The sequence below is a fragment of the Devosia sp. 63-57 genome, assembly GCF_001899045.1.
Taxonomy (GTDB): Bacteria; Pseudomonadota; Alphaproteobacteria; order Rhizobiales; family Devosiaceae; genus Devosia; species Devosia equisanguinis.
In genome coordinates this window covers 513487-628829 of the sequence record NZ_MKUY01000004.1, presented here as the reverse complement: position 1 = coordinate 628829, position 115343 = coordinate 513487, and the positions used below count along the sequence as shown (strand labels likewise).

Below are 115343 nucleotides of genomic sequence, written 5' to 3'. Positions count from 1 at the left end.
TTCGGGAACCAAATTTCTCTGCTGCCGTTATTGTCGCACGCGGCGTTGATCGCCACGCACAAAGGTCCGGTGCCCCGGGCCATGGAGGCAGAGAATGAACACCACATCCCAGCACAATGTCTATCGCCGCGCCCAGTCCACGATCAGCGCTCTGCCGATCGAGGGTTATGACGGCAATACTCATTTTGGTGGCGTGGCCCTGGCACTGCTGCCGGCACTGCTCATCCTGAGCGCTGCCACCGGCCTGCTGCTGGCTCTGCTGTAAGTCGAGGCATTCGCCTCGCACCGCGCATCACGCGCGAAAAAGCTGTCCCTATCCGTTCACTACAGCCGGGTCGCTCGACGCGGATAGGGCGCGCCATTGTTTCTGTTGGAGGGTTTCATGACACTTGGCACCATTCTCATCATTATCCTGATCCTGCTGCTGATCGGCGCATTGCCCAATTGGGGTTATTCGCGCGGCTTCGGCTATTTCCCGTCCGGCATTCTTGGCGTGGTCCTGGTGATCGTGCTGATCCTGGTTCTGATGGGGCGCGTCTAGCGCCCCCTCCCCTGCGGGGCGGATGGAACTGACAGCGCCTTGCGGCGTTCAATCCACACAAGCACAATAGGAGCGTCAAATGGCAACCACGACTGATATGGCCCCCACGCGCCGCAAGTCCAGCAGCGGCTCGCGCAATTCCTCCAAGACTCGCGAGCAGGAACTGGAAAACCAGATCTCGCAGCTGCAGGCCGATCTCAAATCGATCACCGAAACCCTCGGCAAGCTCACCAACGAGAAGGCCGGCGAAGTCAAGGATATCGCCAAGACCGAGATCGCTGCACTCAAGCGCCGTGGCCAGACCATGATCGATGATGCGCAGGATCAGGCCGGCGAAATCGAAAAGCAGCTCAAGGATACCATCCGCGAAAAGCCGCTGACCGCCGTAGCCAGCGCACTGGGCATTGGCTTCGTTCTGGCGCTCCTGACCCGGCACTGAAAATGAATTTTCTATTGCCGCTCGCCAGCCTGCTTGGCATCGAGGTCGAAGCGGTCGCCGATCGTGCAAAGTCGATGGTGCTGATCTACAGCGCCATCGCTTTGCTGCTTCTGGTGGGCGTCGCCTTCATGATCGCGGCAGGCTATATGCTGCTGGCGCAGTCAGTCGGCCCCATCATCGCCGCGCTGATCTTTGCGGGCACCTTCTTCGTCCTCGGTCTTGCCGTTTATCTCGGCGCGCAGATCGGCGAAGGTCGCCGGCGTCGCGTGGCGGCTGAACGCCGCAAATCTAGTGAAACCGGGGCGCTGCTGACCAGCGCAGCGCTGACAGCCCTGCCGGCCGTGCTTCGGGCCCCCGGCATTCTGCGTCTCGGTGTACCGGCGGCCGCCATTGCCGCCTTTCTGCTGTTGCGCAACAAGGACGGCGATTCCTGATCGAAATCTTTTTCCTGTCGCTGGCTCAGGCCGGCGGCAGGGGTAGCCAGATTTCAGCGCTCACGCCGTCGGCGCCAAAAACCAGCTCGACATTGCTGTCCAGAACCTTGGCCAGGCCACGCTTGACCAGCTTGACGCCCAGCCCCAGCTCTTTCGGCTCCGAAACCACGGGGCCGCCGCTCTCCACCCAATGCATGCGCAGGCCGCGAATCGGGCTGTCTTCGATCTCCCAGGCCAGGTCCACCCTGCCCTCGTCGCCGGACCAGGCGCCAAAACGATGTGCATTGGTGGTGAGTTCGTGCAGGATGAGCCCCAGGCCCAGCGCATGATCTGGCGGCAGCGCCACGTCTTTCCCGCCGGCACTGAGACGCGGCGTTTCCACCGCGAAATCCCGGCCAAGCTCTGCGGCTACCACTTCATGTAATTGCACGCCCGACCAATCGCGATCGGCCAGGAGCAGATGGGCATCTGAGATGGTCCGCAACCGGCCGCTGAAGGCTTCAAGGAATTGCTGGGGGTCGGGATTTTGCCGCAGCGTCTGGCGCGCCACCGACTGGATCATCGCCAGCGTATTCTTGACCCGGTGATTGAGTTCGCGCAGCAGCAGCTTAGTGTGCTCGGCATTCTGCTTGCTGTCGGAAATGTCGATGCAGACGCCCATCATCACCATGGCCCGTCCCGCGCCATCGCGCTGATAGACCCGGCCGCGCATCGACAGCCAGGTGCCGCTGGCCAGCGCCCGCACTTCGGCCTCGAAATCGACGCCGGTCTTGAGCGAGTTGATGATCTTGGAGGTCAGCGCCTTGCGCTCCGCGGGGGCAACGGCCGCCGCAACATCCTCCACCCGCACCACGCCGCCATCAGCAAGCCCCAGCACGCGGCGGAACGTGTCATTGCAGGTGATCTCGCTCGCGGGAATGTCCCAGACCCAGCTGCCAACCTTGCCGGCCTCGAGCGTCAGGGCATGGCGCCACTCCTCGCGCATCAGCGCCGCGGCGGTGCGCGCGCGCACCCGAGCCTCGTCCTTGAGCACCAGCATGCTGGATGTGGTCTCGGCCAGGTCCTGAAGATGCTGGATCAAGCTCGGATCAACACTGTCCCGCACCTTATCATCGAGCACGCAGACCGTGCCGATGGGCTGGCCCCGCACCATGATCGGCACGCCGCAATAGAAACGCACACCCGGCCAGCCGGTGACGAAGGGATTGTCGCGGAATCGCTCATCGCCGAACATGTCGGTGATGGTCAGGGGTGAACGATCCGGCACAGCGATAGTATGGGCGCAAAATGAGATGTCGGCGCTGGTCTGGGTCAGGCCTTCCACACCGAAGCAGGCGCGATACCACTGCCTGTCTGCATCGACCAGCGACACCTGCGCGAACGGCGCGCCGAACATGGCCGCGGCGAGCCGCGAGATTCGATCAAAGTCAATGTCTGGAGGCGTGTCCAAGACATGCAGCTCGTGGAGCACTGCCAGCCGATCTGCGTCGTGAAGGGCCCTGCCGACATCCTCTGGCAGCGTCAATTTGGTCTCACTCACAACACGTCCCGGGCATCCTGCTGTCGGACAGTAATGGCATAGCCTTAATCCACTCCAACGCAGCCACCCCAAAAGCGTTCCACACTATTTTCCGTTATTTTCTGTCTCCGCCGAAGGCAAGATCACCTTCAGCGCTTCATGATGGATTTTGAGGTGAACGCTGGGGTCGAGAGCAATCAGTTCGCCATCGATAACAGCGTGATGGCCCCGGCGACGCTTGGGGAAATGCAGCGTCAATTGCGGCGTCTCCACCTCGCTCACCATGGCGTTGTCGCGCCAGCGTCCGGTCAAGACGTCGATGCCGAGATTGAACAATTCATGGGTCGTGACGCTTGAGGCGAGGTAGACGCCCAAAAGTCCGCCGTCGAGACTTTTCGCCACCGGTACAGGGGCGTTATCGAGTGGATTGTTAGACACCGCGATCCCGGAAACCGTCCGCCGCGATGTGGCACCGCCCCCATAGACCTCGACTTCGAACCGCGGCGGATCGACTGCGGCTGCACCGATGGCACGCAGGCTGGCCAGCATCTTGCCCCAGCGGCTGCCATAGACCATGTGGCTGCGAATACGCACCAGCCGCGCATGGATGCCGACGCCGAACTGATGCACGAATGGCCGGCCATTGGCAGTGGCGATGTCGATATGGTGGACCTGGCCATGGGCAATGGCATGCAGGGCAGCATCGAGATCGAGCGGCATGCGCAGCGCCCGTGCGAAAAGGTTCATGGTCCCAGCCGGCAATATGCCCAGCGGCACGCCGGTTTCGAAGGCTGTCGCCGCCGCCGACGATATCGTGCCATCGCCTCCCCCCGCCAGCAGCGCGTCGGTGCCGTCCGATGTCGCGGCCCGGCGCAGCGCATCGGCGACGCCGTCGCCATCGACCACCACGCAGTCAAGCTCATGCCCGGCATCGGCAAAGATATCGCGCGCTCGCGCCGTGAAGGCATCGAGATCCATGGTGCGCAAAGTGCCGCCGCCGCGGTTCAACACAGCCTTGACGCGCACCGGTTCACTCCATCGCAGCAGCCACGGTCCGCGCCTGCCCCAGGCCGGGCATCGCGATAACCACACAAAGCCCGCCGCCTGCGACGGGTTGATAATCGGGTGCGCCACCGAACTGGCCGGCCAGTTGCTTGATGACCACCGAACCGAGCCCACCTTCATCCGGCGGACCGTCTGGCATGCCGACACCATCATCGGATACAGCCAGCATCGCCACGTCATCCGCCCCGGCGAACAGGCGCACGCGAATTGCGCCGCGCCGTCCATCGGGGAAGGCATGCTTGAGGCTATTGGTGACCAGCTCGCTGACCAGAATACCCAGTGTGGTCGCATCGCGCGAACTCATCAGCACTGGCGCAATATCGCCGCTGAGCGTGATGCGGCCATCATCGGTCTGGGTGGCGGCGATATCATCGAGCACAGGCTGCAGAAAATCGCTGGCACAGGCCGTTTCGAGATCATCGGACAGACGCAGGCGCCGATGCGCCGAGGCTACGGCATGCACGCGCAAGCGCGCTGACTCCAGCGCCTGTCGAACTTCTTCGGAGCGGCTGCGCATCACCTGCAGCGCCAGCAGCGACGAAACGGTCGCCAGCGAATTGCCGATGCGATGATTGGTATCCTGCAGCAGGGCCTCGACCCGCTGGCGCTCATGTTCGGCATGGGCGCGCGCCTCTTCGATATCGCGCGTGCGCTCGGCCACCAGCGCTTCGAGCGCCTCGTTCTGCGTGACAAGTCCAGAGTGACGCTCCGCCAGCGCGCTCACCTGCCTCTGGGTCCGGGTCAAGAGCGCATAGCCCAACACCGCCGCAGCGGCCAGCGCTGCCATCAAAGCCACGACCAGACCATGCCGGTAGCGATCGATTTCATCATTGCGCTGCACCAGCTTGGCATCTTCATCGGTGATGAAAGCCTCGAGCGTGCGGCTCACCTCGGCCATGAGCCGCGCGCCCATGCCGGTTTCGGTCAGCGAAAGCGCTTCGTCCTCGCGCTGGCTGGTGGCGAGCTCGACGGTCCGCTCCATTTCGGCCAGCTTGCCGCTGAGTTCGCCCAAAATGCCATCGAGCCGAGCCGCTTGCTGGGGATCGTCAGCGGTCAGCTCCAGCAATTGGCTGCGCCGGTCCGCGACTGTCGTCATCGCCTCATCGAACAGCTCGAGGAACTGTCGATTCTGCGTCAGCAGGTAGCCGCGTTGGCTCGATTCCGCCTGGCTGAGCGCGTGGGTCAATTCCCGCGCCGAATTGCGCACCGCATAGGTCTGCGTGACGTCGGCAATCTGGCGATCAATACCGCGCAGCAGCGCCAAGGCAAACAGCGCCGTGACGCAAACCAGCCCCAGCGACAACCAGATGGTCAGTCGCCGGACGGTCAGACGTCTCCACATTGGCTGCGCCATGATCGCACCGTTCTCCGCCAAGGCACGAATCGTTCCGAACTCCCTGTTCCGCACATCCCGGCAGGCCCACCATGCCGCAGCGCGATGGCAGTAATACGGCCAAGCTAGATCAACGGCCGCCGCCGCTCGCCCGCACCTTCCCAGCCCGCGATCTCTCTCAGCCCGGCGACATCGATCACTTCGCAGCTGCGATCATGCCAGCGGATAAGCTTCATATTGCCCAGCCGCCGCAGCGTCTTGTTGGTATGCACGATGGACAGACCCAGCGTGTCGGCGACATGCTGCTGACTGAGCGGCAGCGAAGTCGTGCCCTTGCCGCCCATGCCGACATTGGCGGCGCGTTCGCACAGAAATGACAGAAGGTAGGCTGCACGCTCCAGCGCACTGCGACGTCCAAGGCTCAGCAGATGCTCGTCCAGCATGCGCTCCTCGCGCGCTGCAAGCCAGGTGACGTCAAAGCCGAGCCCGGGGTGATTGCGGAACAGTTCATCGAGCCGGTCACGCTGAAACACACACAGCACCAGTGGCGACAACGCCTCGACTGAATGGTCCATCTCGCCGATCACCGAGCCCTGCAGCCCAACCAGATCGCCGGGCAACAGATAGTTCAGGATTTGCCTGCGGCCATCGACCAGCGTCTTGTAGCGAAAGGCCCAACCCGACAGCACCGTATAGAGATGGGCACTGTGCGCCCCCTCCATCAGGATCGAAGAACCTGTCTCGGCAACCAGCTCACCAGACTTGAAGGATGAAACAAACTTCAATTCCTCGGATGTGAAAGGACGAAAACTCGGCATGGCGCGCAGAGGGCATTGTTCACAGGGAACACGCCGGCCCGCTATGGGAAGATCGAGACTCAAAACGAGGTCCTGGGGCTTGAGGATATGCTACCAACGCAGCACATCCCTGCGCGTTCCACATGTCAAAGTTAAATGACAATTTCCCCACTTGAGCCCACCTAGTGGCGCTCATGATGGGAGATCTCGATTTGTCCGAAGGACGCAGTGCATTGATCGTCGAGGGTGAATACCTCGTCGGCCTGCATATCCAGACCATTCTCGAAGCCTATGGATTTACTGACGCCACCATCGTGCCCGGCATCCGCGAAGCCAAGGCGCTGTTGCGTAGTGAGACCGCGTTCGACCTGGCCGTCGTGGAAATCGCGCTCGACCGGCCTGACACCATCGACTTTGCGCGCGCCCTGCGCGACGCCAAGACGCCGCTCATCGGCACCACTACGGATTTGCGCGCGCATTCGGGCATTGCCGGTCTCGATTCCGTGCCCATTCTCCCCAAACCCATTCCGGAAGAAAGCCTGGCTGACGCGGTCAGCGCAATGTTCTTGCCACCCGATACTCCATAGACAATCGGCCCAGCCATTTTGGCCGGGCCGATCAGGAGGGATCAGAACGAGTGGTTGCCCGATGTCACCTGGGCTGACACGGCATCGGGGCCATAGTCGGATTCGCCCGAGATCTTCAGCATCTCCGCCAGGCGCGAGCGGGCCCGGCTGACGCGGCTCTTCATGGTACCGACAGCGCAATCGCAGATTTCGGCAGCTTCTTCATAAGAGAAGCCGGAGGCGCCGATAAGGATCACCGCTTCGCGCTGGTCATCGGGCAACTGCGACAGCGCCTTCTTGAAATCTTCCAGATCCATGGAGCCGTATTGCGACGGATGCACCGACAGGCGTTCGGTGAAAACCCCATCGGAATCCTGCACTTCGCGACCGCGCTTGCGCATCTGGCTATAGAATTCGTTACGCAGGATGGTGAAGAGCCAGGCCTTGATATTGGTGCCCATCTCGAAGCTGGACTGCTTGGCCCAGGCTTTCATGACCGTATCCTGAACGAGGTCATCGGCCTTGTCGTGCTTGCCGGTCAGCGACACCGCAAAGGCACGCAGGCTGGGCAAGGTCGCCAGCATTTCGCGTTTGAAGGAGGGAGTTTCGGCGCTCATACCGGCTTACTCTCCGTCCTGATGTTTGCCCGTCTTGGACTTCTGCGCCTGCTCGGCACTGTCCAGACGCTCAAGCAGGTCGAGCAGGTCGTCCGGAACCCCCTCGTCCTGAACGGCGCCGTAAAGCGCGCGCAGCCGCGACCCGATATCGGAATGCGGCCCGAGCCCGTCCTCATCCCGCCCCGCCTGCGACTGCACACGTTGCTGAAGCGCACTATTGTCTTTTGTCATACCTGCAATGACCGATCAGTCCGTTGAATGCCCATTGGATGACGAAATGCGGGAGCTCAAAAAAAGTTCCCACCCTTTCGGAACTTTTATCGCAGCTCTCCGTTTTACGGTCTCGTGAATCACGATCACAAAGCGTCATTGGGAGTTTCGTCTATGTCTTTGTCCATGCGGATCGCTCCGCATCTGCCTTATCTGCGGCGTTTTTCTCGGGCAGTCACCGGATCGCAGACATCGGGAGACGCTTATGTCGCCGCGACGCTCGAAGCCCTGATCGCCGATATTTCCTTGTTCCCGGAAGCCTCTTCCGACCGTATTGCCCTTTATCGACTTTTCTCCACTCTCTTTTCCTCCTCTGCCGTTCGCGTTCCCGAACCGACCTCCAGTTTCGCCTGGGAGCAGCGCGCCGCCAACAATCTCTCAAATCTCGCGCCCCGCACGCGTCAGGCCTTCCTGCTTGTCGCCGTCGAAGGCTTCAGCCACTCCCAGGCTGCTGAAGTGCTTGGTGTGTCGGAATCCGAATTCGGCCAGCTGCTGTCCGAAGCCTCGACCGAAATTTCGCGGCAGGTGGCGACGGAAATCATGATCATCGAGGACGAGCCGCTGATCGCCATGGATATCGAGCAGATGGTGGAAAGCCTCGGCCATACCGTGGTCAGCATCGCCCGCACCCACAAGGAAGCGGTGAACCTGTTCAATCAGACCAGCCCGCGCATGATCCTTGCCGATATCCAGCTCGCCGATGGCAGCTCGGGCATCGATGCAGTCAACGATATTCTCAACACCCACTCGGTGCCGGTGATCTTCATCACCGCCTTCCCCGAGCGGCTGCTGACCGGCGAACGTCCCGAGCCCACCTTCCTCGTGACCAAGCCGTTCAACCCCGAAATGGTCAAGGCTCTGATCAGCCAGGCCCTGTTCTTCGACGAAGGCTCGCGCAACGCCGCCTAAGTCACCCGCCGTCCCCCGCGCCGACCGTCAAACCCGCTCCCAGGCAGAATGACGGTCGGCGTATTTTTTGCGCTTTTGGTTGTTCACCGACGGCCAGAAACCTCAGTCTTCCAGCAGATAGCCGCCGGCGCGAGCCGGCAGGATTGTCGTGCCGACAATCTTGGCGATAGATGCGCCGCCCACGACATATTTGGCGCTGGCGCGGGACAGAATGATGCCATCCGTGCCGGATCGGATCGGCTGGCGGGCCATGAAAGATTCGGGACCATCCATGGCAATCAGCTCGGCCACCACCTGACCCGCCCTCACGCTTTCGCCCAATTCCACCTGATAGGCGAGTAGCCCGGCGCTGGGCGCGCGCAGAATTTCTGTGGCCTCGAAAGGGGTCGGCGACGGCGCTGGCTTTGCAGGCGCAACGGCGGCGTCGATCAGCCCGCGCCCGGCAAAGAAATCGAACAGCCCATTGGCATCCTCGATCCCTAGCGCATCGCTGACATCGGCCTGCCCCCGATATTCCAGCGTCGCCGTCTCGGCAGCCATGGGAATGGGCACACCGGGATTGGCGGCCTGCGCCTTGCGATAGAGCGCGGGCAATACCTCGTCGAACGAACCGCCGCCGCTATCCTCGGCAGTCAGGGTCGCGGCGACGCCCATGCGATCCGCCAGATCCTGCAGCCCTGGCATCAGCTCGGGCGAGGTGAAAATGTGCTTGAGGCTGAGATCGTCGCAATGCAGATCGAGCACGATATCGGCGTCATGCGCCGATTGCAGCACTTTGAGCCGCAGCGTCTGGTTGGCCGTGACGGGGCGCTGTTCGGCAATCCAGTTTCCCACGGCGCGGCGCAACAGGGCCATATTGGCCGCCCCATCCTGGGTGAAGCGCCCCTCCACCGCCTTGGCGACCAGCGGATAAAGATCAGGCCAGCGGCGATTGAAATTGACACCGGTTTCGAGATCATAGCGCCCGATATGGCGGCGCAGCACCCGTGTCGACAGGCCCAGCGGATTGACCGAGGGGAAGATCGCAAAGCGCGCCTTGAGCCTGCCCTGCGCATCGGCATCGCGCAGGCGTGGCAACAGATGATGCAGCGCCATGGTGCCCGGCTGCTCGTCGGCATGCAGCGCCGCCTGCAAATGCACCTTGGTCGGCGCATTCTCGGGACCGGCGCTATACCAATAGAGCACCGTGGTCTGACCGGGACTGTCGCCGGCAAGGGTCACTGTGTGCTGCTGAAAACTCATTTCGCTATACTCACGCTAGGCTGGCCAGCTTGTCGGCCATGGTCTGGGGCTTATCGCTGCGGGTGGAGAAATGCATGGTGCAGAACACCCGCTCCACCCCCATCTCCCGCAGCTTCTGGCAACAGGCTTCGACCACCGCCGAAACCTGCGCCATCTCGCCTTCGATATTGGTACCATTGGCGTGCATGTGATGGCTGAGGCCCGAGCGCTCGATGATCTCGCGCACTTCCCGAATGTAACGCGACACCGAGGGCCTGACACCCATCGGAACCACGCAGAGATCGGCGACAATGAACATTGCTTTTGCTCTCGGAAGAAGGCGGTCAGCGCAACCAGCGCGGCATGAAACGCATGCGCGGCGGCTGCGGCAGATGCCGCATGAGATGGGAATAGATGCGCCCGAAGATGAAGAAGATCACCAGCGACACGGCGAGGAAGTAGAGCGCCGCCACCGAAAAATGCAGGAAGGCATTGAAGTCGCGCTCGAACAGACCCTTGGCCGTGATCATCAGGTCCTTCTGCGCCCCCACCACCGGCAGGGCGAAATAGACGATGGCGGTGGCGTGGAACAGGAAGACCACTTCATTGGTATAGGCCGGCCAGGCCAGGCGGATAAGATTGGGCCAGATGACACGGCGGAACTGCTGGCTGCGGCTCATGCCATAGGCCCGCGCCGCCTCCACCGCACCGCGCGGCACGGCCCTCAGCGCCCCGTAGAAAATCTCGGCGGTATAGGCCGCCGTATTCAGCACCAGAACCAGCGGCCCCATGAACAGCGGATGCAGCACGAAGCCTGAAATCCCCAGCGGCCGCCACACGCTCATATTGAGCGACAGCGCCAGGGAATAGAACATGAAGAACTGGATGAAGAGGGGCGACCCGCGGAACGCATAGATATAGCCGCGCGACAGCCGGTTGATCAGCGGATTGCTCGAACCCTTGCCGAGCGCCAGGAAGATGGCCATGACAAAGCCGATCGGGATCGAGGCAGCGGCGAAGTAGATATTGAACAGCACTGCCGGCGCCATGACGGCGAGATCGTCGAAAAATCCCTGCATCAGCCGCGCGCCTCGCTGAGAATGCCGCGGCCGGTTCGTCGCATGAGCGCGTCGAAAGCCCGCTCCGACAGCCAGGTGACGAGGATGTAGAAGACGAAGAGCACGAGATAATAGCGCCAGCGCCAATCGTCATGCACCAGCCCCACGGCCGGCAGGAAGTTCGGCGCGCCCAGACGGTCGGCCCAGAGCACGATATCGGCGATCTGCAGGAGCGACAAAAGCGAGGTCGCCTTGACGATCAGCATCCACACATTGGAGAGGCCCGGCAGCGCATAGACCCACATCTGGCGGATATGGATGCGCCACAATACCTGGCGCGCGCTCATGCCATAGGCGCGCGCGGCTTCGAGCTGCCCGGCAGGCACCGAGCGCATGGCGCCGTGGATGACATTGGTGGCGAAGGCGCCATAGACCAGGCCAAGCGACACGCTGGCCAGCATCAGATATTCGCTGGTGCCGAGAAACCAGTTGGCCTCCCGACAGGGCGGCCAGGGCGCTGTCTGGGCGGCAATGGTTTCGGGCGTACACACCTGGGTCGCCACGATCCATTCCACCGCCTGCTCGAAGGCCAGGGGAAAGAACAGGAAGAACAGCACATCGGGCACGCCGCGCACGATGGCCGAATAAAAGCTGCCGATCATCCGGAGCGGCAGGTGGCGCGAACTTTTCAGGGTGGCGCCAATCAGCCCGAAGATCACCGCCAGCGTCCCGCCCATCAAGGCAGCGAAAATGGTGAACTGAAAACTGGCGTACCAGGTCAGGTGCTTGCCGTTTGTCAGGTAGCTGACCCAGAAGGCGATGTCGTCGAGCATGCTGTCTCGTATTTTGAGGCTATGCCCCCTCCCCTTTAAGGGGAGAGGGCAATGGAGCCGCCAGGACTAGTGCCGATTACTCGGCGAAGTACGGGCCCTTGCCGTCGAACCACTTGGCGATCAGTGTGTCGACAGTGCCATCGGCCTTGAGCGCGGTCAGGGCATCGTCGATCTTGGTCTTGAGGTCGGCATCGTCCTTGCGCAGGCCGGCGCCGACGCCGCCACCGATCAGGATATCCTCGCCCACGAATTCGATGGCGCCATTGGACGCCGCGACCACCGGCTCGAGATAGGCGCCATCGGCCAGGATGGTGTCGACATTGCCGGCCATCAGGTCAGCCATGTTCTGGTCGGCGGTGGTGAAGCTGACCACCGTATTGCCGCTGGCCAGGTTGGCTTCGGCATAGGCGGCCTGGATGGTGCCACCCTGCACGCCGATACGGGCGCCGGAAAGATTGGCGAAATCCAGGGTCGAGCCGGGGGCGGCGACGAACTTGGACGGATCGGGCGGGAAATAATTCTGGGTGAAATCGATGGTGGCCAGGCGCTCCTCGGTGATCGACATGCCTGCCATGATCAGGTCGTAATTGCCGGCCAGCAGGTTCGGGATGATGGAATCCCAATCATTGATGATCCACTCGCAGCTCAGTGCCGCCTTTTCGCAGATGGCATTGCCGAGATCGATTTCGAAGCCGGCCGGCGCGCCGCTATCGTCGAGGAAGTTCCAAGGCGCATAGGCGCCTTCGGTGGCGATGCGCACGGCTTCCTGCGCCATTGCCGGGGTTCCCAGCGCGAGTGCCGCAACGGCGGCGAGGACAAGTTTCTTCATAGGTTTTCTCCGTGCTGACTGGTTCGTTTGGTGCCCGGCTGTCCGGGTCTGGTTTCGCCTGCCGTCATTCGTGGTTGGCGGCATTGAGAAATTGCTTGAGGCGGGCCGAGCGGGTGGCGCCGAACACTTCGTCCGGCGTGCCCTCTTCCTCGATCAGCCCGAGATGGAGGAAGATGACGCGATCGGAAACGGTGCGCGCAAAGTCCATGTCATGGGTCACCAAGACCATGGTGCGGCCCTCGTCGGCGAGCAGCTTGATCACCCGCAGCACCTCGACTTCGAGCTCCGGATCGAGGGCGGAGGTGGGTTCGTCGAACAGCATAACGCGCGGATTGATGCACAGCGCCCGCGCAATGGCGGCGCGCTGCTGCTGGCCGCCGGACAATTGCGCGGGATAAGCATCGGCCTTGGCGCCGATCCCCACCTTGTCGAGCATGGCGCGGGCTTCGGCCTCCACTTCGGCACGATCGCGCTTCTGCACCACCAGCGGGGCTTCCATGACGTTCTCGAGCACTGTCATATGGGCCCAGAGATTGAACGACTGGAACACCATGCCCAGTTCGGAGCGGATGCGGCGGATCTGGCCTTCGTCGCCGATCTGACGGTGCTGGCCCTCGCCTTTGAGGCGGATCGCCTCGCCATCGATCAGCACATCGCCGCTATCGGGAATTTCCAGCATGTTGATGCAGCGCAGCAGGGTCGATTTCCCCGATCCAGAGGACCCGATCAGCGATACCACCTGCCCTTCGCGCGCCGTGAACGATATGCCCTTGAGCACCTCCAGGGTACCGAACGACTTATGCAGATCGCGCAGTTCGACGACTGGCATCGCCCCCGCCACAGCGGGTTCAGCTTGCTTCATGCTCACCTGGCCCGGGACGCGGGCGCCTTCCTGACTTGCGATTGCCTAATTGCTAGGCTGGCAATCTTGACCGTTTGGTAGAAAAGCAGATGCTGGCCAGAGTGCAAGCGTCAAATCACCCGGCGTCGATCACGCCACCATTTTAGACATGGAATTCCAGTGTTTTTTGTTCTGTCGAAGGTTTTCTGGCTGCTAGCGCAGCCGCTGAGCATTGTTCTCGTGCTGTTGGCCTGCGCCATCGTCCTGCTCTTTGTCGGCCGCCGCAAGCTCGCGATCGCCCTGCTCGTGCCGACGGCGCTGGTGCACACGCTCACCAGCTTTACCAGCTTCGGCTATGTGATCATCCAGCCGCTCGAAGCCAGGTTTTCGGTGCCGGCGACCATGCCGGAAAATGTCGCCACCATCATCGTCCTGGGTGGCGCCACACTTGCCCGCCCCAGCACAGCCCGACAGACAAGTGAACTCAATGAGGCCGGGGACCGGCTGACCACCGCGCTATGGCTCGCACGGTTCTATCCCGAGGCGAGCCTGGTGCTGAGCGGGGGCGCCGGACTTCTCGATGACACCACCGAGGCCGAAGCCACCACCATGCAGCGCTTCTTCATCCAGCAGGGCATCGCGCCGGAACGGCTGGTGCTGGAAGAGGCCTCGCGCAACACCGACGAGAACAGCGCCTTCACCCGCGACTATCTCGCCACCGTCGATGGGCCGGCCATTCTCGTCACCTCGGCCTTCCACATGCCGCGCTCGATGGGCCTATTTCGCAAGCAGGGGCTCGATCTCATCGCCTGGCCGACTGATTATCGCAGCTCCGGGCGTGAAGGCTTCGGCTTCGACATTTCCAACCCGGTCAACAATCTCAGCGTCACCACCGTAGCGATGAAGGAGTGGATCGGACTTGTTGTCTATCACTGGACCGGACGCACCGCCGACCTGTTGCCGAGCCCATGAAAAAAGGCGGCCACTGGGGCCGCCTAAGTGTCGTCAGGAGGAGGTCGGGAGGGGAAGAGGGTTAGAAAACTCAGGTCCGGCGGAAGAGGCCGATGACCAGAGAAATGACCAGGAAAGCCAGGAACAGGAAGAACAGAATCTGCGCAATTCCTGCCGAGGCGCCCGCAATACCACCGAAGCCAAGAACACCGGCAATAAGCGCGATCACAAGGAAGACCAGAGCATAGTACAGCATGGGAAACTCCATGAATAAACCTGCTCATAAAACGCGCCGCCATTGCCGAAGTTCCAGCCTCCGAAAAATAGCGTCAGTGGTGGAGGTATGCGGTCGTCTGCTTTAGCGCTTGGCGCGAAAGGCGCCGACGTCTCGGGCCTTTTCCGCTACCCTCCCTCAGTGCACGGCACGGGAAGCCCGATTGCATTTGGCCACAAGCTCTCATCCCCCACCCCGGCCCTCCCCGCAGGCCGGGAGGGAGAAGAACCAGTGCTTTGGGCAAAATCTCGCGCCAAACGCGATGCGGCTCCTCCCCCCTGACGGGGGAGGCTGGGTGGGGTGTGCAGCGCGCTCGAACCCAAAGGCAATGCCCCTGCCTCAAGCCGGCGGTCGAGACTGAACCGACCTAACCCCGAGCTGTTTTATCGCCCCAGACCGAAGTCGTGGTGCTCCAGCGCCGTCATCACCCCACGCAATTCGGCGAGGCCCTTCATGCGGCCGATGGTCGGGTAGCCGGGCTGCGAGCGGCGGCCGAGATCATCGAGGATGTCCTGGCCATGGTCGGGCCGCATGGGGATCTGCCAGTCGGCGCGACCCTCGGCCTTCCTGCGGCGCTCCTCGGCAATGACAGCCGCGATGACCGCAACCATGTCGGTATCGCCACCCAGATGCTCCGCCTCGTAGAACGAGCCGGCGATATCGTCGCTGTCGCGTTTGACATTGCGCAGATGCAGGAAGTGAATTTTCGGGCCGAAGCGCTGTACGATCCCCGGCAGGTCGTTGTCCGGCCGCGCACCCAGCGAGCCGGTGCAGAAGGTCATGCCGCTGGCAGGACTGTCGACCGCGTCGAGAATGTACTTGTAGTCCGCCTCGGTGGACATGATGCGCGGCAGGCCCAGCAAAGCGAATGGCGGATCGTCCGGGTGGCAGCAGAGGCGAAGGCCCAGCTCTTCGGCCGTGGGCACCACCTGCTCGAGAAAATCGACAAAATGGGCCTGCAGCTGCTCGCGGCTGATGGCGCCATATTCGTCGAGATGGGCCTGCACATCGTCCAGCGTCATCGACTCGGTCGAGCCCGGAAGACCCATTGTGACGTTGCGAGCGAGTTGCCTTTTCTCGTCCTCGGTCATCTCCGCCACGCGCCGCGCCGCTTCATCGGCGATGGCATTGGTATAGTCGGCCGGCGCGCCCGGTCGCTTGAGAATATGGATGTCGAACGCGGCGAAGTCGTTTATGTCGAAGCGCATGCAGGAGCCGCCATTGGGCACGGTCCAGCGCAGATCGGTCCGTGTCCAGTCGAGCACCGGCATGAAATTGTAGCATATGGTCTCGATGCCGCTGGCCGCCAGGTTGCGCATCGAGATCTTGTAGTTCTCGATATGCTCGCGCCAATTGCCCTTCTGCTTCTTCATGTCCTCGGTGACGGGCAGGCTTTCCACCACGTCCCAGGTCAGCCCGGAGGGCGAGCCATCCTTACGGGTCTGGATGTCACGGTGCCGCCTGGCGATTTCCTCAGCGGTCCACACCACACCATTGGGCACATGATGCAAGGCACTCACGACTCCAGCCGCACCCGCCTGGGTGATGTCATCGATGCTGGTAAGGTCCTTGGGGCCAAACCACCGCCACGTCTGTCGCACCTGGAAACTCCATTCTTGTATGGAAGTTCAATGCCACAATCGGCGCTGCGTCGGAAGCCTCATTGATGCCGCACCCGGCTCATGCGCTTACTTGCGCATGCCCCGGTCATAGACGAATTTCGGCATTTCCCATTTGAAGGCGATGGCGAGGGTACGCAGGGTAAAGCCGAGGATGATCGAGCCGATGACCATGAGATCGATGGGCACGCCGGCTCCGAGCCCGGCGAAATAGACGATGCCGGTGATCATCGATACGGTGGCGTAAAGCTCGCCCTGGAAGATCAGCGGAATATCATTGCACAGCACGTCGCGCAGGATGCCGCCGGCGGTTCCGGTCACCATGCCGGCGACAATGACGATGATCGGATGCACACCCGCTTCGATGCCGATATTGCAGCCGATGACGGTGAAAACCACGAGGCCCAGCGCATCGAGCAGCAGGAACGGCCATTTGAGCCGATCCACCAGCCGCGCCAGCGGAATGGTGGCCAGCGCCGCGCCGCAGACCAGCAGCAGCACATAGGGGTTCTTGACCCAGACCAGCGGATAGTGATCGAGCAGGATATCGCGCAAGGTGCCTCCGCCCAGGGCGGTGACGCAGGCGATGAGGCAGACGCCGAACCAGTCCATATTGCGGCGCCCGGCGGCCAGGGCTGCGGTCATCGCTTCGGCGGCAATGGCGATGTAGAAGGCAATCAGCAGCATGGTCATTTTCCGTGCGGCGCGAAAATCGGGTTGTGGGCCGCGCGTCCCGATAGCAGCATGTGCCTGTCGTTCCCATTGGAAACAAGCCCCATGCGTCAGCCCGCCAGTGTCCGCACGCTCGAAGAATTCGGCCGCGTCCGGCTGAGCGACAGCTTCTTCATGCGCGACTTTCTCTATTCCGAGATCGCCGTGATCAATGGCTTTGCCAACCTGCCCGACGATCCCGACCTTGCCATAGCTGCGGGCACCAAGCTCTGCGAGGACCTGCTGGAGCCACTGCAACAGCATTTCGGCCGGATCTCGATCCGCTCGGCCTATCGCTCAACGGAGGTCAACGGTTTCGGTAATGCCAATGGGCTCAATTGTGGGAGCAATGAAAAGAACTATGCGGGCCATATCTGGGATCATCGCGACGCCGAGGGTCGCATGGGCGCCACGGCATGCATCGTGGTCAACCGCTTCATCCCCTATTACGAGACGACCGGCGACTGGGAAGCCCTTGCCTGGTGGGTGCATGACCACCTGCCCTATTCGGACATGGAGTTCTTTCCCCGCTATGCCGCATTCAACCTCACCTGGCGCGAAGACCCGGTGCGGCGCATCTACAGCTTCATCCCGCCCCGCCGCGGCCTACTTACCCGCCCCGGCATGGACAACTGGAGCGGCAAGCATGAGACCGCCTATGCGCGCATGCTCAATGCACTTGGCTAAAGAAAATCCGCCCGGTGCGGCGTAAACACATCTACCAGCCGCCCCTTTTCCAGGGCCACCACGCCATGCACCAGGCCTGACGGCACGATGAAGCTGCCGCCTTCGCCGACCACTTCAGTCACCCCGTCGATGGTCACCTCGAAACTGCCCTCGGCTACATAACTGACCTGGATATGCGGGTGACTGTGCAGCGCGCCGACGGCGCCCTTTTCGAAGCCGAACTCGACCTGCATCAGTTCCGGCGTATGGATCAGCACCCGCCGCATATTGCCGGGCGCCAGCTCGGTCCATTCGGTCTGGTTGGGTTGGGCGAAGAATTTCTGTTCAGTCATCAGATCACCTTGCGAGCCAGCCGCCATCGACAGGGATGACGGCGCCATGCATGTAGTTGGAAGCGGGCGCGAGAAGGAATACGGCGGCATCGCCGATATCCGACGGCACGCCCCAGCGTCCCACAGGAATACGCCCGAGAATGGCGGCAGACCGATCGGGGTCGTTGCGCAGCGCCTCGGTATTGTTGGTCTCGATATAGCCGGGAGCGATGGCGTTCACATTGATGCCGCGCGCCGCCCATTCATTGGCGAGCAGACGGGTAATACCCAGCACGCCACTTTTGGAGGCAGTGTAGCTCGCCACCCTGATGCCGCCCTGAAAACTCAGCATCGAGGCAATGTTGACGATCCGCGCCTTCCGCCCCTCGGCCAGTGCCTTGCGCCCCAGCGCCTGGCAGAGGAAGAACATGGTCTTGAGGTTGATATCCATCACCGCGTCCCAATCGTCCTCGGTGAAGTCGACCGCATCCACGCGCTTGATGATGCCGGCATTGTTGACGAGACCATCGATCGGACCATGCTCGGCCCAGGCCGTATCAAACATCGCCTGGGCGTCGCGAACCGATCCCAGGTCCGCCCGTATGGCGACGAAATCGGCGCCCTGCTCGGCCATCAGCGCCGCCGTTTCGCCCATATCCGAGCGCCCGACGCCGATCACCTTACCCCCGGCCCGACCGATGGAAAGCGCAATGCCCTGCCCGATGCCGGTATTGGCGCCGGTGACCAGAATGGTCCTGCCCGCAAGGCCGAAGGCGGACAGGTCCATCAGAGCAGGTCCTCCATGGCCACCTTGTCGACATCGGTGTAATCGACATTGTCGCCGGCCATGGCCCAGATGAAGGTATAGGCGCCGGTGCCTGCACCGCAATGGATCGACCATGGCGGGGAGAGGATGGCCTGCTCGTTGCGCACGATCAGGTGGCGGCTTTCGGTCGGCTCGCCCATCAGATGCACCACGAAGGCGTCGGGCTTGAGATCGAAATAGAGATAGGCCTCCATGCGCCGGTCATGCACATGCGCCGGCATGGTGTTCCAGACCGAGCCCGGTGCGAACTGGGTGAGCCCCACCACCAACTGGCAGGTTCTCACGCTGTCGGCATTCACATATTGATAGATCGAACGCTGATTGGCGGTTTCCTGACTGCCGAGATCGAGCCGCTTGGCGCCGGACTGCTGCAATAGCGTTGTGGGGTAGCTGGCATGGGCCGGCGCGCTGAGCAGATAGTATTTTGCACCCTCCCCACCGAAACGCACGTCTTTCGCGCCCATGCCGACATAGAGCATGTCGCGGGGTCCGACCGCATGCTCGACACCGTCGACATGGACCTGGCCGGCGGCACCGATATTGACCGCGATCAACTCGCGCCGGTCGAGGAAATTGGCGGTGCCGGTGGGCTTGATGGTGTCCAGTGCCAGCGGCGTACCTGCGGGTACCGCGCCCCCCACCGCCATGCGGTCGTAATGGCTATAGGTCCAGCGCAGCTGTCCGGCCACGAACAGATCGTCGATGAGAAAGTTTTCGCGCAGTTCATCGGTGCCCAACCCGGCGGCGGTGATGGGATCGATGGCGAAGCGAATATCGAATTCTGTGGTCATGACAGGTCCTGAAGTGATGAGCTTTGCTCGGCCAGCCGGGCGCGATAGCGGTCTTGGCTGCGCGAGAGATGCTCTCGCATGGCCTCGCGCGCGCCCTCGGCATCGCGCGTGGAGATGGCGTTGAGAATGCGGCGGTGCTCTTCGTGCAGCCCCGCCTGGTAGTCATAGGTCAAGACGCTTTCCGTGCCCCAGGGCGAGGCGACGTCGCAGGGAATGGTGCGACTGCCCAGGGCATCGAGCACCTCGATATAGAAGGGATTGTTGGTGGCCGCGGCAATCGCCCGGTGAAAGGCAAAGTCGGTCTTGCCGGTCGGGTTGCCGATGGCCAGCAGGCGGCCGAACTCATTCCACGCCTCAAGGATTGCCGCCTCCTGGCCGGCGCTGCGCCGCTGCGCCGCCAGCCCCGCGGATTCGATCTCGATGCCCATGCGCACTTCGAGCACGTTGAGCGCCACCGAGATCTTGTTCGAGCGTTCCCCGCCAATGCTCGAAAAGGCCGATGTTGGGCCCGACATCACGAACACACCGGCGCCCTGGCGCGACTGCACCAGCCCATCGGCGGCAAGCGCCGCGATGGCCTCGCGCACCACCGTGCGACTGACGCCGAAATGCTGGGTGAGCTGGCTTTCGGTCGGCAGTTTTTCCCCGGGCCCCACCTCGCCGGTGCCGATGCGCTTGCGCAGCGCCTCGACCACCATTTCAGCCAGTTTGGGTTTGCGCGCCGGAGGCGGCGTTGCTTCGATCACAGACATGACGATCACCGGAACAGGCTCGGGAGCCACAGGGAGAGCGCCGGGATATAGGTCACCATGGCCAGCACCACCAGCCCGGCACCATAGAATGGCCAGACGCTTTTCATCGCCGTCCAGATCGAGATCTTGCCGACGGCGGCGGCGACGAACTGCACCGGCCCGAGCGGCGGCGTATTGAGACCGATACCCAGATTGAGGATCATGATGACGCCGAAATGCACCGGGTCCACGCCGAAAGCCGTGACCATGGGCAGGAAGATCGGGGTGGTGATGATGATCAGCGGCCCCATATCCATGAAGGTGCCCAACAACAGCAAGAGCACATTGATCAGCAGCAGGACCATCAGCGGATCACTGGTAAGCTGGCCGACGAATTCGGTGAGAATGGGCGCTACGCGCAGATAGGCCATCAGCCAGCCGAACGAGGCAGCAGCGCCGATGATGAACAACACCATGGCAGTGGTCCGCACGGCGCCGGTGACACAATGCACGAAATTGGACCAGCTCATCGAGCGATAGACCAGGAGCGTGACCAGGAAGGCGTAGATTACCGCGATGCAGGAGCTTTCCGTGGCAGTGAAAATACCCGAACGCACCCCGCCGAAGATGATGACTATGAGCAGCAGGCCAGGAATGGAGACCAGGAAATACTGGAACGCGCGCGCGAAGCCCGGAAAGGGCTCCGTCGGATAGCCACGCTTGCGCGCCACCACATAGGCGGTAATCATCAGGGCGACCGCCAGCAGCAGCCCGGGAATGACGCCGGCGGTGAAGAGATCGGCAATCGAGATGCGTCCGCCCCCGGACAGCGAATAAATGATCATATTGTGGCTGGGGGGCAGTAGCAGCGCGATCAGTGCCGACATCGAGGTGACATTGACCGCATAGTCGGCGCCATAGCCGCGCGCCTTCATCTGCGGAATCATGATCCCGCCAACCGCCGCCGCTTCGGCGACAGCCGAGCCGGAAATGCCGCCGAACAGCGTCGAAGCCAGAACGTTGACCTGCCCCAATCCGCCGCGCACATGGCCGATGATCGAGCCGGCAAAAGCAATGATCCGCGCCGCGATGCCGCCACGCATCATCAGGTCGCCGGCGAAGATGAAGAAGGGAATGGCTAGCAGCGTGAAGGCCCCGACGCCGGAATTGAGCTGCTGGAACACCACGACCGGCGGCCGGCCGATATAGACGATGGTGGCGAAACTGGCGATGCCGAGGCAGAATGCGATGGGCGTACCCACCACCATGAGCAGGCCGAAAACGCCGAAGAGAACCCAGTATTCCATGGCGATCAGGCCTCAGTCACGGTTGGTTCGATGATGTCAGCGTCGACCGGCTCTCCCGCCAGCCGCAGGGCCATGCGCTCGAGCACGAAAAGGCAGATCAGCACGCCGGAAACGATGATGGGCAAATAGGTAAAGGTCTGCGGCAAACCGATCACCGGAATGCGGACGCTGGCACCCCGAATGGCCAGTTCGCTACCGAACCAGACCATGCCGAAACCGAAAGCGAAGATGGCAATGTCGCTGATGCTGCGCAGCCAGGGCTTGGCAGCTGCCGGCAAGGCGTAAAGCAGCACGTCAAATCCCATATGGAACTTTTCGCGCACCCCGACAGCGGCGCCCAGGAAAATGAACCAGCTCATGATCATGATCGCCCCGCCTTCCGTCCAGGACGGGGACGCATTGACGACGAAGCGCATATAGACCTGGTAGGCGACAATGACGGTCATGGCGACAAGCCCGATGCCCGACAGCCAGAGTGCAAGATTTGAGAGCACGTTCAGCACGCGGCTGACGGCAAGAAGTCCGCTTTTCATCGGTTCATCCCCGCGGTGAAGCCGAGCCGACCGAAGCCGGCCCGGAACGATCAATCAGCCTTCGGTGGCCTGGATGCGGGCAACCAGGTCCTGCAGCTTGGGGTCAGTGACATACTTGTCGTAGACCGGCTTCATCGCATCGATGAAGGGCTGCTTGTCGACGGTGTTGATCGTGGCACCAAGCGCTTCGACCTTGGCCTTGGATTCCACTTCCTTGGCCGCCCAGAGCTCACGCTGATGCGGCACCGATTCCTGGGCGGCTTCGCGCATGGCCGCCTGGTCTTCGGCAGAAAGGCCATCCCAGACGACCTTGGAGACCACCAGCACTTCAGGCACCATCAGGTGCTCGTCGAGCGAATAGAATTTGGCGACTTCGGCGTGGCCGGCAGTGTCGTAGCTGGGATAATTGTTCTCGGCGCCGTCGATGACGCCGGTCTGGATGCCCGAATAGACTTCGCCATAGGGCATGGGCGTGGCATTGCCGCCCAGCGCGCCGACCATGTCGACGAAAATGTCGGACTGCATGACGCGGAACTTCATGCCCGCCATGTCTTCAGGCGCGGTGATCGGCTTGGAGCTGTTGTAGAACGAGCGCGCACCGCCATCATAAAAGGCCAGCGCCACCACATCCACCGCATCGAAGGCCGCCAGGATTTCCGCGCCGATCGGACCGTCGAGCACATTGTGGAAGTGATCGGCCGAGCGGAAGATGTAAGGCAGCTGCGTGACCGTGGCTTCCGGCACCTGGGTGCCGAAGGCGCCGATGGAGATGCGGTTGAGATCGATGACGCCGAACTGCGTCTGCTCGATGGTGTCAGCCTCGCCGCCCAGCTGAGCGGAGTGGAACACTTCGACCGAATAGCGCCCGCCGGTCTTGTCCGAGAGCAACTCACCGAATTTCTTGACGGCTTCGACGGTCGGATAGCCATCGGGATGGGTATCGGACGAGCGCAGCACCGTCTGGGCGCTGGCGGTCGAAACCATCAAGGCAGACGCAATGACGGCGGCAGCCGCCATCTTAGGCAGATGAAACATGAAGTCCTCCCAATGTGTCTTGCTTGGTGGCGACAAGGCTCCTCCCCCACGCCACCGGCGGGCAAGCCCGCCACCAACCCGGCTTGTCTTGGCAAAGTCCGAGTATCGTGCAAACTAGTATGGAAGACGAAATGACAAGTCAACATACAATTACTTGTATGTTGTATGATGACTTTTCAGGTGCTTGCGCGACCATGAAAAAAGCTCCCCAAACCGGTGTTTGGAGAGCTGCTTAAATGTGCCGTTCTGGCGGGACAGATGCGGTCCGGAACGGAATCAGATGTGGATGGCGCCGTCGCCCAGGGCCAGTGCGGCTTCGCGGATGGCTTCCGACAGGGTCGGGTGGGCATGGGTGGTGCGCGCCAGATCTTCGGCGGCACCGGAGAATTCCATCAGCGTCACCAGTTCATGGATCATCTCGCCGGCATTCTTGCCCACGATATGAGCACCCAGGACGCGGTCGGTCTGCACATCGGCGAGAATTTTGACAAAACCCTGTGTCGCCAGCATCGCCTTGGCGCGGCCATTGGCGGTGAAGGGGAATTTGCCGATCTTGTATTCGACGCCTTCAGCCTTGAGCTCGTCCTCGGTCTTGCCCACCGAAGCCACTTCCGGATTGGTATAGACCACCGATGGAATGGCGGCGTAGTTCACATGGCCGGCCTGGCCGGAGAGGATTTCGGCAACGGCAATGCCCTCGTCCTCGGCCTTGTGCGCCAGCATCGGGCCGGCAATCACGTCGCCAATGGCATAGATACCGTCGACCGAGCTCTTGTAATGCGCATCGACGCGGACGCGGCCACGCTCGTCCAGCGCCACGCCAGCGAGGTCAAGGCCCAGCCCTTCGGTAAACGGCTTGCGGCCGATGGCCACCAGCACGACATTGGCATCGAGCAGTTCGGCGTCACCACCCTTTGCCGGCTCGACCCGCACCTTGAGCGCACCATCGTCCTGCTTGTCGACGCCGGCAACCTTGCTCGACAGCTTGAATTCCATGCCCTGCTTCTGGAGCATGCGCTGGAACTGGCGGGCCACTTCGCTGTCCATGCCCGGCAGGATGCGGTCGAGATATTCGATCACGGTGACCTGGGCACCAAGACGCTGCCACACCGAGCCCAGTTCGAGGCCGATCACGCCGGCGCCGATGACGACGAGCTTGTTCGGCACCTTGTCGAGGCTGATACCGCCGGTCGAGGTGACCACGGTCTTCTCGTCGATATCGATGCCCGGCAGGTTCGCCGATACCGAACCAGTGGCGATGACGATATTCTTGGTCGAAATTTCAGTCTGCGGACCGCTTTGCGGCGTCACCAGCACCCGGCCGGGGGCCGGGATCGAGCCGATGCCACGGAACACGGCGATCTTGTTCTTCTTGAACAGATAATCCACGCCGCCGACATTGGAGGCGACCGTTTCGGTCTTGTGGTTCATCATCTGCGGCAGGTTGAGCTGCGGGGCCGGAATATCGATGCCCAGCGCCTTGAAGCCGTGACCGGCTTCCTCGAACAGCTCGGAAGCATGCAGCAGTGCCTTGGAAGGGATGCAGCCGATATTGAGGCAGGTGCCGCCCAGTGTCGGCCACTTCTCGACCACGGCCACCTTCATCCCCAACTGTGCCGCACGGATGGCGCAGACATAGCCGCCCGGGCCCGAGCCGATGATGGTGAGGTCGAATTGATCTGCCATGGTAAGAAACCCCGAAACTGTTAGCGCTGCTGTGCCAGCGCGACACGAACCGCCAGCGCCAGAAATGTAATGCCGGTAACCCGATTAAACCACCGGCCGACGCGGAAAAAGCCCTGCCGCACCGAATGGGTCGTAAAGAAAACCGAGACCAGTGCAAACCAGGCAAAAAGCATGATGCTCATGCTCGCCACGTAGATCACCTTTACATTGCCCGCCGTATGCACGGAGACCAAGGACGTGAACAGGGCAAGGAAGAACAACACCGCTTTTGGATTGAGAAGATTGGTGAGGAACCCCAGCGCAAAGGCGGCCATGTCGCCGCGCGGGCTTTCGCCACCTTCCGCAATGCTGGGCGGCTGCGGCGGCGGACTGCGCAACGCCGCGATGGCGAGCCAGACGAGATAGGCCGCGCCGGCCCATTTGAGAATGTTGAAGGCCAGCAGCGATTGGCCCACCAGCACGCCGACGCCCAGTAGCGTGTAGCTGCCATGCACCAGGATCGACGTGGCAACACCGGCCGAAGTGAACAGCGCAGCACGCCGACCATGCACCACCGATTGGCGCAAGACCATGGCGAAATCGGCGCCCGGAATAACCGCATTGATGCCAAAAGCCAGCATCAGGCCTGCAAATTCCAGCCAGGGGAAGGTCATCACTGCTACCGCGCGTTAGTGGGCGGCAAAGCGTTACACCAGCCAACCCGCCCCGGCAATGCGGCCGCCGATAGCCTCCCCTGCCCGATGGGCAAGGGCGGCTAGAAGGCCACCCCGACAAACAGGAGCACGAGGCCAATCAGCGACACCATCCAGATGCCGGAACGCAGAAGAGGAATGTCGATGAAATAGCCTGGAATATAGGCCCAGCGTGCCCAGAACCACAATTGCGCACCCCATTGCGTCAGGCTATCGGAGCGCCCCGACAATTCGGTCGCCACCGCCAGCGCAATGAAGATGCCATAGGTCTCGAGGAAATTGCGCAGGGCGCGATTGCCCCGTGCTGCCCATTTGTTTGGCGGCCGCTCATTATCACGCTGGCTGCCGGCAAATTTGATGCCATAGTCGAGGCGATAGGCAGTGGATTGCACCATCACATAGGCAAAAGCCAGCGCGGCGCTCCAGATCAACAGGGTCAACTCGACGCTCACATTCATCTCCATGCATCAGGGTCTGCCAATAGAACGGCGGGCCCATCCTGCCGGATCACTGGCAATCGAGCAACTCGAAGGCATCGCCAGGCGATACATCCCCGTCCCACTCGGTGCTGCGATAGTTCGAATACCAGAGGCTGACCGCCAGTTGCGGCAGGATCACCTGTTCGGGCGCCTTGCCCCCGCGCTCTATGTCGAGAAAGCGCACCTTGCCGTCATAGATGCCATAGATGGATGGGTGGTCTGTTTCGACGAGGAAAGTACATTGCTCGGTGCTGTCCGCTGCGCACGGCCCGGAAATCGACCAGAGCGGCGCCCCAAAACCATTGGGCACGCTGACGCCACCCTCCAGCACTACATCGGAATTGGGCATTTCGATATAGAAGGCCGCCGTCTGGTTGGCGGGCGCGATCTGCGGCACCCGCTTGAAGGTCAGCCACCAGGGCGCGTCGGGCTGCTTGTAGCGCGCATTGGCCAGGGTGCACTCGGTGGCCATACCGGTGCTGCAGAGAATGACAGAAAGGAAAAATGCCGACAGGACGCGCATGGGACGATCTCCGGGGAGCCTGTCCGCGAAGAAATCACGCCCGCTCTGAGCCTCCTACCCCGTTACAGGGGGATCAGGAGGCCGAAATCTCCTGCGCGCGCTTCAGTGCTGCGGGCAGTTGCCGGTCGATATCGAGCGCGCCTGTTTCCACCTGCTCGAGAAAGGCGCGGCAGAAGCTGCCCTTATCGCCGGCCTGGTTATAAGCGGTCATGATCTGCGTGCCGCCATAGGTCTCGGCCGCCTTCTGCTGGCCTTCGGCGCCCCCGCCCAGCCGGGTGATGACCCGGTCGGCGAGATCGAGAAAGCCGATATTGCGCAGATACCAGTTTTCCGCCGCCAGCTTGTAGCTGCCGTCGAGGCCAGTGGTTTCGTAGCAATGGGTGGTCATGACATTGACGATGGCCTGCGAGCCGTGAAAGGCCATCAACTCGCCGATCAGTGCGGTATTTTCGGTATCGTCCTGCGCCAGAGCGGGCGCGACAAGGCCCAGAAATGCAACGGCCAGGGCAGCAGTTTTACGCAACGCGAAATCTCCAGGTCGGGCAATCCCTCGCGCTTTTCATAGGGGCCGGGACCCTTAACAGAGTCTTAGTATTTCATCCGGAGGCCCATCACGAAAATGCGAATGCAAACGATATCCCTGTAAACCACAGGAGTGCGGTTCAATCAGGGCAGGCTTGCCCGCCCGCCGGTCACCGACAGGATCGATCCGGTGGTATAGCTGGACGCATCCGACAATAGCCAGACAATGGCCTCTGCGACCTCGTGGGCCGTGCCCGCGCGTTTGATGGGGATGGCTTCGATCATGCGCGCAACCCGGTCCGGATCGCCACCCGAGGCATGAATGTCGGTCTCAATTACCCCGGGGCGGACGGCATTGACCCGCACGCCATGTTCGGCCACTTCCAAAGCCAGCCCGACCGTAAAACTGTCAATGGCGCCTTTGGCGGCCGCATAATCCACATACATATTGGCACCACCCAGCTTGGCAGCACCGGAGGTGAGATTGACGATGCTGCCGCCGGTGCCACCATGGGCCCGCGACAGGCGCCGCACCGCCTGCCCCGCGCACAGCATCGCGCCATAGACATTGATAGCGAACATGCGTTCAAGCCGGGCGAGGTCCATGTCCTCTACCCGCATCGCCACATCGACCACACCCGCATTGTTGACCAGACCCTTGAGTGGTCCCAAAGCATCCGCCGCGTTGAAGATGCGCTCTATGTCCCCGGGCTTGGATACATCGCCTTGCACGGCAACACTCTTGCGCCCAGCACGGATGATTTGGGCGCAGACGGCCTCGGCGGCAGCCAGATTACCGGCATAATTGACCACGACATCGAAGCCGCGCTCGGCCGCAAGGATGGCACTTGCCGCACCGATGCCGCGCGATCCGCCGGTGATCACGACCACCCCGTTGTCCATCCTGCCCCCCAAAAAGATGAGGCCGGGGACTTGCCCCGGCCTCGACAGACCTTAGAGATCGAGCACCAGCCGCTCGGGCGCCTCAAGGCTTTCCTTGACGCGGACCAGGAAGGTGACGGCTTCCTTGCCATCGACGATGCGGTGATCATAGCTGAGCGCCAGATACATCATCGGGCGGATGACGATCTGACCGCCGACCACGACCGGACGCTCCTGGATCTTGTGCATGCCCAGAATACCCGACTGCGGGGCATTGAGGATCGGGGTCGACATCAGCGAGCCATAGACACCACCATTGGAGATGGTGAAGGTGCCGCCCTGCATGTCGGCCATCGACAGCTGCCCATCGCGGGCCTTCCTGCCGAGATTGCCGATTTCCTTTTCGATCTCGGCGATCGACATCTGGTCGGCATTGCGCACCACCGGAACCACAAGGCCCTTGTCGGTGCCGACAGCGACGCCGATATGGGCGTATTGCTTGTAGATCAGGTCATCGCCATCGATCTCGGCATTGACCGCCGGGATTTCCTTGAGCGCATGCACCACGGCCTTGGTGAAAAAGCCCATGAAGCCCAGCTTGACGCCATGCTTCTTCTCGAACAGGTCCTTGTACTGGTTGCGCAGGTCCATCACCGGCTTCATGTCCACCTCGTTGAAGGTGGTCAGCATGGCGGCGGTGTTCTGCGCATCCTTGAGGCGGCGCGCAATGGTCTGGCGCAGGCGGGTCATCTTCACGCGCTCTTCGCGCGACGCGTCATCGGCGGCAACCGGAGCGCGCGGCGCGGGAGAAGGCGCCGGAGCGGCGGGCTTTGCAGCAGGAGCCGGAGCGGGGGCCGCAGCAGGCGCGGCGGCGGGCGCCGGACGGGCCAGGGCCGAGAGCACATCTTCCTTGAGCACCTGACCAGACTTGCCGGAACCGGCAATGCCGGCGGCGTCGAGATTGTTCTCGTTGATCAGCTTCTGCGCCGAGGGAGCCGGAGCCCGGTCGGTCGGCTTGACCGGCTCGGGACCAGCAGCATTGGCGGCAGGAACTTCGGTCTTGGCCGGTGTCGGAGCGGCAGCGGCGGGCGCCGAGGCGGCAGCAGCGGCACCGGCAGCAATGGCACCCAGCAGTGCCCCGACATCGACGGTTTCGCCCGGCTGGGCAGCGATGGCTTCGAGAACGCCTGAAGCGGGCGCCGGAACCTCGATGGTAACCTTGTCGGTTTCGAGCTCGACAATGGGCTCATCGGCAGCGACGGCGTCGCCCACCTTCTTGTACCACTGACCGATGGTTGCCTCGGTGACGCTTTCGCCCAGCGTCGGCACGCGGATTTCTGTCGACATTGAGTATGTCCTTCTTTTTCAGGCCGGAGCGCCTTCGTCCTAGGGACGAATGTGGCGCTCTTTATGTCATGTCACAAGGCTTATGAGCCCAGCGCGTCATCGAGGAATGCCTGGAGCTGTTCCAGGTGCACGCTCATGCGGCCGGTAGCCGGCGAGGCAGCAGCGGCGCGGCCGGTATAGCGAACGCGCTGGTTGCCACGGCCCATCTGGTCGAACACCCATTCCACATAGGGCTGGATGAAGGCCCAGGCCCCCATATTGCGCGGCTCTTCCTGGCACCAGATCACTTCCGCATTGGGGAAGCGGCTCAATTCATCCAGCAGTGCCTTGGCCGGGAACGGATAGAGCTGCTCGACGCGCAGCAGATAGACATCGTCGATGCCCTTCTTCTCGCGGTCTTCGAGCAGGTCGTAATAGACCTTGCCCGTGCACAGCACCACGCGACGGATCTTCTCGTCGTTCTGCAGGCGAATGGTGGTCTTGGGCAGGCCCGGCGCCTCGGCATCGTCCCAGAGCAGACGATGGAAGACGCTGTCCGGACCCAGTTCCACCAGACCCGAGACGGCGCGCTTGTGGCGCAGCAGGCTCTTCGGCGTCATCAGGATCAGCGGCTTGCGGAAGTCGCGCTTCAGCTGACGGCGCAGGATGTGGAAATAGTTGGCCGGCGTCGTGCAGTTGGCGACCTGCATATTGTCTTCCGCGCACAGCTGCAGGAAGCGCTCGGGACGCGCGGAGGAGTGCTCCGGGCCCTGCCCTTCATAGCCATGCGGCAAAAGCATCACGAGGCCCGACATGCGGAACCACTTGCGCTCGCCCGAAGAGATGAACTGGTCGATCACCACCTGCGCGCCGTTGACGAAGTCGCCGAACTGGGCTTCCCACAGCGTCAGCGCCTTGGGCTCGGAGAGCGAATAGCCATATTCAAAACCCAGCACCGCTTCTTCGGAGAGCATCGAATTGATGACCTCGTAGCGCGACTGATCGGGCGCCAGATTGTTGAGCGGCGTATAGGTCTTGTTGTCGACCTGCTGATCGTTGAGCACCGAATGGCGCTGGCTGAAGGTGCCGCGTTCGCAATCCTGGCCGGAAAGGCGCACGGGATGGCCTTCGGTCACCAGCGTGCCGAAAGCCAGTGCCTCGGCGGTTGCCCAGTCGATGCCCTCGCCGGACTCGATCGCCGCCAGGCGATTGTCCATGAAGCGCTTGACCGTGCGGTGCACGTTGAAGTCGGCGGGAACCTGGGTGAGCTTGGTGCCGATCTCGACCAGCTTGTCGAGGGCAACACCGGTTTCGCCACGGCGCGGACCTTCGTCATGCGCCGGCTTGAAGCTCTTCCACTGGCCATCGAGCCAGTCGGCCTTGTTCGGACGATAGTCCTGGCCGGCTTCGAATTCGGTTTCGAGGCGCGCCTTCCAGTCGGCCTTGAGCTGGTCGATATCGGTCTGGGTCAGCAGGCCCTCGCCCACCAGCTTTGCCGAATACAGTTCCAAGGTGGTCTGGTGCGACCGGATCTTGGAATACATCAGCGGCTGGGTGAAGCTGGGCTCGTCGCCTTCATTATGGCCGAAGCGACGATAGCAGAACATGTCGATGACGACAGGCTTGCCGAACTTCTGGCGATATTCGACCGCGACCTTGGCGGCAAAGACAACCGCTTCCGGATCGTCGCCGTTCACATGCAGCACCGGCGCCTCGATCATCTTGGCGACATCGGTCGGATAGGGCGAGGAGCGCGAATAGATCGGCGAGGTGGTGAAGCCGATCTGGTTGTTGATCACGAAGTGGATCGAGCCCCCCGTGCGATGCCCCTTGAGGCCGGAAAGGCCGAAGCACTCGGCTACGACGCCCTGCCCTGCAAAGGCGGCATCGCCGTGGATCAGCAGCGGCAACACCATGGAGCGGTCCGGCTTGCCGTCCTGCTCGATATTGACCAGCTTGCCATCGGGCGCGATGTGCTGATCCTGCTTGGCGCGGGCCTTGCCCAGCACCACCGGATCGACGATCTCGAGATGGGAGGGATTGGCAGTCAGCGACAGGTGCACCTTGTTGCCGTCGAATTCGCGGTCCGAGGAAGCACCCAGATGGTACTTCACGTCGCCCGAACCTTCGACGTCGTCGGGATAGAAGGCGCCGCCCTTGAATTCGTGGAACAGCGCGCGATGCGGCTTGCTCAACACCTGGGTCAACACGTTGAGGCGGCCGCGATGCGCCATGCCCAACACGATGTCCTTGATGCCCAGCGCGCCACCGCGCTTGATGATCTGCTCCAGCGCCGGAATGGTGGCTTCGGCACCATCGAGGCCGAAGCGCTTGGTGCCGGTATATTTGACGTCGAGGAACTTCTCGAAGCCCTCGGCTTCGATCAGCTTGTTGAGGATGGCCTTCTTGCCCTCGGGCGTGAAGGTGATTTCCTTGTCCGGGCCCTCGATGCGCTCCTGGATCCACTGCTTGGCTTCGGGATCGGAGATATGCATGAACTCGATGCCAAGCGTACCGCAATAGGTGCGCTTGAGGATCGCCAGCATCTCGGGAAGCGTCGCGTATTCGAGGCCGAGATAGTTGTCGATGAAGATCTTGCGGGAATAATCGGCTTCGGTGAAGCCGTAGCTCGTCGGATCGAGCTCGGGCGCCGGCTCTTCGGCGCGCAGGTGCAGCGGATCGAGATCGGCGTGCAGGTGACCGCGCATGCGATAGGCACGGATCATCATGATGGCGCGGATGGAGTCGCGCGTGGCCTGCAACACTTCGGTAGCGGTGGGCGCGGGCTTGCCCTCTGCAGCGGCCTTCTTGGCTACGACCTTCTCGGTCTTGACCGCCACTTCGGCCCAGTTGCCGTCGAGGGCGCTGACCAATTCGCTGGCTTCGGCCTGCGGCCAGTCCTTGCGACCCCAGCTCGGACCGTCGGCGTTCTTGCGCGCCTCATCCTGGCTATCGTCGAGACGGCTGAAGAAGCTGGCCCATGTCGCGTCAACGCTGGACGGGTCGCTCTTGAAGCGAGAATAGAGTTGTTCGATGTAGTCGGCATTCCCTCCGTAGAGGAAAGAAGTCAGCAAGAACGTGTCGTTCTTTTCCTGTCGTGTCATCGCTTGTGTCGCAGGACTTTGCGCCCCGCCATCCTTCTCAACGAACCGGGAGTGCCGGTTTCACGCGGTCCTTAAATTGCTGCGGATACTGACCGCTTATCCTTAGTATCCTGTTAAGTGGAACGATCCCTGAGCAGGATCGTGGCTCGAATAGTCTCATACCGTATCGAACGCCCGAGGGCTTATCACCGCTCTGTGTCCGAACCGCGACCTAACCGGGTTGCATCCGACCAGGTTCGCTGATTGTCGCCCCGGCAAGGGCCGGGGCTCGTCGTGAAATCTCAAGTAAATCCCGGCATCCGCCGAGATGACGCCACGGTAATGCAACCGACATGCCCCGCCATTCGAGCCTAGCTCTCATGGCCTGCTCGCCTCCAATCGCTCCACCGGAGCGATTGGCCCTGGGGGACGGCTCTCAGCCCTTCAGCACATCCACAAGCGTGGTGCCAAGGCGCGCCGGCGACGGCGAGACGCGAATGCCGGCCGCTTCCATCGCGGCGATCTTGGACTCCGCGTCGCCCTTGCCGCCCGAAACCACGGCGCCGGCATGGCCCATGGTCCGGCCCTTGGGAGCGGTGCGGCCCGCGATGAAACCGGCCATCGGCTTCTTGCGGCCCTTCTTGGCTTCGTCGATCAGGAACTGGGCGGCGTCTTCTTCGGCCGAACCGCCGATTTCGCCGATCATGATGATGGATTCGGTGGCGTCGTCAGCCAGGAACATCTCCAGCACGTCGATGAACTCGGTGCCCTTGACCGGATCGCCGCCAATACCGACCGCAGTGGTCTGGCCGAGGCCTTCGTTCGAGGTCTGGAACACTGCCTCATAGGTAAGCGTGCCCGAGCGCGAAACAATACCCACCGAACCCTTGCGGAAAATCGAGCCCGGCATGATGCCGATCTTGCATTCTTCCGGGGTCAGGATGCCCGGGCAGTTGGGGCCGAGCAGTCGCGACTTGGAGCGGTCGAGGCGAGCCTTGACGCGCACCATGTCCATCACCGGGATACCTTCGGTGATGCAGGTAATGAACGGGATTTCGGCATCGATGGCTTCGATGATGGCATCGGCAGCACCGGCAGGCGGCACATAGATGACCGAAGCGTCGGCGCCGGTCTTTTCCTTGCCTTCGGCGACCGAAGCGAAGATCGGCAGGCTTTCACCCTTCGAACCGGTCCAGGTTTCGCCGCCCTTCTTGGGGTGGATACCGCCAACCATCTGCGTGCCATAATAGGCCAGCGCCTGTTCGGTGTGGAAGGTGCCGGTCTTGCCGGTCAGGCCCTGGACGAGGACCTTGGTGTTCTTATTGACGAGAATAGACATCAGGTAAGGTCCTTCAAATTAGCCGTTGATCGCCGCGACGATCTTCTTGGCGGCGTCGTCGAGATCGTCGGCCGCCGTGATCGCCAGGCCGGACTCGTTGAGGATCTTCTTGCCCAGTTCGACATTGGTGCCTTCCAGGCGCACCACCAGCGGCACCTTGAGGCCCACTTCCTGCACGGCAGCGACAACGCCTTCGGCGATGACATCGCACTTCATGATGCCGCCGAAGATGTTGACCAGAATGCCTTCGACCTTGGGGTCGGCAGTGATGATCTTGAAGGCGGCCGCGACCTTGTCCTTGCCGGCACCGCCGCCAACGTCACAGAAGTTCGCCGGCTCTTTGCCGTAGAGCTTGATGATGTCCATGGTCGCCATGGCCAGGCCTGCGCCATTGACCATGCAGCCGATATTGCCGTCGAGCGCCACATAGGCGAGGTCCCACTTGGAGGCCTCGATTTCCTTGCTGTCTTCTTCGCTCTCGTCGCGCAGCGCCTTGATATTGTCATGGCGGAACAGCGCATTGCCGTCGAACGACACCTTGGCGTCGAGCACGCGCAGATGGCCGTTTTCCATGACGATCAGCGGATTGACCTCGAGCAGCGCCATGTCGGTGTCGCTGAAGGCCTTGTAGAGGATGGGGAACAGGCTCTTGGCGTCTTCGGCGGCAACGCCGTCAAGCTTGAGCGCGGCCACGATCTTGGCCACATCGGCATCGGTGACACCGGCTTCGGGATTGATCGCGACGGTCACGATCTTTTCCGGAGTGTCATGGGCCACGGCCTCGATATCCATGCCGCCTTCGGTGGACACCACGAACGCCACCTGCCCGACCGAGCGGTCGACCAGGAGCGAGCAATAGAGCTCGCGGGCAATATCGGCGCCATCTTCGATATAGAGGCGATTGACCTGCTTGCCGGCTTCGCCGGTCTGCGCGGTCACCAGCGTATTGCCGAGCATTTCCCTGGCATGGGAAACCACTTCCTCGATGCTCTTGGCCAGGCGCACGCCGCCCTTGGCATCGGGACCGAGCTCCTTGAACTTGCCCTTGCCGCGACCGCCGGCATGGATCTGGCTCTTGACCACATAAAGCGGGCCCGGCAGCGACTTGGCTGCGGCCTCGGCTTCGTCGACCGAGAAAATGGCGACGCCAGCAGCAACGGGCGCGCCGTATTCTTTCAGCAGCGCCTTGGCCTGGTGTTCATGGATGTTCATTCTATTCCCCTTGGGTGGGCAGACGTAAGCCGGACATTTCCAGAGACCGGAAAGGGCGAAAGCCGCTGGCGGAACCAGCGGCTTCAATCATTAGGCCAGCTTGGGCTGGATCTTTTTACACGCCTCGATCAGGCCTTCGACCGCGCCGACCGATTTGTCGAACGCCTTTTGCTCGGAGGAGTTGAGCGCGATCTCGACGACCTTCTCCGCGCCACCGGCACCGATGATCACGGGCACGCCGACATAGGTGCCCTTGACGCCATATTCGCCATTGAGCTGCACGGCGGAAGGAAGCACGCGCTTCTTGTCCTTGAGATAGCTCTCGGCCATGGCAATGGCGGATGCGGCCGGCGCATAGAAGGCCGAACCGGTCTTCAGCAACCCGACGATCTCGGCGCCGCCATCACGGGTGCGCTGCACGATCTCTTCGAGCTTTTCCTTGCTCATCCAGCCCATCTTGACGATGTCGGTCAGCGGAATGCCGGCAACGGTGGAGTAGCGGGTCAGCGGCACCATGGTGTCGCCATGGCCGCCCAGCACGAAGGCGTTGACGTCCTGAACCGACACGCCCAGCTCTTCGGCGATGAAGTGCACGAAACGCGAGCTGTCGAGCACGCCGGCCATGCCGATCACCTTGTTGGCGGGCAGGCCGGAGAACTTCTGCAGCGCCCAGACCATGGCGTCGAGCGGGTTGGTGATGCAGATGACGAAAGCGTCGGGGGCATATTTGGCAATGCCCGCACCCACCTGCTCCATCACCTTGAGGTTAATTTCGAGCAGGTCGTCGCGGCTCATGCCGGGCTTGCGCGGCACGCCGGCGGTGACGATCACCACATCGGCGCCTTCGATGTCCTTGTATTCGGACGTGCCCTTGAGCGTGGAATCGAAGCCCTGGGCCGGAGCCGACTGGGCGATATCGAGGGCCTTGCCCTGCGGTACGCCGTCGACGACGTCGAACAATACGACGTCACCCAGTTCTTTCTGAGCGGTCAGCAGGGCCAGTGTCCCGCCGATCTGTCCAGCACCGATAAGGGCAATCTTCTTGCGCGCCATAAGCCTCATCCCAACTGCGTTGAATTGGCGCACGTCTTAACCCTCCCCGCATTGAGGAGCAAGTGAACCCTTCGTCTAAAGCCCGGTTTGGCCCATGCTGATGGGCGAAGGGGGAATGCCGTTTGGGCATGTGCGCAGGGACTGCGAACTCGAAACGTCCCACCCCATCGTCATTGCCCGGCTCGACCGGGCAATCCATGCTGCAACAAAACGCCGGACAGAAATGGACCACCCGATCAAGTCGGGTGGTGACGATGGACATCTAGAACTGGCTCGGTCAAATGTCTTCTGACTCGTCGGGCACCGCATCCCGCAACCCCTTGCCGAGATATTCCTCGGACTGCATCTCGGTGAGCCGGGACACCGTGCGCTGGAATTCGAAGGCGGTCTTGTCGTCCTTGCCCAATTGTTCGAGCGGCACCGCAAAGCTGGCCGCCAGCTTGACGCCCCGGTCGTAGAGACTGTCGATCAACAGGATGAAGCGCTTGGCCGCATCGGACCGGGTCCGGTCCATCTGTGGCACATCCTCGAGCATCACCGAATCGAACGAATGTGCGATGCGTACGAAATCTCTGGTCCCCAGCGGCTTTTCGCAGAGATCGGCAAAACCGAAACGGGCCGCCCCCATGGACATTGCCGGCACCGGAATTTCCCGGCCAATGCTTTCAATCACCCCCGGCGCGCCCAGTTCGCCGCCGGTAATGCGCAGCCAGAGCCGGTCCATGACCGCGCCGATTTCGGGCCCGGTGCCGAAGGCATAGACCTGCTGCCCGGCAAATTTCAGCCGCCGATAATCCTGTTCCGATGGCAGCCCCACCACCACCGTCTCCGCCTTGAGCCGGGCGATGAAGGGCAGGAACAGTTGCCGGTTGAGACCATCCTTGTAGAGATCGTCGGGGACCACGTTTGAGGTGGAGACCAGTGTGACCCCGCCGGCAAACAGTTTTTCGAACAGCCGGTCGAGCAGCATGGCGTTGGCGATGTCATGGACGTGGAACTCGTCGAGGCAGAGCACGCGCGACCCGCTCATGAGGATTGGCCGCACCACCGCTTCCACCGGATCGGCATTGTCGGCACTGCCTTTGGGCGACTTGCGAAACGCCGCAATGGCTTGGTGCACCTCATCCATGAATTCGTGGAAATGCACGCGCCGCTTCTGCGGGAACGGCACGGCGGCAAAGAACAGGTCCGTCAGCATGGTCTTGCCGCGCCCCACTTCGCCGAACAGGTAGAGCCCGCGCACCGGCTTCGGCTTGTCGAAAAACCCGAACAGCCGCCTTGGCTTGGCCGCCATCAGGTCGTTCAGCACGCGATCGAACTGGTCCGCCGCCTCGCGCTGCGCCGGATCGGCGCTCAGCGCCCCGCGCGCCACCAGCGCATCATAGGCGGTGCGAACCGAGGAATAGGGGGAAGAAGAAGCCATCAAGCAATACCGAGCCAAACCCGCGCCGGCCCCAAGGCCAGTCGCACCACCCATTGCGTCGTGAGCCGGCCCGGGTCAACCCCGAGCGGCCACCTGCTCTGTGGCAAGGCAATTTCAAGCATGTAGAAGGATGACACAAAAAAGCCGGCCCATTGGACCGGCTTTCGTGAACTTAGCGCGACATGGAGACCGGCTGGCCACCACCCATCGTGCCGATATAACGGCCCGAGCTCGGCGCCAGGAACGCGGCGATATTGCCGTTATCATCATAAAGCTGCAGCTGGCTGCCGACCTGCTGCCAGCCCGTCACTGCCGCAATCTGCGACACGGTGCAGCCCGGCGCCGAAGCGCGATAGTAATTGGTACCGGTCTTGGCGGTCATCGGCAGGTTGAGCCGGCAGGTCTGGCCGCCAGCCACCACGTTCCACACGCCTTCCGGTCCGGTGCTGACGCCGGTGGTCATCGGTTGGCCCAGCGACACGATCGAGCCATTGGCGCCCGCAACCTGCGTCGGCTGCGTCATGGCGGGCTGGCCGCCCAGAACCGGCTGGCCGGAAAGGCCCGGGGCGGGCGTGCCCGTCGCGCCGATCGCCGGCAGCGTATTCTGCTGCACCGTCGAGTTCTGCACCGGCTGCGCCTGGCTGGGCGCACCGATGACATTGAGATTGCTGGTGTTGGTTCCACTGGTCGAGGCACAGCCGGCCAGCACCAAGGCCAATACCGACAAACCCGCAATGGAAGAAGCGCCGCGCTTCCAAACCTGCATTGATCACTCCTGCCCCAAGGGCTTAAGGGAAATTAACACTTGTGGCGGCTTATAAAGCAAACAGCCCCCCACGTTCAATCGCCCAACCCGCACCTTTCTTGTGCTGCCGCAATATGGCCGTTTTAGGGGTGGGTGTCGTTCATGTCCTTCATCAGGTCCGCGAGAAGCAGAGCCGCATCCTCGGCCTCGTCCTCCGGAACCTCGATACTAACGCCCTGCGGTCCGAAAAGGTTCGGAACCCCCGGCAATCCGCCATCCACCGGATCGAGCGGGTGAAAGCCATGCGCTCGCAGCGCGACCAGCATCACCCTGGCGATGGAAATATCCTTGATCTGCCCGACGGATTGAAACCGCATCCGCTTCTCCTTGTTGGGTCGCGATCCTGAACGGCGGCGGCGGCCAGGGCAAGCCCTGCACTACAAACCCGCGTGAAAGCCGGCGATGGGCAGGCGAGCAATCTTGCATCCCCGTCACGGAAGTGTTGCAGTGCCGATCAGTTGTCATCGCCCTTTGATTTGCGTCGCACACGCCGCAAAGCCGGGCATGTCTCGTTGCCGGAGCAGGCATGGGCGCCTATATCTTCCGCCGTCTCCTGCTGATGATCCCGACCGTGTTCGGCATCATGGCCGTGTCCTTTGTCATCACCCAGTTCGCGCCCGGCGGTCCTGTGGAACAGGCCCTGGCCAATATGTCGGGGCAGAACGTATCGCTCAGCGAGCGCGTTACCGGCGGTGGCGGCGATGGCGTGGCCGCCCCATCCCGCCAGCAGACTGGCGGCGCATATCGCGGCAGCCAGGGCCTGCCGCCCGAGTTGGTCGCGCGCATCGAAAAGCAGTTCGGCTTCGACAGGCCGCCGCTCGAACGCTTTTTCTCCATGATCGGAAATTACCTGCGCTTCGATTTCGGCGACAGCTATTACCGCGACATTTCGGTGATCGACCTGATCAAGGAAAAGATGCCGGTTTCGATCTCGCTGGGCCTGTGGATGACGCTGATTGCCTATGGCATTTCGATCCCCCTTGGCATTGCCAAGGCGGTGCGCGACGGCAGCCGCTTCGATGTCTGGACCTCGACCATCGTCATCATCGGCTATGCCGTGCCCGGCTTCCTGGTGGCCATCGCGCTCGTCGTCCTCTTCGCCGGCGGCTCGTTCTGGTCGATCTTTCCGCTACGCGGGCTCACCTCGCCGGGCTGGGCCAGTTTTCCCTGGTGGCGGCAGGTGCTCGACTATTTCTGGCATCTGGTGCTTCCCATCATCGCCATGGGCCTGGGCGCCTTCGCCACCGCGACGCTGCTGACCAAGAACTCCTTTCTCGACGAGATCGGCAAGCAATATGTCACCACCGCCCGCGCAAAGGGCCTGACCGAGCGGCAGGTGCTCTATGGCCACGTCTTCCGCAACGCCATGATGCTGATCATTGCCGGCTTTCCCGGCGCCTTTATCGGCGTCTTCTTCGGTGGCTCGCTGTTGATCGAGACCATCTTCTCGCTCGACGGCCTCGGTCTTCTCGGCTTCCAGTCGGTGGTCAGCCGCGATTATCCGGTGGTCTTTGCCACACTCTACATCTTCTCGCTGCTCGGCCTCATCATCGGGCTGGTATCGGACCTGGCCTATATGTGGGTCGATCCACGCCTCGATTTCGAAAGCCGCGACGTATGAGCCTCGACGCTGCCCCGCATGGCCGCCTCAGCCCGCTCAACCGGCGGCGCCTCGCCAATTTCCGCGCCAATCGCCGCGGCTGGTGGAGTTTCTGGATCTTCTTCGTCCTCTTTGTCGTGACGATGGGCGCCGAATTCATTGCCAATGACCGGCCCATTCTCGTCTCCTACAAGGGCGAGCTGATGGTGCCGGCATTTGTCGATTATCCCGAAAGCACCTTTGGCGGTTTCCTCGCCACCACCAACTACCGCGATGAATTCATCGCCGACGAGATCAGCGCAAATGGCTGGATGCTCTGGCCGCCCATCCGCTTCAGCTACAACACAGTCGATCCCTATGTAGCCTTTCCCGGCGCCAACCCGCCCAGCTGGCTGATGAGCCGCGACGTGGTGTGCCAGCGCTACCCACAAGGCCTCGCCGATCCTGGTTGCCTTCCAGGCAATTTCCACGTCCTGGGCACCGATGGAACCGGGCGCGACGTCATGGCGCGGCTGATCTATGGCTTCCGCATTTCCATCCTGTTCGGCCTCGTCCTCACCGTCGCCTCTTCAGTAATAGGCGTCGCGGCCGGCGCCGTGCAGGGCTATTTCGGCGGCTGGGTCGATCTCATCGCCCAAAGGCTGATCGAAATCTGGACCTCGGTACCGGCCCTTTATCTCCTCCTCATCATCTCCTCGGTGATCGCGCCCGGCTTCTGGGTGCTGCTCGGCATTTTGCTTTTGTTCTCCTGGGTGACGCTGGTGGGCATCGTGCGGGCCGAATTCCTGCGCGCCCGCAATTTCGAATATGTCACCGCCGCCCGCGCCCTGGGTGTATCCAACCGCATGATCATGTGGCGGCATCTTCTGCCCAATGCCATGGTCGCGACGCTGACCTTCATGCCCTTCATCCTCTCGGGCTCGGTGGCGACGCTGACCTCGCTCGACTTTCTCGGCTTCGGCCTGCCCTCCGGCTCGCCTTCGCTGGGCCAGTTGCTCGAAGAGGGCAAGAACAACCTCGAAGCCCCCTGGCTTGGTCTGACCGGCTTTTTCACCATCTCCTTGATGATGACGCTCCTGGTCTTCATCGGCGAAGCCATCCGCGACGCCTTCGATCCCCGAAAGACCTTCCGATGAAATGTGGTATGATGGCCTCGCAAGGAGGCGCGCCATGAACAAGATCGTGCGGCAGCATTACCCGGTCGAGAACCTGCCAGAGGATTTGCGCGAACTCGTATCGACAAGTTCGGTCACGGTCATTTTAACCGAGGAGACGTATTCGACTCCGCCCCCACTTTCTCGCGAGCAGGCAGTCGCTTTGATGAAGCAGATGCAGCGCGATGCGGCGGAGCGCGGGGAAACCGTCACCACGGAGGAAGCGGTAGCGAGAATTCGGGCACTTCGCGACGAGTGGGATGACTGATTGGTGCAACCGGTCTACCTGGACACGAATATTTTCATCAAAGCTTTCGAGGGCCAGGACGAGCAGTCGCACGCGTTGGTCGGGCTGTTCTCTGGAGAAACGCCGTCTGGCTCAGCCCCTTTCGTAACAAGTGAACTGACACTGGCCGAATTGCTGGTCGTCCCCTATCGCAAACATGATGATATCAACCGGCTACGCTACGAAACCTTAATTCAGACGACGGACTGGCTTACGGTGGCCCCGGTCGATCGTGAGGTGTTAGCGGCAGCGGCGCTGCTGCGGAGCGCACACTCTCTAAAGCTGCCTGATGCCATCCATATCTCAACAGCCATCAAGCTGGGATGTCAGTATTTCATGAGTGAGGACCAAGGCATCCGCGGCCCATATGCGTTAAGCTATGCTTCAACGACGCAAAACTGGCAGTCAACGTCGGTACAGGTGCTGAGGCCGACTCTTTCGGAAATTGCCGCAATAGAAGACGGTTGGCTCCACCCGTGACCGCGCCCCTGCTCTCGGTTCGCGATCTCACCATCGGCTTCGGCGCTAGCCCCGCCGCCAGGTCCGTATCCTTCGACATCAGCCCGGGCGAAACCGTGGCGCTGGTGGGCGAGAGCGGCTCGGGCAAATCGGTGACGGCGCTGTCGGTGCTGAAACTGCTGCCGCCCAGCGCCACGCTCTCCGGCTCCATCCGCCTTGACGGCACGGAGCTGGTCGGCGCCGATGACGCCACGCTGCGGCAGGTGCGCGGCAATCGCGTCGGCATGATCTTTCAGGAGCCGATGAGCTCGCTCAATCCGCTGCACAGCATCGGCAAGCAGATCGGCGAGACGCTGGCCGTGCATCAGGGCCTGCGCAAGACCGCTGCCCGCAAGCGCACGCTCGAATTGCTCGATGCCGTCGGCATTCCCGATCCGCTACACCGCTTTGACGACTTTCCCCACCAACTGTCCGGCGGCCAGCGGCAACGCGTCATGATCGCCATGGCGCTCGCCAACGACCCGAAACTGCTGATTGCCGACGAACCAACCACCGCGCTCGATGTCACCGTGCAGGCGCAGATCCTCGCCCTCCTCAAAAAACTGCAGCGCGACAATGGCATGGCCATGCTGTTCATTACCCACGACCTCACCATCGTGCGGCGCATTGCCGACCGGGTCTGCGTCATGACCGGCGGCGAGATCGTCGAGAGCGGACCGGTCAACGCCATCTTCGACAAGCCGCAACACGACTATACCAAACGCCTGCTCGCCGCCGCGCCGCGCGGGGACGCGCTGGTGCCTGCCCCCGACGCGCCGACGGTGGTCGAAGCCACCGACCTCAAGGTCTGGTTCCCCATCAAGCGCGGCCTGCTGCGCCGTGTCGTCGGCCATATCCGCGCCGTCGACGGCGTCGATCTCACCATCAAAAAGGGCGAGACTCTGGGCGTCGTGGGCGAGAGCGGTTCGGGCAAGTCCTCGCTCGGCTATGCCATGCTGCGGCTGATCCCGTCCGAGGGACGCATCGTGGTGCTGGGCAATGCGGTGCAGGCCCGGTCGTGGCGATCTTTGCGGCCGCTGCGCAAGCATATGCAGATCGTCTTCCAGGACCCCTATGGCTCGCTCAGCCCCCGCATGTCGGTGCGCGAAATCGTCGAGGAGGGACTTGGCGTGCATATGCCGCAACTTGGCCGCGCCGAGCGCGAAGCGAAGATGACAGCGGCCTTGCGCGAGGTCGGCCTCGATCCCGCCGTCGCCAGCCGCTATCCGCACGAATTTTCCGGCGGCCAGCGCCAGCGCATCGCCATCGCCCGCGCTTTGGTGCTCGAGCCGGATTTCCTGGTGCTGGACGAGCCGACCTCGGCGCTCGATGTCTCCATCCAGGCCCAGGTCATCGACCTGCTGCGCGATGTGCAGCACCGGCGGCAGTTGAGCTATCTCTTCATCAGCCACGATCTGCGCGTGGTGCGGGCGCTGGCCCACCGCCTCATCGTCATGCGCCATGGCAAGGTGGTCGAGCAGGGCCTGGCCGCCGACATTTTCGCCGCCCCGCAGCAAGACTACACCCGCCAACTACTCGCTGCCGCCTTCGACCTTGCCTCACCCGAAACGGTGAACGGCACGACCATTGCCCCCGATGCCGACATCTGAATAATTTCGACACCAAACCCTTGCCGCGGAGCCACGCCATGACGCTTTTGACCCGCCTCTTCCTGCCCGTCCTTGCCCTCGTGGCAGCATTTGGGCTCTCCGCCCCCGCCTCGGCCCAGCCAAAGACCGGGGAATGGACCAACTCCTTCACGCTGCAAGGCGAAGCCAAATATGGCCTCGACTACACCCATTTCGACTATGTCAATGTCGATGCCCCCAAGGGCGGCACGGTGCGCATGGGCGATCTCGGCGGTTTCGACACCTTCAACCCCATCCTGCCCAAGGGCGAGGTCGCCAACGGGCTGGGCCTGGTCTACGAAACGCTGATGATCCCCTCGCAGGATGAGGTGAACACCTATTACGCCCTGCTCGCCTCCGAATTGAAGATCGCCGCCGATTACGGCGCGGTGACCTTCCGCATCGACCCCAAGGCCAAGTGGCAGGACGGCGAGCCGGTCACGCCCGAAGACGTGGTCTGGAGCTTCAACAAGCTGATCGAGGTCAATCCCGACCGCGCCCAATATTATGCCAATATCACCAAGGCCGAGGTGACGGCCCCGGGCGAGGTGACCTTCACCTTCAACCAGACCGACAATCTCGAATTGCCGCTGATCCTGGGCCAATTGCTGGTCCTGCCCCAACATTGGTGGGAGGGCACCGGTGCCAATGGCAAGGCCCGCAATATCGCCGAATCCACCCTCGAAATCCCTATGGGCTCCGGCCCCTATCACCTTGCCAGTTTTGATGCCGGCCGCACCACCACCTATGAGCGCAATCCCGATTACTGGGGCAATGCGCAGCCGACCCGCGTCGGCCAGAACAATTTCGACACCTACAAGATCGAGTACTTCCTCGATCTGACAGTGATGTTCGAGGCTTTCAAAGGCGACCAGTTCGACTGGTGGAGCGAGAACCAGGCCCGCCGCTGGGCCACAGCCTATGACTTCCCGGCGGTCAAGGACGGCCGTGTGATCAAGGAACTCTTCCCCCAGGACTACAATGACAGCGGCGTGATGGTCGGCTTCGTCATGAACCTGCGCCGCGACAAGTTCGCCGATGTGCGTGTGCGCGAAGCCCTGAACTACGCCTTCGATTTCGAGGAGCTGAGCAATACCCTGTTCTATGGCCAGTACGAGCGCATAGACAGCTTCTTCTTCGGCCTGCCCTTCCGCTCCAAGGGCCTGCCGGAAGGCGAGGAACTGGCCGTGCTTGAAACCGTCAAGGACCAGGTGCCGCCCGAAGTCTTCACCGCGCAATATACCAATCCGGTCAGTGGCGACCCGCAAAAGCTGCGCGCCAATCTGCGCACCGCGCTCGGCCTCTTCACCGAGGCCGGCTATACGCTGCGGGGCAACCAGTTGATCGGGCCGGATGGGCAGCCCTTCACCTTCGAAATCCTGCTCAATGGCCCCACCATCGAGCCGGTGGCTCAGAACCTCGTCACCAACCTGGCGCAGATCGGCGTCACCGCCACCATCCGCACCGTCGACAGCCCGCAATTCATCAACCGCGCCCGCAGCTTCGACTATGACATGATCTATTCGGGCTGGACCCAGTCCTTCTCGCCGGGCAACGAACAGCGTTTCTTCTTCGGCTCCTCCACCGCCGAGGCGCAGGGCGCGCAGAACTATGCCGGTATTGCTGACCCCGCCGTCGACGCGCTGATCGACCAGATGATCGCGGCCGACGATCGCGAAACCCAGGAGGCGGTAACCAAGGCACTCGACCGGGTGCTGCTGGCTAAGCATTTCGTCATCCCCAGCTACACGCTGCGCACCACCCGCGCCGCCCGCTGGGACCGCTTCAGCCACCCCGACCCGCTGCCCGAATTCTCCTCCGGCTTCCCCAGCCTCTGGTGGTGGGACGCCGAAAAAGCCGCAAAGACCGGCGGCGCGGCGCAGTAAGAGGCAGCTGTTCGCGCAGGCTTGAGTTAAAAACTGCGCGGTTTCCTGACGCTACCTATCGCACGGCTTTTCCCACCCACCGTTCCGCCCTCGGGCTCGCCCCGAGGGCGGCCTGGCGCTCGTTGAATGTGTCGCGCCAGAAGCCGGCCGCCACCATCCGGAGGCCTCTGCTCCCGCTCTCTCGCCCTCACGGGGGCGAGAAGCGAAAGTGCCCGGAATCCGCCTTGGTTTGAAATGATCTGGCCTCAGCCGCGACCGGGCTTTCGGGCCACGAGGTCAACCAGGGCCGAAACACCCCTGTGACGGCTGCCTTCGCTGAGCTCGGCGTCGTAGCTGCGCAGGTCGAGGATCTCGAGCGCCTTGAACCGGTCGGCCAGCAGATCCTCGGTATAGAGGTTTTCCAGCACTCTGGGTCCACCGGTCCCATATTCCATCTGACGCGGTCCATAGCCTTCCAGCAACAGAAGTCCACCGGGTGCCAATGTCCTGATCATGCCGGCAAAGATGGCATCGCGCAGCGGCGGCGCGGCGAATTGAAAGAAAATGCCCACAACCACGTCGAATGTGTCGGCGGGCCATTCATATTCAGCGATATCCACCAGTTGGCAATCGACTGACACGCCCCGCTTTTCAGCCAGCGCCCTCGCCTTGGCGATGCCGACCGAGGAGGCGTCGATGCTGGTGACATCGAGCCCCTGCTCCGCCAGGAAAACGCCGTTGCGCCCCTCGCCGTCGGCAATGGCCAAGGCGGTACGATAGCCTGCGAGCCGATGCTGCTGCGCGGCGAGGAAAGCGTTGGGGGCCTCCCCGAACAGGTAGCCCGGTTCGCTATACCGCTCGTCCCAGAAGCTCATCGCCTTAATAGTCCTGCTCGTAGAACACGCCGACGCTGGAATTGCCGTCCTGTCCGGCGGCGCCCTTGACCGTCAGATTGTCGGTGACATCGAGATTGATCGTCACCTTGGACTGGCCATTGGCCCCCGCAGTGACGCCGAGATAGACATTGTCCTGCAGATAGGTGCCGGCCTGCACCCCGACATTGCCCTTGGCGTCAGTGACAACGTCGAGATCGGCGAGGCCCGCGGCCCCGCGAATATCGTTGAGCAGGCCGCCGCCACTGCCGCCGCCCACCAGTTCCGCCGCGGCTGCCGCCAATTGCGCCAGCTGCAGCGGCGACAATTCGCCCATCGAGCGCTTGAACAGCAGACGCGCCAGCACCTCGTCCTGCGGCAGGCTTGGATTGGAGGAGAAATTGATCTCCAGCGCCGAGACACGGCCAGTAACGGTCACGATCACAGTGATGTCGTTGCTATCGGTGGTGGCGACGAAATTGAGCTGCGGATCGAGATCGCCCACCAGGGTCACATTGCCCTGCTCGAAGGTGATGCGCTGGCCCAGGATCGACAGCCGCCCGCGATTGAGCGCAAAGGCGCCGACCGGCTGGATATTGCTGATCGGGCCAGTGAGCCGCACCGATCCACCCACTTCCGCGTCGAGCCCGCGGCCGCGAATGAAGATCTGGTTCGGCGCGCTGACATTGATGTCGAGCAACAGGCCCGGCGAACGTGTCTGCGGCACCGGCGCGCCACCCGCATCGATGCGCGCGCGTTGCAGCGTCTGCGCCACTGGCGCCGGCGTGCGGATATGGGTCACGTCGATCAGCGCCGCGCCGCCGCCAAAGCCTTCCGGCACAGTGATATTGGCGTTTTCGATCAGCACATTGCCCGCCAGCAGCGGCGTACCGGTGAGATTGCCAGTCAGCGCCAGCCCACCCGACACCGTGGCGACGAAAAGATCGCCATCCGAATAGCGCGCCGAATTGATGGTGACGTTGAGATTGGCCGGGAAAGCCCCGGTGAGCCCTACCGTTCCGGAGGCAGACACGCTGCCGCCGGTGGACAGATTGGCAGAAAGGCTTTCCACCGTGGCACTGGTGCCGGTCAACTGCACCCGGCCATTGATATCGGTCAGGCGCAGGTTGAGCTCGGGATCGACATAACCGGCCCCTGCCGTCGATACCGTTCCGGCAAAAACCGGATTGTCGAGACTGCCGCTCACCCGCGCATTGATATTGGCGGTGCCCGAAAGCTGGCCGCCACGGTCGGCGACGAACTGATTGGCCAGGGCCAGCGGCGCCGAGCCTTCGAGATTGAGCGCGAGGCCACTGCCTTCCAGCGGCACGCGGCCCGATCCGGTCACAGCGAGCCCACCGGCGCCATTGGCCGTCAGCGCATTCAGAACCACGGCCTGGCCGGCATAGGTGCCATTAGCCGAAACGCTGATCGGGGTAATGCCGAAGGAGGCGATCGCAGCCGCCCCGACGCCGCTGGCCTGTGCCTGGAAGCGCACCTGCGGGTCGGATGCATCGCCCGAAACCGTAGCCCGGCCATTGAGCGTGCCGGCCAGTCCCAGATCGGGCGCCACGGCATTGGCGATGGACAGCGGCAGATTGGCGATATCGACCACCATGTCGAGCGCCGTGCCGGCCGTGCCGGTCGCGGTAATGCTGCCGGAGCCGACATCGAAGCGGATGGCGTCGAGCGCAACGCTGTCGCCACGCACCACTAGCGCGCTGGGATTGGCCAGCCGAGCCGAGAGGCTGCCCTGCACCAGATTGGCGCGGTCGAGCGCCAGTCGATAGCCATCGGCAATCGGGCTCAGCGCCCCGGCCACATCGATATTGGTGCCGGTGGCCAGCGCCGCCTGCGCGTCGAAATTGGTGGTGTCGCCGCTCTGGTTGGCGCGGGCATCGAGCGTGTTGATCACCACGCCGGCCGCCCGGACCGTGGTGGCGCTGGCCGAACCATCGACCACCGGCACGCCGAAGAGGTCCGCGATCCCTGCAGAAATATCGGCCCGGCCCACGGCAATGTCATTGAACCGGAAATTGCTGGCATTGGCCGTCACGCCCAGCCCCTGCTGGCCATTGTCGGGCTTGAATTCGACCGCCGCATTGACCGCGCCAGAGGCATCGGCCAGCAGTAAAGCTGCAGCCAGCGACACATCCGGCGCCACCACGTCCAGCCTACCGTCCAGCAGTCCGGTCTCGACACTGCGGATGATACCGCCGGAAATGCGCGTGCCCGCGATCTCGAAGCCGATATCGGACAGCGCCTGGGTGGTCTCGTCGGACTCGAGATGGGTGATCAGCGTCGCCCGGTGTCCATCGAGCTCGGCGCTGCCGGTAACATCGCCGCGCAAACGACCATTGAGGAGATTTGCCGCAAGTGTGACCTGTGCATTCCGCAAGGCGCGTCCCGCCAATGTCCCGCTCGGCACCTGGCCATCCAGCAGCAGCACCAGCGGCTGGTCCGCTGCCGCCGAGCGTGCCGAGCCGCGCACCGCCAGCGCGCCACTGGCATCGTCTGAAACCAGGCCGAGATCGCTGAGATTGAGCGCAATGGTGAAATCTGCAGTGTCGCTGGCATAGGTACCATCGGCATTGAACCGCACCTGCGGATTGCTGATCGAAAAGCCCTCGGCCACGATCCCCGCATCGGTGCGCGCCAGCCTTCCGCCGATATCGACCGTGCCGGCCAGCAGCGCATCGGCGGTGGCGTCGTCGATCGAAAGATTGGTGCCGGTGCCGTCAAAGCGCAGGTCGAAACCGCCGCTCACCGGCATCAGCTTGCCATCAGCGACCAGCGACAGTGCGCCGGTCAGCTCGCGTCCGGCAAGGCCCGAGAAGGCCCCGATATTGCCGGTCTCGACGCCGATACGGCCATCGAAGTCGGTGCCATCGATCGTGCCCGACAGCGTCGCCACCAGCGCCTCGCCCACGACGCGCAGTTCGGCCAGCTGGATCGGCTGCCCGGCATTCCAGAGCCCAGCTATGCCCAGACCGACGCTGTCGCCCAAAGCGGCCTCCAGCCCGGCATCGCCGGTCACGCCGGACAGCGTGCCGTCGCCATTGAAGGTCACCATGCGGCGGGTCGGATCGGAGAGATTGCTGGCAACGCCATTCACCGCCAGCGCCAGCCGTTCGGCGCGGATGTCATCGGTCGAAAAGCCGTCGACGCCCAGTTCAGCCGTCCAGTCCTCGCTGCCCGCCGTGCCGAAATCGACCTTGAACTGCGCCTTGTTGACCTTGGTGGCATTGCCGGCGACCGGCAGTGTCACCACGCCACCCGCCGGATCGGCAATGGCGGCGTCGATCACGAGACGCGAGAGGAAATTATCTGCGGTAGTGGTGGCGCTTGCTGTCAGCGCCAGCTGCCCGCCATTGAGCGTCAGGTTGGAGAGCTCGACGCCGCCCGCACTGCGCAACAGTGCCTGCGCCGTCAGCCGCGTATCGGCGCCGAAAAACGCCCGATAGGGTTCGGCCACCAGCGTCGATAGTGGACCACCGAGATTGGCGGCGATGGCAAAGCCTTCAGCCTGCTGGGCAATGGTTGCGGTGCCGCTCAGGGCCGACTGGCCATCGGCCAGCAATTGCATCTGCGCCGTCAGATCGGCCACCGGCCCCTGCCCCTGCAGCGTCAGCTGCATGGCCGGCCGGCCCTCGATACTGAGCAGGTTCGCCAAAACACCATTGGCCGGCTCGTTGAGATCGAGCGAAAGGTCTATCACATTGTCGGCGCGTTTGTAGTCGATCTTTAGGCCCAGCGTGCCACCCGGACCGTCGAGCCGCACGATATCGAGCGTGGTGTCGAGATTGCCGCCTTCCAGCGACAGCGCACCGGTCAGCGAGATTTCCGAGCCCAGCCCGAAAACGCTTTCTCCGAAGGTAACCTTGGGCACCGACAATTCGCCCAGCTGGATCGCCACCGGGAAGTCCGGAATTTCAAATCCGCCCGCTTCTGGCGCCGGCAGGTCGACGGTGTTTTCGGCCGGCACGGCATTGCGCAGATATTCGATGGAGTCGGCGGCCAGCGTGCGCACGTCGAGCTTGCCGGTGAACAGCGCCGCCTGGTTCCAGTTGAGCCGCGCATTGTTGACGCGCAGCCACACGCCCTGTTCGTCGGCAATGGTGATCTGGCGCACCGACACATCCGAGCCCAAGGCGCCATCGATATTGGAGAGCCTGATCTGCCGCTCAGGCGTCGACAATCGATCCTGCACGAAGCTGGTCAGCCAGTCCTTCTGCTCGTCGTCGGACATGGTGAGCACGTCTTGCGCCACCAACACCGCTGGCACGGCAAGAAATGGCGTCAGCAGCACTGCCGCCATGATGGTGCGCCGGCGGTTCTTGAACAGTTTCATCATCAGAACGCCTGCCCGATACCGGCGTAAATAGCATAGTCAGGATCACCCGGCCGCTTGTTGAGCGGCAGCGCCAGGTCGAGCCGCAGCGGTCCGAGCCCCGTGTAATAGCGCACGCCCAAGCCTGCCCCGAGGCGCAAATCCTGGATGGAGGGGAAAGTGTCGGCAGCGACATAACCGCCATCGATGAAGCCGACAACGCCGATGTCCTCGGTCACCTTCACCCGCGCTTCCAGCGACCCTTCGAGCAGATAACGCCCGCCGGTGACCACGCCCGAGCCATTGTCGACGCCGATGGACTTGAAGCCATAGCCGCGCACCGAGCCGCCGCCGCCGGCGAAGAACAGCTTGTCCGGCGGGATCTGGTGGAGCGACGGCCCCACCAGCGCCCCGGCCTTGATCCGACCGGCCAGCACATAGGCATCGTCCTCGGAGAAACCGAAATAAGTGCGCCCCTCGATGACGATGCGCGCGCCCGGATTGCCATAGATGAAATCGTAATACGGTTCGATATTGCCCGAAGCGTAGAAACCCTCGGTCGGATCGACCTTGCTGTTGCGCCCGTCAAAGGTCGCGCCGGCATAAAGCCCAGCCGTGGCAAAATCGCGGGTGCCGAAACCATCTTCGAAACGCGCCCGCTTGAAGCTGGCACCACCCTCGAAGGTCAACTCATCCGAATAAAACCAGCTCAGCCCCAGCCGCCCGGCCGCCGAGGTTTCGGTATAGGTCGGGTAGATGGTGCGCTCGCCCGACACCACCGCCACCAGGTCGACGTCCGGATGATAGAAGTCGGGTTTGGTGAAGGTGCCGCCGAAATAATAGTCGAACTGCGCGGTATTGATCGGCCAGGCAATGCTGGCGACGCGCGCATCGAGCCGCAGCCGTTCGGCCTGCCCGAAGAGATTGCGCCACAAATGATAGGCCTCGAGCCCCAGCCCATCGACCGTCGAATAGGTGGCGCCGGCGCCAAAACGGCGACCCGGCAATTCCTCGACGATCAGGTCATAGGGCAAGAGCCCATCGGCCCCGATGCTGTCGCCGGCCTGCATGCGCGCCGAGCGGAAGACTTCCAGGCGATCGAGGCGCTTCTGCGCCCGCGCCACATCATCGGGATCGTATTCCTGCCCCACCGCCAGCCCGGTCTGCTGGGCGACGAATTCGGGGTTCATATTGGTGGTGCCGCTGACCGCGATCGGCCCGAAGGCGGCATGGCGGCCTGGGTTGACGGTGATGGTCACGTCGACTGTATTGGTGGCGTGATCGGCGACCACGTCGCGCCCGGTCACCTCCGCCTTGGCATAGCCCTGCTGCCGCCAGGCTTCGACAGCCAGCTGCTCGGCTCGCACGATCACCGTGGACCGCGCCACCTCGCCCGCTCCGAAGCCACGCAAAGCCGGCAGATCGACCTGATCGAAGGGGTCGGCCGTATAGGGCGCCTGGTTGACGATCTGCACAGTGCCGAAGGTAAAGGCCGGTCCGGCAGTCACCGCCACCGTCACATCCACCGGATCGGGCAAATTGACGTCGGGCGCGAGATTGGCCGCCTCAACCCCGCCAATGCGGATGCTCACCGCCCCGCCATAACGTCCCTGGGCGTAAAGCGCGGCGAGGATGCGGCGATAGTCGCCCCGCGCCTTGGCGATCAGCCCGGCAGCGCCCGAGGCCGGCTCGGCCTGGTCGGACAGCAAGGTCGATGCATTGCGCACGGCGGTTTCGACATCGCCGGTCTCATTGACGGCAAAGCTCACTACATAGGGCTGCGGATCGACGATGACGGATTCGGCATCCCGGTCGGCATCGCTTTCAAAAAACTTGATGCCGAAAAGTTCAAAGGCATGCGCAGACGGCGCCGTCGCGGCCAATCCGGCAACCACGAGGCACATTGCGCCAAGACTCGATACAATACGCGCGCTCTGCAACCTAAACCCGCCCGTTACGCTTCAACCAATTGGGCTAAAGCTCAAATTGCCAGTTGGGCGGAAAGATTCCGTTAAGACACCGCCCCCATTTCGCGCCGACGCGTTGCGCCTGCCCAAATGGCGTAGATTTGATGGCAAGTTTAGGGCGCTCTGCCGCTCCCGGCCACCCGCAAAGACCATTTCGAAGCCAATTGCCTTGCCAACCGTGTCCTATGGGCAACGGCGCCACTGCCTCATACATTCCACCATCAAGGCTTTGCACCACTGCAAATATTGACGCCGGGGCGGGGTTCGGTCCACCCTGCCGGCCTTCATGCCCTATCCCCCAGGACCCGATATGTACCAGCTGCTCGATCCCAGCCGCTTTGTCGTCTTCATCACCGGCGCCACCTCCGGCTTCGGTGCCGCCGCCGCCCGGCGCTATGTCGCTGCCGGAGCCAAGGTGATCGCGACCGGCCGCCGTCAGGATCGACTGGTCGAGCTGCAAGAAGAACTGGGCAAGGAAAACTGCCACATCATCGCGCTCGATGTGCGCGACCGCGCCGCTGTCGAACAGGCCATTGCCGGTATTCCCGCCCCCTTCGACGCCATCAATATCGTGCTGGCCAATGCCGGCCTGGCGCTGGGCCTGCAGCCGGCAGCCGAGGCCAGTCTCGATGACTGGCAGACCATGATCGACACCAATGTCTCCGGCCTTGTTTATACCGTGCGCCTGCTGCTGCCCGGCCTCATCGCCCGCGGCGGCGGTCATGTGGTGACGCTGGGCTCGGTAGCGGGCGAATATGCCTATCCCGGCGGTTCGGTCTATGCCGCCACCAAGGCCTTCGTGAAGCATTTCGCCCTCGCCATCCGCTCGGACCTGCAGGGCAAGAATGTGCGCGTCACCGATATCGAGCCGGGCCTCACCGAAACCGAATTTTCCCTCGTGCGCTTCAAGGGCGACGCCGACAAGGCGGGCAATGTCTATTCCGGCACCAAGGCCATGACCGCCGAAGACATCGCAGAAAGCATCTTCTGGGCCACCTCGCTGCCCGAACATGTCAACGTCAACAAGATCCAGCTGATGGCAACGACCCAGGCTATCGGCGCCTTCGACATTTTTCGCGGCTAGGAAGGCCGCCCATCAAAGGCCGGGGATGCGCGTTAACGCAGGGTTTACCAAACCCTTGCCAGCGGGCAATTTCGCCCATCATATGCGCGGATGCGCCCTGCTTTTGCCACGCCCGGCCTGTTGCTGATCATCGTCGCCGCCTTCTGCGCGGCGATGTCCTTCTTCGTCATCTCGGCCGGCACCATGTCGGTGCCGTGGTTCGGCATCAAGCTGGCTGCCGCGCCCGATGGTCAGGGCGTGGTGATCGCGGGCTATAGCGACCTCGCCTATTTCCCCGAGCCGCAGCCGCGCATCGGCGCACGGGTCGAGGCCATCTCCATCCCCGGCGTCGCCCCCGTGCCCATCGAGGCCCTCGATATCCTCCCCGAGCCGGACAGCCTGTCGAGCTATGCCGAGATCAACGCCTTCTTCGCGCGCCAGAGCCTGCTCAATGCCCTGCTCGCCAATCCGCAGGAAAAGATCGAAATCCACGCCATCGATCCGCTCGATGGAACGCGCAGCGTGACCTCGGCTTTTGTCGAGTTCCGCCCCTTCTTTGCTTTGCCGGATGGGTTCTGGGTGCAGCTGCTCACCGGCGTCGGCGCGGTGATGATTGCCGGCTGGGTCTGGGCCCTGCGTCCGCGCAAGCTCGCGCCGATGCTGTTCCTCGTCAGCGCGCTGGGCATGATGATGTCGACAGCGACCTCGGCCATCTATGCCAATCGGGCGCTGGCCATCGACGGAAACCTCTTTTCCATCCTCCAGCCCATCAATTCCATCGGCGCCGTTACCTTCGGCGTCGCCATGATCGGACTGTTGCTGATCTATCCGGTCCAACTGGTGCGCTTCGCCTGGCTGTGGCTGCTCTTGCCGGTGCAGGCCGGCATGATGTTTCTGATCGTCACGCAAACCGGCATCGGCCCCAGCCAGCTCTATATCTACATCGCCGCCGCCACCCTGGTCATTCTCGGCGCCATCGCCGCCCAATGGTGGCAGACCCGCCACGATCCGGCCGAGCGCGCCGCCCTCGGCTGGCTGGGCCTGTCCATCGCCGTGGGCTGCCTCGCCTATACGGTCTTCGGTGCCCTGCCCATCCTGCTCGACCTGCCCATCGGCATTCCGCAGACCCATGTCACCGGCGTGTTGATCGTCATCTATGCCGGCCTGGCGCTGGGGATCGCCCGGTACCGCCTGTTCGAATTGGGCGACTGGGCCTATCGCATTCTCTTCTACACCTCCGGCGCCATCCTGATGCTGCTCATCGACATGGCGCTGATCGTGGTGCTGAACTTCGACGCCGCGCCGGCACTGGGCCTGTCACTCGCCCTCGTCGCCTTCGTCTATCTGCCCTTGCGCGACTGGGTCTGGCGCCGCCTCACCGCCCGCCGCCGCCTGCCCCAGCATGAATTGTTCTCCGCCGCCCTCGACGTCGCCTTTGCGCCCTCGCCCGAGGAAAGCGACCAGCGCTGGCGCGCTCTGCTGGCCCGGCTGTTCGACCCGCTTGAGATCGAGGCGACTGCCCCCGTCACGACGCCCGTCGCGCAGGATGATGGCCTCATTCTCGACCTGCCCGCGGTCGGCAATTCGCCGCCTTTGCGCCTCACTTTTCCCCATTCCGGGCGGGGCCTCTTTTCCCCCGCCGATGTCAAGCTCGCCACCAATCTCGTCACGCTGACCGAGCGCGCCGAGGAAAGCCGCCAGGCCTATATGCGCGGGGTGGGCGAAGAGCGGCGGCGCATGGCCCGCGACCTGCACGACGATGTCGGCGCCCGCCTCCTCACCGGCCTCCACACCGCCGACGAGCGCACCCGTCCGACCCTGCAGGCCGCACTCAGCGATATCCGCGCCATTGTCTCCGGCCTGGCCGGCGAGGAAGCCGAGCTCGAGCGGGTGCTGGCCGAAATCCGCCACGAAGCCGCGCGCCGGCTCGAAGCCGCCGGGATCGCGCTCGACTGGCCGCTGCCCGAAACCGAGGCGCCGCCCTTCCGGCTGGATTATCGCATCCACAAGGCCCTGACCTCGGCCGTGCGCGAGATCGTCTCCAACGTCATCCGCCATTCCGGCGCCACCGAGCTCGTCGTCACCCCCGAGCAGCACGCCAACCACCTCACCCTGCGCTTTGCCGATAATGGTGCGGGCCTGCCGCCTGCAGCGCTCAAGGGCGAAACTACCGGCTATGGATTGCGCAGCCTGCGCCAGCGTATCGAGGATCTCGGCGGTTCGGTCAGCATCGGCAATGGCGTTGGCACCACCGTCGTATTGAGCCTCACGCTGACGCTCGCCGCAAATGCCCCGGAACCGGGGGTGCAGGCAACGATGGCCGCGCTAGACTCGCCCCCATGATGGAACACGCCCCCGCCCCGCGCCGCTGCCTCTTGATCGAAGACCAACCCACGACGCGGGACTGGATGCTGGGCGTCTTGGCGCGCGCCTTCCCCGGCATCGACATCGCCACGGTCGGCAGCCTCAAGGCCGCCAATGCATGGCTCGATCAGCATGGCCAGGGGCTCTGGCTCGCCATTGTCGATCTCGGCCTCCCCGACGGCACCGGCATCGACATCGTCCGCCGCCTGCAAGCCGAGCAACCCGACGTGCTCCCCATCGTCGCCACCATCTATGACGACGACGCCCATTTGTTCGACGCCATCGCCGCTGGTGCGCGCGGCTATGTGCTCAAGGACGAGGAGGCCGGGCTGCTGGTGAGCTATTTGCAGCGCATCGAGCGCGGCGAGCCCCCGCTCTCCCCCTCCATCGCCCTGCGCATGCTCAGCCACTTTCGCGCTCCGCCGAAAAAGAGCGACGACGAGGCCGGCCTCAGCCCCCGCGAAACCGAAGTCCTCACCCTGCTCGCCCGCGGCCTCACTGTTGCCGAAGCCGCCCGCCGCATCGGCCTGCAGCCCCAGACCGTCGCCTCCTATGTCAAGGTCATCTACCAGAAACTCTGCGTCTCGAGCCGCGCCGAAGCCACCCGCGAAGCCATCCGCCGCGGCCTGGCATAACATGATCCTGCTCACGGACGTCTCGGCTCCTCCCCCTTTTTCAGGGGGAGGTTGGGTGGGGGTATTCAGAGCGCTCAGGCGCTTGTGTGATAACCTGCTGCAACGACTAAAAGCCACATCCAGCCACCCCAAATCCGGGGCTGCAATCTCTGCCCGCCGCGCCACAATGCCGGCAAGTGGAGACCGCCAATGAAACGCCCCAGCCGCCTCATCCTGCCGATCCTGGTCGCAACCGGCGTCGCCATCCTGCTGTTTCTACCCCGCAACGCCTTTGCCGCCGGGCTCGATCTCACCCAGCTCGACCAGACCTGCCTCGAAACCCAGCTCAAGAATTGCAAGGTCCTGACCTCGGGCCGGCTCAATTCCGGCTGGGGCGATGCCGAGGGCGAGCCGCTCTTCGCCTGGCAGACCCAGTCCGGTTTTACCGATGCCGATGGCGTGCTCGGCGGCTTCGTGCTGTTCCATTACACCGACGGCGCCTGGTCGCTGTTCGACAGCGGCTTCGACGGCTACCGCTTCGAGCCGCCCCGCCTTGCCGCAGAAGACACCCTGCTGCATGTCGCCGGCGTCACCGCCGGCACCGGCGCCTATAATGCCGATCGGCTCTATGTCTTCGGCGATACCGGGGCGGCAGCCTATCGCGAGGATTGGACACGCATCGACATCGAGAGCTGGCGAGACGACATCACCCCGCTCTTGCCCGAGGGTCTCGAAATCTGGAAGGGCGTCGACTTCGATTTCGACGACTGGTTCTACGGCGCACTCAATGCCCGCACCCCGCTCTGGCGCGCCGATGACGGCAATTGCTGCCCCAGCGGCGGCTGGGCCACCATCCATTTCGAAATCGAGGACAATAGCCTCGTTCCTGTCAGCGTCGATTATCTGCCCCCCTCGGAGGGCTGAATGGCCGTCATCGAATTCCTGCTGCGCATTGTCGGCGGGTTCTACGTGCTGGCCGGCCTTGCCGTCATGCGCAGCGTCGTCATGGATCGGCTGATGGACCAGATGCTCTCGGCGCTCAGCATGAAGCCGCAGCCAGCCGCGGAAGCAGTCAAGCGTTGGCTCTGGGGCGTTTCAGGCATGGCCATCGGCATGGGTGGCATGGCGCTGATGGTGCTCAACCTCTGGGCCGTACCGCTCTTTGCCATCGGGCTGGTGACCCAGGTCATCTATCTCGCCTGGGCCTACTTTGCCTTTCCGCCCGAAACCCCGCTCGAAGCCAGGGGCCGGCGGCAAACCACCAATGCCGCCCTGCTCTATTGTGTTGCAACACTGGCGGTCTTCGCCGCCGCGGCTGCCGGCCTCCTGCACCCGCTTACCGATCTCTGGGCAATCGCCATTCCTATCACCGGTGTTGTCATCGTAATGACCGTCGCCAGCCATCTGATCTGGACGCCGAAACGGCAGGTCGATGTCGAGGCCTTTGCCAGCATCGAGCATCCCGAACCCAACGCAAAACCTCCACCACCGCTCTACCGAGTGCGCCTGGAACCACGCTGGGGCAGCTATTGCCTCATCGATGCTGACACCGACGAGGACCGCCTGCCAGACCTCTACATGCCCATCGAACTGGCTGACCGCATCCATCTCTGGCACTACACCTTCGAGGCCCAGGACGATGGCACCGAGCGGCTCGTCGCCGTCTATGAGGACAAGGCGCACGAGGCGCGCCACCACGCCGAGGGCGAAGCCATCATCGCCGAGCTCAAAGAGATTTTCGGCCCGGACAATGTCAGCGGCCCCATCTATCCCGGCGAGGTCGCCTATGTGGGGCCACGAGCTGACGAGGAGCGCTAATCGCCCACCGGCGGATAGGCGTGTTCGCCACCCTGCCAGTCGCGCACCGTAAAGCAGCCGTCACTCCCGACCAGCGCCGCCGCTCCGATATCGGCCTTGCCATGGCCGCCGGGAATATCGAGCACATAGGTGGGTTGGCAGAGGCCCGAAATCCGCCCGCGCAAGGCCGTCACCAGCCTTTGCCCATCCTCGATGCTCACCCGAAAATGCCCAGTTCCCGGCGCCAGGTCGGGATGGTGCAGGTAATAGGGGCGGATGCGGTTCTCGACAAAGCCGCGCATCAGTGCCGCCAGCGTCTCCGCATCGTCATTCACCCCGGCCAGCAGCACCGACTGGCTGATCAGCACGACGCCGCCCGCGATCAGAAGGTCAAAGCCAGTGCGCGCCAACGCCGTGAGTTCGCGCGGATGGTTGGCATGAACGGCGAGGTAGGTGGTCTTGCCGCTGGCGGTGAGCGCCTCGACCATCTCGGCGTCGATCCGTTTCGGCTCCACCACCGGCACGCGCGTATGGAAGCGTACGACTTTGACATGCGCAATGCCGGCCAGCTTTTCCATGATGACGTGCAACCGCCGTGGCGACAGCACCAGAGGATCGCCGCCGGTGAGGATCACTTCCCAGATCTCCTCGTGCGCCGCGATATAGGCAATCGCCGCATCCAGCTCCCCCGCCGTCAGTGTGCCCAGCCCCTGCGGTCCCACCATTTCCCGCCGGAAGCAGAACCGACAATAGACCGGACAAACATGCACAGCCTTGAGCAGCACACGGTCCGGATAGCGATGCACGATCCCCTCCACCGGCGAATGCGTCAGGTCCCCGATCGGATCGGCCCGCTCCTCCGCCGTCGTCACCAGTTCCTCCGGCGCGGGCACATATTGGCGGGCGATTGGGTCATTCGGATCGTTCGGATCGATCAGCGCCAGCACTGCCGGGGTGATGGAGATGGCATATTTCTCGGCGACGGCGTCGAGGCCACTTTCCTCTTTCACCAATCCAGCCTCTACGAGACCGCGAACAGTCTTGAGAGCACTCATCGCGCCACCCCACCGTTCACCTGCCCAGCGCTCGCCTGTCCAACGCTCGCCCCTCCACCGCTCGTCACCCTCGGGCTCGACCCGAGGGCTCTACACTTGAGCAAAGGCAGAAAAGCACAGGCCCATGGGGTCGAGCCCAAGGGTGACGACTGAGGGAATTGACGAAGGTAGAAACTCACTCCGCCACCGGCGCCCACAGCACCGCCTCGATCCGCTGCACCCCGGTAGCCAGCATCACCAGCCGGTCAAAACCCAGCGCCACCCCGCTTGCCTCCGGCATGAAATCCAGCGCCGCCAAAAAATCCTCGTCGATCGGATAGCGCTCGCCATAGATGCGCTGCTTCTCTTCCATTTCCGCCTCGAACCGCCGCCGTTGCTCGGCCTTGTCGGTCAATTCGCCAAAGCCATTGGCCAGTTCGACGCCGCAGGCATAAACCTCGAAGCGCTCGGACACCCGCCGGTCCCCGGGCACGCGCCGCGCCAGCGCCGCCTCGCAGGCCGGGTAGCGGTCGAGCACCGTCACCCGTCCATTGCCCAGTTGCGGCTCTACCCGCTCCAACAGGATCTGGGTGAACAGATAGCTCCAGCTGCGATCATCGGACAGGCTCATGCCCACATGCGCCATTTCGGCCGCCAGCGCATTGCCATCGGGCACGCCATCCGCATCCATGGTGGCGAAGAGGTCGATGCCGGCATAGCGCTCGAAGGCGTCGACGACGCTCAGCCGCTCCGCCTCGGCCTGCGGATCGCAGCGGCGCTCCCGAAAGGAAAACGCACCAATCCCGGTCGTATCCGCCGCCAGGCGGATCAGGGCCAGCGTGTCGGCGATGATGGTGTCATAGCCCTCTTCGGCCCGATACCACTCCAGCATGGTAAATTCGGGATGGTGCAGCGCACTGCGCTCGCGATTGCGCCACACATGCTGCAGGCTCGCGATCCGTCGCTCGCCTGCCGCCAAGAGCTTCTTCATGGTGAATTCGGGCGATGTGTGCAGATACATGTCCTGCCCCAGCCCGTCATTGCCTGTCATCACCGTGCCGAAGGCATGCAGATGCGTCTCATTGCCGGGCGACCGTTGCAGCCCCGGCGGATCGACCATCAGGAAATCGCGCTCGGCAAACCAGTTGCGCATGCCGGCGTCGATCCGGGCCCGGGCCAGCAGCGCGGGGCGCCGATCGGCATGGCGGCCGCGATCCCACCAGGGAGTTGCCGCCGATGAGAAAGGTGCTGACATGCGGTTTCTTGCGGTCCGGTCTGGCGAAATGGCTCGGAATAGTTTATCGGGCGCTCGACAGACATATGCTGGCGCTCGATGGCCCTGCCTCTAATACGCGCCGCCGACACGAACAAGGAAGAACTATGGTCAAGGTCATCGCCTCGTCCCTGCGCAAGGGTCATGTGGTCGAGCAGGACGGCAATCTGCACGTCGTCCTCACCGCCGAAAACGTGCACCCCGGCAAGGGCAACTCGGTGACCAACGTCACCATGCGCCGCATTTCCGATGGCGTGAAGGTGATCGGCCGCTGGCGCACCGTCGAAATGGTCGAGAAGGCCGATGTCGATGACCGCGAATATGACTACCTCTATTCGGACGGCGAAGGCCACCACTTCATGGAGCCGTCCACCTATGAGCAGATTACCGTCGGCGACGACGTGGTCGGCGACCAGAAGGCCTATCTGACGGACGGCATGAAGGTGCACCTGATGACCCACGAAGGCATCGCACTGTCGCTGGAACTGCCGCAGCGCATGACCTTCGAGATCGTCGAGACAGAGCCGGTGGTGAAGGGGCAGACCGCGTCGTCTTCGTTCAAGCCGGCCGTGCTCAACAATGGCCTGCGCGTCATGGTGCCGCCCCATATCGGCGCCGGCACCCGCATCGTCATCCTGACCGAAGACAATTCCTACGTCGAACGCGCCCGCGACTGATGATCGGCCGCGCTTTGCGCGGCAAATCTCCCCCGTGGGAAGATTTTAGGTCACTAGGCCCGGAAAGCTAAGCTCGCAGGGCGGCAGACCCAATAAAAACGGGCCCAATGGGCCCGTTTTTCTTTGCCTCACTCCGGCACTTACGCCGCCTTGAGATTGACCGAGCTCTTGGCGAGGCTCGACAGCTTCTTGTCGGTGGCCTGCTCTTCCTTGAGGGTTTCGAGGAACAGGTTCATCGCTTCGGTATGGCCGAGTTGCTTGGCCCAAGTGGCCAGGGTGCCATAGCGGGCCATTTCGTAGTGCTCCACCGCCTGCGCGGAGGAGACAAGGCCGGCATCGAGCGCCGAAGTGCCCTTGAAATCCTCCATGATCTCCTTGCCTTCCTCGATAATGCCGAGGATGGCATCGCAGGTCTTGCCGCGCGGGGCCTTGCCCAGCAGCTCGAACACCTGTTCGAGCCGTTCCACATGCACTTCGGTTTCGGCGCGATGCTGCTCGAAGCCGGCGCGCAGCTCTTCGGACTGTGCCGCCTTGGCCATTTTCGGCAGCGTCTTCAGGATCTGCCGTTCGGCGTAATAGATGTCCTTGAGCGTATCGAGGAAAAGATCGTCCAGTTGCTTGTCAGCCATAGTCTTCATCTCCGTTTGTCTGGGGTGATGACGCTGGCCGGGGAACGACGTGGGGGGACCGAAGTTCCCCGCCACCCGTTCACATATGGGCAGAGCTAGAGAAACCGTTCGCTGAGCCAGGCCATTTGCGCCCGCTCCTGGAAGGGCCCACCGCCCTCATGATTGTTGAACTCGTATTCGGTGATGGTCTTGTCGCTGCCGGCAAAGGCCTTGAAAGCCCCATAAACCGTCGATGGCGGGCAGATATCGTCCATCAGCGCCACCGAGAACAAAGCCGCCGCCTTGCTCTGGCGGGCGAAGTTGACGCCGTCGAAATAGCGCAGCGTCTCGAACACCGTCGCGGCCTGTTGCCGATGCTGCGCCAGAAAGCGCACGATCTCGAGATAGGGATCACGTCCCGCCGTGCGCACCGCCCGGGGGAAATCGCAAAGGAACGGCACGTCCGGCATCACCGCCTTGACCCGGTTGTCGATGCCGGCCACCGCCAGCGCAATGCCACCGCCCTGACTGCCACCACAGACCGCGATCCGCTCCGGGTCGATGGCCTCATGGTCAACCAGCGCATCGATGGCGCGCACCCCGTCGATGAACAGGCGCCGATAGTAATAGTCGTTCTTGTCGAGAATGCCCTTGGTCATCACGCCCGGGATCTGGCTGGTGCTGCCCACCGGGTCCGGTGTCGCCCCGGTGCTCCAGCCGCTGCCCTGCCCGCGCGTATCCATGCGGAAATGCGCAAAGCCCGACGCCGCCCAGTGCAATTGCTCATGCGGAAATCCGCGCCCGCCGCCATAGCCGATGAACTGCACCACCAGCGGCAGCTTGCCCGCGCGCTGCCGCGGCAGCGTCAGCCAGCCCTTGATCGGATGCCCGCCAAAGCCGGGAAAGGTGACGTCGAACACCTCGACCAGGCTCAGCGTCGTCTCGGTCGCCACCAGGCTCGCCGTGCCGCCGGCCGCGCGCGCCTCGGCAATGCTGGACTGCCAGAAGGCGGCGAAATCCCCCGGCAGGGTGACCCCGCTTTCATAGGCGTCGATGGCGGGATGGACGAGATCGGGAAAAGGCATGATGAACTCCGCAAATATGCAGGCAATCTGCCCTCACAGCAGCGTGATTGCCAATGCCCCGGCGTGTAATTTCAACCCTGCCGTTGGAAATATTCACGGTGCCGCGCCATCAGCGCGCGATCGGGCCAGAAGGCCCGGTCCGCATGCCGCCACAGCATCTGCCCCCTGGTCCAGCGCGCCCCGTCCTTGCCCAGCACCCAATAATCGTCGTCAACGACCACCAGCCCCTTGGCCATCAGCCCCTTGACCGCGCCCTTGACGACAATGGCATTGCCAAAGGACAGTGCGCCGCCAGCCGCAAGCGGCAGGAACAGGAAGATATTGGGATGGGGCAATTGCGCGGACGGGGCAAACTGCTCCCCGGTTACCGCGCAGCGATACTCGTAAAGTTCAAACATCAGTCGGGTGAATGCGGTGGCATCATCCAGCGCAAAGCCGCTTTGAAACCCCTCGCCAAAACCCTCTTCGAAGCCCGACATGCCTGGTTCTCGCCCCCGGACGAGTGGCCAGATTAGGGATTTTTTACGGTCGTGCAACCACGTATGCAGGGCCGCGGAGTCAGTGCATCTGCATCAGTCGCGCAGATCGACCAGAATTTTCGTGAACCCACCCGGATTGGCATGCCAATCCTCGAGCGCCGCCGGTGCGTCCTGCAGTCCCACCACCCGCGACACGATCAGCTCGCCCGCGCCTGGATGCGCGCCGAGATAGGCGATGACATCGTCGAAATCGGCCCGCAGCGCATTGCGCGAGCCACGAATGTCGAGCTCCTTGGTGATGAAATACTTCGTCTCATAGGCGATCGGGGCCTTGGCATAGCCGATATAGACCACACGCCCCGCCGTCCCGACCAGATCGATGGCCTGCAGGAACGTTGCCTCCGCGCCCACTGCCTCCACCACCACGTCCGGCCCTTCCCCGGTCAGGGCCGCAATCGCTGCTTTAACATCGCCCTGGGCATTGATCACTTCATGCGCACCCAACTGGCGCGCCACTGCCAGCTTGGCATCGCTGAGATCGACGGCAATCACCCGCGCCCCGACCCGCAGCGCTCCAATCAGCACCCCAAGCCCGATCATGCCGCAGCCCAGCACTACCACCGTTTCACCAGCCACCAACTCGGCCCGTCGCACCGCGTGAAAGCCGACCGCCGACGGTTCCACCAGGGCCAGGTCCCGCAAAGCCATGCCGTCGACCGCGATCACCTTGCTCGCCGGCACCACCACCAGCCCGGTCAAGGCGCCCTCGCGCTGCACCCCCATGGTCTGGTTGCTGGGGCATGCATTGGGCCGACCCGACCGGCAGGCCCGGCAGCTGCCGCAATTGAAATAGGGCAGCACCGTTACCGCCTGCCCTACCGAAAGTCCGGTCACCCCCTCGCCTAGTGCCGCAATAGTGCCGGAGATTTCGTGACCCGGGACACGCGGATAGCTCACCAGCGGGTTGAGTCCGCGATAGGAGGTGAGGTCCGATCCGCAATAGCCCACATAGGCCAGCGCGATCACCACTTCGCCCGCCCCGGCCACCGGCTCCGGCAGATCGGTCAACTGCGCCTGGCCGGGCTGGGTGATGTGCATGGCCTTCATGATCGTCCTCCATTGGGTCGCCGTTTTCCGGCCACTGCCGATGCGCGAAAACAGCGATTGCCGGAGCCGCTGTCGCGCCGAGATTTTTCGTGGCAAAACCTGCCCGCGATCTTGTATGTAAGTTTGCCTGGAGGGCCAAGGGGTCTTCTATCGCCTAACGCAGAAGGAAGAATCCGGTGAGCAGGACCCGCATCGCCATTGTTGGCCTCGGCATGGCCGTTACCCCCCACGCCAAGGGCCTTGTGGACCTCGCCGATAGCGTCGATGTCGCCTATGCCTATGCCCCCAGTGCCGCCCGCCGCGCCGCCTTTGCGGAAAAATTCCCCTTCCCCACCTGCGACAGTCTCGAGACCATTCTCGAAGACAAGAGCGTCGAGGCCGTCGCCGTCTACACCCCCGCCAATACCCATAGGGACATTGCCATACGCTGCGCCGAGGCCGGCAAGCATGTGCTGATGGAAAAGCCGCTCGACATCAGCACCGCCCGCGCCGAACAGCTGGTCGCCGCCTGCCGCAAGGCCGGTGTCAAGCTGGGCGTCGTGCTGCAACATCGCTTCCGTCCTGCCGGCATGCGGCTGGCCGAGCTGCTGCGCTCGGGCGCGCTGGGCGACATCGTCGGCTGCTCCACCATCATTCGCCTGTGGCGTCCGCAGAGCTACTACGACGAGCCCGGCCGGGGCAGCTTTGCCCGCGACGGCGGCGGCGTTCTGATGTCGCAAGGCATCCATACACTCGACATGATGTTGAGCCTTGTCGGTCCGATCACCGAGATCAAGGGCTTTGCCACCACCACCCCGATCCATCGCATGGAAACCGAGGACATGGTGGCGGCGGCCGTCCGCTATGCCAATGGCGCCATCGGCACCATTGATTCCACCACCGCCGCCTATCCCGGCTTCCACGAGGAAATCATCATCACCGCCCGCAATGGCACTGCCATGCTGCGCGGCAGCGAGCTTCTGGTGCAGCTGCACAATGGCGAGAAGATCGTCATGGAGCCGGACCGCTCCGCCGGCGGCACCGGTGCCGATCCCATGGCCTTCCCGCACGACTATCACCGCGCCGTCACCGCCGACTTCATCGCCGCCATCCGCGAGGATCGCGATCCCAGGGTCACCGGCGAGGAGGCGCTCAAAGTCCACCGGCTGATCGACGCCCTCATCGCCGCCGGCAAGACCGAGGGCACCGTTACCCCGGTTGGCACCAGCGCCTGACAGCCGGATTGCAGCATGGCGAGGCGCATGGCGCCGCCCCCTGCTCCGGCGGCCGAGACGCTTTTTTTCCACCAGTTTTTCACGCAATCGATTGCCTGAAATTTCGGTGAAAGGATTTATCGCACGGGATTCGTCCGCCCGCGCGCTTTCAGTAAGGAGCTGGTGATCCCACGCTGCTAGCATTTGCGCTACAAATATTTCGGGGAACGATATGACCTTCCTGACGGTACTCAATCGCAAGGCTCGCAAAGAAGCTGAACTGGACCGGGCGACGTTGGCGGCCATCTCGAAATCACAGGCGGTGATCGAGTTTGCGGCCGACGGCACCATCCTGGCTGCCAATGCGAATTTCCTCACCCTGCTCGGCTACACGCTGGACGAAATCTGTGGGCAGAAGCACCAGATCTTCGTTGACCCGGCCACGGTTGCATCGGCCGAATACAGCAAGTTCTGGGATGATCTCCGCGCCGGCCGCTATCAGGCGGCCGAATACAAGCGCCTCGGCAAGGATGGACGAGAGGTCTGGATCCAGGCCAGCTACAATCCGGTTTTCGACAGCGCCGGCAAGGTTGCCAAAATCGTCAAATTCGCCACTGATATCACCGCGACCAAGCTCGACGCCGCCGATTGCAAGGGCCAGCTCGACGCCATCGGCAAGTCCCAGGCGGTGATCGAATTTTCGCCCACTGGCGAAATCCTTGGCGCCAATGCCAATTTCTGCGACGCGCTCGGCTATCGTTCGGACGAAATCGTGGGCCGGCATCACCGCCTCTTCGTCGATCCCGCTGAAGCCGCCTCCCCTTCCTATGAACGCTTCTGGACCACCCTGGCGCGTGGAGAATTCCAGGCCGCGGAATATCGACGCCTCGGCAAGGGCGGGCGCGAGGTCTGGATCCAGGCCAGCTACAACCCGATCTTCGATCTCAATGGCCGCGTTTTCAAGGTGGTCAAATATGCCACCGACATCACCGCGCGCAAACAGGCCGTCAACACGCTCGGCACGGCGCTGACCCGGCTGGCCGATGGCGATCTGCGCAGCCGCATCGACGACAAGTTCATCGCCGAACTCGACCCCATCCGCGTGGCCTTCAACCACACCATCGAGCGGATGAACGACATCGTCGGCAATATCCGCATCACCTCCAGCGCGCTGCGCAAGGCCACGGGCGAAATCCTCTCCGGTGCCAATGACCTGGCCGACCGTACCGCCCGCCAGGCCGCAGCCATCGAGCAGACCAGTGCCGCCATGGACCAGTTGGCCAGCACCGTCTCCGACAATGCCCACCGCGCCGAAACCGCCCGTACCAAGGCCCGCTCCGTGTCCGAAATCGCCGAAGGCAGCGGTGCGGTGATGGAAAGAGCGAATGATGCCATGGATCGCATCCTGGCCTCCTCGGCCAAGATCTCCAACATTATCGGGCTGATCGACGACATCGCCTTTCAGACCAATCTTCTGGCCCTCAACGCCTCGGTCGAGGCGGCGCGGGCAGGCGACGCGGGCAAGGGCTTCGCCGTGGTGGCCGTGGAAGTGCGGCGCCTCGCGCAGTCGGCGGCCTCGGCCTCGGCCGATGTGAAGGTGTTGATCGAGCAGTCCGCCACCCAGGTTTCCGACGGCTCGCGCCTGGTCTCCGACGCCACCACCCGCATCGCCTCCATGCTGGGGGGCGTCAAGGAAAACAGCGCGCTGATCGAAGGCATTGCCGCAGCCAACCAGGAACAGTCCAACGCCATCGCCGAAGTGGCCACAGCCGTGCGGCAGATGGACGAAATGACCCAGCAGAACGCTGCCTTGGTGGAAGAGACCAACGCCGCCATCGAACAGACGGAAAGCCAGGCCACCGAACTCGACCAGGTGATCGAGGTCTTCACCGTCGAGGACGAAAGCCCGCAATGGCAGGCGCCCCGCGCCAAGGCAACGCCCCCGCGCAAGCCTGTCCCGGCAGCGCCGCGAACGGCGCCGGTCGCCAAGGCCTGGCTGAGCGAAGGCAATGCCGCTGTCGCTGTCGACTGGAACGAGTTCTGATGGCCCCTGCACTCTCCGCCACCCAAGACAGCACGCCTCAGGACAGCACCAATCAGTTCCTGACCTTTGCCTGTGCCGGTCGCATGATGGCGGTAGATATCGTCATGGTGCGTGAGATCAGGGGCTGGGCCCCGCCCACGCCCCTGCCCGCTTCTGCCCCAGGGGCCATGGGCGTGCTCAATATTCGCGGCCGCGTCGTGCCGATATTCGATCTGGCGGCGCTGATCGGCCAGCCCGAGGCAGCGCCGGAGGCCGGCGTTATCCTCATCCTCAGCCGCGACGATGCCGATCTCGGCCTGCGCGTCGATTCGGTCTCCGATATCGTCTTCGCCAAGCCCGAAGCCATTCGCCCCATTCCCCACGCCGCCATGGGCACGGGCGCCCATCTGGTGCGGGGCATGCTGGAAAAGGACGACGCGCTGATCGCCCTTCTCGACATTGCGGCGGTGCGATCACCCGAGGATGCGGAACGCGTCTATCTCGATTGAACCGAGGCAGTGAGGACCACCGCCGGCGACAATGCGGCGGCATTTCCGATCTGTTAGCCACGGCACCGAATGCGCATCCCCGTTAAGCATCGCATAAGGGCCAAACCCTATCGTGCAATGGGAGAAGCCGGGGGGGCCAGAATGCGCTTGCTAGTCGTTGACGATAGCCGATCCAGTCTTGCGCTTATCGGCTCCATCCTCAACGATGCCGTCGACGCCGACATCGAGCTCTGCCTCAATCCGCTTACCGCGCTCGAAAAGTGCGAGCAGCAGCAGTTCGACCTGGTGGTAGTCGATCACATCATGCCCGAAATGGATGGCGTCGCCTTCACCGCGGCGCTGCGCACCCGTCCGGCCTATCGGCTGGTGCCGATCATCATGATCACCTCCGACATCGACAAGACCACGCGCATCGACGCCATCAAGGCCGGTGCCAGCGACTTCCTGCACAAGCCCTTCGAAACCACCGAGCTGCAGGCCCGCGTCGCCAATCTCCTGACCCTGCGCCGGGCCCAGGTGGAACTGGCCGACCGCGCCAACTGGCTGGCCCGCGAAGTCGAGCGCGCCACCGCTCATCTCGTCGCCCGCGAAGAGGAAATCATCTGGCGTCTGGCCCGCGCCATCGAATATCGCGACGGCGATACCGGCGAACACGTCTCCCGCGTCGCCCAGATCTGCCGCGTCCTGGCCGAGGGCATCGGACTCTCCCACGAGCAGTGCCGCATCATCTACCTGGCCGCCCCGCTGCACGATATCGGCAAGATCGGCATTGCCGACGCCATTCTCTCAAAACCCGGCAAGCTCACGCCCGAGGAAATGGCCAAGATGCGCGAGCACGTTTCCATCGGCGCCCGCATCCTCGAAGGCGGCAGTTCCGACCTGATCCGCGCCGCCGAGCTGATTGCACAAAGCCATCATGAGCGCTGGGACGGCACCGGTTACCCCGACCGCCTCTCGGGCAACGACATCCCCATCGAAGCCCGCATCGTCGCCCTCGCCGATGTCTTCGACGCACTCTGCTCCGAGCGGCCGTACAAGAAGGCCTGGCCGATCGAAAAGGCCTATGACGAGATCGTAAGCTGCAGCGGCAGTCATTTCGATCCGGCCATCGTCGATGCCTTTCGCGCCCGCTGGTCCGAAATCCAGGACATCATGGCCGGCCCGCGCTGACGCCGCGCATCGCGCTTATCCCTAACGCTTGGTGAATATTCATGCCGCCGCAGCCCCAGCTGTGGCGGCGGCACTTTTTGCCCATTGACAGACATATTTCGGTCATTGTGTTGCCTCGCCCCGCTCGATTTGCCGCTTTGCCCCGCGAGCACCCAACCGAGCCGCAATTGGCAATCTTCCATTCAAGCCACCCCTCTCTCCGCCGCATATGGCCAGTGTTGGGCCAAGTAGTCACCGTGCAAAACCTTGCCGAGGACTCAGAGTCAAACCGAGAGGATTCCCCAGCGGGCTGAATCGACTCGCAATGGACTCCGGCACAAAACAAATCACCGATTTGAATACTTGCTAAAGAACAGTACTATTTATCGGATCAATTTTATCGATTGGAAGAATTTCGTAACCATCGGTTAAGTGGTGATGGCCAATATTGTAATACACCGGATGGGAATACGGTCAAAAACGCAGAACGGAACTCGGGAAAGCCACGCCCTTATTTTATAACCAACTTTTAACCTACCGGTTCCCAGTCAAACCTTTCACGGTAGAGAGACAGAATGTCATCGAAATCAGACTTCGCACCCGGTCATCCCCATGGCCGGTAAGGGACAGCACACGCACGTACTTCGTGCAGACACAGGCATCAAATCGGCACAGGACGTGCTGACCGGCCTGCGAGACGCGCTCGCCCAACACCAGCATATCGCCGTCGACACCCAGGCGGTGACCGCAGCCGATATCACCACGGTACAGACCCTTCTGGCGGCCCGACGCAAGGCCATCGCCTCGGGCGGTTCGCTGCGCTTGCTCGAGCCGGTCGGCGCGCCCCTGCAGCAGGTTCTCACCGCTGGCGGCTTTCTCACGCCCGGCCAGGCCGATGCCGACTTCTGGCCCGCCACACTCCATCAGCCAACGGACAATCCCTCATGAGCAAGACCATCCTGACCATCGACGATTCCGCCTCCATCCGTCAGATGGTGTCGATGACGCTGACGGCTGCGGGCATGGAGGTCATCGAGGCCGCCAATGGCGCCGAGGGGTATGACAAGGCCATCGCCAACCCCATCCATGCCGTCCTCACCGACCTCAACATGCCGGTGCTCAACGGCATCGAATTCGTCCGCAAGTATCGCCAGCATCCCGCCAGCAAGGGCATTCCGGTGATCCTTTTGACCACCGAATCCGATGACGAGCTCAAGCGCCAGGCCAAGGAAGCCGGTGCCACCGGCTGGATCGTCAAGCCGTTCAAGCAGGATCAGCTCCTGGCCATCATCAAGAAGGTCACGGGCGCATGAACATTTCCGACCCCACCGAAACCTTCCGCCAGGAGGCGCGCGAGCTGCTCGATCAGCTCGAAGCCGGCCTCCTGGACCTTGAGCAGGATCCGGGCAATTCCGACCTGATCAATTCCACCTTCCGCGCCCTGCACACCATCAAAGGCTCGGGCGCCATGTTCGGCTTCACTGCCGTGGCCGCCTTCGTGCACGAGTTCGAAACCGCCTTCGACCGGGTCCGCAAGGGCCAGAGCGCTCCCAACAAGGCGCTGATCGGGGTGGCGCTCGACGCCAAGGACCATATTCACCAGCTGATCGAGGCGCCGGACGCCGTCATTGCCGGCGGCGACGCCATCCTTGAGGCCCTTCGTGCCGTGGTCGATGGAGAAAACCATTCGCCTCCGGCACCGACCAGGCTCGACGCCGCGTCCGCGCCGGCCGTTGCAGAACCAGCCGTTCCAGCGCAATCCAAGCGTTGGCGGCTGGTTTTTTATCTTCCCTCTGACGCTTTGGCCTATGGCACCAATCCGCTGCTGCTGCTCGACGAGCTGGCCGAGATCGGCCCCACCAGCATCTGCGCCCTGACCGATCGCCTGCCCGATCTCGACAGTCTCGACGTCGAAGTGCCCCATATCGGCTGGCAGGTCGATATCGAGGCCGAAGACCCCACCAGCGCCATCGACGACGTCTTCCTGTTCCTGCGCGACAATATGGAACTGACGCTCACGCCGCTCGAAGCTGCGCCCGTTGCTCCCGCGCCCGCCATCGCCGCGCCCGAACCTGCCATCGCTGCCAGGCCCGCAGCCCCGGCGCCAACTCCTGTAGAACCGGTTGCCCCGCCCCGGGCGGTCGCCGACAAGCCCGAACAGGTCGAGCGTCCCGCTGCCACCTCGCTGCGCGTCCCCGCCGAACGGCTGGACGAGCTGATGGACCGCGTCGGCGAACTGGTCATCGCCCAGGCCCGGCTGAGCCAGATCGCCGCGCAGAGCGCCGATACCGGGCTCAAGACCATTGCCGAGGAGTTGGAACGCCTCTCATCGGGCCTGCGCGACACCACAATGGGCATTCGCATGGTGCCCATCGGCACCCTGTTCAGCCGCTTCCGCCGCCTGATCCATGATCTGTCGGGCGAATTGGGCAAGCCGATCGAGTTCATCACCGCCGGTGAGGAAACCGAGCTCGACAAGACCATGATCGAGCGTCTGGCCGATCCACTGGTGCACCTGATCCGCAATTCGGTCGATCATGGACTCGAGAGCGAAGAAAGGCGCCTTGCCGCCGGCAAGAGCCCGAAGGGCACCGTGCGGCTCTCCGCGGTCTATTCCGGCGCTGAAGTGGCCATTTCGGTGGCCGACGACGGCGCCGGGCTCAACCACGAGCGTATTCGCGCCAAGGCCGAGGAAAACGGCCTTATCACCCCAGAGACCAAGCTCACCGAGCAGGAACTCAACCATCTGATCTTTGCGCCCGGTTTCTCGACGGCCAAGGAAGTCACCTCCCTCTCCGGTCGTGGCGTCGGCATGGACGTGGTCAAGCGCACCATTGACGGGCTGCGCGGCACTATCGACGTGGCCTCCACCCCCGGACAGGGCTCGACTATGACCCTGCGCCTGCCCCTCACCCTGGCCATCATCGATGGCATGCTGGTCCGGGTCGGCAATGGCCGCTACACCATCCCGCTGGCCGCGGTCGAAGAATGCGTCGAACTGCCCGAGGGCATCGAGGCTCATGCCAAGGGCCGCAACTTCCTCGATATTCGTGGGAGCCTGGTGCCCTATCTGCGGCTGCGCGAGGTGTTCAACACCAATACCCCGCCCGAGCAGCACCAGAAGGTGGTGATCGTCTCCTCCGGCGAAGGCCGGGTGGGTCTCGTGGTCGATCAGATCATCGGCAACAACCAGACGGTGATCAAGCAGCTCTCCAAGCTGCACTCCTCGATCAAGTCCTTCTCGGGCGCCACCATCCTGGGCGACGGCTCCGTCGCCCTCATTCTCGACACCGCGCATCTGGTGGCCTCGGGCCAGTCCTATGTCGACCGCGCCATCACCGGGAGGGCCGCATGAGCATCACCGAAACGCCGATGACGGCGCTGACCATTCGCCTCGAAGACGAACTCTTCGCCGTCGAGGCCGGTCGGGTCCGCGAGATCCTCGATCTCGTGCCGATCACCGAAGTGCCCAATGCGCCCGCCTTTGTCGGCGGCCTCATCAATGTGCGCGGCCGGGTCGTGCCCCTGGCCGACCTGCGGGTCATGTTCGGCATGGACCGGCCCGAGCCCGACCAGGACACCCGCATCGTGGTGATGGAAGTGGATATCGACGGGGAGCCGACCATTGCCGGCATCCTCGCCGACAAGGTCCACGACGTCACCGATATCGAACCGGCCTCCATCGAAGAGGCCCCGAAAGTCGGCATGCGCTGGCGCCCCGAATTCATCAAGGGCATCGGCAAGCGCAATGGCGGCTTCATCATCATTCCCGACATGGAACAGATTTTCTCAACTTCGGACGGCAGAAGCCCGTCCTCGGCAGCATCAGAAGAAAGGCCAGCATCGTGAGACTGACTATCAAGACAAAACTTGCGGCGGTGTTCACCACCGTCGTGGCGCTCTCCGGCGTCAGCATGTTCCTGGCAATCCAGGGCCTGGGCACGATCAACGATTCCATGGGCAATATCGTCAACGGCCCGGTCACGCGCTCGCTTTCGCTCCAGGACATGCAATACGACATGGCCTCGGTCTCCAATGATATTCGCCGCATGATCATCAGCACCGACGATGCCGAACTCGCAACGCTGCGGGCAGGCATTGTCGCGCGCTTGGACGAAGTGACCGGACAGGCCGCCGCGCTGGTCGGGCAGTTCTCCTCCGCCGAGCTGAACGACAAGATGCGCACCATTTCCACCACGATGGAAGCCTATGAGGCGGCTCTGGTCGGCGTCCAAGACGAGGCCATGAAGAACACCGACACCAAGGCCTTCGAGCTGACCACCACCCGCGGCAGCGCTGCCATTTCTGCGGTCGAAACCTCTCTGGGCATACTGCGCCAATCGCTTGAAAACCGCATGAACGCAGGCGACGCCGCTGGCACCCAGGCCTATCAGCTGGCCAGCGATCTGTTCCTGCTCGCCAGCGACGTCTTCCGCCAGCACCGCAATATCCTGCTCGCCTCGAGCAACCCGGCCAAGCAGGACCAGTGGTACAACGACTTCCAGTCCGGCATCGGCACCCTGCAACCCGAGCTGGAGCGACTTGGCCGCATGCTCGTGGGTAGCGAAATCGCCCAGCTCAACCAGGTGCGCGCCGATTTTACCGCCATGATCGAAGCCATGACCGACGGCAATGCCATTGCCATGCAGCGGTCGAACTTCAACGCCAACGCCATCAACGACGAGCAGGCAGCACCCCTGCGCGCCCAGATCAGCAGCCTTGTCGACGAAATCGTCGCCACCAATGAGCAGCTGCTTGCCGATACTCTTGTCGAGGCCAACGGCCTTTATGAACAGTCGCGCATCTTCCTGCTGGCCCTGCTCGCCGGTTCGGTGCTGATCGCTGCCGTCGCCGCCGTCTGGATCGTGACCTCGATCTCCCGCGCCATGACCGCCGCCGTCCGTCTCGCCGATGAAGTCGCCGCTGGCAATCTCTCGGCCACCGCAAAGGTCAATTCCGATGACGAAGTGGGCGATCTGATCAAGGCGCTCAACGCCATGACCCAGAAGCTGCGCGAAGTTGTCGCCGAAGTCACCTCGGCCACCCGTAACGTCGCTGCCGGGTCTCAGGAAATGTCGGCCACTGCCGAACAGCTGAGCCAGGGCGCCACCGAACAGGCATCCTCGACCGAAGAGGCCTCCGCCTCGATGGAAGAAATGGCTGCCACCATCAAGCAGTCGGCCGACAACGCCTCCCAGACCGAAAAGATCGCCCGCCAGTCCGCGGCCGATGCCATCGCCTCGGGCGAAGCCGTCGACAACGCCGTCTCGGCCATGCAGACCATTGCCGAAAAGATCATGGTCGTGCAGGAAATCGCCCGCCAGACCGATCTGCTCGCCCTCAACGCCGCGGTGGAAGCCGCCCGTGCCGGCGAACATGGCCGCGGCTTTGCGGTCGTCGCCTCCGAAGTGCGCAAGCTCGCCGAACGCAGCCAGGCTGCCGCCGCCGAAATCTCGACGCTTTCCGGCACCACGGTCAAGGCCGCTCAGTCTGCCGGCGAAATGCTCTCCAAGCTGGTCCCCGACATCCAGCGCACTGCTGAACTGGTTGAGGAAATCTCTGCCGGCAGCCGTGAGCAGAATGCCGGCGCCGCCCAGATCAACACCGCCATCCAGCAGCTCGACAAGGTCACCCAGCAGAACACGTCGGCCGCCGAGGAAATGTCGGCGACCTCCGAAGAGCTGGCCAGCCAGGCCGAACAGCTGCAGTCCGCCATCAGCTACTTCCGCATCGATGCCAGCGCCCAGCACATCCAGGCTGCCGCGCAGGACAACAATGCCGACATGCGCAAGGCAATCCTGGCCAAGGCCCCGCACATGGCCCCGCGCAAGCCGGCAGCCAAGTCCAAGGCCAAGTCGGGCGGCGGTGGCGGGTTCGATCTCGATCTCGACGACGCGCATGACGATCTCGACAGCGAGTTCACGCGCCGCGGCGCCGCCTGAGGAGGCCCTTCATGGCCGAACGTTCGCAATATGTGACCCTGGGCGTCGGCGATGAAATATTCGCCACGCCGGTGGCCCGCGTCCAGGAAATCCTGGACGTGCGGCCCATCGCCAGGCTCCCGCGCGCCCCGGACAATCTGCTCGGCATGATCGATGTCCGTGGCCAGGGCGTCCCGGTTCTCGACCTGCGGCTGACCCTGGGCATGCCCGGTGCGGTCGATACCGAGAACACACGCTTCGTCGTGCTGCTGGTCGAAGGCCCGGAAGGGCCGGTGACGCTGGGCCTGCGCGCCGATCGCGTCTTCGAGGTGACGGTGCTCGACAGCGACGACCTCGATCCGCCCCCTTCGGTCAGCGCCGGCTGGAGCGATCACTGCATCGAGGGCATCGGCCGCCGCAATGGCCAGTTCGTCACCGTGCTCGACCTCGATCGTCTCCTGGGCAACTCCGCCCTGCTGGCCAGTCGCGCCGCCTGATCCATTCACGAGTAAGCGGCCGGCGTGCGCGCCGGCCCGCCCTATGAGTACCGGAGTTCGCTTTGCCCTTCTCTGCCCGCCTTCAGCCTCGCCCTGACGACGACGATCATCTCAGCCTCGTCACCTTCAACAAGATCGCGACCCTGATCGGCCAGGAAGTGGGCATCCGCCTGCCGCCGGCCAAGCGCCTGATGATCGAAGGCCGCCTGCGCAAGCGTGTGCGGGCTCTCGGCCTCGACGGCTTCGAGGCCTATGGCAAGCACCTGTTCCGCGAGGACGGGCTGGCGAGCGAATTGCCCTACCTCATCAACGCCGTCACCACCAACAAGACCGACTTCTTCCGCGAGCCCGAGCATTTCGAGCTCATGGAAAAGCTGCTCGTGCCCACCCTCATCGCCGAGCGCAAATCCGAGCGCAATCCGCTGATCAAGGTCTGGAGCGCCGCCAGTTCCACCGGCGCCGAGGCCTATACCATCGCCATGGTCATGGCCGACCTTGCCGCCCAGCGCCGCGATTTCCGCTTTGCCGTGCTCGGCACCGACATTTCCACCGACGTGCTCGACCAGGGCCGTGCCGCCATCTATCCGGCCGAGCAGATTGCGCCCGTGCCCCAGGCCATGCAGTCGCGGCATCTGTTGTTCTCGCGCCGGCCCGGCATCCGCCCGGAAGTGCGCATTGCCCCCGAATTGCGGCGGTTGGTGCAGTTCCGCCGCCTCAACCTGATGGACGGCTCCTACCCGTTCGACCGCGACGTCGACATCATCTTCCTGCGCAATGTGCTGATCTATTTCGACAAGGCCGACCAATCCTCGGTGATTTCCCGCCTTATCGGGCATTTGCGCCCCGGCGGTTATCTACTTCTTGGGCATTCCGAATCCATGATCGGCACCTCCATCACCATGCGGCAGGTCGCTCCTGCCGTATTCCAGAAGGTTTGAGGCGCCGCCATGAGCGACAAGATCCGCGTGCTCATCGTCGACGACAGCGCCTCGGTGCGCACGACGCTGAGCGACATCATCGCCTCCGACCCGGACCTTGAAGTCATGGGCACCGCCGCCGACCCCTATATCGCGGTCGAGCGCATCCGCCACGAAGTGCCCGATGTCATCTTCCTTGACATCGAGCTGCCGCGCATGGATGGCCTCACCTTCCTGCGCAAGCTGATGTCGCAGCGCCCCATTCCCGTGGTCATCTGCTCGAGCCTGGCGCAATCGGGCTCCGACACCTTCATGCAGGCGCTCGAGGCCGGGGCCGTCGATGTGGTGGCCAAGCCGCGCGTCGACACCGCCCAGTTCCTCCAGGAATCGCGCATGCGGATTTGCGACGCCGCCAAGGCCGCTGCCCATGCCAAACTGCGCGGCATCAAGAAGGCCGCCCCGCCCATGACGGTGGAGGCCAAGCTCAATGCCGACTCCATCCTGCCGCCGCTTTCCGACCATCGCCGGCAGAGCCTGATCGAGCGCATGCCGGTGACCGAGCCCATCGTTTCCATCGGCGCCTCCACCGGCGGCACAGAGGCCCTGCGCGAAGTGCTCGAACAACTTCCCGCGGCGAGCCCGGCCATCCTCATCGTCCAGCACATGCCCGACAAGTTCACCACCGCCTTCGCCCGCCGGCTCGACGCTGGCTGCGCCATCGCCGTAAAGGAAGCCGAGGACGGCGATCTGGTCATGCCAGGCCGCGCCCTCATCGCCCCGGGCAATTTCCATATGCTGCTGGTGCGCAACGGCTCGCGCTACACCGTCAAGATCATCGAGGGCCACCACGTCTCGCGCCACCGCCCTTCGGTCGACGTGCTGTTCCGCTCCACCGCTCAGTCCGCCGGCCGCAATGCGCTTGGCATGCTGCTGACCGGCATGGGTGACGACGGCGCGCGAGGCCTCCTCGAAATGCGGCAGATGGGCAGCCCCACCATTGCCCAGGACGAGGAAACCAGCGTGGTCTTCGGCATGCCCAAGGAAGCCATTCAGCGCGGCGCCGCCGCACGCATTCTGCCACTGGGCAAGATGGCGGGAGAAATCACCGCTTTCGGCCGCAAGGGACCTGCAGCCGCGGGAGACTACGCATGACCACCATTCCGAGCCCCTCCGATATCCGCCGCCTCGCCGGCGAACTGGCCAAGCCGCGCCAGGATATCGAAACCGCCTTCGTCGATGCCGGCGCCCGCCTCTCCGAAGGCGCCGCCACGCTCAACAAGCTCACCAAGCTCTTCGATACCCTGCCCCAGGCCCTGCAGGGCGAAACCGTCTCCGCCGCTGGCGATCACCTGCGTGCGGTCGCCACCAAGGCCGGCGAGCTCTCCGACGCCTTTACCCAGGAAAAGGCCGATCTGGCACGGCTCGTGGACGTGGTCGCTGCCGCCAGCGCCCCGATTTCCGAGCTGCGCCGCACCGTCAAGATGATGGGCATCGTCTCGGTCAATGCCCGCGTCACCGCCGCCGGCATTGTCGGGGACAGCGACGATTTCGACGTCTTCACCACCGACATCGCCACGCTCTCGGACTCGGCCAGCCAGACCATCCAGCAATTCGCCCAGGTCTACCGGCAACTGACCACCGAGGTGGATCGCGCCGCCCAGCAGCGCGCCCGCTTCGAAGCCAGCCATGCCCACACCCTGTCCGGCCTCGCCGGCAGCCTCACCGACACCATTGCCGCCCTCGACGCGCAACGCGATCAGGCCGCCGCAGGCAGCGCCGAAACCGGCCGCGTCTCGCGCCAGATCGTCGGCCGGATCGGCGGCGCCGTCATGGCCCTGCAGGTCGGGGATTCCACCCGCCAGCGCATCGAGCATATCGAGGCGGGTCTCGACGCCCTGGCCGACATTCTCGACGGCAAATCCACCTTCGACACCCAACTGCCGGCTGACGAGCATGCCGACGCGCTCGCCGCCATCTCCGCTCTCGAACAGGCGCAACTGGCCGATACCTCGTCGAGCTTTGCCGGTGAAATGGCCGATGCCGAACAATCCCTGGCCGCCCTCGCCGCCGATGCCGACATCATCATGGGCCGCAGCAAGGACCTTTACGGCTCCGGTTCCGGCAAGAGCTCGACCATGTCCGCCCTCGGCGCGCAATTGCGCAAGGCCGTCGACATCCTGCGCGATTTCGAAGCCGAGCGCGCCAAGCTCGAAACCGTTGCCCGCGCCGTGCAGGACACCGTGCAGACCCTGCTCGGCCACGTCAACGCCGTCCAGGAAATCGAGGCCAATATGCGCCTCGTCAGCCTCAACGCCGCCGTGCGCTGCGCCCAGCTCGGCCCGCGCGGCGCTTCGCTCACCGTCATCGCCAGCCAGCTGCGCGAATTGACCAGCGAGACCGTCGTCGCCGCCGAAGCCGCCATGTCGCGGCTCGATGAATCCTCGGCGCTTGCCGGTGCCTTCGGCGCCTCCGCCATCGGCGATGGCGCCGGCCAGGTCGGTCAGCTCGAACAGCGCGCCAATCTGGCGCTCGACCTGCTCAGCCAGCTCGACAAGCAGATGGTCGCCGCACTCAACCTGCTCAACAGCGACGGACCAAAGGTCATCGCCCAATTGCAGGCCGCCGCCAATGCCCTGGCCGGACAAGGCGCGCTGTCGGAAACCATGGACGATGTGCGCCTTCAGATCGCCGCGCTCACCGACGCCCCGCTGCCCGAAAACCGCTCCGAGGCGCTCGAAACGATCATGAACGGCCTCCGCCGCCTCTACACCATGGAAGCCGAACGCGCCGCCCACGCCCAACTCTTCGGCGCTGCCAACACCCCCACTCCCGAACCCGCCGCCGAAGACGAATTTTCCGATTTCATGCTGTAGGGCCCTTCAAAACCTACCCACCCACAATCGTCACCCACGGCCTTGAGCCGAGGGCTCTGCACTTATGCAGGCCCGAGGCACCCACCGCGTGTCAAAAAACCTCAAGCCGCAAACAGCTGCCAGCGCTTGGGCCTGAACGCAATCCGGCTGCGCTCGCCCGCCGGGTGATCGAAGGGCAGGTCGATCTCGACGCGGTGCCCGCCCCCGCCAATATCCAGCTCAACGCGCCGCGTACCACCGACGCGCCGGCTAGCCGCCACCACGCCGGCCAGTGCCGCATCACCCTCGACCAGTTCGATATCATGCGGCCGGAAGAACAGCCGCGCCGCGCCCTGCCCCTCGGCGCCGGAAATGCCCACCGGCCGGTCGCCCAGCCAGATATCGCCCTTTTCCACCTGCACCGGCAGCTCGCTTGATTCCCCGATAAAGCCGAAGACAAAAGGCGAGGACGGCGTGTCATAGACGCTGTCGGGCGTGCCCACCTGCTCGATCCGCCCCTGGCTCATGACGCAGAGCCGGTCGGCCAGCTCCAGCGCCTCTTCCTGGTCATGGGTCACGAAAACCGTCGTATGGCCGGTGCGATCATGGATTTCACGCAGCCATTTGCGCAATTCGCGCCGCACCTGCGCGTCCAGCGCCCCGAACGGCTCGTCCAGCAGCAACACCCGCGGCTCGATGGCCAGGGCCCGCGCCAGCGCCACGCGCTGCCGCTGTCCCCCCGAAAGCTGGCTCGGATAGCGTTTTTCCAGCCCTGAAAGCTGCACCAGATCAAGCAGCTCCAGCGCCCGGCGCCGGATTTCACCCGCAGCCGGACGGCTCGAGCGCGGCCGCACTTTCAGCCCGAAGGAGACGTTTTCCAGAATCGTCATGTGACGGAACAGCGCATAATGCTGGAACACGAAGCCGATATTGCGCTCCTGCACGCTCTTTTCCGAGGCGTCCTCATTGCCAAAGAAAATCTTGCCGGCAGTGGGCCGCTCCAGCCCGGCGATCAGCCGCAGCAGCGTGGTCTTGCCCGAGCCCGAGGGGCCCAGCAAAGCGATCAGCTCGCCCGAGCGGATATCCAGCGACACATCGTGCAAAGCCGGAAACCGGTCGAATTCCTTGCGAACCTGCTCAACTCTGACTTCCATCGGCGCTACTCAACTCCGGGCCCTGTTCCAGCCATGGAACCTAACGAGAGCAGCCCGCGAAACCAAGTCGAGCCCAACCCCAATTGCCCGGGATTGCTAGAAAGTCATTGCGCAAAACCCCGCCACCTCAGCAAGAAACCTCGCCAACTCGCCCAAAATGCGCGCAATGGCAGAACACTTTCCTCCCCCCGGGTTTTGGCAAGACAGGCGCAATCAGCACGATGCGGCTCCTCCCCCTCCTTCAGGGGGAGGCTGGGTGGGGGTGTGCAACGCGCTCAAACCCATCTGTCGCGCTTCGCCAGAAAATCCCCTTACCGCCAGCGCTTCATCCAGCCCAAACCCTCGCGCGTCGTGGTCAAGGGCCTATACTCACACCCCACCCAGCCGTCAAAACCAAGCCGATCCAGCGCCTCGAGCACGAAACCATAATTGATCTCGCCCGTCCCCGGCTCATGCCGCCCAGGATGATCGGCGATCTGCACATGCCCGATGCGCGCCAACAGGCGCTCGAAGCCGGGCACCAGATCGCCCTGGCTAATCTGCATGTGGTAGAAATCGTACTGGAGCTTGAGGTTCTCTACCCCCGCCAGCGCCATGATCGCCTCGGCATGATCGGTGGTCGAGACGTGATAGCCCGGCATGTCGCGCTGATTGATCGGCTCGAACACCAGCCCGATCCCCGCTTCGGCAAGACGCGCCGCCGCATAGGCGAGGTTTTCCGCCAGCGTGCGGTCCAGCACCGCTTTATCGACACCCCTGGGGGCAATTCCGGCAAGGCAATTGAGCGTCGGGCAGTCCAGCGCCAGCGCATAGTCGATCGCCATGTCGAGCCCCCGGCGGAACTCATCCACCCGGTCTGGCAGGCAACCCAGCCCGCGCTCGCCCGCCTCCCAATCGCCGGCCGGCAGGTTGAACAGGGCCTGCCTGACCCCAGCCACCTTCAGCGCCCCGGCCAGGACCGCCTTGTCATGCGCATAGGGCGAGACATATTCGACCGCCCCAAACCCGTCCTCGGCCGCCAGCGCAATGCGCTCGACCAGCGGCACCTCGGCATAAAGAAACGACAGATTGGCGGAAAATTTCGGCATGCTCAGTCTCCTCGCCATGCGACAGGCTTGACCGCAATAGCCGGAAACGCCACTTGAAACCAACGCGCTTGTGCATGCCGCCGCCGTCCGCCAACGGAAGGTGCTTGACTAAGACCGATTTTTGACCAAACGATCAAATATTGGGACAGGAGAGACACAATGCGGTTCGGCTACAAGGCATCGGCGGAGCAATTCGCGCCCAACGATCTGCTGCGCTTTGCAGTGGAGGCCGAACAGGGCGGCTTTGACTCGGTCTTCGTCTCCGACCACTTCCAGCCCTGGAAGCATACCGATGGCCATGCGCCTTTCGCGCCGGGCTGGATGTCGGCGGTACTGGCCCGCACCGAAAAGATCATTCTCGGCACTTCGGTGCTCACCCCAACGTTCCGGCTGCATCCCACCGTTGTTGCCCACGCCTTCGGCACCATGGGCGCCATGTTCCCCGGCCGCGTCATTCTCGGCGTCGGCACCGGCGAGGGCCTCAACGAAGTGCCGGCCACCGGCATCGAATGGCCCGAACTCAAGGAGCGCTCGGCGCGCCTGCGCGAAGCGGTCAAACTGATCCGCCAGCTCTGGAGCGAGGATCGCGTTTCCTTCGAGGGCCAGTATTATAAAACCGTCAACGCCACCATCTATGACAAGCCCGCCGAGCCGGTGCCGATCTACATCGCTGCCGGCGGCCCCCTGAACGCCAAATATGCCGGCCGCGCCGGCGATGGCTTCATCTGTACCTCCGGCAAGGGGGCCGAGCTTTATGTCGATCAGCTCCTGCCCAATGTCGAGGCTGGCCGTGCCGAGAGCGAACTGGCCGGAAAGCCCTTCGAGCGCATGATCGAAGTGAAAGTCTCCTTCGACACCGATCCCGAGCGCGCCCTCAACGATTGCCGCAACTGGGCTGCTCTCTCCCTCTCCGCCGAGGAAAAGCACTCGGTGCAGGACGCCGAGGAAATGGAGCGTCTCGCCGATGCCCTGCCCATCGAGCGCGTCGCCAAGCGCTGGATCGTCTCCTCCGATCCCGACGAGCACGTCGCGGCAATAAAGACCTATATCGACTACGGCTTCGACCACCTGGTCTTCCACGCCCCCGGCACCGACCAAAGCCGCTTCCTCGCCCTCTACGCCAAGGAAATCCTGCCCCGGCTGCGCAAGCTGGTGGGATGAAATGGTTGAAACCCAACTCCACCGACAAACTCCGCTCGTCACCCTCGGGCTTGACCCGAGGGCCCTACACTTGACAGCAGCACCGCAACAACAGACCCCTCGGGTCAAGCCCGAGGGTGACGATCGAACGGGCGGCGACAATCCGAGACAGCCTAGGCTCCACCCATGACCCCCCGCTTCTCCTTCTGGGGCATTACCGGCCTCCCCGAAATCGCACCCCATGACGACCTCGTCACCCTCATTGCCGACGCCGTCGCCACCCAGTCCGCCGCCGATCCCGACCTCGCCTTGAAATCCGGCGACATCCTCGTCGTCACCTCAAAAATCGTCTCCAAATCCGAGAACATGCTCGTCCCCGCCGCCGAGCGCGAACAGGCCATCGCCGCCGACACAGTCCGCGTCGTCGCCGAGCGCGTTCATCCCGGCGGCACCTTCAAGATCGTCGAGACTCGCCAGGGCCTGGTCATGGCCGCCGCCGGCATCGACATGTCCAATGTGCCCGAGGGTCTGGCCCTGCGCCTCCCCGCCGATCCCGACGCCTCGGCCAGAAAACTCTGCGCGGGCCTGCGCGAAAAGCTCGGCATCGACATCGGCATCATCATCACCGACACTATCGGCCGCGCCTGGCGCGTCGGCCAGACCGACATGGCCATCGGCGCTGCCGGCGTGCAGCTCACCGACGACCTGCGCGGTGCCAATGATGCCAACGGCCGCCCTCTGCATGTCACCCAGGCCGTCATTGCCGACGAAATCGCCGGCGCTGCCGATCTGGTCAAGGGCAAGACATCAGGCATTCCCGTCGCCGCGGTGCGCGGCCTCGCCCGCTTCGTCACCGATCTCGACGCCCCCGGCGCCCGCAGTCTCACCCGCACCGGCGACGACGACATGTTCCGCTTCGGCTCAGCCGAAGCTTACCGCCTCGGCTACGAAGCCGCGCTGGCGGAAGCCAAATCCAAACAGCGTCAGGACTAAGAAATGTCAGACACGGCAGTTGCAGTTTTGCCCGCCCTCCCCCTTGAGGGGAGGGTAGCGACGCTTGGCCCGCAGGGGCATAACAAAGCTGGGGAGGGGGTCGAACTGTGTCGTACTGATGGACCCCCACCCCCGACCGCTCCCCTCAAGGGGGAGGGGAGCAACAGACGCAACGCGCGCGCCACGTCTAATCTTCCACTCATAGTCAGTACTTTTCTCCTCCTCGCCGCCCCGGCCCAAGCCGCCACCACCTATCCGCTTACCCTCGACAATTGCGGCGTCTCGGTCACCATCGAGCACGCCCCCGAGCGCGTCGTTACCATCAAGTCCACCGCTACCGAACTGCTGCTCTCGCTGGGCCTGGCCGATAGAATCGTCGGCGTCGGTTTCCAGGATGGTCCGCTGCCCGCCAATCTCGCCGCGGCCGGCGTCGACCTCAAAGTGCTCTCCGAAAAGCTGCCCAGCCAGGAAGTCGTGCTCGAAACCGAGCCGGACTTCATCTATGGCGGCTGGGAGAGCAATTTCGCCGCCGATGGCGCCGGCGAGCGCCCGACCCTGGCGCAGCTGGGCGTCGCCACCTATGTCGCCCCCGCCGCCTGCCGCTCCGTCGTGCCGCCCAAACTGACCTTCGACATGCTGTTCGCCGAGATCGAGGAGATGGGCACGATCTTCGACGTCGAAGCCGCAGCCGCCGATCTCGTCGCCGCGCAAAAGGCCGAACTTGCCGCCATCGCCCCCGACACGCGCGGCCTCACCGCGCTCTGGTACTCGTCCGGCACCAAGACCCCCTATGTCGGCGCCGGTCGCAATGCCCCGGCCATGATCATGGAAGCCCTGGGCCTCGCCAACATCTTCGCCGCTGTCGACGAGGGCTGGACCTCCGCCAGCTGGGAAGCCGTTGTCGATGCCAATCCCGACGTGATCGTCCTGGTCGACTCCGCCTGGAATTCCGCCGCGCAGAAAAAGACGCTGCTCGCCGAAAACCCGATCACCAGCAAGCTCGACGCCGTGATCCACCAGCGCTACCTCGTCCTCCCCTTCCCCGCCTCCGAAGCCGGCATCCGCAACGTTCCCGCCACGACCGACATGGCCGCGCAACTGGCCGGGTTGACCTTCGGGGAATAAGGATTTTGGCGCAGGATACACTCCTACCCCTCCCCCTGTGCCGGAGCTTCGGCTTCTGCACCCCCTCCCCCCTTAAGGGGGAAGGTCGGGGTGGGGCGTGGTTCAGTGGCATACCGTTAGACCCCCAGCCTCATTCCCTCCCCACCCAACCAGCCGTCACCCTCGGGCTTGACCCGAGGGTGTTAGATTTAAAACGAGCGCAGCAAGTCCCGGCCCCTCGCGTCAAGCCCGAGAGTGACGTCCCACGCAAAAACTCCGCCCACCCGGCACGCCATCGCAGTATCGGGTCATCACCACCATGACCCGCCTCTCTCTCCCCATTCTCTTCGCCCTGCTCCTTCTCAGCGCCATCGTCGCAGTCACCTTCGGCCCTGCCGATATCACGCCCTCCGAAGTCTGGTCGGTCATCCTCCACCATCTGGGCCTCCTGCCGGACAGTCCCGTCTCCCGCCTGCGCGATGCCATCGTCTGGGAACTGCGCCTGCCCCGCGTGCTGACCGCTCTCGGCGTTGGGGCGGGCCTCGCCTTGTCCGGCACGGTCATGCAGGCGCTGACCCGCAATCCCCTGGCCGACCCCTATCTGCTCGGCCTTTCCTCCGGCGCTGCCCTGGGCGCGGTGCTGTTCCTCCTCGCCGGCTTTGCCCTACTCATGCCGCTCGGCGCCTTTCTCGGCAGCATCGGCGCCTTGGCCCTGGCGCTGTTCGTCGCCGGCCTGCTCGGCGGCGCCACCCCCAGCCGCGCCATTCTGGTGGGTATCTGCATTTCCGCCCTCGCCTCGGCCGCCACCTCCTTTCTCATCTTCTGGTCGGCCACCGGCGACAGCTATCGTGAAATCCTCTCCTGGCTGATGGGATCGCTCTCGGGCTCGGTCTGGACCGATGCCGGCCTTGTCGCCGCCGCCCTCCTCCTCTGCGCCCCGGTTATCCTCATCTCCGGCCGCGCCCTCGATGCCTTCGCCTTCGGCGATAATGCCGCCGCCACGCTGGGCATCGACGTGCCGCGCCTGCGCTGGACCCTGCTCGGTGCCACCGCCCTGCTCACCGGTGTCATGGTGGCCATTGGCGGGGCCATCGGCTTTGTCGGCCTGGTCGTGCCCCACGCCGTGCGCCTGGCGCTGGGCTCGCGCCATCGCATTCTGCTGCCCCATGCCATGCTGGTCGGCGCCATTTTCATGCTCTGGACCGATACCGCCGCGCGCACCCTGTTCGACCCGCGCGAACTGCCCGTCGGCATCATCACTGCACTGATCGGCGCCCCGGCCTTCCTTTTCGTTCTCCTCCGCTACCGGAGGATCACATGAGCCTTGTGGTCCAAAATCTTGCCGTCACCCGCGGCGCCCGGACCATCCTCACCGGCGCCAGCTTCACCGCGCCACAAGCTGCCATGACCGGACTGATCGGCCCCAATGGCGCCGGCAAATCCACCTTGCTTTCCGCCTTGCTCGGCCTTGTCCCGTCCACCGGCAGCGCCAGCTTCGCGGGCGAAAACCTGCCCGCCATGCCCCGCCGCGACCGCGCCCGCCTCGCCGCGCTGGTCGAGCAATCCGTCTCCACCGAGGAAAGGCTCAGCGTCCGCGACGTCGTCGCCCTGGGCCGCATTCCCTTCCAGTCCGCCCTCGCCGCCGGCAATGCCGGCGAAGACGACGCCATAATCAACGCGGCCCTTTCCGAAACCGGCATGAGCGGCTTTGCGGCCCGCCGCTTCAATACGCTTTCCGGCGGCGAGCAGCAGCGCGTGCACATTGCCCGCGCCTTGGCGCAACAGCCGCGCCTCCTGCTGCTCGATGAACCGACCAGCCATCTCGATATCGCCGCCCAGCTGCAGCTCTTCGCCCTGTTGCGCCGCCGCGCCGCCACCGGCACCACCGTGGTCCTGGCCCTGCATGATCTCAATCTGGCCGCCCGCTGCCACCACCTGGTGGTGCTGACGTCCGGCCACGTCCTGGCCGAGGGTACTCCGACCCAGGTACTCACCCCCAACCTGCTGCGCGACACCTATGGCGTCGCCGCCCGCCTCGTTCCCGACCCCATCACCGGCCGCCCGCTCTTGGTCTATGACGAACCGGATGGTGAAAAATCCCTGCACAATCCCGATTGACAATCGCCCCGCGCCCGCCCAAAAATTTGATCGACTGGTCAAATTTCTTGCCCGAGGGAGCGCAGGACTTATGGAATTCGGAATCACCTTCAAGGGGTTCGTCGACGCCGAGCGCGCGCGCTATCTCGTCCGCGCCGCTGAATATGCCGGTTTCACCTATTGCTGGTTCTATGACAGCCACATTCTCTGGCGCGATTGCTACTCGGCCATCGCCATGTGCATGGAACACACCAAGGACATGCGCTTCGGCCCCCTGGTCACCAATCCCGATGTACGCGACTGGTCCGTAGCGGCCTCCATCTTCGGGTCTCTCTCAAAACAGTCCGGCGGCCGCTTCGATCTCGCCGTCGGCCGCGGCGACTCTTCCATGCGCGTCATGGGCAAAAAGCCGGCAACGCTGGCCCGCGTTGCCGATTTCATCGCCAAGACCAAGGCCATGGTGCGCGGCGAAGAAGTCACCTATGGCGACATTCCCGCGGCGGTGAAATTCCCCTGGGCTGTTGGCCACGACATGCCCAGCTGGATTGCCGCCTATGGGCCGCTGGCGCTCAAGACCGCCGGCGAAAGCGCCGAGGGTGTGGTGCTGCAGATTGCAGATCCTGGCCTCTGCAAATGGTTCACCGACCAGTGCATCGAAGCCGGCAAGGCTGCCGGCAAGGATATGAGCAATTACCGCTCCATGGCCGCCGCCCCCGCCTATTTCGGCGACAAGAAGCGCGCCATCGAGCATGTAAAGTGGTTCCCGGCCATGGTCGGCAATCATGTCGCGGACATCGTCGAAAAATATGGTGCCGACAGCGACAAGGTCCCCCAAAGCCTCACCTCCTATATCGAAAAGCGCCGGGGCTACGACTATTCCAAGCACGGCCAGGCCGATAATCCCTATCTCGATTTCATCACCGACGATGTCGTGGAAAGCTTCTGCGTACTGGGCGAGCCCGACGAGCACATCGCCAAGATCCGCGATCTCGAGGCGGCGGGGGTCACCCAGTTCAACATCTATCTCGACAGCGGCGATGAGGAGGAAATCATCGCCAATTACGGCCGGCACGTCATCCCGGCCTTCCGCTGAACCAAACCAGAGGCGCTCCGCAAGGGGCGCCTTTTTTGTGAGGTGCGCTCAGGCTTCGGCTCTATCGCACCCTCCCCCCTTGAGGGGGAGGGCCGGGGTGGGGGGGGGGGGGGGTTCAGTGATTCACTGATAGACCCCCTCCCTCAATCCCTCCCCTCAAGGGGGAGGGTGGCGAAAGGAAGGCCACACACGACAACACATCCTGGGGACGGACCACCTGCCCCCTTCCAATTCCCCGCTGCCGCCCGCAAGATAGGCATCAGGGAGAACTGAACAACAAAGCATCAAACGGGGAACGCAAATGGGACATATCAACCGCCGCACCGTTCTGGCGGCACTCGGCTTCACCACTGCCCTTTCGCTGTCTGGCGCCGCCTGGGCGCAGGACCTGCTCAAGGTGGCTGCGGTCTGGACCGTGCCGGTCGAGCAGCAATGGGCCAGCCGCCTGCACAATGCTCTTGTGGCAGCCGATGAGCGCGGCGAGATCGACTACGTCTATTCGGAAAACATCTCCAACACCGATTATGAACGCGTCATGCGCGAATATGCCGAGCAGGGCATCGGCCTGCTGGTCGGTGAAGCCTTCGGCGTCGAACAGCCGGCCCGCGCCGTCGCCGCCGACTATCCCGAAATCGCCTTCCTGATGGGCTCCTCGCTCGCGCCAGTCGAGCCCAATTTCGCCACCTTCGACAACTTCATCCACGAGCCCAGCTATCTCACCGGCATCATTGCCGGCATGAAGACCGAGACCAACAAGATCGGCATGGTCGGCGGCTATGCCATTCCGGAAGTGAACCGGCTGATGCACGCCTTCATGGCCGGCGTCCTCTCGGTCAATCCGGAGGTGAAATTCTCGGTCAGCTTCATCAACTCCTGGTATGACCCGCCCAAGGCAAAGGAAACCGCCTTCGCCATGGTCGATGCCGGTGCCGACATCCTTTATGCCGAACGCTTCGGCGTTTCCGACGCCGCCAAGGAACGCGGCATCCTGGCCATCGGCAATGTCATCGACACCAGTGCCGATTATCCCGGCACCATCCTCGCCTCCGCTTTGTGGAACGGCGCGCCGATGATCGACCAGGCCATCAAGGATGTGCAGGCCGGCAGCTTCACCGCCTCCGACTACGGCATCTATGCCTTCATGAAATATGGCGGTGGCAGCCTCGTCGTCGATGAAACCCTGGCCGGCCCTGACGCCGTCGCGGCAGCGAAAGACGTCGAAGCCAAGATCCTCGACGGCTCCTTCGTGGTCGAAATCGACGACACCGAGCCTAAGTCGAACTAACTGGCACCGATCAGTCCCTCCCCCTCCTTCAGGGGGAGGTTAGGTGGGGGTCGTCCCCCACCGGCCGTCACCCTCGGGCTCGTCCCGAGGCCTCTGCACTTGAGCAACCACCCGTGAAGCAGGAGCCCATGACCGATCCCATCCCCCTGCTCTCGCTTGACAACATCACCAAGCGCTTCGGCAGCCTCCTCGCCAACAACGCCATCTCGCTCGACCTGCATAAGGGCGAAATCCTCGCCCTGCTCGGCGAGAATGGCGCCGGCAAGACCACGCTGATGAACATCCTCTTCGGCCACTATGTGCAGGACGAAGGCTCCGTGCGCGTCCTCGCCCGCGATGGCAGCCAGGCCACCCTGCCCCCCGGTTCGCCCGGCGCGGCGCTTTCCGCCGGCATCGGCATGGTGCACCAGCATTTCACCCTCGCCGAAAACCTCTCCGGCCTCGACAATATCCGCCTCGGCACCGAGCCGCTGCTGTCGCTGGGCGCCCGTGGCAAGGCCCGCGCCAAAATCGCAAAAATTATCGCCGAAAGCGGCCTCGACGTTGATCTCGACCGCCGCGTCGCCGCCCTCACCGTCGGCGAAAAGCAGCGCGTCGAAATCCTCAAGGCCCTCTATCGCGACGCGCGCGTGCTCATTCTCGACGAGCCCACCGCCGTCCTCACCCCGCAGGAGGCCGAGGGGCTGTTCACCGTGCTGCGCCGCCTCGCCGCCAATGGGCTGGGGGTGATCTTCATCTCCCATAAGCTCGGCGAAGTCCTTTCTGTCTCCCACCGCATCCTCGTCCTGCGCGCCGGCCAGAAGGCGGGCGAACTGCAAACCGCCGCCGCCGACCGCCGCGCCATTGCCGATCTCATGGTCGGCAAGGCGGTCGCCGAAGTCACCCGCACCCCCGGCAAACCCGGCGAAATCGCGCTCGAATTCGACGCCGTCTCCCTCGGCCGGCCCGGCGATCGCCAGGCCCTGCGCAATGTCAGCTTCGCCTTGCGTACCGGCGAAATCGTCGGCCTGGCCGGCGTCTCCGGCAATGGCCAGTCCGGCATCGCCGCTTTGATCTCCGGCCTCGCCACCCCCACTGCCGGCACCCTGCGCCTTTTCGGCACCCCGGTGACATCGGCCGATCCCCGCGCCCTCGTCGCCCAGGGCGTCGCCCGCATGCCCGAGGATCGCCAGCATGACGGCGTCGTCGGCACCATGAGCGTCGCCGACAATATCGCCATCGAGGAGGTCCGTTCGCCCGACTTTTCCCGCCATGGCCTGCTCGACCGCAAGGCCATGCGCGCCCGCGCCAGTGCCGCCATCGCCGCCTATGATGTGCGTTGTCCCGGCCCCGACGCCGAAGCGCGCCTGCTCTCGGGCGGCAATGTGCAAAAGCTCATCCTCGCCCGCGTGCTCGAGCGCGAACCGCGCGTCATTCTCGCCAATCAGCCCACCCGCGGCCTCGATATCGGCGCCCAGTCCGAAGTCCATCGCCGCATCATCGCCGCCCGCGATCGTGGCGCCGCCGTCCTCGTCATCTCCGAAGATCTCGACGAACTCTTCGCCCTGGCCGACCGCTTCCTCGTGGTCCATGCCGGCGAACTCATCGATGCCGGCCCTGCCGAGCACCTCGATCGCGGCACCATCGGCCTGTTGATGGCCGGCCAATCGCAGGCGCAGGAGACGCTGGCATCATGAGCTTCCGCCTCGAACCCCGCGCCGACGCCTCCATCGCTTTGCGCCTTGCCGTCTCGCTCGGCGCCGGCCTCGCCGCCCTCATCCTCGTCGCCATTCCCGTCCTCAGCGCCGGCGGCAATCCCTTCACCGCTTATGCTCTCATGGTCCAGGGCGCCTTCGGCACCATGTTCGCCTTTTCCGAAACTCTCAACCGCGCCACCCCGCTCATTCTCACCGGCCTCGCCGCCGCCATCGCCTTCCGCGCTCGCCTCTGGAATATCGGCGCCGAGGGCCAGCTCTATATGGGCGCCCTCGCTGCCGTCCTCGTCGGCTCCGGCTTCCTGCAATTGCCCGCGCCGCTGATGATCCCCGCCATCATGCTGGCCGGCTTCCTCGCCGGCGGCCTGATGATGGTGGTCCCCACCGTGCTCAAGCAGCGTTTCGGCGCCGACGAGGTGGTCATCACCCTCTTGCTCAATTTCGTCGTCATTCTCTTCGTCCAGATGCTGATCGAAGGCCCGTTGAAAGACCCGCTCGCCATGGGCTGGCCGCAATCGGTGCCGCTGGTGGCAGAGGCGAAATTCGACAAGCTCGTGCCGCGCCTGCGCATGCATTGGGGCCTTGTCATCGGCCTCGCTTCGGCCTTGTTGCTCTGGTTCATGGTCAGGAAAACCGTGCTCGGTTTCGAGATCAAGGCCGTGGGCGAAAACAAGGCCGCCGCCCGCTTCGCCGGCATTCCCGTCGACAAGACCATGCTCAAGGTGGCGCTGATTTCGGGTGGCCTGGCGGGTCTTGCCGGGGTCAGCGAAGTGGCCGGCGTAAAAGGCTATCTCTCCGCCGACCTTTCACCCGGCTTCGGCTATTCCGGCATCGTCGTCGCCATGCTGGCCGGCCTCTCGCCCATCGGCGCGGTGCTCGCCGCCTTCTTCATTGCCGCGGTCTTTGTCGGCGCCGATTCCATGAGCCGCGCCACCGGCATTTCGAGCTATATCGCCGATCTCGTCGTCGCCCTCAGCCTCCTCTGCGTGCTGGTCGGCAGCTTCTTCCTGCGCTTCCGCCTGCGCTGGCAAACGCGAACCCAGGAGGCCTGAGCAATGGACGTCCTGCTCGATATTCTCGGCTCCGCCAATTTCTGGGCCGCCGCCATCCGCATCGCCACCCCGCTGATCTTCGGCGTGCTCGGCGCCCTGATTTGCGAACGCGCCGGGGTGCTCAATCTCGGCATCGAAGGCATTTTTGTCGCCGGGGCCATGGCCGGCTGGCTCGCCGTCTATCTCGGCGCCGGTCTCTGGGGCGGCGTGCTGGTCGCGGCTTTGGCCGGTGCCATTTTCGGCGGGCTCCACGCCTTCCTCACGGTCATTCTCGGGCTCTCCCAGCACGTCTCAGGCATCGGCATTACCCTGCTCGCCACCAGCGTCAGCTATTTCACCTATCGCACCGCCTTGCCCAATGTGAGCTCGCCGCCGCGCATCGTGCCGTTCCAGCCGGTCTCCATTCCCGGCCTCACCGACATTCCCTTCATCGGCCCGGCGCTGTTCTCGCAGACCCCGCTCACCTGGCTGGCCTTTGCCGCCGTCGCCCTCGTCGCCTTCGTGCTCTACCGCACCCCGCTGGGCCTTGCCATTCGCGCCGTCGGCGACAATCCCGCCTCGGTCGATGCCCAGGGCCTGTCGGTCATCGGCCTGCGCATCGGCGCCGTGGTCGTCGGCTCCGCGCTGATGGCTTTGGGCGGCGCCTTCCTCACCATGTCGGCCTTCGACGCCTTCTTCTTCGGCATGGTCAATGGCCGCGGCTGGATTTGCATCGCACTGGTGGTCTTCGCCTCCTGGCAACCGGGAAAAGCCCTGCTCGGCGCCCTGCTCTTCGGCGCCTTCGACGCCTTCCAGATCAGACTACAGGCCGAGATCGGCCAGGTCGTCCCCGGCCAGGTCTTCCTCATGCTCCCCTACCTGCTCTCCATCCTGGCACTGGTCCTCGTCGCCCGAAAAGCCGACTATCCCCGCGCATTGCTCCACCCCTGGACCAGAGGGCAGCGGCATTGACGGCGGCACAGATGGGCCTCCGCCCTCCGCCCCCACCCCGCCTCCCCCTCAAGAAGGGGGAGGAGCTCATCGTGGCTTCCAAAGATCCCAACACACTCGATCGGTCCCTCCCCCTTCTTGAGGGTGAGGTTAGGTGGGGGTACTCTTTTTGACGCATTATCCTTGATCTTCGCGCACAAGCGGGTGGGGAGATGCGAAACGGCAACCAGGCAGCACGAGACCAAACATGTTCGACCTCAAAATCACCAATGCCACTCTGCCCGATGGCCGCAAGAGCATCGATATCGGCATCCAGAATGGCCGCATTGCCGCCCTCGAACCCAATCTGCTCGGTGATGCCGGAGAAACCATCGACGCCGCCGGGCAGCTGGTCTCCCCGCCCTTCGTCGACACCCATTTCCACATGGACGCGACGCTCTCACTCGGCCTGCCGCGCTACAATGAAAGCGGGCTTCTGCTCGAAGGCATCCAGATCTGGGGCGAGCTCAAACCGCTCCTCACCCACGAGGCCGTCATCGAGCGCGCCCTGGCCTATTGTGATCTCGCCGTGAGCCAAGGCCTCCTCGCCATCCGCACCCATGTCGACATCTGCGATGAGCGGCTGCTCGGCGTCGAGGCGCTGCTCGAGGTCAAGAAGCGCGTCGCCCCCTATATCGACCTGCAATTGGTCGCCTTCCCGCAGGACGGCTATTTCCGCTTTCCCGGCGCCATCGAATTGCTCGACCGCGCGCTGGACATGGGCGTCGATGTCGTCGGCGGCATTCCCCATTTCGAGCGCACCATGGTCGACGGCGCGGCCAGCGTGAAAGCCCTGTGCGAAATCGCCGAAAAGCGCGGCCTCTTGGTCGACCTCCATTGCGACGAAACCGACGACCCCCTCAGCCGCCATATCGAGACCCTGGCCTACGAGACCCAGCGCCTCGGCCTCCACGGTCGCGTTAACGGCTCCCATCTCACCTCCATGCATTCCATGGACAATTACTATGTCAGCAAGCTGCTGCCGCTGATCGCTGAGGCCGAGGTCAGTGCCATCGCCAATCCGCTGATCAATATCGGTATCCAGGGCCGCCACGACACCTATCCCAAGCGTCGCGGCATGACCCGCATTCCCGAAATGCTCAAATACGGCATCACCTGCGCCTTCGGCCACGACTGCGTCATGGACCCCTGGTATTCCCTGGGCTCCGGCGACATGCTCGAAGTCGCCTCCATGGGCCTTCACGTCGGGCAGATGACCAGCCGCGACGCCATGCGCCAATGCTTCGATCTGGTCACCACCGGCCCGGCCAGGATCATGCATCTCGATGGCTATGGTCTCGATATCGGCTGCAAGGCCGACATGGTGCTGCTCCAGGCCAGGGACGCCATCGAAGCCATCCGCCTCAAGCCCGCCCGCCTCAAGGTCATCAAATCCGGCAAGGTCATCGCCTCCACCCCACGCCGCGAAACCCGCCTCGCCCTCGAAAACCGCCCCACCACACTCGACGCCTCGCTGGTCGGCCCGCAATAGGAATCAGCAGCCGTCACCCACCCCACCAGCCGTCACCCTCGGGCTTGACCCGAGGGCCCTGCACTTCTGCCCCGCCTGCACGTAAAGCCCCGCCCCGCCGCTTGACCCATCGGACACAACGTTGCAATGGATGGGCCCGCATTCAAAAATCACACCATTGCCGCTGGCCCACCCCACACCAGGATAGCCCCATGACCGACAATTCCTTGTTTGCCCGCCTTGTCGCCGCCATCGGGGCGGTTGCCGTGGCCATTCGCCATTCCGGCGATGGTCCGCGCCAGCCTGCCTTCGGCACCGCGCCCGCCATTCCCGAGGCCAAGGCCCAGGGTACCATTCCCACGCTCAAAATGCCGACCGCCAAGGGCTGGGAGGGCAATCACATGCCCACCGCCGCTGCCGGCTATAGGGTCAATGCCTTCGCCCGTGGTCTGGTGCATCCGCGCAATATCGCCGTTCTGCCCAATGGCGACGTGCTGATCGCTGAATCCATGGGCGAGGACGGCACGCCCAAGACGCTGTTCGACCACGCCATGAGCGCAACCATGAAGCGCGCCCGCGCTCGCGGTGTCAGCGCCAATCGCGTCACCCTTCTGCGCGATGCCAATGGCGACGGCGTCGCCGAAGAGCGCCATGCGCTGATCGAAAACATCCGCCAACCCTATGGCATGGTGCTGGTCGGCGACACGCTCTATGTCGGCGCCAGCGACGCGGTCTATGCCTATCCCTATGAGACCGGCACCACCCGTATCACCGCGCCGGGCCGCAAGCTCATGGACCTCAAGCCGGGCGGCCACTGGACGCGCAATCTCATCGCCAGCAAGGACGGCACCAAGCTTTATGTCGCCGTCGGCTCGCTCTCCAATATCGGCGATGCCGGGCTGGCGGTCGAAGAGGACCGCGCCTGCATCCACGAACTTGACCTCGCCACCGGCAGCCATCGCATCTTTGCCGGCGGACTGCGCAATCCGGTCGGCATGGCCTGGGAGCCGACCACCGATACGCTCTTTACCGTCGTCAACGAGCGCGATGGCCTGGGCGATGAGACCCCGCCCGATTACCTGACCTCGGTACGCGATGGCGGCTTTTATGGCTGGCCGTTCTGCTATTGGGGCCAGACCGTCGATGATCGCGTGCCGCAGGACCAGGCCAAGGTCGCCTCGGCTCTGCGCCCGGACTTCGCCCTGGGCGGCCACACCGCTTCGCTCGGCCTCGCCTGGCTGCCCGAAGGCACCCTGCCGGGCCTGCCCGCAGGCATGGCCATCGGCCAGCACGGCTCATGGAACCGCAGCAAGCTCAGCGGCTACAAGCTCACCTTTGTCGGCTTCGAAAACGGCAAGCCCACCGGCCTGCCCCGGGACATCCTCACCGGCTTCCTCTCCGAAGACGAAAAGTATTCTTATGGCCGCCCGGTCGGCGTGGCGCTGGCCAGCGATGGCGGCGTCCTGATGGCCGACGACGTCGGCGACGTCATCTGGCGCGTCACCGCAGCTTAAGCAGCACTAGACCATTTCAACTTGAGGTGGACTCTGTGGGCTCTTTCGCTCCCTCCCCGCAAGGGGGAGGGAGACCGACCGGTGCTTTTGACTAACTCTTGCCCACAACGCGATGCGGCTCCTCCCCCTTCTTCAGGGGGAGGCTGGGTGGGGGTGCTGCAGCACGCTCAAACCCATCTGCGATAGCCCTTGCCCCCAAGGGGGAGGGGGCGATGGAGCCGCGTCAACCAGAACGTGAAACGCCCTAACCCGGCTGGTTGGCGGCGAGCAAAGCCCGCCAATCGGCCTTGTGCGGCCCGAACATCTGCGCCGCCGCCAGCGCCGCATCCGCCTCTGGAAACAGCACGACCTGACCCGCCAACTGCGCGCTGATCGCCTCCACCACGCTCCCGTGCAGGCCCAATACGCCACCGATAAAGCCGATCGGCATTTTGCCCGCCCGCGCCGTCAGCGCCTGCGCCAAAGCCGCCAATTCGCGCCCGGCCTCGCTCAAAATCTCCAGCGCCAGCGCATCACCGGCCTCTGCCGCCTGGCCCACGCCCACCGCCAGAGCTCCGATGCGCCCGCGATCCCCGCCATAGACAAGTTGGCGCACGTCGCTCCATTCGGTGCCTCCGACCAGCGCCAACATCGCATCGGCGAGGCGCTGCACTTCGGTAAACGAGCCGCTGTGATCGAGACACCGATAGATCTTGTCGAGCGCCCGCAGCGCGATCCAGCTGCCGGAGCCGGCATCATCGATGAGAATGCCCCGACCGCCGACACGCACCAGCGCGCCATCTTCACCCAAATGCAGCCCGATCGAGCCGGTCCCTGCCGATACCAAATGCCCCTCACCCGGCGCAAAGATCGCGGCAAAAGCCAGCGTCATGTCGTCGGTCAGCAACACGGTCTCGGCGCCGATGCCGAACCGCTCCGCCACCAGCCCGGCGACATCTGTCGCCACCGCCGCGCCATAGCCGGTCAGCCCGGCCGCCAGATGCGTTGGCGTCAGCCCCGCTGCCGACACCGCTTCGGCAATCGCCGCCAGCGCCAGCCGCAGCTTCTCGCGCTCCGCCGGGTTGAACACATGGCCGGTGGCCCCAGCCACCTTGCCGCGCGCCACCACCGCGCCATCGGCAGCGCAGGCCACCCAACGGCTGGCCGTGCCGCCGACATCGAGCCCCAGCCGCACCGGATTGCTCACGCGGGCACGCCCTGCTTGACGAAAGCGCGGGTGATTTCGCGCGGATTGGTGATCATTGTTCCCACCACCACGGCATGCGCGCCGGCTTCGAACCCCTGGCGCACCAGTTCGGGACTATTATACCGCCCCTCGGCCACCACCGGAACCGCGAGCTTGCGCGCCAGCGCCTCAAGCAGCCGCAGATCCGGCTCCTCCGGCTTGGGCTCGGTCGCCTCGGTATAACCCGACAGCGTCGTCGCCACGTAATGCGCGCCCCAATCGGCCGCCGCCAATCCCTCGCGCAGCGTCGAGATATCGGCAAACACTTCGGCGCCCAGTTCGTCGCGAATGCGCCGGATCAGCACCGCCGGCGGCTCGCCATCCCGAGGCCGCTCGGTGCAATCGAGCGCCACCACCTCCGCACCCGCCGCGACAATGGCCTCGGCCGCCGCAAAATCGGGGGTGATATAGACCGGATATTGCTCCGAAAACACCTTGTGGATGCCGATAACGGGCAATCCCGCCGCCTTCACCGCCGCGATATCGGCGGGCCCATTGGCGCGAATGCCGACCGCCCCGCCATCGCGCGCCGCCAGCGCCATGGCGCCCATGAATTGCGGCCCGTGCAGCGGATTGTCCGCCCGCGCCTGGCAGGACACCACCAGCCCGCGCGGCAGCCTCACTTGACGGCTCCCGAGGTCATGCCGGCAATGAACTGCTTGGACAGCACGATATAGATGATGATGATCGGCGCCGCCGACAGCGTCAGCCCCGAGAACAACACGCCCCAATCGGTGGTATATTCGCCCATGAACGTCGTCAGCCCCTGCGGCAGGGTCTTGAGATTATCGTTCTGGATGAACACCAGGGGGAAAAAGAAGTCGTTCCAGATCGGCACCACATTCTGGATGCCGGCGATCACCATGGCCGGCCGCACCAGCGGCAGCATGATCGACCACATGATCCGCGCCTCGCTCGCCCCATCCATGCGCGCGGCGTCTTCCAGCTCATTGGGCAGGCTACGGATGAATCCGGTCATGATGAACACGGTCGTCGGCAGCCCCATGGCGGTATAGACGAAGATCAGGCTGAGCTGATTGTTGAGGATCGACAGGTCCCGCATCAGCATGAACAGCGGAATGATGGCGAGCTTGAGCGGCAGTGTCAGCCCGGCCAGGAAGAACATCAAAACGAAGCCCGACCCGGCAAAGCTGTAGCGCCCGATGGCATAGGCCGCCATGGTCCCCAGCGTCAGGATCAGCACCATGGAGGCGCCGGTCACGACGAAGGAATTGAGCAGATAGCGCAGGAAATTGGTCTCGTTCCAGATCTTCAGAAAATTGCCGACCTGGCTGAAATCGGGCATGCCGAACGGCGACTGGAAGATCTGCGGCGTGGTCTTGAAGGCCGAAAACACCATGATGATGATCGGCGCCAACATGATCACCGTATTGGCGATCAGGATGATCTGCAAAAGCCCGTCGCGGCCCAGCGAGGCCAGAATACCGCGGCGGTCGTAATAGGTGTTGGCGGACGTATCGCTCACAGCTGAATCTCCCGGGCGCGCAGGCGCGTGGTGATGAACCCGGCCACGATGGCGATGAAAATGAAGATCAGCACGGCAAGCGCCGAACCCAGCCCGAAATCCTGCTGCCCCGCCGACACATTGCCGAAGGCGGTGCGATAGAAATAAAGGCCCAGCACGTCGGTCGAGCCGAAGGGCGAGCCGTCAAGCCCGCCCATGATATAGGGCAGCTCAAACCAGTTGAACGCGCCCACGAACAGCAGCGTGAAGACGATCGTCGCGCTGGGGGCCACCAGCGGCCAGACGATCTTGGTGATTTTCACCCATTCGCTCTCGGTTTCCATGCGCACGGCGTCGAGGATTTCCCCCGGAATGCGCTGCATGCCGGCGAGGAAGACGAGCGTCGGGAACCCCACCATATGCCAGGCCTGGGCGATGATGATGCTCCACAGCGCCGTGCCCGATTGCCCCAGCCAGGGCTGCGCCAGCCAGCCGAGCCCAAACCCCTTGAGCGAGAGGTTCACCACGCCGAACAACGGATGGTAGAAGAGTTTGAAGAGATAGGCGACGATGATGGTGGAAAGCACCACCGGCAGAAACACCGCAATACGGTGAAAGCGGGCGCCCGGCAGTTCGCGCCACAGCGCATAGGCGAGGATGAAGCCCAGCCCGTTCTGCAGCACCATCAGCGCGAAGAAGACGATGACATTGTTCTTGAAGGCGTTGATCGTCCAGCTGCGATAGGGCTCGACGAACAGCACGGTGTGGAAGTTTTCCAGCCCCACGAAATCCCCGCGCCGCAGCCCCTGCCAGTCGAAAAAGGCATAGGCGAAGGCCGAAACGATCGGATAGACCACGAACAGCGCCACGAAAGCCAGCGGCGGCACGATCAGCGCGGTAATCCAGAGGCCGCGTCCAGTCATCCGAAGTTGGGGCATTTAGGCCTCGCTTGGTTTTACGCGATCAGGGGAGCGACACCCCCATCTGACCTCCGCCCCGGCAATGGGGCATTCTTGGTTTCGGCGGGGCATTGATCCGCCCGTCCATCGCCTCCCTCCCCCTTGAGGCGAGGGATTGAGGGTGGGAGTCCATCGGTTCGCCACCGAACCACCCCCACCCAACCTCCCCCTCCAGGAGGGGGAGGAGCAGATTTGTGATCTTGACCACATCTCGCCACACCCACCGCCCGGTCCCTCCCCCTTATTGAGGGGAAGGTTAGGTGGGGGTGAACCGAGCAGGCTCTTACTTCTTGAACGGCTCGTACCAGGCGGCCAGGCCGGTGGTCAGGGCTTCACCGATGGCTTCCGGGGTGGTTTCGCCGGCGAACAGCTTCTGCATTTCGCCCTGGATCAGCACCGAGCCGGAGGGCTCGCCGAAGCGGAAATGGGCCAGCATCAGGTAGGGGATCGAGTGCTGGTTGAGGTCGTTGACTTCAGCCAGCAGCGGGTTGTTGAAGCTGACGCCGGGCACGGTGGAGATATTGCTCAGCGTGTCGGCGAAGGCCTGGCCGAATTCCTTGCTGGCCAGGTAGTTCAGGAACTTGATCGAGGCTTCCTTGTTGGCGCCGGCCGCATTGGCGGCATAGCCACCGTCGAAATAGAGGCCAACCAGCTTCTCGTCTTCTGCACTCTTGCCGGGCGCGGCAAACACGCCAAGCTCGATATCCGGATTCTGACCCTTGAAGTTGGCGAGCTCATAGGAGCCGCCGATGAACATGCCGGCCATGCCCGAAGCGAACAGCTGCTGGGCGGACGGGTAGTCGAGGCCGATGAAACCATCGGGGAAGTACTTGGCGGCGACATCGGCCACGGCAGCCAGGGCACCGGTAAAGCGCTCGTCGGTGAAGTCGGTCTCACCCGACATCAGGCCGTTGTAGAAATCCTTGCCCATCAGCGAGGAGCCGAGGCCGAAGGTCACGGTCTCGTTCTGCCAGGCGGTCGCGGTGCCATTGGCGAACGGGAACACGCCGGCATCCTTGAGCTTCTGGCTCAGGGCCACCAGTTCGTCCCAGCTCTTGGGCTCTTCGAGGCCATTGGCGTCGAAGATGGCCTTGTTATAGATGACCAGCTGCGTCTGGCTGGCGAAGGGCACGGCATAGACCACGCCATCGGCGCGCACGCTTTCAGCGGCGAGCGCTGCAGGGGCGAAATCGGCCAGCGCCGGGACGGTTTCGAAGCTCAGCGGCTCGAGATAGCCGGCAGCGGCGACGTTTTCGAGGCCACCATAGGCGCGCACCATCATCACATCCGGACCGGTGCCGCCAGCCAGGGCGGTGGAAAGGATCGTGTTGTAGTTTGCAGCTTCAAAGGTCTCGAACTTGACCGTGATGCCGGGATTGGCGGCTTCGAACGTATCGATGAACTGCTCATAGGCAGCCTTGTCTTCCTGGCGCCAGCTCCAGAACGTCAGGTCCTGTGCAAAGGCCGGGGCAGCCACGAGCAGCGCGCTCATCGCGGCGCCGATGCGGATCAGATTGGTTTTCATCATTCCCTCTCCTGTTAAGTCGTTTGGTATGGACTAAGGTCCCCGGCGCCTCAGGGCGCCAGCCGCCGTCCATCCTCGGCGGAAAAGAAATGCACCGCGCTGGGGTCGACCGTCACGGTCACCGCCTCGTCGGGTGCATAAAGATCATTGGGGCCGGTGCGCGCCGACAGCAGCGTCTGGTCGGCCAGCCGGACATAGACATAGGCATTGTCGCCCAGATATTCGGTATAGACCACGGTCGCGGCAAAGCCCTCGCCGCCGCTCTCGCGGCTCAGCCGCACCGCGTCCGAACGCAGCCCCAGCTTGACCTTGGCATCCTGCGGCGCCGCGATCGCCACGCCACCACCATTGTCGATGACCAGCCGGTCACCCTCACGCTTCACATCCACCAGCGTCATGCGCGGCGAGCCGATAAAGGTGGCCACGAAGGTATTGGCCGGGGTCTCGTAGAGTTCACGCGGCGAGCCGACCTGCTCGATCCGGCCGGCATTCATCACCACGATCTTGTCGGCCAGCGTCATCGCCTCGACCTGGTCATGGGTCACATAAATCATGGTGCCGCCGATATCGTGGTGCAGGCGGGCGATTTCGAGCCGCACATCCGACCGCAGCGCCGCATCGAGATTGCTCAGCGGTTCGTCGAGCAGGAACACCGCCGGCTTGCGCACCAGGGCGCGTCCGATGGCCACGCGCTGGCGCTGCCCACCGGACAGTTCGCGTGGCTTGCGCTGCAACAGCGGCTCCAGCCGCAGCATGCGCGCCGCCTCGGCAATGCGCTTTTCCACTTCCGGCTTGTCGAGCCCCATCAGCCGCGCGCCGAACGCCATGTTCTCATAGACGTCCATATGCGGATAAAGCGCATAGGACTGGAACACCATGGCGATGCCGCGCCGCGAGGGCGGCACGTCGTTCATCTTCTGCCCATTGAGGAAGAAGTCGCCGTCGCTGATCGGATCGAGCCCGGCAATGAGCCGCAACAGGGTGGATTTTCCGCAGCCCGAGGGACCGACAAAGACGACGAATTCACGGTCGCCGATTTCCAGATCGATACCGTGCAGCACATCAGTGTTCTTGAAGCGCTTCTTGATGCCGCGGAGCGAAAGCTGAGCCAAGATAGAGTTCCCCGATCCGAGTGAAAGCCCCTCGCCCGCAATCACAGGCAATGCGCGTTCATAATTCGTTCATAGTGCGGTCATGAACAGGCAATATCAGGAATACTAAATTCCAAAAAATCGCACTGTCAAGAATATAAAATTACCGCCGACCCGCGCGACAGCGATAATTGCGTACTAGGCCTTGAGCACTGTCACAGCCATTTCGCTGCGATGGATGAAGTCATAGGCATCCGATTGCCGCCGCAGCAAAAGGATGAACAGCATGTCGGTCAACATCAGCTGCGCATCGCGCGAAGTGATGGCCGACGAGCGCACCCGCTCCTCGTCCGCCACCGTGTAGAGACGAATATCGGCCAGCTCCGCCAAGGGATTGGAGTGCAACCCGGTGATCGACAACAGGGTCGCCCCGCGCGCCTTGGCCAGTTCGGCAATGCGCAAGGTCTCGACGCTCCGCCCCGAATGCGACAGCGCGATGATCAGGTCTTCGCTGTTGAGCACCGAGGCATTGGAGATCTGGATATGGCTGTCGCTATCGACCAGAACCGTCCGCCCCAGCTTCAGCAACTTATAGGAAAAGTCCCGCGCCACCAGCGATGACGCCCCCACACCGGCCAGCTGAATCCGCCGCGCCTTGACCAGAACATCGATGGCGGAATCGATCGTCGCCTCGGTATTGACCGCTGACGTTTCGCGCATCGACAACAGCTTGGAGCCAATCAGCTTCTGCAGAATGGTGAGGTAGCTGTCGCTGGCATCGATCGAGCCATGGATCACCCCGGCCGGCGCGTGAAACTCCTGCGCCTTGGCTTTGTTCACATCCAGCTTGAGCTGCTGATAGCCGGCATAGCCCAATTTCTGGCTGAACTTGACCACGCTCGACTGACTGCGCCCCGTCGCCTCGGCCAGCGCGGCGGAGGACAGCGACAGCATGCGCTCGGGATCATCGAGGATGAACTGGGCGATCTGCCGATCTGCCTGGGTCATCGATTCCAGCTGTGCATCCAGTATCTTGAGTATGGACATGGCCGTTTCCGTGCGCTGATCCGGAATATTCTATTCCACACTTTATTGACATATGGAATAGTCACTTCTAGCATCCGCTCCCAACCGTGAGGAAACCACCATGCCGAAACACGCCCTGATCGCGGAACTGGGACACCTCGTGTCGGAGGCGCGCAATCCCGAGACCATGCAGATCGACTTGATGTCGACGCAGCAGATTCTAGCGGCGATGAACACCGAAGATCGTCGGGTTCCCCAGGCCGTGGAACTGGTTTTACCGCAGATTGCGGCAGCCGTGGATAAGATTGTCGAGGCCTTCAAGGCTGGTGGACGCCTCATCTATATGGGCGCCGGCACCAGCGGGCGCCTGGGCGTGCTCGATGCCTCCGAATGTCCCCCCACTTTCGGCGTGCCCGATGGCATGGTGATCGGCCTTATCGCCGGTGGCGATCACGCCCTGCGCCACCCCGTGGAAGGCGCCGAGGATGACCGCGACGAGGGCCGCGTCGATCTCGAAAAGATTGCGCTCGAGGCCCGCGACGTCGTCGTCGGCATCGCCGTCAGCGGTCGCACCCCCTATGTCATCGGCGGTCTGGATTACGCAAAATCCATCGGTGCCACCACCGTCGCCCTCTCGTGCAACCCGGATTCCACCATCGCTCGCCAGGCCGAAATCGCCATTTCGCCCATCGTCGGACCCGAGGCGCTGACTGGCTCGACCCGGCTCAAATCCGGCACGGCGCAGAAGCTGGTGCTCAACATGCTGACCACTGCCAGCATGATCCGCATCGGCAAGTCCTTCCAGAACCTGATGGTCGACCTCTCGGTCAGCAATGAAAAGCTGGCGGCCCGCGCCACCCGCATCGTCGTCGAAGCCACCGGTTGCACCGCCGAACAGGCGGATCACTATCTCGATCTGGCCGACTACAACGTCAAGCTCGCCATCCTCATGGCCCTGACCGGCCTCGACAAGGAAGCCGCCCTCTCAGCCCTCGACAAGGCCGATGGTTTCCTCCGCCGCGCCGCCGGAGACCACCAGCCACGCATCGCCGGCTGATCACAAGTGAGCAGCCGACGGCATTAGCCGGTATTCCCGTCTCAGTTTATTGTCCACTATTGCTGTGATGACGGCTCGCGAGTCGCCGTCACAAATATAGGACTGGACTACCCATGAAATTGTCGGCGTGTATCGAGTGGCTTTTTTCAGACGCGAGCGATGATTTCGTCCAGCGCATTCACCTGGCTAAGCAAGCCGGCCTCGATGCAGTGGAATTCTGGCGCTGGTCCAACAAGGACATAGCTGCCATCGAGGCGGCTTTGCGCGAAACCGGCATGACGCTGAGCGGTTTCCTCGCCGAGCCGATGATCTCCATTACCGACCCAGCCAATCACGCTGCCTTCCTCGACGGCCTCAAGCAATCCGCTGCACTGGCACAAAGACTGGGCGCCACGGTGCTGATCGCTCAGGCCGGCAACGACCAGCCTGGCGTGTCGCGCGAGGACCAACACCGCGCTCTGGTCTCGGGCTTGGAGGCGAGCGCCGATATCCTTGCCGGCACCGGTGTGCGCCTCGGCCTTGAACCGCTCAATACTGTCATCGACCACCCCGGCTACTACCTTTCCTCGACCCGCGAGGCACTCAACATCGTCGATGAGGTCGGCCGCCCGGAAATCGGCATCGTCTTCGATCTCTACCATTCCCACATCATGGGGGAGGCCATCGACGATGTGCTGGCAGGCCGGGTGTCGCGCGTGGTCCACGCCCATGTCGCCGACCATCCCGGCCGCAACGACCCGGGCTCCGGCGAGATCGACCTCGGCCGGCGCCTCGCCTGGCTCTACGACAATGGCTATGAAGGCGCCGTCGGCCTCGAATACCGGCCGCTGAACGGCACTGCGAACGGCCTGGAAAAGGTAAGGGCCGCCCTGTCCGTAGACAGCGCGGCCTCATAACTCACTTCCAGTCTCACTACTGCCGATATTGCACTTCGATCTTGGCTGCGCCTTCGAGGCGCGGCACGCTGAAGCGCAGGCGCTGGCTGGCGACATCAAAGTCGATGGCCTCGCCAGAGGGAACTACACGCACCGTCTCGACCTTGCGGTCACCGATGGCCAGATCGACAGCAATGTCGGACAGGGTCACAAAATCCTGGATCGGCTGCACATTGTCGCCGCGCAATTCGCCGCGCAATGCCGGTTGGGCGAACAGCAGATGCACCACGTCGCGGCCCTCTGCCGCCTGATGGCGGACCGTGACGCGACCGGCACGCGGTAGGCCGACACGCACATTGGGTGCGCCGTCGAGGCAAGACAGAATGGTCTTTTCTAGCAATTCGAGGATGGCGACAGCACCGGACTGGCGATAGGCCGAGAAGGCCTTATGCGCCAGATAGGTGATATTGCCCTTGTGAACGCCCGCAGCATAGCCCGACGGATCGGAACGGCGCGGCGTATGCACGTGGCCCGAGAAATGCTTGGGGCTGCGCTCGAAATAGGGATCGTAGACGACGCCGAGGCTCTGCCCATCGGTCACCGAAATCCGTTCGGAGCCGACATACATATAGATCGGATCGGCGACGAAATCGGCCCGGATCGCGGCGTCGTGCAAGGCATAGTCGCCCGAATAGGGATTGGCGCCGTGCCACGCGGCACCGATATCGAACAGCAGGCCCTTATCCGCATCTAGCCCGCTCTGCCCGGTGAGCAACAGCTTGCCACCCTTGCCGATATAGGCATCGAGCGCGAGCTTGAGTGCATTATCAACGATCACCTCGTCCGGCAGGATCAGCAGCCGATAGGGCGAGAAATCCATGTCGGTGTCGAGCACGTCGAAGGTGAACTTGCCTTCGAGCAAAACCCGTGCGGCGCCTTCATCGGCAGCATTCGAGGTGCCGGGCGTTCCGACAAAGCCGGGGCGGCGCGAACCTTCGACGCTGACGAGGCCGATATCGGCGCGGTTGCGGCTGCCAATCGTCCAGGGCTCGGCAGCCTTGGCCTCGGCATAGGCGGCGCCAATGGCCTTGTAGCTGGTGGCATCCACCGCGCCATTGGGGTGCAGGTGATCGCCGATGGAAGCGCCGGCGCCATAGGCTTGCATGGCGGCCACTTCATAGGCCAGCGCCTGGGGCGCTTTGTAGCTGCCGATCTCGCCCCAGAGATGGTGGAACTTGCCGGTCATGCCGATGAACGGCTCGCCGAACACATCGACATAACGCGCCGAGAGCGGAAAATGGTCATAACCCCATTTTGCCGTCGGCAGCGATTCCAGCTCCAGATGGCTGAAATAGCGCTTGTAGACGTCGCGCCGGCCGCGCCGCACATGGCCGAGATTGAAGAAGAGCGGCTTGTTCGGATCGTGCTTGTGCACCGCCTGCTGCACGCCCTCGAACAGCTCGTAATTGACCTGCTCGGCAAATTTGGCGCGGTCTTCGGCGCTTTCCCAATCGAGGCCTGCCGCATCCATGCGCTGCTGCGTCCAAGGACCGGCCGAAAGCTGCTGATAGGTGATGTCGATGAAGATGCCGTCGCCATCTGGATAGTTAACCATCACCTCATCCACCTGCCGGCAGAGATAGTCGAGATAGGGCGAGGCGAAATCGAGATAGGCCCAGCCATCGCCCAACGGATCGCCGCCGACCCTTTTGGGCAGGCCGTTCTCATCCATCAGCCGCCAGCCGGGCTGCTGGTTGGCCGCTAGTTCGTCCCAGCCGCCGGAGAGATAGAGCGGCGCCTTGATATTGTGGGCATGCAGCGCATCGATCTGGGCCCGCATCAGGTCGAACTTGAGATGCGGATGCATCCGACCGATGGCGGTGGGGTGGTAGGAATGACCGTGGTGGCACTTGGAGAAGATGGTCACCGAATCCACGTCGGCATCCTTGAAGGCCTGTCCAAACGCCTTGGCGTCGAAACGCGATCCTATATCCTCGATGAGGTCGGAGGTGTGAAAGTCGAGATGTACCTGGCGCAGCCGCATGATGGATTTTCTACGAGATGGAATGAGGGATCAGGCGGCCCGGCGGGCGAAGCGCCGCGTCTTGCCGGAGGCGTCGAAGAGATAGAGCGCATCCGCCGGCACGCCGAGGGTGAACGGCGCGTCATAGGCAAACTGCAATTGCTGCGACTGGTGCACGGCAAAGAAGCCGTCCTGCGACTCGGAGTCGATGGACCGCACCACGCCAGCATCGGCATAGACCAGTGTCTCGCGGCCAAGGCTCTCCACCACCCGCACATTGGCAGGCAGCACCAGACCGTCCGTGCCATCGGCCAGCGCAGCCTCCGGACGGAACCCGATCCGCACGCTGTCGCCGATCTTGAGCCCAGCACCGGCCTCGTCGAGCGGCAGCACCAGTGTCTGTTTCAGACCGGCAATCGCCAAGGTCACCGCGCCATCGGCAATGGCCTCAATGGACGCAGCGAGGAAGTTCATGCGCGGCGAGCCGAGGAAGCCGGCGACGAACTGATTGGCCGGGCGGTTATAGAGATCGAGCGGCGAGCCCACCTGCTCGATGATGCCGTCTCGCATGACCACGATACGGTCGGCCATGGTCATGGCCTCGACCTGATCGTGGGTGACATAGATCATCGTCGTGCCCAGTTCCTTATGCAGCCGGCCAAGCTCGACGCGCATCTGCGTACGCAGTGCCGCATCGAGGTTGGACAGCGGCTCATCGAACAGGAAGACATCGGGCGAGCGGGTAATGGCCCGGCCGATGGCGACACGCTGCTTTTGCCCACCGGACAAAGCCTTGGGGAATTTATTGAGATGGTCGGTGATGCGCAGGATCTTGGCGGCGCGATCCACCGCCGCAACGATTTCGGCCTTGGGACGCCCCGCGATCTGCAGGTTGAAGCCCATATTCTGCGCCACAGTCATATGGGGATAGAGCGCATAGTTCTGGAACACCATCGCGACGCCGCGATCGGACGGCTCGAGATGGGTGACGTCTCGGTCCTTGATCGTAATCGTGCCGCTATCGACGGTTTCGAGCCCGGCAATCGAGCGCAGCAGCGTGGACTTGCCGCAACCGGATGGCCCCACCATCACCACGAACTCGCCATCCTCGATATCGAGCGAGATCGACTTGAGCGCGTGGAAACTCTGGTAGTGCTTTTCGAGATTGGTAATTTTCAGACTGGGCATGGGTTTTCCCTATTTGCCGAGGCCGGCCAGGCTGCGCACGAAGTAGCGCTGGGCCAGGATGAACAGGATGAGCATGGGCAGGGTGACGATGGTGACGCCGGCCATCACTGCCGGCCAGTCCGAGCTGAACTGGCCGCGCAAGTTGAGCATGCCGAGCGGCAGCGTCTTGATGCTGGTGTCCGTAAGCAGCAGCAGTGCAAGCAGGAACTCGTTCCAGACGAAAACCGCCTGGAAGATCGCGGCGCTGGCAATGGCCGACCCCGAAAGCGGCAATACGATGCGGGTGATGACCTGCAGGCGCGAACAGCCATCGAGCCGCGCCGCCTCTTCAAGCTCACGCGGAAATTCGAGGAAGAAGGCATAGAACAGCACCGTGGTGAACGGGATGCCATAGGCGGCATAGGGCAGGACGATCGCAAAGAGCGAATTGAGCAGCCCTGCCCCGGATATGATCTGGTAAAGGGGCACCAGCACCGATTGGCTGGGCACGGCAAAGCTCGCCACGATGAGCACATAGATCCATTTAAGGACCTTGCTTTCGGACCGCGCCAGCACATAGGCGGCGATGCCGCTGGTCACGATGATCAGCGTCACCGAGATGATGGTGACAAAGACCGAGTTGAGAATGAACCCGGCAATGCCCGTGTTCCAGGCGCGCTCGAAGGCGGCGAAATCCAGCGACTTCGGCAGCCCCAGCGGCTGGGTAAAGATTTCCGCACGCGTGCGGAAGCCAGCCAGGACCATCCACACTACTGGCGCCAGCACGAACAGTGCCCAGATCGAGACGAAGAGATGCAAGCCGATGGAGACGGCACGAAAACGCTTCATGGCCTTACCCCCGACGCGACAGTTTGAGCTGAGCGACGCCAAGCAAGAGCGCGATCAGCAGCAGGATGATGGAGAGGGCATTGGCATAGCCCATATTTCCGAGGTTGAAGGCCTGCAGATAAATATAGGTGCCCATGACCTGGGTGGCGTTGGCCGGTCCGCCGCCGGTCATCACGAAGATCAGGTCGAACACTTTCAACCCGCCGATCGTGGTGATCAGTACGCCCACGATCAGGATATTGCGGATGCCCGGCAGGGTGATGTGCCAGAAGGCCTTGAGCCCACGCGCGCCATCAAGCGAAGCGGCTTCATAGAGTTCTTTGGGAATGGCCTGCAGCCCGGCCAGAATGAGCACCATCTGGAAGCCGACATTGGCCCAGGCGGCCGTCAGCAGCACCATCCAGATTGAAATGCCCGGGTCGCCGAGCCAGCCCAGCTTGGGCGGCGTCAGACCGACCGCCTTCACCAGCGCATTGAGCGAGCCGACATTGGGGTCGTAGATCATCATCCAGATCAGCGACACCGCGACTGAAGAGATGACCACCGGCATGAAGATGATGGTGCGGTAGGCTGTCGAGCCCCGCCTGATGCCGCGATCGAGCACGGCGGCCAGGATTGCCCCCAGCCCCACTTGGCTGAGGATCGAGCCGAAGATGATGATGAAATTGTTCTTGAGCGCGATCCAGAATACCGGATCGGAAAAGGCGCGCAGATAGTTGTCGAACCCGACCCAGCTCCAGCTGCTCGAGGTGATGCCGAACGCATAAAACGACCCCACGAGTGTCATGACCGATGGCAGCAGCACGAAAATGCCGACAAGGCCGAGCGCCGGCGCCAGCATGGCGCCATTTAGGCCGGCAATGCGCATGGCCCTGGCGGCAGCGCCGGGCGATGACGAGGATGCGCTCATAAGTAACAGGCTCCTGACTTCCGCCGCCCACCCCGGGACTTCCGCATCGGAAGCCGATCAGGGCGCGCTGGCAGTTCGACAGACACGATGTAACCCGGCTGGGCTGAGCGCCGTCCGGCTATCGCGCTGCAAGGCAAACAAAAATCCCGTCGGCCGGGGGAGGAACCGGCCGACGGGAAGGATACGGCCTAGAGGCCGGATGCGGCCTTGGCCTTCACCGCCGCGTCGCGGATCTGGGCGACGGCTTCGGCGGGGGTCAGGGTGCGGTTCAGCACTTCGACCGTGGCGTTCATATAGGCTTCGGCGACGCTGGCTTCGAGCAGCACGTCGAGCACATTGACGCCGGCGGTGTAGGTGGCCATGTCGGCGGCGGCCCACTTGAAGTGCTCGGTGGCGCCATCGACCTGGTCGATGGTGTTGGCGTTCGAAGGCAGGAACTTGAGGATCTCGGCAAACTTCTCAGCCTGCGCGTCGGACACGAGGAAGCTCACCCAGGCAGCGGCCAGTTCGGGATTGGCGGTCTTGGCGGAGACCTGGTAGCCCTCTGGCACCATGAAATAGGCGCCGGGCTCGCCCTTGCCATCTTCCATGATCGGGAAGCGCGTCATGTTATAGGCAAGGCCTTCGGCATCGAAGTCACCCATGCACCAGGTGCCGCACCAGGCCATCGGCGAGGCGCCCGAAGAGAACATCACGTCAGCCAGCTCGGAATCGGTGGCGTTCGGCGCGTCTTCAAAGCAGCCGGCATCCTGCATTTCGATGAGCTTGTCATAGGCAGTGACATAGCCCGGGTCAGTGAACAGCGCGTCGGCAGCGCGGCTCAGCGCATAGTCGGCCTCGGTGGCATCCTGACCCAGCACCCGCTCATTGAGCATGGTCATCAGGTGAATGGCCTTCCAGCGACCGGCATTGCCCAGCGGCAGCGGCACGGTGTTGGGATTGATTTCGCGCACCGCCTTGCAGAGCCCGGTAAGCTCGGTGAAGGTCTTGGGCGGGGTCAGGTTGTGCTCGGCGAAGTAGTCGACATTGTTGTAAAGATAGACCGACACGGCATCGACAGGCACGCCATAGATCTTGCCCTCATAGGTGAAGGTATCCTGCCAACCCTGCGACAGGGTCTGCCGGAAGCCACCCTCGGCATTTCCCAGATCGGTGAGATCGAGCACCAGGCCATCGGCCACCAGGCGCTTGGCATCTTCGCCGGCCCAGTTGAAGAACACGTCAGGCGGCGCCGAACCAACCAGGGCCACCTGGATGCCGGTCTTGTACTGGTCGCCCGGGAAGATCTCGTGAACGATGTTCACGTTGGGGTGGAGCTTTTTGAACTCTTCGGCGGCCTGGGCGACGAACTCCTGGTAACCGGTATTGTTGAGCGTCCACATTTTGAGCGTCACGTCCTGCGCCGCCGCGGGAGCGGCAATGCCGGCCAGCATGACGGCGGCAGCAGAGATGCCGGCCAGCCCATTGAGACGATTGCGTATCATGTCTTTCCCTTTCTGAACCGGGCGCCGATCCGAGGACCACGCCTGACCAACGGCCCCCCTCCTTGGGTCGAACCGTTTCAATGACCAAACCAGCGAGAACCCCGTGTGACAAGCATCGAACATAAATCGAACACCACAAAACTGACAGAAACAGCTTGTCACTGTGTCGGCCTACCGGCATTTTCGTGGCGGTTAGAGGCCGATTATGGCGTCGGCAAAAAATCGTTTCGTGAGGATAAGCATGGCAACCATCCGCGATGTCGCCAAACGCGCCGGGGTCGCCATATCGACGGTTTCTCTGGCGCTCAACGGCAAGGGCCCGATCAGCCAGGAGACTCGCGAACGCATCGAACAGGCCGCAGAGGACTTGGGCTACAGCCCCTCCGCCATGGCGCAAAGCCTGCGGCGCGGCCATAACAAGCTGATCGGCCTGGTGCTCGGCGATATCGGCAACCCGTTCTTCGGGCGCCTGCTGCGCAATGTTGATGCCGTGGTGTCGCAGACCGACCACATGCTGATCGTGGCTGATACCGCCTCCCATGCAGACCGCGAAATCCTCACGCTGTCGCAGCTCCGCCGCCACCGGGTCGGAGGCATTATCATGGCACCGATCAGCAACGACCCCGCCTTTGCCGCCTTCCTACGCCAGATCGATGTACCCGTGGTCTTGATCGACCAGTATGTCGACGGCGTAAAACTTGATTTCGTCTGCTCTGACAACGAATTGACCACCACCATGCTGACCGAATATCTCATCCGCCTCGGCCATCGGCGCATCTGCTATTTGGGCGGACAGCCGCATTGGTGGACTGCGCGCCTGCGCCTTGCCGGCTTCCGCACCGCCATGGCGGCATCGGGCATTGATGTCGATCCGGAACTTGAGATCGCTGCCGATTTCAGTGGCGAACGCGCTTATGACCACGTCACACGGCTGATGTCGCGCTCCAACCGCCCGACCGCCATCGTCGCTGCCAACAACCTCATGGCGCTGGGCGCATTGCAGGCGATCAACGATCTCGGTTTCAGCTGCCCCGAGGACATTTCGCTCACCGGCGTCGATGACGTGCCTTGGGGCAGTGTCATCAAGCCTCGCATCACCACCGTGGTGCAGCCTGTCGAAGAACTGGCGGAGGTCGCGGCCCGCTGGATACTCGAGCGCATTACCACTCGCGGCGGCGCTGCTATGCCGCCACGCACCCATGTCGCCATGCCGCGCCTCGTCATCGGCCAGTCCTGCGCCAGGATTTAGCTCCCTCAGGAAGCTGCGCGGATCGCGGCCTTCATTGCGGCCACCTTCTCGGCGCTCGTCGCCTTGCGCAAGGGGCTATCGAAACCCAGCCGCGCCGCCGCCGCACTATCGGCCTGGGCAGGCGCAGAGCAGGAGCCATGCAGAGCCCCCAGCCGCACACGGCCTAAGATGGCAGCCGCGTTGTCGGCATTGACTCCGGCCCCGGCCATAATGGTGATCCGCCCGGCCGCAACTGCATGCACCAATGCAATCTCGTCCAGTCCAGCCATGGCGGTATCGGCACGGCCCGAGGTCAGAATGGTGTCAAAGCCCAGGGCAACCGCCTGCTCCACCGCCTCTGCCATGTCGGGCACGAGATCGATGGCCCGGTGCAAGGTCTTGTGCAACGGTCCCGCAGCCTCGACCAGACGCGCTAGATTTATGACATCCAGCCTCCCATCGGGCAGGCTGGCACCCAACACCACGCCGGAAAGCCCGGCCGCCCGAATGGCTGATATATCGCCCAGCAAGATTGCCATGTCCTGGTTGGACACCACGAAATCCCCCGGGCGCGGCCGCACCATGGCGCGCACCGGAATGGGCGCCTGCGCCGCCTCGGCGATCAAACCCGGCCCCGGCGTCAGCCCACCCATCTCCAGCGCCGAGCACAATTCGATCCGATCGGCACCGCCGGCAATGGCAGAAGCGAGGCCCGCGCCATCATCAACGCAAACTTCCAGCAATGTCATGCCGTCATCTCCGAAAATCCCAGATTAGCGGCGCCCAGCAGCCCTGCATCGACGCTGAACTGCGCCGGAACCACCAGCGACCGGCCAAGCTTGCGCAGGATGCGCTGGCGCACCGCCACGTCCAGCCGCTCCACCAGCGCCGCGCTATTGCCCAGCCCACCGCCCACCGGGACAATATCGGGACCGACGACATTGACCACCAGTGCCAAGGGTTGGGCCAAGAGCTCGACATAGAGATCGATGGTTTCGGCGGCCGTCGCCTCGCCCCCCATCCAGGCCTCGACAATGGCAAGGCTCGGCAGATCCACGCCATGCAGATGCGTGTGCAGCCGCTCCATGCCGCGCGCGCCACCAATGGTGTCGGCACAGCCTTTCTGCCCACAGCCGCAGGGGAAGTGCGGGAGATGGAAGGGTTTGACGCTGACATCGGTGGCCACGATCGTGCCGTGCCCCCATTCGCCGGCAATGCCGCCCGCCCCGCGCAAGACCCGTCCATCGACCACAATGCCGCCACCTACGCCCGTACCCAGAATGGCGCCGAACACCACGCCATGCCCCTTGCCCGCCCCGGCATGCGCCTCGGCCAGGGCAAAGCAATCGGCGTCATTGGCGACGAAAACCGGACGCCCAAGGCGCGCCGACAGGTCTCCGGCCAGATTACGCCCATCGATGCACGGAATATTGGCGACGGTGGCGATGCCGGTTTGCGGATCGACCACGCCGGTGATGGAAATGGCCACCGGTGCGCCGTCGGCCGCCCGCCCCGCAGCCACAAAATCAGCGATCACGCCAACAAAGGCATCGAAATCGAGCAGTGGCGTCACTGCCCGTCCCAGATTATGCAATGTCTCCGGGCCTGTGGCGGTCGCAGCTTTGATATTGCTGCCGCCGATATCGAAACAGGTCATCATCATCTGGCTGTCCGCCTGAAATCTAGAGTGGGGATACATGCCGCGAGCCGGCCGAGACAACAAGCCCGCGCCCACCATTGCCGATGTCGCCGCCCTGGCCGGCGTGTCGCGCGCCGTGGCATCGCGCGCCCTTTCCACCGACAAGCGCCCGGTTTCGCCGGAGAAGAAGGCGCGGGTGGAGGCGGCGGCGGCGCAATTGCGCTACAGCCCCAATGCTCTGGCGCGCGGCATGTCGCGCCAGTCGCTGGATCTCGTGGCGGTGGTGGTCAACCACATTCACGACCTCTCCGATATCGACCTGTTCGACCGTCTGCTCGAGGCCATTCAGCAGCTGGGCAAGCAGATGATCCTCATCCGCATGGACAGCGAGGATCACGCCGCCGAAGTGATCCAGAAAGGCATCGCCTACCACGTCGATGCAGCGTTGGTCTTTTCCGACTTCGCCGACGCCCCGCGCATTCGCGACCTGTTCCGCTCCGAAACCGTCATAATGCTCAACGGCCGGCACGACGACATCTCGCCCGCCGTCATCGCCGACGAGGCGCCGGGAATTGCAGCGGCAGTCGCCGATGCTGCCGCCAAGGGCGTGCGCACCGCAGCCCTCGTGACGGGCCGCGCCACCTCCCCCACCGAGAAAAAGCGCATAGACCATTACCTGACCGCCTTGGCGGACGCGGGCATCGCGCTCGAACGGATGGTCCAGGGCGACT

Annotated in this window: 110 protein-coding genes (1 of these 110 running past the window's edge); 49 read left to right on the top strand and 61 right to left on the bottom strand. The window is 63.4% G+C overall.

The window, feature by feature from the left end; translation table 11 throughout:
• Positions 1–94: 94 nt before the first annotated feature.
• From BGO80_RS08185 to BGO80_RS08170, 4 genes are all read left to right on the top strand, one after another.
• Complete coding sequence (locus BGO80_RS08185) at positions 95–265, top strand: hypothetical protein (RefSeq protein ID WP_164550389.1); 171 nt, start codon at positions 95–97, stop codon at positions 263–265.
• A gap of 117 nt (positions 266–382) precedes the next feature.
• On the top strand, positions 383–541 hold the full coding sequence (locus BGO80_RS08180) for a DUF3309 family protein (protein WP_126151012.1): 159 nt from the start codon (positions 383–385) through the stop codon (positions 539–541).
• A gap of 79 nt (positions 542–620) precedes the next feature.
• Positions 621–980, top strand: coding sequence for an ElaB/YgaM/YqjD family protein (locus tag BGO80_RS08175; protein ID WP_286720729.1), 360 nt, complete (start codon positions 621–623; stop codon positions 978–980).
• Between the two features lie 2 nt (positions 981–982).
• Positions 983–1414, top strand: coding sequence for a hypothetical protein (locus tag BGO80_RS08170; RefSeq protein ID WP_286720728.1), 432 nt, complete (start codon positions 983–985; stop codon positions 1412–1414).
• 25 nt (positions 1415–1439) lie between these two features.
• On the opposite strand, the gene BGO80_RS08165 is transcribed toward BGO80_RS08170, so the two are convergent.
• The 4 genes from BGO80_RS08165 to BGO80_RS08150 all read right to left on the bottom strand — a co-directional run bounded on the left by BGO80_RS08165 (position 1440) and on the right by BGO80_RS08150 (position 6212).
• Entirely contained in the window at positions 1440–2939 is a 1500-nt protein-coding gene (locus tag BGO80_RS08165) for an HWE histidine kinase domain-containing protein (protein ID WP_286720726.1), read from the bottom strand.
• Between the two features lie 99 nt (positions 2940–3038).
• Complete coding sequence (locus BGO80_RS08160; RefSeq protein ID WP_286720725.1) at positions 3039–3959, bottom strand: diacylglycerol/lipid kinase family protein; 921 nt, start codon at positions 3957–3959, stop codon at positions 3039–3041.
• A gap of 4 nt (positions 3960–3963) precedes the next feature.
• Positions 3964–5340: a sensor histidine kinase gene (locus BGO80_RS08155; protein WP_286720724.1), complete on the bottom strand. Its 1377-nt coding sequence runs from the start codon at positions 5338–5340 to the stop codon at positions 3964–3966.
• Positions 5341–5456: 116 nt separating this feature from the next.
• Positions 5457–6212, bottom strand: coding sequence for a Crp/Fnr family transcriptional regulator (locus BGO80_RS08150; RefSeq protein WP_286720723.1), 756 nt, complete (start codon positions 6210–6212; stop codon positions 5457–5459).
• A gap of 128 nt (positions 6213–6340) precedes the next feature.
• On the opposite strand from BGO80_RS08150, the gene BGO80_RS08145 reads away from it, so the two are divergent.
• Complete coding sequence (locus BGO80_RS08145; protein WP_286720722.1) at positions 6341–6715, top strand: response regulator; 375 nt, start codon at positions 6341–6343, stop codon at positions 6713–6715.
• Between the two features lie 41 nt (positions 6716–6756).
• Here BGO80_RS08145 and BGO80_RS08140 read toward each other — a convergent pair whose 3' ends face one another.
• Positions 6757–7311, bottom strand: a complete 555-nt coding sequence (locus BGO80_RS08140) for an RNA polymerase sigma factor (RefSeq protein ID WP_126151019.1) — start codon at positions 7309–7311, stop codon at positions 6757–6759.
• 6 nt (positions 7312–7317) lie between these two features.
• A complete protein-coding gene (locus BGO80_RS08135) occupies positions 7318–7542 on the bottom strand; it encodes a NepR family anti-sigma factor (RefSeq protein ID WP_126151020.1) in 225 nt (74 codons plus the stop codon).
• Between the two features lie 153 nt (positions 7543–7695).
• Here BGO80_RS08135 and BGO80_RS08130 point away from each other — a divergent pair, with 153 nt between their 5' ends.
• Complete coding sequence (locus BGO80_RS08130) at positions 7696–8490, top strand: response regulator (RefSeq protein WP_126151021.1); 795 nt, start codon at positions 7696–7698, stop codon at positions 8488–8490.
• 102 nt (positions 8491–8592) lie between these two features.
• Here BGO80_RS08130 and BGO80_RS08125 read toward each other — a convergent pair whose 3' ends face one another.
• The 6 genes from BGO80_RS08125 to BGO80_RS08100 form a co-directional block, all read right to left on the bottom strand.
• On the bottom strand, positions 8593–9732 hold the full coding sequence (locus BGO80_RS08125; protein WP_286720720.1) for a succinylglutamate desuccinylase/aspartoacylase family protein: 1140 nt from the start codon (positions 9730–9732) through the stop codon (positions 8593–8595).
• Between the two features lie 10 nt (positions 9733–9742).
• Positions 9743–10030, bottom strand: coding sequence for an MTH1187 family thiamine-binding protein (locus tag BGO80_RS08120; RefSeq protein ID WP_286720719.1), 288 nt, complete (start codon positions 10028–10030; stop codon positions 9743–9745).
• A 25-nt stretch (positions 10031–10055) separates the two neighbouring features.
• On the bottom strand, positions 10056–10790 hold the full coding sequence (locus BGO80_RS08115; protein WP_286720718.1) for an ABC transporter permease: 735 nt from the start codon (positions 10788–10790) through the stop codon (positions 10056–10058).
• Complete coding sequence (locus BGO80_RS08110) at positions 10790–11602, bottom strand: ABC transporter permease subunit (protein ID WP_126151025.1); 813 nt, start codon at positions 11600–11602, stop codon at positions 10790–10792. Before BGO80_RS08110 ends, BGO80_RS08115 begins: the two co-directional genes overlap by 1 nt.
• A 76-nt stretch (positions 11603–11678) precedes the next feature.
• Positions 11679–12431, bottom strand: coding sequence for a transporter substrate-binding domain-containing protein (locus BGO80_RS08105; RefSeq protein WP_286720717.1), 753 nt, complete (start codon positions 12429–12431; stop codon positions 11679–11681).
• Between the two features lie 64 nt (positions 12432–12495).
• Entirely contained in the window at positions 12496–13293 is a 798-nt protein-coding gene (locus BGO80_RS08100; RefSeq protein WP_286720716.1) for an ABC transporter ATP-binding protein, read from the bottom strand.
• 159 nt (positions 13294–13452) lie between these two features.
• On the opposite strand from BGO80_RS08100, the gene BGO80_RS08095 reads away from it, so the two are divergent.
• Positions 13453–14244, top strand: coding sequence for a YdcF family protein (locus BGO80_RS08095; protein ID WP_286720715.1), 792 nt, complete (start codon positions 13453–13455; stop codon positions 14242–14244).
• A 70-nt stretch (positions 14245–14314) separates the two neighbouring features.
• Here the strand turns inward: BGO80_RS08095 and BGO80_RS08090 are convergent, their stop codons facing one another.
• The 3 genes from BGO80_RS08090 to BGO80_RS08080 all read right to left on the bottom strand — a co-directional run bounded on the left by BGO80_RS08090 (position 14315) and on the right by BGO80_RS08080 (position 16803).
• The gene (locus tag BGO80_RS08090; protein ID WP_046142315.1) at positions 14315–14479 is read right to left on the bottom strand and encodes a DUF1328 domain-containing protein; all 165 of its coding nucleotides are present in this window, start codon (positions 14477–14479) and stop codon (positions 14315–14317) included.
• A 401-nt stretch (positions 14480–14880) separates the two neighbouring features.
• On the bottom strand, positions 14881–16098 hold the full coding sequence (gene uxuA / locus BGO80_RS08085; protein WP_286720714.1) for a mannonate dehydratase: 1218 nt from the start codon (positions 16096–16098) through the stop codon (positions 14881–14883).
• 87 nt (positions 16099–16185) lie between these two features.
• Positions 16186–16803, bottom strand: a complete 618-nt coding sequence (locus BGO80_RS08080) for a trimeric intracellular cation channel family protein (RefSeq protein WP_353744201.1) — start codon at positions 16801–16803, stop codon at positions 16186–16188.
• A 90-nt stretch (positions 16804–16893) separates the two neighbouring features.
• Between BGO80_RS08080 and BGO80_RS08075 the strand changes: the two genes are divergently transcribed.
• A complete protein-coding gene (locus tag BGO80_RS08075) occupies positions 16894–17514 on the top strand; it encodes a hypothetical protein (RefSeq protein WP_286720712.1) in 621 nt (206 codons plus the stop codon).
• Here the strand turns inward: BGO80_RS08075 and BGO80_RS08070 are convergent.
• The 21 genes from BGO80_RS08070 to BGO80_RS07970 all read right to left on the bottom strand — a co-directional run bounded on the left by BGO80_RS08070 (position 17511) and on the right by BGO80_RS07970 (position 38390).
• Positions 17511–17846 carry a cupin domain-containing protein gene (locus tag BGO80_RS08070; protein ID WP_286720711.1) on the bottom strand — a complete coding sequence of 112 codons (336 nt, stop codon included), beginning with the start codon at positions 17844–17846 and terminating at the stop codon, positions 17511–17513. The genes BGO80_RS08075 and BGO80_RS08070 overlap by 4 nt on opposite strands.
• A 4-nt stretch (positions 17847–17850) precedes the next feature.
• Positions 17851–18612 (bottom strand): 2-dehydro-3-deoxy-D-gluconate 5-dehydrogenase KduD, encoded by a 762-nt coding sequence (gene kduD / locus BGO80_RS08065; RefSeq protein ID WP_286720709.1) that lies wholly within the window; start codon positions 18610–18612, stop codon positions 17851–17853.
• Positions 18612–19442 carry a 5-dehydro-4-deoxy-D-glucuronate isomerase gene (kduI, locus tag BGO80_RS08060; protein ID WP_286720707.1) on the bottom strand — a complete coding sequence of 277 codons (831 nt, stop codon included), beginning with the start codon at positions 19440–19442 and terminating at the stop codon, positions 18612–18614. Before kduI ends, kduD begins: the two co-directional genes overlap by 1 nt.
• Positions 19439–20194, bottom strand: a complete 756-nt coding sequence (locus BGO80_RS08055) for a FadR/GntR family transcriptional regulator (RefSeq protein WP_286720705.1) — start codon at positions 20192–20194, stop codon at positions 19439–19441. Before BGO80_RS08055 ends, kduI begins: the two co-directional genes overlap by 4 nt.
• Before the next feature lie 5 nt (positions 20195–20199).
• Entirely contained in the window at positions 20200–21480 is a 1281-nt protein-coding gene (locus BGO80_RS08050; RefSeq protein WP_286720703.1) for a TRAP transporter large permease, read from the bottom strand.
• A 5-nt stretch (positions 21481–21485) separates the two neighbouring features.
• Complete coding sequence (locus BGO80_RS08045) at positions 21486–22013, bottom strand: TRAP transporter small permease (RefSeq protein ID WP_126151037.1); 528 nt, start codon at positions 22011–22013, stop codon at positions 21486–21488.
• Positions 22014–22067: 54 nt separating this feature from the next.
• Complete coding sequence (locus tag BGO80_RS08040) at positions 22068–23048, bottom strand: TRAP transporter substrate-binding protein (RefSeq protein WP_126151038.1); 981 nt, start codon at positions 23046–23048, stop codon at positions 22068–22070.
• 276 nt (positions 23049–23324) lie between these two features.
• Positions 23325–24734 carry a dihydrolipoyl dehydrogenase gene (lpdA, locus tag BGO80_RS08035; RefSeq protein ID WP_286720700.1) on the bottom strand — a complete coding sequence of 470 codons (1410 nt, stop codon included), beginning with the start codon at positions 24732–24734 and terminating at the stop codon, positions 23325–23327.
• 20 nt (positions 24735–24754) lie between these two features.
• Positions 24755–25387, bottom strand: a complete 633-nt coding sequence (locus tag BGO80_RS08030) for a LysE family translocator (RefSeq protein ID WP_286720698.1) — start codon at positions 25385–25387, stop codon at positions 24755–24757.
• Between the two features lie 101 nt (positions 25388–25488).
• Positions 25489–25878 carry an MAPEG family protein gene (locus BGO80_RS08025; RefSeq protein WP_286720697.1) on the bottom strand — a complete coding sequence of 130 codons (390 nt, stop codon included), beginning with the start codon at positions 25876–25878 and terminating at the stop codon, positions 25489–25491.
• 55 nt (positions 25879–25933) lie between these two features.
• Positions 25934–26428 (bottom strand): hypothetical protein, encoded by a 495-nt coding sequence (locus tag BGO80_RS08020; RefSeq protein WP_126151042.1) that lies wholly within the window; start codon positions 26426–26428, stop codon positions 25934–25936.
• Positions 26429–26501: 73 nt separating this feature from the next.
• Positions 26502–26951 carry a hypothetical protein gene (locus BGO80_RS08015; protein WP_286720696.1) on the bottom strand — a complete coding sequence of 150 codons (450 nt, stop codon included), beginning with the start codon at positions 26949–26951 and terminating at the stop codon, positions 26502–26504.
• 143 nt (positions 26952–27094) lie between these two features.
• Positions 27095–27853, bottom strand: coding sequence for an SDR family oxidoreductase (locus BGO80_RS08010; RefSeq protein WP_286720695.1), 759 nt, complete (start codon positions 27851–27853; stop codon positions 27095–27097).
• Positions 27854–27904: 51 nt separating this feature from the next.
• Entirely contained in the window at positions 27905–29179 is a 1275-nt protein-coding gene (odhB, locus tag BGO80_RS08005; RefSeq protein ID WP_286720693.1) for a 2-oxoglutarate dehydrogenase complex dihydrolipoyllysine-residue succinyltransferase, read from the bottom strand.
• 80 nt (positions 29180–29259) lie between these two features.
• Positions 29260–32262, bottom strand: coding sequence for a 2-oxoglutarate dehydrogenase E1 component (locus tag BGO80_RS08000; protein ID WP_286720691.1), 3003 nt, complete (start codon positions 32260–32262; stop codon positions 29260–29262).
• Between the two features lie 415 nt (positions 32263–32677).
• Positions 32678–33580: a succinate--CoA ligase subunit alpha gene (sucD, locus tag BGO80_RS07995; RefSeq protein ID WP_286720689.1), complete on the bottom strand. Its 903-nt coding sequence runs from the start codon at positions 33578–33580 to the stop codon at positions 32678–32680.
• 18 nt (positions 33581–33598) lie between these two features.
• Positions 33599–34792 carry an ADP-forming succinate--CoA ligase subunit beta gene (gene sucC / locus BGO80_RS07990; protein WP_286720687.1) on the bottom strand — a complete coding sequence of 398 codons (1194 nt, stop codon included), beginning with the start codon at positions 34790–34792 and terminating at the stop codon, positions 33599–33601.
• Between the two features lie 90 nt (positions 34793–34882).
• Positions 34883–35845, bottom strand: a complete 963-nt coding sequence (gene mdh, locus BGO80_RS07985) for a malate dehydrogenase (RefSeq protein WP_126151049.1) — start codon at positions 35843–35845, stop codon at positions 34883–34885.
• A 277-nt stretch (positions 35846–36122) separates the two neighbouring features.
• Positions 36123–37268, bottom strand: a complete 1146-nt coding sequence (zapE, locus tag BGO80_RS07980; protein ID WP_286720685.1) for a cell division protein ZapE — start codon at positions 37266–37268, stop codon at positions 36123–36125.
• A gap of 172 nt (positions 37269–37440) precedes the next feature.
• Positions 37441–38034: an AprI/Inh family metalloprotease inhibitor gene (locus tag BGO80_RS07975; protein WP_126151051.1), complete on the bottom strand. Its 594-nt coding sequence runs from the start codon at positions 38032–38034 to the stop codon at positions 37441–37443.
• A gap of 122 nt (positions 38035–38156) precedes the next feature.
• On the bottom strand, positions 38157–38390 hold the full coding sequence (locus BGO80_RS07970; RefSeq protein WP_286720683.1) for a hypothetical protein: 234 nt from the start codon (positions 38388–38390) through the stop codon (positions 38157–38159).
• Positions 38391–38599: 209 nt separating this feature from the next.
• On the opposite strand from BGO80_RS07970, the gene BGO80_RS07965 reads away from it, so the two are divergent.
• Genes BGO80_RS07965 through BGO80_RS07940 form a run of 6 tightly spaced genes read left to right on the top strand, consistent with a single transcriptional unit; the run spans position 38600 to position 45125 of the window.
• Complete coding sequence (locus BGO80_RS07965) at positions 38600–39694, top strand: microcin C ABC transporter permease YejB (protein WP_286720681.1); 1095 nt, start codon at positions 38600–38602, stop codon at positions 39692–39694.
• Positions 39691–40809 carry an ABC transporter permease gene (locus tag BGO80_RS07960; protein WP_286720680.1) on the top strand — a complete coding sequence of 373 codons (1119 nt, stop codon included), beginning with the start codon at positions 39691–39693 and terminating at the stop codon, positions 40807–40809. The genes BGO80_RS07965 and BGO80_RS07960 overlap by 4 nt, the downstream gene beginning before the upstream one ends.
• A 34-nt stretch (positions 40810–40843) precedes the next feature.
• On the top strand, positions 40844–41095 hold the full coding sequence (locus tag BGO80_RS07955) for a hypothetical protein (protein ID WP_126151055.1): 252 nt from the start codon (positions 40844–40846) through the stop codon (positions 41093–41095).
• A 3-nt stretch (positions 41096–41098) separates the two neighbouring features.
• Positions 41099–41593: a type II toxin-antitoxin system VapC family toxin gene (locus BGO80_RS07950; RefSeq protein WP_223214222.1), complete on the top strand. Its 495-nt coding sequence runs from the start codon at positions 41099–41101 to the stop codon at positions 41591–41593.
• Entirely contained in the window at positions 41590–43221 is a 1632-nt protein-coding gene (locus BGO80_RS07945) for an ABC transporter ATP-binding protein (protein ID WP_286720678.1), read from the top strand. Before BGO80_RS07950 ends, BGO80_RS07945 begins: the two co-directional genes overlap by 4 nt.
• A gap of 38 nt (positions 43222–43259) precedes the next feature.
• A complete protein-coding gene (locus BGO80_RS07940; protein ID WP_286720677.1) occupies positions 43260–45125 on the top strand; it encodes an extracellular solute-binding protein in 1866 nt (621 codons plus the stop codon).
• A gap of 245 nt (positions 45126–45370) precedes the next feature.
• Here BGO80_RS07940 and BGO80_RS07935 read toward each other — a convergent pair whose 3' ends face one another.
• The 3 genes from BGO80_RS07935 to BGO80_RS07925 are packed head-to-tail and all read right to left on the bottom strand — an operon-like array spanning position 45371 to position 52210.
• Entirely contained in the window at positions 45371–45979 is a 609-nt protein-coding gene (locus BGO80_RS07935) for a class I SAM-dependent methyltransferase (RefSeq protein WP_286720675.1), read from the bottom strand.
• Between the two features lie 4 nt (positions 45980–45983).
• On the bottom strand, positions 45984–50330 hold the full coding sequence (locus BGO80_RS07930; RefSeq protein ID WP_286720673.1) for a translocation/assembly module TamB domain-containing protein: 4347 nt from the start codon (positions 50328–50330) through the stop codon (positions 45984–45986).
• On the bottom strand, positions 50330–52210 hold the full coding sequence (locus BGO80_RS07925; protein WP_286720671.1) for an autotransporter assembly complex protein TamA: 1881 nt from the start codon (positions 52208–52210) through the stop codon (positions 50330–50332). Before BGO80_RS07925 ends, BGO80_RS07930 begins: the two co-directional genes overlap by 1 nt.
• Positions 52211–52583: 373 nt before the next feature.
• Between BGO80_RS07925 and BGO80_RS07920 the strand changes: the two genes are divergently transcribed.
• From BGO80_RS07920 to BGO80_RS07900, 5 genes are all read left to right on the top strand, one after another.
• The gene (locus BGO80_RS07920) at positions 52584–53357 is read left to right on the top strand and encodes an SDR family NAD(P)-dependent oxidoreductase (RefSeq protein ID WP_286720756.1); all 774 of its coding nucleotides are present in this window, start codon (positions 52584–52586) and stop codon (positions 53355–53357) included.
• 90 nt (positions 53358–53447) lie between these two features.
• On the top strand, positions 53448–55679 hold the full coding sequence (locus BGO80_RS07915; protein WP_286720670.1) for a sensor histidine kinase: 2232 nt from the start codon (positions 53448–53450) through the stop codon (positions 55677–55679).
• Complete coding sequence (locus BGO80_RS07910; RefSeq protein ID WP_286720669.1) at positions 55676–56335, top strand: response regulator; 660 nt, start codon at positions 55676–55678, stop codon at positions 56333–56335. Before BGO80_RS07915 ends, BGO80_RS07910 begins: the two co-directional genes overlap by 4 nt.
• A gap of 189 nt (positions 56336–56524) precedes the next feature.
• The gene (locus BGO80_RS07905) at positions 56525–57238 is read left to right on the top strand and encodes a hypothetical protein (protein ID WP_286720667.1); all 714 of its coding nucleotides are present in this window, start codon (positions 56525–56527) and stop codon (positions 57236–57238) included.
• Positions 57239–58132: a hypothetical protein gene (locus tag BGO80_RS07900; protein ID WP_286720666.1), complete on the top strand. Its 894-nt coding sequence runs from the start codon at positions 57239–57241 to the stop codon at positions 58130–58132. It begins immediately after the preceding gene.
• Here BGO80_RS07900 and BGO80_RS07895 read toward each other — a convergent pair.
• On the bottom strand, positions 58129–59166 hold the full coding sequence (locus BGO80_RS07895; RefSeq protein WP_286720665.1) for a lysine-2,3-aminomutase-like protein: 1038 nt from the start codon (positions 59164–59166) through the stop codon (positions 58129–58131). The genes BGO80_RS07900 and BGO80_RS07895 overlap by 4 nt on opposite strands.
• Before the next feature lie 175 nt (positions 59167–59341).
• Entirely contained in the window at positions 59342–60400 is a 1059-nt protein-coding gene (gene epmA, locus BGO80_RS07890) for an EF-P lysine aminoacylase EpmA (protein WP_286720663.1), read from the bottom strand.
• 125 nt (positions 60401–60525) lie between these two features.
• Between epmA and efp the strand changes: the two genes are divergently transcribed.
• The gene (efp, locus tag BGO80_RS07885; protein WP_126151068.1) at positions 60526–61095 is read left to right on the top strand and encodes an elongation factor P; all 570 of its coding nucleotides are present in this window, start codon (positions 60526–60528) and stop codon (positions 61093–61095) included.
• Between the two features lie 140 nt (positions 61096–61235).
• On the opposite strand, the gene BGO80_RS07880 is transcribed toward efp, so the two are convergent.
• The 4 genes from BGO80_RS07880 to BGO80_RS07865 form a co-directional block, all read right to left on the bottom strand.
• Positions 61236–61724: a YciE/YciF ferroxidase family protein gene (locus BGO80_RS07880; RefSeq protein ID WP_126151069.1), complete on the bottom strand. Its 489-nt coding sequence runs from the start codon at positions 61722–61724 to the stop codon at positions 61236–61238.
• Positions 61725–61819: 95 nt separating this feature from the next.
• Positions 61820–62788, bottom strand: a complete 969-nt coding sequence (locus BGO80_RS07875; RefSeq protein ID WP_286720660.1) for an acetylxylan esterase — start codon at positions 62786–62788, stop codon at positions 61820–61822.
• A gap of 71 nt (positions 62789–62859) precedes the next feature.
• The gene (locus BGO80_RS07870; protein ID WP_286720658.1) at positions 62860–63267 is read right to left on the bottom strand and encodes a hypothetical protein; all 408 of its coding nucleotides are present in this window, start codon (positions 63265–63267) and stop codon (positions 62860–62862) included.
• A gap of 93 nt (positions 63268–63360) precedes the next feature.
• Entirely contained in the window at positions 63361–64374 is a 1014-nt protein-coding gene (locus BGO80_RS07865) for a zinc-binding alcohol dehydrogenase family protein (protein ID WP_286720656.1), read from the bottom strand.
• A 176-nt stretch (positions 64375–64550) separates the two neighbouring features.
• On the opposite strand from BGO80_RS07865, the gene BGO80_RS07860 reads away from it, so the two are divergent.
• The 13 genes from BGO80_RS07860 to BGO80_RS07800 all read left to right on the top strand — a co-directional run bounded on the left by BGO80_RS07860 (position 64551) and on the right by BGO80_RS07800 (position 79456).
• Entirely contained in the window at positions 64551–65588 is a 1038-nt protein-coding gene (locus BGO80_RS07860) for a Gfo/Idh/MocA family protein (RefSeq protein ID WP_286720655.1), read from the top strand.
• A gap of 211 nt (positions 65589–65799) precedes the next feature.
• Positions 65800–67611, top strand: coding sequence for a methyl-accepting chemotaxis protein (locus tag BGO80_RS07855; RefSeq protein ID WP_286720653.1), 1812 nt, complete (start codon positions 65800–65802; stop codon positions 67609–67611).
• Positions 67611–68099, top strand: a complete 489-nt coding sequence (locus BGO80_RS07850) for a chemotaxis protein CheW (RefSeq protein ID WP_286720651.1) — start codon at positions 67611–67613, stop codon at positions 68097–68099. The genes BGO80_RS07855 and BGO80_RS07850 overlap by 1 nt, the downstream gene beginning before the upstream one ends.
• 141 nt (positions 68100–68240) lie before the next feature.
• Entirely contained in the window at positions 68241–69269 is a 1029-nt protein-coding gene (locus BGO80_RS07845; RefSeq protein WP_286720649.1) for an HD domain-containing phosphohydrolase, read from the top strand.
• A 591-nt stretch (positions 69270–69860) separates the two neighbouring features.
• Complete coding sequence (locus BGO80_RS07840) at positions 69861–70196, top strand: STAS domain-containing protein (protein ID WP_286720647.1); 336 nt, start codon at positions 69861–69863, stop codon at positions 70194–70196.
• A complete protein-coding gene (locus tag BGO80_RS07835) occupies positions 70193–70561 on the top strand; it encodes a response regulator (protein WP_286720646.1) in 369 nt (122 codons plus the stop codon). The genes BGO80_RS07840 and BGO80_RS07835 overlap by 4 nt, the downstream gene beginning before the upstream one ends.
• Positions 70558–72603: a chemotaxis protein CheA gene (locus BGO80_RS07830; protein ID WP_286720644.1), complete on the top strand. Its 2046-nt coding sequence runs from the start codon at positions 70558–70560 to the stop codon at positions 72601–72603. Before BGO80_RS07835 ends, BGO80_RS07830 begins: the two co-directional genes overlap by 4 nt.
• Positions 72600–73097 (top strand): chemotaxis protein CheW, encoded by a 498-nt coding sequence (locus BGO80_RS07825; protein WP_223214219.1) that lies wholly within the window; start codon positions 72600–72602, stop codon positions 73095–73097. Before BGO80_RS07830 ends, BGO80_RS07825 begins: the two co-directional genes overlap by 4 nt.
• Entirely contained in the window at positions 73094–75190 is a 2097-nt protein-coding gene (locus BGO80_RS07820; RefSeq protein ID WP_286720643.1) for a HAMP domain-containing methyl-accepting chemotaxis protein, read from the top strand. The genes BGO80_RS07825 and BGO80_RS07820 overlap by 4 nt, the downstream gene beginning before the upstream one ends.
• 11 nt (positions 75191–75201) lie before the next feature.
• A complete protein-coding gene (locus tag BGO80_RS07815) occupies positions 75202–75666 on the top strand; it encodes a chemotaxis protein CheW (RefSeq protein ID WP_286720641.1) in 465 nt (154 codons plus the stop codon).
• A gap of 62 nt (positions 75667–75728) precedes the next feature.
• A complete protein-coding gene (locus BGO80_RS07810) occupies positions 75729–76604 on the top strand; it encodes a CheR family methyltransferase (RefSeq protein WP_286720638.1) in 876 nt (291 codons plus the stop codon).
• A gap of 9 nt (positions 76605–76613) precedes the next feature.
• A complete protein-coding gene (locus tag BGO80_RS07805) occupies positions 76614–77735 on the top strand; it encodes a protein-glutamate methylesterase/protein-glutamine glutaminase (RefSeq protein WP_286720637.1) in 1122 nt (373 codons plus the stop codon).
• The gene (locus BGO80_RS07800; protein ID WP_286720635.1) at positions 77732–79456 is read left to right on the top strand and encodes a hypothetical protein; all 1725 of its coding nucleotides are present in this window, start codon (positions 77732–77734) and stop codon (positions 79454–79456) included. The genes BGO80_RS07805 and BGO80_RS07800 overlap by 4 nt, the downstream gene beginning before the upstream one ends.
• 101 nt (positions 79457–79557) lie before the next feature.
• Here BGO80_RS07800 and BGO80_RS07795 read toward each other — a convergent pair whose 3' ends face one another.
• On the bottom strand, positions 79558–80589 hold the full coding sequence (locus BGO80_RS07795) for a sulfate/molybdate ABC transporter ATP-binding protein (protein WP_286720633.1): 1032 nt from the start codon (positions 80587–80589) through the stop codon (positions 79558–79560).
• 311 nt (positions 80590–80900) lie between these two features.
• Positions 80901–81677 carry a 2-oxo-tetronate isomerase gene (gene otnI / locus BGO80_RS07790; protein WP_286720632.1) on the bottom strand — a complete coding sequence of 259 codons (777 nt, stop codon included), beginning with the start codon at positions 81675–81677 and terminating at the stop codon, positions 80901–80903.
• Between the two features lie 159 nt (positions 81678–81836).
• Here otnI and fgd point away from each other — a divergent pair, with 159 nt between their 5' ends.
• The 12 genes from fgd to BGO80_RS07730 all read left to right on the top strand — a co-directional run bounded on the left by fgd (position 81837) and on the right by BGO80_RS07730 (position 96089).
• The gene (gene fgd, locus BGO80_RS07785; RefSeq protein WP_286720631.1) at positions 81837–82838 is read left to right on the top strand and encodes a glucose-6-phosphate dehydrogenase (coenzyme-F420); all 1002 of its coding nucleotides are present in this window, start codon (positions 81837–81839) and stop codon (positions 82836–82838) included.
• A gap of 165 nt (positions 82839–83003) precedes the next feature.
• Complete coding sequence (gene cofE, locus BGO80_RS07780; protein WP_286720630.1) at positions 83004–83810, top strand: coenzyme F420-0:L-glutamate ligase; 807 nt, start codon at positions 83004–83006, stop codon at positions 83808–83810.
• Between the two features lie 3 nt (positions 83811–83813).
• Complete coding sequence (locus tag BGO80_RS07775; protein WP_286720628.1) at positions 83814–84935, top strand: putative F420-0 ABC transporter substrate-binding protein; 1122 nt, start codon at positions 83814–83816, stop codon at positions 84933–84935.
• 298 nt (positions 84936–85233) lie between these two features.
• A complete protein-coding gene (locus BGO80_RS07770; protein ID WP_286720627.1) occupies positions 85234–86235 on the top strand; it encodes an iron chelate uptake ABC transporter family permease subunit in 1002 nt (333 codons plus the stop codon).
• A complete protein-coding gene (locus tag BGO80_RS07765) occupies positions 86232–87032 on the top strand; it encodes an ABC transporter ATP-binding protein (protein ID WP_286720625.1) in 801 nt (266 codons plus the stop codon). Before BGO80_RS07770 ends, BGO80_RS07765 begins: the two co-directional genes overlap by 4 nt.
• A gap of 70 nt (positions 87033–87102) precedes the next feature.
• Entirely contained in the window at positions 87103–88104 is a 1002-nt protein-coding gene (locus BGO80_RS07760) for a TIGR03842 family LLM class F420-dependent oxidoreductase (RefSeq protein ID WP_126152207.1), read from the top strand.
• A gap of 301 nt (positions 88105–88405) precedes the next feature.
• Positions 88406–89389, top strand: coding sequence for a BMP family protein (locus BGO80_RS07755; protein ID WP_286720624.1), 984 nt, complete (start codon positions 88406–88408; stop codon positions 89387–89389).
• A 128-nt stretch (positions 89390–89517) separates the two neighbouring features.
• A complete protein-coding gene (locus BGO80_RS07750) occupies positions 89518–91065 on the top strand; it encodes an ABC transporter ATP-binding protein (protein ID WP_286720623.1) in 1548 nt (515 codons plus the stop codon).
• Positions 91062–92135, top strand: a complete 1074-nt coding sequence (locus tag BGO80_RS07745) for an ABC transporter permease (protein WP_126152268.1) — start codon at positions 91062–91064, stop codon at positions 92133–92135. The genes BGO80_RS07750 and BGO80_RS07745 overlap by 4 nt, the downstream gene beginning before the upstream one ends.
• A gap of 3 nt (positions 92136–92138) precedes the next feature.
• Entirely contained in the window at positions 92139–93086 is a 948-nt protein-coding gene (locus BGO80_RS07740) for an ABC transporter permease (protein WP_286720622.1), read from the top strand.
• Positions 93087–93312: 226 nt separating this feature from the next.
• Positions 93313–94596, top strand: a complete 1284-nt coding sequence (locus BGO80_RS07735) for an amidohydrolase family protein (RefSeq protein WP_286720620.1) — start codon at positions 93313–93315, stop codon at positions 94594–94596.
• Positions 94597–94787: 191 nt separating this feature from the next.
• Positions 94788–96089 (top strand): PQQ-dependent sugar dehydrogenase, encoded by a 1302-nt coding sequence (locus tag BGO80_RS07730; RefSeq protein ID WP_286720618.1) that lies wholly within the window; start codon positions 94788–94790, stop codon positions 96087–96089.
• A gap of 244 nt (positions 96090–96333) precedes the next feature.
• On the opposite strand, the gene BGO80_RS07725 is transcribed toward BGO80_RS07730, so the two are convergent.
• The 7 genes from BGO80_RS07725 to BGO80_RS07695 form a co-directional block, all read right to left on the bottom strand.
• The gene (locus BGO80_RS07725; protein ID WP_286720617.1) at positions 96334–97275 is read right to left on the bottom strand and encodes an N-acetylglucosamine kinase; all 942 of its coding nucleotides are present in this window, start codon (positions 97273–97275) and stop codon (positions 96334–96336) included.
• On the bottom strand, positions 97272–97937 hold the full coding sequence (locus BGO80_RS07720) for an N-acetylmannosamine-6-phosphate 2-epimerase (RefSeq protein WP_286720615.1): 666 nt from the start codon (positions 97935–97937) through the stop codon (positions 97272–97274). The genes BGO80_RS07725 and BGO80_RS07720 overlap by 4 nt, the downstream gene beginning before the upstream one ends.
• Entirely contained in the window at positions 97934–98800 is an 867-nt protein-coding gene (locus BGO80_RS07715) for a carbohydrate ABC transporter permease (protein ID WP_286720614.1), read from the bottom strand. Before BGO80_RS07715 ends, BGO80_RS07720 begins: the two co-directional genes overlap by 4 nt.
• Positions 98797–99717 carry a carbohydrate ABC transporter permease gene (locus BGO80_RS07710; protein WP_286720612.1) on the bottom strand — a complete coding sequence of 307 codons (921 nt, stop codon included), beginning with the start codon at positions 99715–99717 and terminating at the stop codon, positions 98797–98799. The genes BGO80_RS07715 and BGO80_RS07710 overlap by 4 nt, the downstream gene beginning before the upstream one ends.
• A 304-nt stretch (positions 99718–100021) precedes the next feature.
• Positions 100022–101266 (bottom strand): extracellular solute-binding protein, encoded by a 1245-nt coding sequence (locus BGO80_RS07705; RefSeq protein WP_286720610.1) that lies wholly within the window; start codon positions 101264–101266, stop codon positions 100022–100024.
• A 47-nt stretch (positions 101267–101313) separates the two neighbouring features.
• Positions 101314–102375 carry an ABC transporter ATP-binding protein gene (locus BGO80_RS07700; protein WP_286720609.1) on the bottom strand — a complete coding sequence of 354 codons (1062 nt, stop codon included), beginning with the start codon at positions 102373–102375 and terminating at the stop codon, positions 101314–101316.
• Between the two features lie 177 nt (positions 102376–102552).
• Positions 102553–103401, bottom strand: a complete 849-nt coding sequence (locus BGO80_RS07695; protein ID WP_286720607.1) for a MurR/RpiR family transcriptional regulator — start codon at positions 103399–103401, stop codon at positions 102553–102555.
• A 100-nt stretch (positions 103402–103501) separates the two neighbouring features.
• Here BGO80_RS07695 and murQ point away from each other — a divergent pair, with 100 nt between their 5' ends.
• Together murQ and BGO80_RS07685 are read left to right on the top strand one after the other, a co-directional pair.
• The gene (gene murQ / locus BGO80_RS07690) at positions 103502–104437 is read left to right on the top strand and encodes an N-acetylmuramic acid 6-phosphate etherase (protein WP_286720605.1); all 936 of its coding nucleotides are present in this window, start codon (positions 103502–103504) and stop codon (positions 104435–104437) included.
• A gap of 113 nt (positions 104438–104550) precedes the next feature.
• A complete protein-coding gene (locus BGO80_RS07685) occupies positions 104551–105333 on the top strand; it encodes a TIM barrel protein (RefSeq protein ID WP_286720603.1) in 783 nt (260 codons plus the stop codon).
• Between the two features lie 16 nt (positions 105334–105349).
• On the opposite strand, the gene BGO80_RS07680 is transcribed toward BGO80_RS07685, so the two are convergent.
• The 5 genes from BGO80_RS07680 to BGO80_RS07660 form a co-directional block, all read right to left on the bottom strand.
• Positions 105350–107356: an alpha-amylase family protein gene (locus BGO80_RS07680; protein WP_286720601.1), complete on the bottom strand. Its 2007-nt coding sequence runs from the start codon at positions 107354–107356 to the stop codon at positions 105350–105352.
• Between the two features lie 30 nt (positions 107357–107386).
• Positions 107387–108523: an ABC transporter ATP-binding protein gene (locus tag BGO80_RS07675; RefSeq protein WP_286720599.1), complete on the bottom strand. Its 1137-nt coding sequence runs from the start codon at positions 108521–108523 to the stop codon at positions 107387–107389.
• 9 nt (positions 108524–108532) lie between these two features.
• On the bottom strand, positions 108533–109351 hold the full coding sequence (locus BGO80_RS07670) for a carbohydrate ABC transporter permease (RefSeq protein ID WP_286720597.1): 819 nt from the start codon (positions 109349–109351) through the stop codon (positions 108533–108535).
• Between the two features lie 4 nt (positions 109352–109355).
• Positions 109356–110261, bottom strand: a complete 906-nt coding sequence (locus tag BGO80_RS07665; protein WP_286720595.1) for a carbohydrate ABC transporter permease — start codon at positions 110259–110261, stop codon at positions 109356–109358.
• A gap of 188 nt (positions 110262–110449) precedes the next feature.
• Positions 110450–111745: an ABC transporter substrate-binding protein gene (locus BGO80_RS07660; RefSeq protein WP_286720593.1), complete on the bottom strand. Its 1296-nt coding sequence runs from the start codon at positions 111743–111745 to the stop codon at positions 110450–110452.
• A 241-nt stretch (positions 111746–111986) separates the two neighbouring features.
• Between BGO80_RS07660 and BGO80_RS07655 the strand changes: the two genes are divergently transcribed.
• Complete coding sequence (locus BGO80_RS07655; protein WP_286720592.1) at positions 111987–112994, top strand: LacI family DNA-binding transcriptional regulator; 1008 nt, start codon at positions 111987–111989, stop codon at positions 112992–112994.
• Between the two features lie 5 nt (positions 112995–112999).
• Here the strand turns inward: BGO80_RS07655 and BGO80_RS07650 are convergent, their stop codons facing one another.
• A complete protein-coding gene (locus BGO80_RS07650) occupies positions 113000–113722 on the bottom strand; it encodes a copper homeostasis protein CutC (RefSeq protein ID WP_286720591.1) in 723 nt (240 codons plus the stop codon).
• Entirely contained in the window at positions 113719–114633 is a 915-nt protein-coding gene (locus BGO80_RS07645; RefSeq protein WP_286720754.1) for an ROK family protein, read from the bottom strand. The genes BGO80_RS07650 and BGO80_RS07645 overlap by 4 nt, the downstream gene beginning before the upstream one ends.
• A gap of 37 nt (positions 114634–114670) precedes the next feature.
• Between BGO80_RS07645 and BGO80_RS07640 the strand changes: the two genes are divergently transcribed.
• Positions 114671–115343 carry the 5' portion of a LacI family DNA-binding transcriptional regulator gene (locus BGO80_RS07640; RefSeq protein WP_286720589.1) on the top strand. The gene runs 326 nt beyond the window's last position, so 673 of the gene's 999 nt are visible here — the first part of the coding sequence; it begins with the start codon at positions 114671–114673; its stop codon lies off the right edge, out of view.

Excerpts from the sequence above, each read along its gene's own strand:
- BGO80_RS08185 (WP_164550389.1), top strand. The coding sequence starts at position 95 with ATGAACACCACATCCCAGCACAATGTCTATCGCCGCGCCCAGTCCACG.
- BGO80_RS08180 (WP_126151012.1), top strand. The coding sequence starts at position 383 with ATGACACTTGGCACCATTCTCATCATTATCCTGATCCTGCTGCTGATC.
- BGO80_RS08175 (WP_286720729.1), top strand. The coding sequence starts at position 621 with ATGGCAACCACGACTGATATGGCCCCCACGCGCCGCAAGTCCAGCAGC.
- BGO80_RS08170 (WP_286720728.1), top strand. The coding sequence starts at position 983 with ATGAATTTTCTATTGCCGCTCGCCAGCCTGCTTGGCATCGAGGTCGAA.
- BGO80_RS08155 (WP_286720724.1), bottom strand. The coding sequence starts at position 5,340 with ATGTGGAGACGTCTGACCGTCCGGCGACTGACCATCTGGTTGTCGCTG.
- BGO80_RS08140 (WP_126151019.1), bottom strand. The coding sequence starts at position 7,311 with ATGAGCGCCGAAACTCCCTCCTTCAAACGCGAAATGCTGGCGACCTTG.
- BGO80_RS08135 (WP_126151020.1), bottom strand. The coding sequence starts at position 7,542 with ATGACAAAAGACAATAGTGCGCTTCAGCAACGTGTGCAGTCGCAGGCG.
- BGO80_RS08130 (WP_126151021.1), top strand. The coding sequence starts at position 7,696 with ATGTCTTTGTCCATGCGGATCGCTCCGCATCTGCCTTATCTGCGGCGT.
- BGO80_RS08125 (WP_286720720.1), bottom strand. The coding sequence starts at position 9,732 with ATGAGTTTTCAGCAGCACACAGTGACCCTTGCCGGCGACAGTCCCGGT.
- BGO80_RS08120 (WP_286720719.1), bottom strand. The coding sequence starts at position 10,030 with ATGTTCATTGTCGCCGATCTCTGCGTGGTTCCGATGGGTGTCAGGCCC.
- BGO80_RS08115 (WP_286720718.1), bottom strand. The coding sequence starts at position 10,790 with ATGCAGGGATTTTTCGACGATCTCGCCGTCATGGCGCCGGCAGTGCTG.
- BGO80_RS08110 (WP_126151025.1), bottom strand. The coding sequence starts at position 11,602 with ATGCTCGACGACATCGCCTTCTGGGTCAGCTACCTGACAAACGGCAAG.
- BGO80_RS08105 (WP_286720717.1), bottom strand. The coding sequence starts at position 12,431 with ATGAAGAAACTTGTCCTCGCCGCCGTTGCGGCACTCGCGCTGGGAACC.
- BGO80_RS08100 (WP_286720716.1), bottom strand. The coding sequence starts at position 13,293 with ATGAAGCAAGCTGAACCCGCTGTGGCGGGGGCGATGCCAGTCGTCGAA.
- BGO80_RS08090 (WP_046142315.1), bottom strand. The coding sequence starts at position 14,479 with ATGCTGTACTATGCTCTGGTCTTCCTTGTGATCGCGCTTATTGCCGGT.
- BGO80_RS08080 (WP_353744201.1), bottom strand. The coding sequence starts at position 16,803 with ATGCTGCTGATTGCCTTCTACATCGCCATTGCCGCCGAAGCGATGACC.
- BGO80_RS08075 (WP_286720712.1), top strand. The coding sequence starts at position 16,894 with ATGCGTCAGCCCGCCAGTGTCCGCACGCTCGAAGAATTCGGCCGCGTC.
- BGO80_RS08070 (WP_286720711.1), bottom strand. The coding sequence starts at position 17,846 with ATGACTGAACAGAAATTCTTCGCCCAACCCAACCAGACCGAATGGACC.
- kduD (WP_286720709.1), bottom strand. The coding sequence starts at position 18,612 with ATGGACCTGTCCGCCTTCGGCCTTGCGGGCAGGACCATTCTGGTCACC.
- kduI (WP_286720707.1), bottom strand. The coding sequence starts at position 19,442 with ATGACCACAGAATTCGATATTCGCTTCGCCATCGATCCCATCACCGCC.
- BGO80_RS08055 (WP_286720705.1), bottom strand. The coding sequence starts at position 20,194 with ATGTCTGTGATCGAAGCAACGCCGCCTCCGGCGCGCAAACCCAAACTG.
- BGO80_RS08050 (WP_286720703.1), bottom strand. The coding sequence starts at position 21,480 with ATGGAATACTGGGTTCTCTTCGGCGTTTTCGGCCTGCTCATGGTGGTG.
- BGO80_RS08045 (WP_126151037.1), bottom strand. The coding sequence starts at position 22,013 with ATGAAAAGCGGACTTCTTGCCGTCAGCCGCGTGCTGAACGTGCTCTCA.
- BGO80_RS08040 (WP_126151038.1), bottom strand. The coding sequence starts at position 23,048 with ATGTTTCATCTGCCTAAGATGGCGGCTGCCGCCGTCATTGCGTCTGCC.
- lpdA (WP_286720700.1), bottom strand. The coding sequence starts at position 24,734 with ATGGCAGATCAATTCGACCTCACCATCATCGGCTCGGGCCCGGGCGGC.
- BGO80_RS08030 (WP_286720698.1), bottom strand. The coding sequence starts at position 25,387 with ATGACCTTCCCCTGGCTGGAATTTGCAGGCCTGATGCTGGCTTTTGGC.
- BGO80_RS08020 (WP_126151042.1), bottom strand. The coding sequence starts at position 26,428 with ATGCGCGTCCTGTCGGCATTTTTCCTTTCTGTCATTCTCTGCAGCACC.
- BGO80_RS08010 (WP_286720695.1), bottom strand. The coding sequence starts at position 27,853 with ATGGACAACGGGGTGGTCGTGATCACCGGCGGATCGCGCGGCATCGGT.
- odhB (WP_286720693.1), bottom strand. The coding sequence starts at position 29,179 with ATGTCGACAGAAATCCGCGTGCCGACGCTGGGCGAAAGCGTCACCGAG.
- BGO80_RS08000 (WP_286720691.1), bottom strand. The coding sequence starts at position 32,262 with ATGACACGACAGGAAAAGAACGACACGTTCTTGCTGACTTCTTTCCTC.
- sucD (WP_286720689.1), bottom strand. The coding sequence starts at position 33,580 with ATGTCTATTCTCGTCAATAAGAACACCAAGGTCCTCGTCCAGGGCCTG.
- sucC (WP_286720687.1), bottom strand. The coding sequence starts at position 34,792 with ATGAACATCCATGAACACCAGGCCAAGGCGCTGCTGAAAGAATACGGC.
- mdh (WP_126151049.1), bottom strand. The coding sequence starts at position 35,845 with ATGGCGCGCAAGAAGATTGCCCTTATCGGTGCTGGACAGATCGGCGGG.
- zapE (WP_286720685.1), bottom strand. The coding sequence starts at position 37,268 with ATGGCTTCTTCTTCCCCCTATTCCTCGGTTCGCACCGCCTATGATGCG.
- BGO80_RS07975 (WP_126151051.1), bottom strand. The coding sequence starts at position 38,034 with ATGCAGGTTTGGAAGCGCGGCGCTTCTTCCATTGCGGGTTTGTCGGTA.
- BGO80_RS07970 (WP_286720683.1), bottom strand. The coding sequence starts at position 38,390 with ATGCGGTTTCAATCCGTCGGGCAGATCAAGGATATTTCCATCGCCAGG.
- BGO80_RS07965 (WP_286720681.1), top strand. The coding sequence starts at position 38,600 with ATGGGCGCCTATATCTTCCGCCGTCTCCTGCTGATGATCCCGACCGTG.
- BGO80_RS07960 (WP_286720680.1), top strand. The coding sequence starts at position 39,691 with ATGAGCCTCGACGCTGCCCCGCATGGCCGCCTCAGCCCGCTCAACCGG.
- BGO80_RS07955 (WP_126151055.1), top strand. The coding sequence starts at position 40,844 with ATGAACAAGATCGTGCGGCAGCATTACCCGGTCGAGAACCTGCCAGAG.
- BGO80_RS07940 (WP_286720677.1), top strand. The coding sequence starts at position 43,260 with ATGACGCTTTTGACCCGCCTCTTCCTGCCCGTCCTTGCCCTCGTGGCA.
- BGO80_RS07935 (WP_286720675.1), bottom strand. The coding sequence starts at position 45,979 with ATGAGCTTCTGGGACGAGCGGTATAGCGAACCGGGCTACCTGTTCGGG.
- BGO80_RS07930 (WP_286720673.1), bottom strand. The coding sequence starts at position 50,330 with ATGATGAAACTGTTCAAGAACCGCCGGCGCACCATCATGGCGGCAGTG.
- BGO80_RS07925 (WP_286720671.1), bottom strand. The coding sequence starts at position 52,210 with ATGTGCCTCGTGGTTGCCGGATTGGCCGCGACGGCGCCGTCTGCGCAT.
- BGO80_RS07920 (WP_286720756.1), top strand. The coding sequence starts at position 52,584 with ATGTACCAGCTGCTCGATCCCAGCCGCTTTGTCGTCTTCATCACCGGC.
- BGO80_RS07915 (WP_286720670.1), top strand. The coding sequence starts at position 53,448 with ATGCGCCCTGCTTTTGCCACGCCCGGCCTGTTGCTGATCATCGTCGCC.
- BGO80_RS07910 (WP_286720669.1), top strand. The coding sequence starts at position 55,676 with ATGATGGAACACGCCCCCGCCCCGCGCCGCTGCCTCTTGATCGAAGAC.
- BGO80_RS07905 (WP_286720667.1), top strand. The coding sequence starts at position 56,525 with ATGAAACGCCCCAGCCGCCTCATCCTGCCGATCCTGGTCGCAACCGGC.
- BGO80_RS07900 (WP_286720666.1), top strand. The coding sequence starts at position 57,239 with ATGGCCGTCATCGAATTCCTGCTGCGCATTGTCGGCGGGTTCTACGTG.
- BGO80_RS07895 (WP_286720665.1), bottom strand. The coding sequence starts at position 59,166 with ATGAGTGCTCTCAAGACTGTTCGCGGTCTCGTAGAGGCTGGATTGGTG.
- epmA (WP_286720663.1), bottom strand. The coding sequence starts at position 60,400 with ATGTCAGCACCTTTCTCATCGGCGGCAACTCCCTGGTGGGATCGCGGC.
- efp (WP_126151068.1), top strand. The coding sequence starts at position 60,526 with ATGGTCAAGGTCATCGCCTCGTCCCTGCGCAAGGGTCATGTGGTCGAG.
- BGO80_RS07880 (WP_126151069.1), bottom strand. The coding sequence starts at position 61,724 with ATGGCTGACAAGCAACTGGACGATCTTTTCCTCGATACGCTCAAGGAC.
- BGO80_RS07875 (WP_286720660.1), bottom strand. The coding sequence starts at position 62,788 with ATGCCTTTTCCCGATCTCGTCCATCCCGCCATCGACGCCTATGAAAGC.
- BGO80_RS07870 (WP_286720658.1), bottom strand. The coding sequence starts at position 63,267 with ATGTCGGGCTTCGAAGAGGGTTTTGGCGAGGGGTTTCAAAGCGGCTTT.
- BGO80_RS07865 (WP_286720656.1), bottom strand. The coding sequence starts at position 64,374 with ATGAAGGCCATGCACATCACCCAGCCCGGCCAGGCGCAGTTGACCGAT.
- BGO80_RS07855 (WP_286720653.1), top strand. The coding sequence starts at position 65,800 with ATGACCTTCCTGACGGTACTCAATCGCAAGGCTCGCAAAGAAGCTGAA.
- BGO80_RS07850 (WP_286720651.1), top strand. The coding sequence starts at position 67,611 with ATGGCCCCTGCACTCTCCGCCACCCAAGACAGCACGCCTCAGGACAGC.
- BGO80_RS07845 (WP_286720649.1), top strand. The coding sequence starts at position 68,241 with ATGCGCTTGCTAGTCGTTGACGATAGCCGATCCAGTCTTGCGCTTATC.
- BGO80_RS07840 (WP_286720647.1), top strand. The coding sequence starts at position 69,861 with ATGGCCGGTAAGGGACAGCACACGCACGTACTTCGTGCAGACACAGGC.
- BGO80_RS07835 (WP_286720646.1), top strand. The coding sequence starts at position 70,193 with ATGAGCAAGACCATCCTGACCATCGACGATTCCGCCTCCATCCGTCAG.
- BGO80_RS07830 (WP_286720644.1), top strand. The coding sequence starts at position 70,558 with ATGAACATTTCCGACCCCACCGAAACCTTCCGCCAGGAGGCGCGCGAG.
- BGO80_RS07825 (WP_223214219.1), top strand. The coding sequence starts at position 72,600 with ATGAGCATCACCGAAACGCCGATGACGGCGCTGACCATTCGCCTCGAA.
- BGO80_RS07815 (WP_286720641.1), top strand. The coding sequence starts at position 75,202 with ATGGCCGAACGTTCGCAATATGTGACCCTGGGCGTCGGCGATGAAATA.
- BGO80_RS07805 (WP_286720637.1), top strand. The coding sequence starts at position 76,614 with ATGAGCGACAAGATCCGCGTGCTCATCGTCGACGACAGCGCCTCGGTG.
- BGO80_RS07800 (WP_286720635.1), top strand. The coding sequence starts at position 77,732 with ATGACCACCATTCCGAGCCCCTCCGATATCCGCCGCCTCGCCGGCGAA.
- BGO80_RS07795 (WP_286720633.1), bottom strand. The coding sequence starts at position 80,589 with ATGGAAGTCAGAGTTGAGCAGGTTCGCAAGGAATTCGACCGGTTTCCG.
- otnI (WP_286720632.1), bottom strand. The coding sequence starts at position 81,677 with ATGCCGAAATTTTCCGCCAATCTGTCGTTTCTTTATGCCGAGGTGCCG.
- fgd (WP_286720631.1), top strand. The coding sequence starts at position 81,837 with ATGCGGTTCGGCTACAAGGCATCGGCGGAGCAATTCGCGCCCAACGAT.
- cofE (WP_286720630.1), top strand. The coding sequence starts at position 83,004 with ATGACCCCCCGCTTCTCCTTCTGGGGCATTACCGGCCTCCCCGAAATC.
- BGO80_RS07775 (WP_286720628.1), top strand. The coding sequence starts at position 83,814 with ATGTCAGACACGGCAGTTGCAGTTTTGCCCGCCCTCCCCCTTGAGGGG.
- BGO80_RS07770 (WP_286720627.1), top strand. The coding sequence starts at position 85,234 with ATGACCCGCCTCTCTCTCCCCATTCTCTTCGCCCTGCTCCTTCTCAGC.
- BGO80_RS07765 (WP_286720625.1), top strand. The coding sequence starts at position 86,232 with ATGAGCCTTGTGGTCCAAAATCTTGCCGTCACCCGCGGCGCCCGGACC.
- BGO80_RS07760 (WP_126152207.1), top strand. The coding sequence starts at position 87,103 with ATGGAATTCGGAATCACCTTCAAGGGGTTCGTCGACGCCGAGCGCGCG.
- BGO80_RS07755 (WP_286720624.1), top strand. The coding sequence starts at position 88,406 with ATGGGACATATCAACCGCCGCACCGTTCTGGCGGCACTCGGCTTCACC.
- BGO80_RS07750 (WP_286720623.1), top strand. The coding sequence starts at position 89,518 with ATGACCGATCCCATCCCCCTGCTCTCGCTTGACAACATCACCAAGCGC.
- BGO80_RS07745 (WP_126152268.1), top strand. The coding sequence starts at position 91,062 with ATGAGCTTCCGCCTCGAACCCCGCGCCGACGCCTCCATCGCTTTGCGC.
- BGO80_RS07740 (WP_286720622.1), top strand. The coding sequence starts at position 92,139 with ATGGACGTCCTGCTCGATATTCTCGGCTCCGCCAATTTCTGGGCCGCC.
- BGO80_RS07735 (WP_286720620.1), top strand. The coding sequence starts at position 93,313 with ATGTTCGACCTCAAAATCACCAATGCCACTCTGCCCGATGGCCGCAAG.
- BGO80_RS07730 (WP_286720618.1), top strand. The coding sequence starts at position 94,788 with ATGACCGACAATTCCTTGTTTGCCCGCCTTGTCGCCGCCATCGGGGCG.
- BGO80_RS07710 (WP_286720612.1), bottom strand. The coding sequence starts at position 99,717 with ATGCCCCAACTTCGGATGACTGGACGCGGCCTCTGGATTACCGCGCTG.
- BGO80_RS07705 (WP_286720610.1), bottom strand. The coding sequence starts at position 101,266 with ATGATGAAAACCAATCTGATCCGCATCGGCGCCGCGATGAGCGCGCTG.
- BGO80_RS07695 (WP_286720607.1), bottom strand. The coding sequence starts at position 103,401 with ATGTCCATACTCAAGATACTGGATGCACAGCTGGAATCGATGACCCAG.
- murQ (WP_286720605.1), top strand. The coding sequence starts at position 103,502 with ATGCCGAAACACGCCCTGATCGCGGAACTGGGACACCTCGTGTCGGAG.
- BGO80_RS07685 (WP_286720603.1), top strand. The coding sequence starts at position 104,551 with ATGAAATTGTCGGCGTGTATCGAGTGGCTTTTTTCAGACGCGAGCGAT.
- BGO80_RS07680 (WP_286720601.1), bottom strand. The coding sequence starts at position 107,356 with ATGCGGCTGCGCCAGGTACATCTCGACTTTCACACCTCCGACCTCATC.
- BGO80_RS07675 (WP_286720599.1), bottom strand. The coding sequence starts at position 108,523 with ATGCCCAGTCTGAAAATTACCAATCTCGAAAAGCACTACCAGAGTTTC.
- BGO80_RS07670 (WP_286720597.1), bottom strand. The coding sequence starts at position 109,351 with ATGAAGCGTTTTCGTGCCGTCTCCATCGGCTTGCATCTCTTCGTCTCG.
- BGO80_RS07665 (WP_286720595.1), bottom strand. The coding sequence starts at position 110,261 with ATGAGCGCATCCTCGTCATCGCCCGGCGCTGCCGCCAGGGCCATGCGC.
- BGO80_RS07660 (WP_286720593.1), bottom strand. The coding sequence starts at position 111,745 with ATGATACGCAATCGTCTCAATGGGCTGGCCGGCATCTCTGCTGCCGCC.
- BGO80_RS07655 (WP_286720592.1), top strand. The coding sequence starts at position 111,987 with ATGGCAACCATCCGCGATGTCGCCAAACGCGCCGGGGTCGCCATATCG.
- BGO80_RS07650 (WP_286720591.1), bottom strand. The coding sequence starts at position 113,722 with ATGACATTGCTGGAAGTTTGCGTTGATGATGGCGCGGGCCTCGCTTCT.
- BGO80_RS07645 (WP_286720754.1), bottom strand. The coding sequence starts at position 114,633 with ATGATGACCTGTTTCGATATCGGCGGCAGCAATATCAAAGCTGCGACC.